The sequence below is a fragment of the Brenneria sp. L4-2C genome (assembly GCF_040240335.1).
Classification (GTDB): Bacteria; Pseudomonadota; Gammaproteobacteria; order Enterobacterales; family Enterobacteriaceae; genus Brenneria.
This window is the reverse complement of record NZ_JBEIAC010000010.1, coordinates 57,672-160,684: the sequence shown is the minus strand read 5'-3', so window position 1 is coordinate 160,684 and position 103,013 is coordinate 57,672. Positions and strand designations below refer to the sequence as shown.

The 103,013-nt window shown below is 54.6% G+C and carries 90 protein-coding genes and 1 pseudogene; 29 read left to right on the top strand and 62 right to left on the bottom strand.

Annotated features, from left to right (window positions below; all coding sequences use genetic code 11):
- Nucleotides 1-106: Rpn family recombination-promoting nuclease/putative transposase (locus tag ABRZ26_RS15800; protein ID WP_319605111.1), on the bottom strand; the 106-nt coding region annotated here is incomplete at its 3' end.
- 750 nt (nt 107-856) lie between these two features.
- Nucleotides 857-2,200 carry an argininosuccinate synthase gene (gene argG, locus ABRZ26_RS15795; RefSeq protein ID WP_319605100.1) on the bottom strand — a complete coding sequence of 448 codons (1,344 nt, stop codon included), beginning with the start codon at nt 2,198-2,200 and terminating at the stop codon, nt 857-859.
- 398 nt (nt 2,201-2,598) lie between these two features.
- On the opposite strand from argG, the gene ABRZ26_RS15790 reads away from it, so the two are divergent.
- The 3 genes from ABRZ26_RS15790 (at nt 2,599) to ABRZ26_RS15780 (ending at nt 4,878) form a co-directional block, all read left to right on the top strand.
- A complete protein-coding gene (locus ABRZ26_RS15790; protein ID WP_319605099.1) occupies nt 2,599-3,174 on the top strand; it encodes a DJ-1/PfpI family protein in 576 nt (191 codons plus the stop codon).
- Nucleotides 3,175-3,402: 228 nt separating this feature from the next.
- Nucleotides 3,403-3,948 carry an isochorismatase family protein gene (locus tag ABRZ26_RS15785; RefSeq protein ID WP_319605098.1) on the top strand — a complete coding sequence of 182 codons (546 nt, stop codon included), beginning with the start codon at nt 3,403-3,405 and terminating at the stop codon, nt 3,946-3,948.
- A 3-nt stretch (nt 3,949-3,951) separates the two neighbouring features.
- Nucleotides 3,952-4,878 (top strand): GlxA family transcriptional regulator, encoded by a 927-nt coding sequence (locus ABRZ26_RS15780; protein WP_319605097.1) that lies wholly within the window; start codon nt 3,952-3,954, stop codon nt 4,876-4,878.
- A 6-nt stretch (nt 4,879-4,884) separates the two neighbouring features.
- Here ABRZ26_RS15780 and ABRZ26_RS15775 read toward each other — a convergent pair whose 3' ends face one another.
- Together ABRZ26_RS15775 and exaC are read right to left on the bottom strand one after the other, a co-directional pair.
- Nucleotides 4,885-5,877, bottom strand: coding sequence for an acyltransferase (locus tag ABRZ26_RS15775; protein WP_319605096.1), 993 nt, complete (start codon nt 5,875-5,877; stop codon nt 4,885-4,887).
- Nucleotides 5,878-6,096: 219 nt separating this feature from the next.
- Complete coding sequence (gene exaC / locus ABRZ26_RS15770; RefSeq protein ID WP_319605095.1) at nt 6,097-7,632, bottom strand: acetaldehyde dehydrogenase ExaC; 1,536 nt, start codon at nt 7,630-7,632, stop codon at nt 6,097-6,099.
- 303 nt (nt 7,633-7,935) lie between these two features.
- Between exaC and fdhD the strand changes: the two genes are divergently transcribed.
- From fdhD to ABRZ26_RS15755, 3 genes are all read left to right on the top strand, one after another.
- On the top strand, nt 7,936-8,754 hold the full coding sequence (fdhD, locus tag ABRZ26_RS15765; RefSeq protein WP_319605094.1) for a formate dehydrogenase accessory sulfurtransferase FdhD: 819 nt from the start codon (nt 7,936-7,938) through the stop codon (nt 8,752-8,754).
- 289 nt (nt 8,755-9,043) lie between these two features.
- Entirely contained in the window at nt 9,044-9,670 is a 627-nt protein-coding gene (gene sodA, locus ABRZ26_RS15760) for a superoxide dismutase [Mn] (RefSeq protein ID WP_319605093.1), read from the top strand.
- 311 nt (nt 9,671-9,981) lie between these two features.
- On the top strand, nt 9,982-11,880 hold the full coding sequence (locus ABRZ26_RS15755) for a methyl-accepting chemotaxis protein (protein ID WP_319605092.1): 1,899 nt from the start codon (nt 9,982-9,984) through the stop codon (nt 11,878-11,880).
- Between the two features lie 1,462 nt (nt 11,881-13,342).
- Here the strand turns inward: ABRZ26_RS15755 and ABRZ26_RS15750 are convergent.
- From ABRZ26_RS15750 to ABRZ26_RS15730, 5 genes are all read right to left on the bottom strand, one after another.
- On the bottom strand, nt 13,343-13,705 hold the full coding sequence (locus tag ABRZ26_RS15750) for a YibL family ribosome-associated protein (protein ID WP_319605091.1): 363 nt from the start codon (nt 13,703-13,705) through the stop codon (nt 13,343-13,345).
- A 94-nt stretch (nt 13,706-13,799) separates the two neighbouring features.
- The gene (locus tag ABRZ26_RS15745; protein WP_319605090.1) at nt 13,800-14,336 is read right to left on the bottom strand and encodes an MltR family transcriptional regulator; all 537 of its coding nucleotides are present in this window, start codon (nt 14,334-14,336) and stop codon (nt 13,800-13,802) included.
- A 134-nt stretch (nt 14,337-14,470) separates the two neighbouring features.
- Nucleotides 14,471-15,619, bottom strand: a complete 1,149-nt coding sequence (locus ABRZ26_RS15740; protein WP_319605110.1) for a mannitol-1-phosphate 5-dehydrogenase — start codon at nt 15,617-15,619, stop codon at nt 14,471-14,473.
- A 62-nt stretch (nt 15,620-15,681) separates the two neighbouring features.
- On the bottom strand, nt 15,682-17,598 hold the full coding sequence (locus ABRZ26_RS15735; protein ID WP_319605089.1) for a PTS mannitol transporter subunit IICBA: 1,917 nt from the start codon (nt 17,596-17,598) through the stop codon (nt 15,682-15,684).
- Nucleotides 17,599-17,948: 350 nt separating this feature from the next.
- Complete coding sequence (locus ABRZ26_RS15730; RefSeq protein WP_413587770.1) at nt 17,949-18,644, bottom strand: DUF3053 domain-containing protein; 696 nt, start codon at nt 18,642-18,644, stop codon at nt 17,949-17,951.
- A gap of 431 nt (nt 18,645-19,075) precedes the next feature.
- Here ABRZ26_RS15730 and ABRZ26_RS15725 point away from each other — a divergent pair, with 431 nt between their 5' ends.
- The 3 genes from ABRZ26_RS15725 (at nt 19,076) to ABRZ26_RS15715 (ending at nt 22,960) form a co-directional block, all read left to right on the top strand.
- Entirely contained in the window at nt 19,076-20,038 is a 963-nt protein-coding gene (locus ABRZ26_RS15725; protein ID WP_319605087.1) for a helix-turn-helix domain-containing protein, read from the top strand.
- Between the two features lie 80 nt (nt 20,039-20,118).
- Complete coding sequence (locus ABRZ26_RS15720; protein WP_319605086.1) at nt 20,119-21,576, top strand: APC family permease; 1,458 nt, start codon at nt 20,119-20,121, stop codon at nt 21,574-21,576.
- Nucleotides 21,577-21,598: 22 nt separating this feature from the next.
- Complete coding sequence (locus ABRZ26_RS15715; RefSeq protein WP_319605085.1) at nt 21,599-22,960, top strand: aminotransferase class III-fold pyridoxal phosphate-dependent enzyme; 1,362 nt, start codon at nt 21,599-21,601, stop codon at nt 22,958-22,960.
- Nucleotides 22,961-23,021: 61 nt separating this feature from the next.
- Here the strand turns inward: ABRZ26_RS15715 and ABRZ26_RS15710 are convergent, their stop codons facing one another.
- Both ABRZ26_RS15710 and pgtP read right to left on the bottom strand, forming a co-directional pair.
- Nucleotides 23,022-24,167 (bottom strand): iron-containing alcohol dehydrogenase, encoded by a 1,146-nt coding sequence (locus tag ABRZ26_RS15710; protein WP_319605084.1) that lies wholly within the window; start codon nt 24,165-24,167, stop codon nt 23,022-23,024.
- A gap of 745 nt (nt 24,168-24,912) precedes the next feature.
- Nucleotides 24,913-26,226, bottom strand: a complete 1,314-nt coding sequence (gene pgtP, locus ABRZ26_RS15705; protein WP_319605083.1) for a phosphoglycerate transporter protein PgtP — start codon at nt 26,224-26,226, stop codon at nt 24,913-24,915.
- Nucleotides 26,227-26,646: 420 nt separating this feature from the next.
- On the opposite strand from pgtP, the gene ABRZ26_RS15700 reads away from it, so the two are divergent.
- Nucleotides 26,647-27,165 carry a helix-turn-helix domain-containing protein gene (locus tag ABRZ26_RS15700; protein ID WP_319605082.1) on the top strand — a complete coding sequence of 173 codons (519 nt, stop codon included), beginning with the start codon at nt 26,647-26,649 and terminating at the stop codon, nt 27,163-27,165.
- Nucleotides 27,166-27,184: 19 nt separating this feature from the next.
- Here the strand turns inward: ABRZ26_RS15700 and glyS are convergent, their stop codons facing one another.
- The 7 genes and pseudogenes from glyS to ABRZ26_RS15665 form a co-directional block, all read right to left on the bottom strand.
- A complete protein-coding gene (gene glyS / locus ABRZ26_RS15695) occupies nt 27,185-29,254 on the bottom strand; it encodes a glycine--tRNA ligase subunit beta (RefSeq protein ID WP_319605081.1) in 2,070 nt (689 codons plus the stop codon).
- 9 nt (nt 29,255-29,263) lie between these two features.
- A complete protein-coding gene (gene glyQ, locus ABRZ26_RS15690; protein WP_319605080.1) occupies nt 29,264-30,193 on the bottom strand; it encodes a glycine--tRNA ligase subunit alpha in 930 nt (309 codons plus the stop codon).
- A 134-nt stretch (nt 30,194-30,327) separates the two neighbouring features.
- A complete protein-coding gene (locus ABRZ26_RS15685) occupies nt 30,328-30,663 on the bottom strand; it encodes a hypothetical protein (RefSeq protein ID WP_319605079.1) in 336 nt (111 codons plus the stop codon).
- A 96-nt stretch (nt 30,664-30,759) separates the two neighbouring features.
- Nucleotides 30,760-31,488, bottom strand: a complete 729-nt coding sequence (locus tag ABRZ26_RS15680; RefSeq protein WP_319605078.1) for a hypothetical protein — start codon at nt 31,486-31,488, stop codon at nt 30,760-30,762.
- 495 nt (nt 31,489-31,983) lie between these two features.
- Nucleotides 31,984-32,097 (bottom strand): annotated as a pseudogene (locus ABRZ26_RS15675) (DUF2778 domain-containing protein); the annotation flags it as partial.
- A 300-nt stretch (nt 32,098-32,397) separates the two neighbouring features.
- Complete coding sequence (locus ABRZ26_RS15670; protein WP_319605077.1) at nt 32,398-33,204, bottom strand: sulfite exporter TauE/SafE family protein; 807 nt, start codon at nt 33,202-33,204, stop codon at nt 32,398-32,400.
- Nucleotides 33,205-33,221: 17 nt separating this feature from the next.
- Nucleotides 33,222-33,389, bottom strand: a complete 168-nt coding sequence (locus ABRZ26_RS15665) for a hypothetical protein (protein WP_319605076.1) — start codon at nt 33,387-33,389, stop codon at nt 33,222-33,224.
- A gap of 33 nt (nt 33,390-33,422) precedes the next feature.
- Here ABRZ26_RS15665 and ABRZ26_RS15660 point away from each other — a divergent pair, with 33 nt between their 5' ends.
- The 4 genes from ABRZ26_RS15660 (at nt 33,423) to ghrB (ending at nt 36,816) form a co-directional block, all read left to right on the top strand.
- Nucleotides 33,423-33,986 (top strand): DNA-3-methyladenine glycosylase I, encoded by a 564-nt coding sequence (locus ABRZ26_RS15660; protein ID WP_319605075.1) that lies wholly within the window; start codon nt 33,423-33,425, stop codon nt 33,984-33,986.
- Complete coding sequence (locus ABRZ26_RS15655; protein ID WP_319605074.1) at nt 33,983-34,429, top strand: N-acetyltransferase; 447 nt, start codon at nt 33,983-33,985, stop codon at nt 34,427-34,429. Before ABRZ26_RS15660 ends, ABRZ26_RS15655 begins: the two co-directional genes overlap by 4 nt.
- 250 nt (nt 34,430-34,679) lie before the next feature.
- Nucleotides 34,680-35,714, top strand: coding sequence for an ADP-ribosylglycohydrolase family protein (locus ABRZ26_RS15650; RefSeq protein ID WP_319605073.1), 1,035 nt, complete (start codon nt 34,680-34,682; stop codon nt 35,712-35,714).
- A 139-nt stretch (nt 35,715-35,853) separates the two neighbouring features.
- Nucleotides 35,854-36,816: a glyoxylate/hydroxypyruvate reductase GhrB gene (gene ghrB / locus ABRZ26_RS15645; RefSeq protein ID WP_319605072.1), complete on the top strand. Its 963-nt coding sequence runs from the start codon at nt 35,854-35,856 to the stop codon at nt 36,814-36,816.
- A 188-nt stretch (nt 36,817-37,004) separates the two neighbouring features.
- Here the strand turns inward: ghrB and ABRZ26_RS15640 are convergent, their stop codons facing one another.
- Both ABRZ26_RS15640 and ABRZ26_RS15635 read right to left on the bottom strand, forming a co-directional pair.
- A complete protein-coding gene (locus tag ABRZ26_RS15640) occupies nt 37,005-37,205 on the bottom strand; it encodes a hypothetical protein (RefSeq protein WP_319605071.1) in 201 nt (66 codons plus the stop codon).
- A 76-nt stretch (nt 37,206-37,281) separates the two neighbouring features.
- Nucleotides 37,282-38,490, bottom strand: a complete 1,209-nt coding sequence (locus ABRZ26_RS15635; protein ID WP_319605070.1) for an aldose 1-epimerase family protein — start codon at nt 38,488-38,490, stop codon at nt 37,282-37,284.
- 419 nt (nt 38,491-38,909) lie between these two features.
- On the opposite strand from ABRZ26_RS15635, the gene ABRZ26_RS15630 reads away from it, so the two are divergent.
- Nucleotides 38,910-40,166, top strand: coding sequence for a valine--pyruvate transaminase (locus tag ABRZ26_RS15630; protein ID WP_319605069.1), 1,257 nt, complete (start codon nt 38,910-38,912; stop codon nt 40,164-40,166).
- Nucleotides 40,167-40,267: 101 nt separating this feature from the next.
- Here the strand turns inward: ABRZ26_RS15630 and ABRZ26_RS15625 are convergent, their stop codons facing one another.
- The 4 genes from ABRZ26_RS15625 to ABRZ26_RS15610 form a co-directional block, all read right to left on the bottom strand.
- Complete coding sequence (locus ABRZ26_RS15625) at nt 40,268-41,560, bottom strand: Zn-dependent hydrolase (RefSeq protein WP_319605068.1); 1,293 nt, start codon at nt 41,558-41,560, stop codon at nt 40,268-40,270.
- Nucleotides 41,561-41,617: 57 nt separating this feature from the next.
- Nucleotides 41,618-43,069: a dihydropyrimidinase gene (hydA, locus tag ABRZ26_RS15620; protein ID WP_319605067.1), complete on the bottom strand. Its 1,452-nt coding sequence runs from the start codon at nt 43,067-43,069 to the stop codon at nt 41,618-41,620.
- A gap of 479 nt (nt 43,070-43,548) precedes the next feature.
- Nucleotides 43,549-44,862: an NAD-dependent dihydropyrimidine dehydrogenase subunit PreA gene (gene preA / locus ABRZ26_RS15615; RefSeq protein WP_319605066.1), complete on the bottom strand. Its 1,314-nt coding sequence runs from the start codon at nt 44,860-44,862 to the stop codon at nt 43,549-43,551.
- Nucleotides 44,855-46,270 carry an NAD(P)-dependent oxidoreductase gene (locus ABRZ26_RS15610; protein WP_319605065.1) on the bottom strand — a complete coding sequence of 472 codons (1,416 nt, stop codon included), beginning with the start codon at nt 46,268-46,270 and terminating at the stop codon, nt 44,855-44,857. Before ABRZ26_RS15610 ends, preA begins: the two co-directional genes overlap by 8 nt.
- A gap of 556 nt (nt 46,271-46,826) precedes the next feature.
- Here ABRZ26_RS15610 and ABRZ26_RS15605 point away from each other — a divergent pair.
- Genes ABRZ26_RS15605 through ABRZ26_RS15580 form a run of 6 tightly spaced genes read left to right on the top strand, consistent with a single transcriptional unit; the run spans nt 46,827 to nt 50,284 of the window.
- Complete coding sequence (locus ABRZ26_RS15605) at nt 46,827-47,960, top strand: DUF8093 domain-containing protein (protein WP_502880294.1); 1,134 nt, start codon at nt 46,827-46,829, stop codon at nt 47,958-47,960.
- Nucleotides 47,961-48,009: 49 nt separating this feature from the next.
- Nucleotides 48,010-48,480 (top strand): YrhA family protein, encoded by a 471-nt coding sequence (locus tag ABRZ26_RS15600; RefSeq protein ID WP_319605063.1) that lies wholly within the window; start codon nt 48,010-48,012, stop codon nt 48,478-48,480.
- 1 nt (nt 48,481) lies between these two features.
- Nucleotides 48,482-48,952, top strand: a complete 471-nt coding sequence (locus ABRZ26_RS15595; RefSeq protein ID WP_319605062.1) for a YrhA family protein — start codon at nt 48,482-48,484, stop codon at nt 48,950-48,952.
- Between the two features lies 1 nt (nt 48,953).
- The gene (locus tag ABRZ26_RS15590; protein WP_319605061.1) at nt 48,954-49,442 is read left to right on the top strand and encodes a YrhA family protein; all 489 of its coding nucleotides are present in this window, start codon (nt 48,954-48,956) and stop codon (nt 49,440-49,442) included.
- The gene (locus ABRZ26_RS15585) at nt 49,429-49,902 is read left to right on the top strand and encodes a YrhA family protein (protein WP_319605060.1); all 474 of its coding nucleotides are present in this window, start codon (nt 49,429-49,431) and stop codon (nt 49,900-49,902) included. The genes ABRZ26_RS15590 and ABRZ26_RS15585 overlap by 14 nt, the downstream gene beginning before the upstream one ends.
- A 1-nt stretch (nt 49,903) precedes the next feature.
- Nucleotides 49,904-50,284, top strand: a complete 381-nt coding sequence (locus ABRZ26_RS15580; protein ID WP_319605059.1) for a YrhA family protein — start codon at nt 49,904-49,906, stop codon at nt 50,282-50,284.
- A 16-nt stretch (nt 50,285-50,300) separates the two neighbouring features.
- Here the strand turns inward: ABRZ26_RS15580 and ABRZ26_RS15575 are convergent, their stop codons facing one another.
- The 6 genes from ABRZ26_RS15575 to ABRZ26_RS15550 all read right to left on the bottom strand — a co-directional run bounded on the left by ABRZ26_RS15575 (nt 50,301) and on the right by ABRZ26_RS15550 (nt 56,808).
- Nucleotides 50,301-50,951, bottom strand: coding sequence for a TetR/AcrR family transcriptional regulator (locus ABRZ26_RS15575; protein ID WP_319605058.1), 651 nt, complete (start codon nt 50,949-50,951; stop codon nt 50,301-50,303).
- Nucleotides 50,952-51,141: 190 nt separating this feature from the next.
- On the bottom strand, nt 51,142-52,155 hold the full coding sequence (locus ABRZ26_RS15570; RefSeq protein ID WP_319605057.1) for an ABC transporter substrate-binding protein: 1,014 nt from the start codon (nt 52,153-52,155) through the stop codon (nt 51,142-51,144).
- Between the two features lie 143 nt (nt 52,156-52,298).
- Nucleotides 52,299-53,402: an ABC transporter permease gene (locus tag ABRZ26_RS15565; RefSeq protein ID WP_319605056.1), complete on the bottom strand. Its 1,104-nt coding sequence runs from the start codon at nt 53,400-53,402 to the stop codon at nt 52,299-52,301.
- Nucleotides 53,402-54,277, bottom strand: coding sequence for an ABC transporter permease (locus ABRZ26_RS15560; protein WP_319605055.1), 876 nt, complete (start codon nt 54,275-54,277; stop codon nt 53,402-53,404). The genes ABRZ26_RS15565 and ABRZ26_RS15560 overlap by 1 nt, the downstream gene beginning before the upstream one ends.
- Nucleotides 54,267-55,010 carry an ABC transporter ATP-binding protein gene (locus tag ABRZ26_RS15555; RefSeq protein ID WP_319605054.1) on the bottom strand — a complete coding sequence of 248 codons (744 nt, stop codon included), beginning with the start codon at nt 55,008-55,010 and terminating at the stop codon, nt 54,267-54,269. The genes ABRZ26_RS15560 and ABRZ26_RS15555 overlap by 11 nt, the downstream gene beginning before the upstream one ends.
- 466 nt (nt 55,011-55,476) lie before the next feature.
- Nucleotides 55,477-56,808: an aspartate aminotransferase family protein gene (locus ABRZ26_RS15550; RefSeq protein ID WP_319605053.1), complete on the bottom strand. Its 1,332-nt coding sequence runs from the start codon at nt 56,806-56,808 to the stop codon at nt 55,477-55,479.
- 304 nt (nt 56,809-57,112) lie between these two features.
- On the opposite strand from ABRZ26_RS15550, the gene ABRZ26_RS15545 reads away from it, so the two are divergent.
- Nucleotides 57,113-57,871: an SDR family NAD(P)-dependent oxidoreductase gene (locus tag ABRZ26_RS15545; RefSeq protein ID WP_319605052.1), complete on the top strand. Its 759-nt coding sequence runs from the start codon at nt 57,113-57,115 to the stop codon at nt 57,869-57,871.
- 171 nt (nt 57,872-58,042) lie between these two features.
- Here ABRZ26_RS15545 and ABRZ26_RS15540 read toward each other — a convergent pair whose 3' ends face one another.
- On the bottom strand, nt 58,043-58,873 hold the full coding sequence (locus tag ABRZ26_RS15540) for a 5'-nucleotidase, lipoprotein e(P4) family (protein ID WP_319605051.1): 831 nt from the start codon (nt 58,871-58,873) through the stop codon (nt 58,043-58,045).
- A gap of 350 nt (nt 58,874-59,223) precedes the next feature.
- Between ABRZ26_RS15540 and pdxR the strand changes: the two genes are divergently transcribed.
- Nucleotides 59,224-60,720, top strand: a complete 1,497-nt coding sequence (gene pdxR, locus ABRZ26_RS15535; protein ID WP_319605050.1) for a MocR-like pyridoxine biosynthesis transcription factor PdxR — start codon at nt 59,224-59,226, stop codon at nt 60,718-60,720.
- Between the two features lie 58 nt (nt 60,721-60,778).
- On the opposite strand, the gene ABRZ26_RS15530 is transcribed toward pdxR, so the two are convergent.
- From ABRZ26_RS15530 to ABRZ26_RS15500, 7 genes are all read right to left on the bottom strand, one after another.
- Nucleotides 60,779-60,982, bottom strand: coding sequence for a type II toxin-antitoxin system CcdA family antitoxin (locus tag ABRZ26_RS15530; RefSeq protein ID WP_349830375.1), 204 nt, complete (start codon nt 60,980-60,982; stop codon nt 60,779-60,781).
- Nucleotides 60,972-61,991, bottom strand: coding sequence for a dipeptide ABC transporter ATP-binding subunit DppF (gene dppF / locus ABRZ26_RS15525; RefSeq protein WP_319605049.1), 1,020 nt, complete (start codon nt 61,989-61,991; stop codon nt 60,972-60,974). Before dppF ends, ABRZ26_RS15530 begins: the two co-directional genes overlap by 11 nt.
- Nucleotides 61,988-62,968 carry a dipeptide ABC transporter ATP-binding protein gene (gene dppD / locus ABRZ26_RS15520; protein ID WP_319605048.1) on the bottom strand — a complete coding sequence of 327 codons (981 nt, stop codon included), beginning with the start codon at nt 62,966-62,968 and terminating at the stop codon, nt 61,988-61,990. The genes dppF and dppD overlap by 4 nt, the downstream gene beginning before the upstream one ends.
- Nucleotides 62,969-62,981: 13 nt before the next feature.
- Nucleotides 62,982-63,884, bottom strand: coding sequence for a dipeptide ABC transporter permease DppC (dppC, locus tag ABRZ26_RS15515; RefSeq protein ID WP_319605047.1), 903 nt, complete (start codon nt 63,882-63,884; stop codon nt 62,982-62,984).
- Between the two features lie 12 nt (nt 63,885-63,896).
- Complete coding sequence (dppB, locus tag ABRZ26_RS15510) at nt 63,897-64,916, bottom strand: dipeptide ABC transporter permease DppB (protein WP_319605046.1); 1,020 nt, start codon at nt 64,914-64,916, stop codon at nt 63,897-63,899.
- A 147-nt stretch (nt 64,917-65,063) separates the two neighbouring features.
- Nucleotides 65,064-66,671 (bottom strand): dipeptide ABC transporter periplasmic-binding protein DppA, encoded by a 1,608-nt coding sequence (gene dppA, locus ABRZ26_RS15505; protein ID WP_319605045.1) that lies wholly within the window; start codon nt 66,669-66,671, stop codon nt 65,064-65,066.
- Nucleotides 66,672-67,213: 542 nt separating this feature from the next.
- Nucleotides 67,214-68,557: a 2-hydroxycarboxylate transporter family protein gene (locus tag ABRZ26_RS15500; RefSeq protein ID WP_319605044.1), complete on the bottom strand. Its 1,344-nt coding sequence runs from the start codon at nt 68,555-68,557 to the stop codon at nt 67,214-67,216.
- A gap of 657 nt (nt 68,558-69,214) precedes the next feature.
- On the opposite strand from ABRZ26_RS15500, the gene glk reads away from it, so the two are divergent.
- Nucleotides 69,215-70,183, top strand: coding sequence for a glucokinase (gene glk, locus ABRZ26_RS15495; RefSeq protein WP_319605043.1), 969 nt, complete (start codon nt 69,215-69,217; stop codon nt 70,181-70,183).
- A 50-nt stretch (nt 70,184-70,233) separates the two neighbouring features.
- Here the strand turns inward: glk and dcuR are convergent, their stop codons facing one another.
- From dcuR to ibpA, 6 genes are all read right to left on the bottom strand, one after another.
- The gene (dcuR, locus tag ABRZ26_RS15490; RefSeq protein WP_319605042.1) at nt 70,234-70,956 is read right to left on the bottom strand and encodes a two-component system response regulator DcuR; all 723 of its coding nucleotides are present in this window, start codon (nt 70,954-70,956) and stop codon (nt 70,234-70,236) included.
- Nucleotides 70,949-72,565 carry a sensor histidine kinase gene (locus ABRZ26_RS15485; RefSeq protein ID WP_319605041.1) on the bottom strand — a complete coding sequence of 539 codons (1,617 nt, stop codon included), beginning with the start codon at nt 72,563-72,565 and terminating at the stop codon, nt 70,949-70,951. Before ABRZ26_RS15485 ends, dcuR begins: the two co-directional genes overlap by 8 nt.
- A 318-nt stretch (nt 72,566-72,883) precedes the next feature.
- Nucleotides 72,884-74,296, bottom strand: a complete 1,413-nt coding sequence (locus ABRZ26_RS15480) for an anion permease (protein ID WP_319605040.1) — start codon at nt 74,294-74,296, stop codon at nt 72,884-72,886.
- 531 nt (nt 74,297-74,827) lie between these two features.
- Complete coding sequence (locus ABRZ26_RS15475) at nt 74,828-76,486, bottom strand: putative transporter (RefSeq protein ID WP_319605039.1); 1,659 nt, start codon at nt 76,484-76,486, stop codon at nt 74,828-74,830.
- A gap of 185 nt (nt 76,487-76,671) precedes the next feature.
- Nucleotides 76,672-77,142 (bottom strand): small heat shock chaperone IbpB, encoded by a 471-nt coding sequence (ibpB, locus tag ABRZ26_RS15470; protein WP_319605038.1) that lies wholly within the window; start codon nt 77,140-77,142, stop codon nt 76,672-76,674.
- Nucleotides 77,143-77,269: 127 nt separating this feature from the next.
- On the bottom strand, nt 77,270-77,683 hold the full coding sequence (gene ibpA, locus ABRZ26_RS15465) for a small heat shock chaperone IbpA (RefSeq protein ID WP_319605037.1): 414 nt from the start codon (nt 77,681-77,683) through the stop codon (nt 77,270-77,272).
- A 416-nt stretch (nt 77,684-78,099) separates the two neighbouring features.
- Between ibpA and ABRZ26_RS15460 the strand changes: the two genes are divergently transcribed.
- Nucleotides 78,100-78,450 (top strand): YceK/YidQ family lipoprotein, encoded by a 351-nt coding sequence (locus tag ABRZ26_RS15460; protein WP_319605036.1) that lies wholly within the window; start codon nt 78,100-78,102, stop codon nt 78,448-78,450.
- 36 nt (nt 78,451-78,486) lie between these two features.
- Here the strand turns inward: ABRZ26_RS15460 and ABRZ26_RS15455 are convergent, their stop codons facing one another.
- Nucleotides 78,487-79,773 carry a YidR family protein gene (locus tag ABRZ26_RS15455; protein WP_319605035.1) on the bottom strand — a complete coding sequence of 429 codons (1,287 nt, stop codon included), beginning with the start codon at nt 79,771-79,773 and terminating at the stop codon, nt 78,487-78,489.
- 234 nt (nt 79,774-80,007) lie between these two features.
- On the opposite strand from ABRZ26_RS15455, the gene bhsA reads away from it, so the two are divergent.
- On the top strand, nt 80,008-80,265 hold the full coding sequence (gene bhsA / locus ABRZ26_RS15450) for a multiple stress resistance protein BhsA (protein ID WP_319605034.1): 258 nt from the start codon (nt 80,008-80,010) through the stop codon (nt 80,263-80,265).
- A gap of 125 nt (nt 80,266-80,390) precedes the next feature.
- Here bhsA and ABRZ26_RS15445 read toward each other — a convergent pair whose 3' ends face one another.
- The 6 genes from ABRZ26_RS15445 to dgoR all read right to left on the bottom strand — a co-directional run bounded on the left by ABRZ26_RS15445 (nt 80,391) and on the right by dgoR (nt 86,116).
- Nucleotides 80,391-81,323, bottom strand: a complete 933-nt coding sequence (locus ABRZ26_RS15445) for a 2-hydroxyacid dehydrogenase (RefSeq protein ID WP_319605033.1) — start codon at nt 81,321-81,323, stop codon at nt 80,391-80,393.
- A 21-nt stretch (nt 81,324-81,344) separates the two neighbouring features.
- The gene (locus ABRZ26_RS15440; protein WP_319605032.1) at nt 81,345-82,655 is read right to left on the bottom strand and encodes an MFS transporter; all 1,311 of its coding nucleotides are present in this window, start codon (nt 82,653-82,655) and stop codon (nt 81,345-81,347) included.
- 123 nt (nt 82,656-82,778) lie between these two features.
- On the bottom strand, nt 82,779-83,927 hold the full coding sequence (gene dgoD / locus ABRZ26_RS15435) for a galactonate dehydratase (protein WP_319605031.1): 1,149 nt from the start codon (nt 83,925-83,927) through the stop codon (nt 82,779-82,781).
- A complete protein-coding gene (locus ABRZ26_RS15430) occupies nt 83,924-84,541 on the bottom strand; it encodes a 2-dehydro-3-deoxy-6-phosphogalactonate aldolase (protein ID WP_319605030.1) in 618 nt (205 codons plus the stop codon). Before ABRZ26_RS15430 ends, dgoD begins: the two co-directional genes overlap by 4 nt.
- Nucleotides 84,525-85,421 carry a 2-dehydro-3-deoxygalactonokinase gene (locus ABRZ26_RS15425; protein WP_319605029.1) on the bottom strand — a complete coding sequence of 299 codons (897 nt, stop codon included), beginning with the start codon at nt 85,419-85,421 and terminating at the stop codon, nt 84,525-84,527. The genes ABRZ26_RS15430 and ABRZ26_RS15425 overlap by 17 nt, the downstream gene beginning before the upstream one ends.
- Complete coding sequence (dgoR, locus tag ABRZ26_RS15420) at nt 85,418-86,116, bottom strand: D-galactonate utilization transcriptional regulator DgoR (protein ID WP_319605109.1); 699 nt, start codon at nt 86,114-86,116, stop codon at nt 85,418-85,420. The genes ABRZ26_RS15425 and dgoR overlap by 4 nt, the downstream gene beginning before the upstream one ends.
- A gap of 496 nt (nt 86,117-86,612) precedes the next feature.
- Here dgoR and ABRZ26_RS15415 point away from each other — a divergent pair, with 496 nt between their 5' ends.
- Nucleotides 86,613-87,635: a sulfonate ABC transporter substrate-binding protein gene (locus ABRZ26_RS15415; protein ID WP_319605027.1), complete on the top strand. Its 1,023-nt coding sequence runs from the start codon at nt 86,613-86,615 to the stop codon at nt 87,633-87,635.
- Between the two features lie 45 nt (nt 87,636-87,680).
- Entirely contained in the window at nt 87,681-88,820 is a 1,140-nt protein-coding gene (gene ssuD / locus ABRZ26_RS15410; RefSeq protein WP_319605026.1) for an FMNH2-dependent alkanesulfonate monooxygenase, read from the top strand.
- A gap of 92 nt (nt 88,821-88,912) precedes the next feature.
- Here the strand turns inward: ssuD and ABRZ26_RS15405 are convergent, their stop codons facing one another.
- From ABRZ26_RS15405 to ABRZ26_RS15375, 7 genes are read right to left on the bottom strand one after another with little or no spacing between them, the layout of a single operon-like run.
- Nucleotides 88,913-90,727: an ABC transporter ATP-binding protein gene (locus ABRZ26_RS15405; protein ID WP_319605025.1), complete on the bottom strand. Its 1,815-nt coding sequence runs from the start codon at nt 90,725-90,727 to the stop codon at nt 88,913-88,915.
- A gap of 10 nt (nt 90,728-90,737) precedes the next feature.
- Nucleotides 90,738-91,649, bottom strand: a complete 912-nt coding sequence (locus tag ABRZ26_RS15400; protein WP_319605024.1) for an ABC transporter permease — start codon at nt 91,647-91,649, stop codon at nt 90,738-90,740.
- Nucleotides 91,649-92,623: an ABC transporter permease gene (locus ABRZ26_RS15395; RefSeq protein ID WP_319605023.1), complete on the bottom strand. Its 975-nt coding sequence runs from the start codon at nt 92,621-92,623 to the stop codon at nt 91,649-91,651. Before ABRZ26_RS15395 ends, ABRZ26_RS15400 begins: the two co-directional genes overlap by 1 nt.
- The gene (locus tag ABRZ26_RS15390; protein ID WP_319605022.1) at nt 92,623-93,576 is read right to left on the bottom strand and encodes a nucleoside hydrolase; all 954 of its coding nucleotides are present in this window, start codon (nt 93,574-93,576) and stop codon (nt 92,623-92,625) included. Before ABRZ26_RS15390 ends, ABRZ26_RS15395 begins: the two co-directional genes overlap by 1 nt.
- A gap of 1 nt (nt 93,577) precedes the next feature.
- A complete protein-coding gene (locus ABRZ26_RS15385) occupies nt 93,578-94,531 on the bottom strand; it encodes a nucleoside hydrolase (RefSeq protein WP_319605021.1) in 954 nt (317 codons plus the stop codon).
- 36 nt (nt 94,532-94,567) lie between these two features.
- The gene (locus ABRZ26_RS15380) at nt 94,568-95,452 is read right to left on the bottom strand and encodes a dihydrodipicolinate synthase family protein (protein ID WP_319605020.1); all 885 of its coding nucleotides are present in this window, start codon (nt 95,450-95,452) and stop codon (nt 94,568-94,570) included.
- 18 nt (nt 95,453-95,470) lie between these two features.
- Nucleotides 95,471-97,021: an ABC transporter substrate-binding protein gene (locus ABRZ26_RS15375; RefSeq protein ID WP_319605019.1), complete on the bottom strand. Its 1,551-nt coding sequence runs from the start codon at nt 97,019-97,021 to the stop codon at nt 95,471-95,473.
- Between the two features lie 141 nt (nt 97,022-97,162).
- Here ABRZ26_RS15375 and ABRZ26_RS15370 point away from each other — a divergent pair, with 141 nt between their 5' ends.
- The gene (locus ABRZ26_RS15370; protein ID WP_319605018.1) at nt 97,163-98,053 is read left to right on the top strand and encodes a LysR family transcriptional regulator; all 891 of its coding nucleotides are present in this window, start codon (nt 97,163-97,165) and stop codon (nt 98,051-98,053) included.
- 121 nt (nt 98,054-98,174) lie between these two features.
- Here the strand turns inward: ABRZ26_RS15370 and ABRZ26_RS15365 are convergent, their stop codons facing one another.
- The 4 genes from ABRZ26_RS15365 to yidA form a co-directional block, all read right to left on the bottom strand.
- Entirely contained in the window at nt 98,175-99,083 is a 909-nt protein-coding gene (locus ABRZ26_RS15365) for a sulfotransferase domain-containing protein (RefSeq protein WP_319605017.1), read from the bottom strand.
- 2 nt (nt 99,084-99,085) lie between these two features.
- On the bottom strand, nt 99,086-100,426 hold the full coding sequence (locus ABRZ26_RS15360) for a cytochrome P450 (protein WP_319605016.1): 1,341 nt from the start codon (nt 100,424-100,426) through the stop codon (nt 99,086-99,088).
- Between the two features lie 330 nt (nt 100,427-100,756).
- The gene (locus tag ABRZ26_RS15355) at nt 100,757-101,506 is read right to left on the bottom strand and encodes a class I SAM-dependent DNA methyltransferase (RefSeq protein ID WP_319605015.1); all 750 of its coding nucleotides are present in this window, start codon (nt 101,504-101,506) and stop codon (nt 100,757-100,759) included.
- Between the two features lie 144 nt (nt 101,507-101,650).
- Entirely contained in the window at nt 101,651-102,466 is an 816-nt protein-coding gene (gene yidA, locus ABRZ26_RS15350; protein WP_319605014.1) for a sugar-phosphatase, read from the bottom strand.
- Nucleotides 102,467-103,013 lie beyond the last annotated feature (547 nt).

Here is a 103,013-nt window from a genome sequence, read left to right as displayed (position 1 = left end):
AATCGCAGCGTTCACCTATATCCGGCGGCAGATGGATGGACAGAAAATCCCGCGCCACAGCAATATCGCTGAGAAAAAGTTTGAATACCTTATCATGTGATTGCATGTCGTCCCTGGCGAATGGCGTTCCCTAAGAACTCACGATAACGCCTGCCGCTCGCGGGTAAAGGTAATACGCCCCACCCTGCAAACACGCTCGCAAGAAAAAATTTCCGGGAGAAATTTTTAACGTCGCTTGCGACGGCCCGAAGGGTGGCGGGCAGGGATAGCCCGCAAGAAAAAATTGTCAGGAGCAATTTTTAACGTCTCTTGCGACGACCCGGATGGCTGAGGGATCCCCAGAAATTGAAATATGTAACGCCGGAGAATATTTCGTGCGCGATAAAGCCGCCATTTTTCTGCTACGTCGTAGCACGCGCCCGACGCAGGGTGGTTCAAACGCCACCACCCTCCGGACCCGGGCTTGTGGCTGAAATCACGCCGCTAACGCGGTTCCTTCGGCGGGCGTCCCCTTTTTCGAACCGCCAGTGACGCGGAATACTCGCCCCATCCATGGGGCTCGCCCTGCGGGCCAGCACAAGTGCTGTTCAAAAACGCTCCAGGCGTTTTTGTCCGACGCAGCACTGGCTTGAGCCGCATCCTTGCGGCTCATTCGCGGGGTCGTCCATCTCAGCGTAATTTCTTACGCCATGGGGTGAACAGCTTAAACACTGATTTTATATTTAATATCAGCATTTTAAATATAAAATACAAAAAAATTATTTTTGTGGGGATTCCTCAGCACGCCATAAAAAAAGCCCGGCGACGCAAAACGCCGCCGGGCCGTCACATCAGCTAACTGTCGAGCCGCTGTGAATTATTTTTTGCTTTTATCCTGCAACTGCTCGACCTGCGGCACGCCGGCCTTGGAAGAAGACAGCAGCCCGGTACTCGCATAATTGAACAGTTTTTCACGCGTATCGGTGATATCCAGGTTACGCATGGTCAACTGACCGATACGGTCGTCCGGCGAGAATACGGAATCGCCTTTTTCCATCGTCAGCCGTTCCGGCTTGTAGGTCAGGTTGTCGGAAACGGTGTTCAGGATGGAGTAGTCGTTGCCGCGACGCAGCTCCAGCGTGACTTCGCCGGTGATGGCGCTGGCGATCCAACGTTGAGAAGAATCACGCAGCATCAGCGCCTGGGAATCGAACCAACGTCCCTGATACAGGAAGCGACCCAGTTGACGGCCATTGGCATGATACTGTTCGATGGTGTCTTCGTTGTGAATACCGGTCAGCAGACGCTCATAAGCGATATGCAGCAACGCCATTCCCGGCGCTTCATAAATACCGCGGCTCTTCGCTTCGATAATACGGTTTTCAATCTGGTCGCTCATGCCTAAGCCGTGACGTCCGCCAATGCGGTTGGCTTCCAGCATCAGTTCCACATCGTCGGCGAACGTTTTGCCGTTCAGCGCAACCGGATGGCCGCGATCAAAACGAACCGTCACTTCTTCCGCCGCGATTTTTACGTTTTCATCCCAGAATTTAACGCCCATGATCGGGTTAACGATTTTGATGCTGGAATTCAGGAACTCCAGATCCTTGGCTTCGTGCGTCGCGCCCAGCATATTGGAGTCGGTGGAATAGGCTTTTTCGGCCGACATTTTGTAATCAAAACCGGCCTGCGTCATAAACTCGGACATCTCCTGACGGCCGCCCAGCTCATCGATAAAGTCGGTATCCAGCCAGGGTTTGTAGATTTGCAGCTCGGCATTGGTCAGCAGACCATAGCGATAAAAACGCTCGATATCGTTGCCCTTATAGGTGCTGCCGTCGCCCCAGATATTGACGCCGTCTTCTTTCATCGCCGCAACCAGCATGGTGCCGGTTACCGCGCGCCCCAGCGGCGTGGTGTTGAAATAGGTGACGCCGGCGGTGGTGTTATGGAAAGCGCCGCATTGAATTGCCGCGATACCTTCCGCAACCAGTTGCTTACGGCAATCGACCAGCCGGGCGTTTTCCGCGCCGTATTCCATCGCGCGGCGAGGGATCTCATCGTAATCATCCTCATCCGGCTGACCCAGATTCGCGGTATAAGCATAAGGAACCGCGCCTTTTTGACGCATCCAAAGCAGTGCGGCGCTGGTATCCAGACCACCGGAAAACGCAATACCAATACGCTGACCAACCGGAAGATGTTTGAGAATCGTTGTCATAAATAAAATCCCTGCTCGAAGATCGATGGCTAGAAACTAGCTGCTATACCATTATGTTACGCAATACATTGCTGAGAGGCCATGACTTCGCCGAATGGCGGTTTGGTCCGGTTCGTCTTATCGGCAAAACCGCTCTCAGGAAATGCATATTTATGCAAAATAAGTGAGTGATAATTTAATCATCTTTTTGCCGGCACAGGAAGAGAAGAGTCGTGCTTTAGGCAAAAAAAATCCGCACTCGATTTGCGCCCAAGTGGTCGAGTATAACGCGATTTCATCAACACGCTAAGCGGTAAAGACCGGTTACGCGACCCAAATTACAAAAATAAAACATCGTTTCATTTTATTTGGATTCTTTGCTATTCTGCTTTCTCCCTCAGTATATTGCTGGAGATGCTATGTCTAAAAAAGTCGCCATTCTGCTGGCTCCCGGTTTTGAAGAAGCAGAAGCGATTATGGTGATTGATGTACTGCACCGCATGAAAATAGATGTCGCCATGCTGTCGTGCGACGACAGGCTGGAGCTGTACAGCTATCACAATATTCGTATGTTTGCCGATGACCTGCTGGAAAGGAATCGCGATGTCCTGTTTGACGCGGTAATTATTCCCGGCGGCCCGCAGGGAACGGTCAATCTGGCAGCCAATCCCCTGGTGGTTGAATTCATTCGCCGCCACGATGAAGCCAACCGGTTGATCTGCCCAATCTGTTCTGCGGCGGCGCGCGTACTGGGCGGCAATCATTTATTGAAAGGCCGACGTTATGTGTGCTCGGGCGAACTGTGGCAAAACGTGACCGACGGAACCTACGTCAACGAGAAAGTCGTCGAAGACGGCAACCTGATCAGCGGTAAAGGACTGGGCGTCGCGTTTGATTTCGCCTTCACTATCGCCTACCGGCTGACCGGCGATAAGGAAGACACGAATTTTCAGGTTGAACATATCGATTACGACTACTGGCGCGTACCCGAGTAAATCACCTCTTCAGCGCGACGTGATGTGTCGCGCTGCCGGCTTATTCCCCCTGATACCCTGCCTCGCCATCGTGCTGCCGCCCGGATCGTCAGCCTCACCGCAGACAACGCTGTAAAATCGTCCTGATTTAGCGCCATCATGTCCCGATTTGGCCTTCTTTACCCCGCGCGATTAGCCCATCATGGCTAGCAAACAGCACATACCGCATCTGACTAACGGGGAAATACCATGTCTCACAGCGCATTACTGATTATCGACGTTCAGGAATCATTCCAGCAGCGTCCCTTCTGGCAGGAACAGGATGTCCCGGCATTCCGGCAGGCATTGCTACGCCTGATTGAAGGCTGTCAACAACAGGGCGCGGCGCTGATTGATATCTTCCATGTCGCGCCCGCAGGCCCGTTCTCCCTGGCATCCGGCCATGTAAAACGCCTGCCGTTCTTAACGCATACGCCGAATGCGCAGTTCCACAAACATGTGCATAATGCCATTACCGAGTCAGGCCTTCAGCAGTGGCTGCACGACCATGCGATCCAACATCTGATTATCGCCGGCATGCGTACCGAGCAGTGTTGCGAAACCACCGCCCGCGTCGCTTCCGATCTCGGCTATCGCGTCACTTTCGTCACCGAGGCGACCATGACGTTTCCGATAACGCATCGGGGCGTGACATTGAGCGCCGAACAGTTAAAACACCGGACGGAAACGGTATTGATCGATCGCTTCGCGGCGATTTGCAGCGTGGATGAATGTCTGGAAAAACTGGCCAACTGACAGATGAGAAAACAGGTTTACTTCCTTACGCTGCCCGGCGTACTGGCGCTTGATTTAGCCGGCCCCGCCGAAACGCTGCGGCTGGCCGGGCAGTTCGATCTGCACCATATCGGCCCGGAAAACGAAGTGCGTTGTTCTACCGGACTGACGCTGAGCCGGTTGGCGCCGTTGCCCGACGCCCTGCCGGCAGGCGGTATTCTCATCATCCCCGGCGTGACCGATTCCCTGCATCATTTTTCCCTGCCGCAGACGATAGCCGCCCGCCGCTGGCTGGAACGGCTCAAGCCCGCGCTGAGCGCGCAAACCCTGACGCTGGTCTGCGTGTGCGCCGGCGCGCTGCTGGCGGCGCAGGCCACCTTGCTGGATGGCTACCAATGCACCACCCACCATAATCTTATTGCACGTTTGGCTCAGTCGGCGCCGCTGGCTCAGGTTAAAGATAACCGCATTTTTGTCGAAGACCGCGGCATCTATACCAGCGCCGGCATTACCGCCGGTATCGATCTTGCGCTGCATTTGGTCGGACAACTTCTCGATACCCGCAGCGCATTGCAGATTGCCCGCGAGATGGTGGTCTATTTCCGCCGTACCGGCAGCGACGCGCAGCTTTCGCCGTGGCTACAGTATCGCAATCATCTGCATCCGGTTATTCACCGCGCGCAGGACATCATGTCCGCCGAGCCGGAAGCCGCGTGGCCGCTCTCCGTCATTGCGGACAAAGTGCATGTCAGCAGCCGCCACCTCACCCGCCTGTTCCGCGCACATCTGGGGATCAGCGTACGTGAATACCATGAGCGACTGCGCGTTGCGGTCGCGCAACAGCGTCTGCGGCAGGGCGTAGGGCTGGAGAAATCCGCCCTGCTGGCCGGTTTTTCCTCGGCCCGCCAGTTACGCCGCGCGCAGCTGCGCCAGAGACAGCAAGACGAGTAACCGGCCTTAACTGACCAGACGCCGGCTGTCGATTTTCTGTAACGCCATCGACAACAGCAGGCTACCCAGCAAGGCGGCGCTGAAGATGTAAAAGATATCCAACACAGGCTGCGACGGGATATCCATACCGTGGGTGCGCAGATAGTGAATGATCGGCGCATGAAAACCGTAAATCGCCAGCGAATGGCGCGATATCAGATCAAATCCGGGCAGCACGCGGTGGTTCAGATAACGTTTGAACGCCATCAGCAGGCTGACCGCCGCCAGAAAAACCAGCGGGCCGCCGTAGAGGTAAAACGTCTGATTGAAATTATCGTTCAGCAACGAGTGATGTTTTGTTCCCATCGCCACCAGCAACACGCACAAAATAAACGCCGGAATGGCCGCCAGCGCCGCGCGCCGGGGAATATCCAGCATGCCGAGCGCCCGGCCGACCAGCGCATACAGCAGATAGTAAAAGGTATCGCCGTAGACATAGAGGTTTACCGGCAATAGCTTAACGCCGGCAAAATCAACCTGTCCCGTATTGGGGTTGGCAATCACCGCCAGCGCCACGATGAAAATCGCCAGATACTTGCCCGACACGGGCTTGACGTGAATTAACGGTGAGAGCAGATAGATCACCACAATCGCATAGAAAAACCACAGGTGATAAAAAATCGGTTTTTGCAGGAAATATCTGGCGGCGTTCAGCGGGTTGATTGGCGTTAGCGTCGCCATATAAATCAGCGAGACGACGCTATAAAACAGAATACACAAGCCAATCCGCAGAAAATGTTTTTGCCGCGCGCTGCGCTCGCCAAAAAACAGATAGCCGGAAATCATGAAGAACAGCGGCACGCAAACCCGCGAGGCCGAATTAAGGATATTCGCCACATCCCAGTGCGTATCGCCCGGCGCGCCGCCGGCGGTGATGTAGTAGGTTGTGCTATGAATCAGAACGACCATCAGGCAGGCCACCGCCCGCAGGTTATCAATCCAGCCGATCTTCCCGGTCATGCATAACCTCTTGGAGAGACAAAGGATATCGCACAGGGTAGAGCCTGTTGATAAGCCATACAATGGGGAATGGGCTGAATACGAGACGCCGCCATGCGCGCCCTACCTCGGGCGCGCGCCAGCGGGCGGTATAAAAATGGTGTTGTCGCGCATAAAACATTCAATTGCCGGGACTCGCCCGTCGCGCCTCCGCCGGCAAAGCGGAGGCGCGATAGCGAATCAGAACAGCCCCAGCGGTTTATCCGAATAGCTCACCAGCAAACATTTGGTTTGCTGGTAATGCTCCAGCATCATCTTGTGGTTTTCGCGTCCGATGCCCGACTGTTTGTAACCGCCGAACGCCGCGTGCGCCGGATAAGCATGGTAGCAGTTGGTCCAGACGCGTCCGGCCTGAATACCGCGCCCCATCCGGTAGGCCACGCTGCCGTTGCGGCTCCATACGCCCGCGCCGAGACCGTATTCGGTGTCGTTCGCGATCTCCAGCGCATCATCCATAGTTTTGAAGGTCGTCACCGCCAGCACCGGCCCGAAGATCTCTTCCTGGAACACCCGCATACTGTTTTTACCAAACAGAATCGTGGGTTCCAGATAATATCCCTGCGCCAGGTCGCTGGGCATCGCTTTACGCTGGCCCCCCGTCAGCACGCGGGCGCCTTCTTTCTTACCGATATCGATGTAGTTGAGAATGGTATCCATCTGTCCGGCGGACACCTGAGCGCCCATCATGGTTTTGTCGTCCAGCGGATGACCGATACGAATGGATTCCACGCGCTTAATCGCCCGCTCCATAAAACGCTCGTAGATGGATTCCTGAACCAGCGCCCGGCTCGGACAGGTACAGACTTCGCCCTGATTAAAGGCGAACAGCGTGAACCCTTCCAACACTTTGTCAAAGAAGCTGTCTTCTTTATCCATCACATTCGCAAAAAAGATATTAGGCGATTTGCCGCCCAGCTCCAGCGTAACCGGCGTCACGTTCTGCGCCGCATAACCCATGATTTGCTGACCTACTTCCGTCGAACCGGTAAACGCCACTTTGGCGACGCGCTTCGAGGTCGCCAGATATTCACCAATCTCGCTGCCTGACCCGTTCACCACGTTAATCACGCCCGGCGGCAGAATATCCTGAATCAACTCCATCAGCACCAGCACCGACACCGGCGTCAGCTTGGCGGGCTTAAGCACGATACAGTTTCCCGCCGCCAGCGCGGGCGCCATTTTCCAGCAGGCCATCAATAGCGGGAAATTCCAGGGAATGATCTGGCCGACGACGCCCAGCGGTTCATGGAAATGATAGGCCACGGTATCGCCGTCGATTTCACTGATAGCCCCCTCCTGCGAGCGAATGCAGGCGGCAAAATAGCGGAAGTGATCAATCGCCAGCGGCACATCCGCGCCGCGGGTTTCCCGAATGGGTTTACCGTTATCCCAGGTTTCCACCATCGCCAGACGTTCAAGGTTTTGCTCCATTCGGTCGGCAATGCGGTTCAGAAGCAGCGCGCGTTGCTGCACGGACATGGCGCCCCATTCGGCTTTCGCCTGGTGGGCGGCGTCCAGCGCGTGATCGACATCCCGCGAGGTGGAACTGGCGACTTCACACAGCGGCTGGCCGGTCACCGGCGTGAGATTAACAAAATACTCTCCCTCATCAGGCGGGACCCAAGCTCCTCCGATAAAGTTGTCGTAACGTTTTTTCAGATTAAGCGCGTCGTATTCACCGGTCGTCGTCCGGCTTTCAGCGATGTCATATGCCATGTCAATCTCCTTCTCGCGGTCTGGGTACGCGGCGGAGCCGCAGTGAAAACAGGGGCAATGTGAAAACGAACGTGAGTCAGGGAACATGGTTAAATCGTAAGCAGGGATCGGCGTTTATGACAGCGCCCAGGCAGGGAGAAATAGTCACTCTTCGAGATGGGTCACATTTTTGCAACCATAAATAAACAAATAAGCAACCAGCAATCCACGCGCGATCGCGGTTCGCAGAGAAAAGTTCGCATCGGCCGGGAGGCGGTGAAATAATACCGGTATGAATCAGCGACACGAACACAGGTATTCCAGGTGAAAAGCGTTAATCCACAAACGATCGCGCTGCCGACAGGCGCATGCAGGCGGACAGTCAGCCATCAGGGGACGCTGGCGCAGCCGCAGGCCGACTGGCTGGCGGAGGAAGTGCCGGTGGCGCTGGTCTATAACGGTATTTCACATGTGGTGATGATGGCGTCGCCGAAAGATCTTGAGCTGTTCGCGCTGGGATTTTCCCTGTCCGAGGGCATCATCCAGTCGCCGCAGGATATTTACGGCATAGACGTGCAACCGGCGTGCAACGGCATTGAAGTTCAGATCGAGCTTTCCAGCCGCCGCTTCGCTGGTTTAAAAGAACGGCGTCGGTCGATGGATGGCCGTACCGGCTGCGGCGTCTGCGGCGTGGAGCAACTGGCGGAGATCGGCAAGCCCGTTACGCCCCTGCCCTTTACCCAAACTTTTTCGCTCGGCCGCCTTGAGTCGGCGTTGACGCAGTTGAAGAACGTACAGCAGGTGGGTCAGTTGACGGGTTGTACGCATGCCGCGGCCTGGATTACGCCGGAGGGCGCGCTAAGCGGCGGCTGCGAGGATGTCGGACGCCACGTCGCGCTGGATAAACTGCTCGGCATGCGCGCGAAAAACCCCTGGCGGCAAGGCGCCGTGCTGGTTTCCAGCCGGGCCAGTTACGAGATGGTGCAAAAGTCCGCCATGTGCGGCGTGGAGATCCTGTTTGCGGTTTCCGCCGCCACCTCGTTGGCCGTGGAGGTCGCCGAGCGATGCAATTTGACGCTGGCGGGATTTTGTCGTCCGGGGCGCTGCACCATCTATACTCATCCGCAGCGGCTGCATGAATAACGGCCGGGATCAAAAAGCTTAGTCTGATGACGCATTACTTAGACTGATTTGTTTCATCACATAGCAGAAGCACATAACCGCTTGTTATACGGCCCTAAAACAACAAGCGGAAACGCCTTCAAACAAGAATAATCATTTTCAATATCATTTAATTAACTATAATGAACCTAATTCTTACGCGGTGCTAACAAAAGCGGTGCCGCAAAATTTTGTGTACTAGAATAATTGTGTACGATACCTGTTTTCAGTACTACAACACTTAGGTACGACAACCACGGAGATGCTAAACATGAGTTATTCACTACCGCCACTGCCTTATGCTTATGATGCGCTGGAGCCACATTTCGACAAACAAACGATGGAAATCCATCACTCCAAGCACCATCAGACCTACGTTAATAATTCTAATGCAGCGCTGGAATCCCTGCCTGAATTCGCACAACTGACGCCGGAAGAACTGATCGCGCAATTGGACAAAGTACCGGCGGATAAAAAGACCGCTTTACGCAACAACGTGGGCGGACACGCCAACCATAGCCTGTTCTGGAAAGGCCTGAAACTGGGTACGACGTTGACCGGCGATCTGAAAGCCGCCATTGAACGCGATTTCGGCAGCGTCGACGCTTTCAAAGAAAAATTTGAAAAGGCCGCCGCAACCCGATTTGGCTCCGGCTGGGCCTGGCTGGTACTGAAAGATGACGGCAAACTGGACGTTGTTTCCACCGCCAATCAGGATAGCCCGCTGATGGGCGAAGCCATTTCCGGCGCTTCCGGCTATCCGATTGTGGCGCTGGACGTCTGGGAACACGCTTACTACCTGAAATTCCAGAACCGTCGTCCTGACTATATCAAGGCGTTCTGGAACGTCGTCAACTGGGACGAAGCCGCCAAACGTTTCTCGGAAGCGAAAAAATAATCGGCCGCATTAATTACCCGTCAATTCATATTTGATAACAGAACCGGAATAACAAATTGTTATTCCGGTTTTTTATTTTCTTTTTACTTTCTGTTTTTCATACCTATTTTTCATCGCCGCGCCGTCACGGAAGATGTTAAAGTTTTATTACTTATTGCCGATAATTTATACGTGATTCTATCGCGTGGTTTTTATACCGATATGTTGTACTTCACACGACATCTTATGGCGCAACCTTCCATTGTCAGCGTGATAAAACGTGATGCGTGCGCCAGAGAACGTATTCTGTTTATGGGATAATGGAAGAAAAAATGGCGATAAAATTCGAAGATATCAACGTCGGTAAAAAATTAGGCTTAGGCTTCTTCCTGGTCTTAATAATGACGATCATTATTGCCGGCGCAGGCATCATGCACATTGAGGAATTACAAGAAAGCATTGATAAGGTGAACTTAAGCAACAATATCAATGATGAAATTAATCAGGCAAAATATTATCGCGTACGCTATAGCTCCACCTATGACCCTGAAGATATAAAACAAAACAATGTCAGCATCGATAAAATCAATACCTATGCCTCTCACGCCAAAGAACTGGACTGGCCGGAAAACATCAGCGAAAAATTTCCGCAGATAGAAAGTCTGATCGCCGAATATCGGCAAAAACAGCAAAACTACATTGAAGCCGTCGACAAAAAAGATAATGTCAGGAAAAGCTGGAATATTTCCGAAACGGAAGAACCATTAAAAAAATTGGGCGATCAATTAATTAGCGACTACAGCGCGACCGCGCTGCAATTACTGTTTACCGAACTGAATTATAAACTGATGGCCGTACGCTATCATGTCCGCGGCTTATTGCTGTCGCGCGATGAGGAAGCGCAGGAAAACCTCGCCGCCGCCATTAAAGAAGCACAGGCCACGCTGAATGAGCTGCATCAGCATCCGTATCTGACCGCGGAACAAAAGGCGACGCTTACGCCGGTTCTCAACACCCTGAGCGTTTATGAAGGGCGCGCCATGGCCTATATTCCCGCCTATCGGGAAGAGCTGGCTCAGGCGCAACAGCTGCAAAATATCGCTGAGCAGCTCAATCTGATCATCAAGTCCCTGCTGAACGAGCAGCTACAGCTCACGCAGCAGGACATCCGCACGGCCGAGATACAGATGGGTATCACCGCGCTGATTACCCTTATCCTTGGCTTGCTGATTTCCTGGTTTATCTCACGCCAGATAACGACGCCGCTGCATAACACGCTGAATATGGCCGAACGCATCGCCACCGGCGATCTTACCATGAGCCTCGACACCACCCGCCGTGATGAGCTGGGCCAGCTCATCAGAGCCATGTCGAAGATGAATGCCAACCTGCACAATATGATCGATGAGATCCGCATCGGCGTTAGCCAGATCTTCACCGCCTCAAGGGAGATCGTCGCCGGCAACACCGATCTGTCCTCGCGTACCGAGCAACAGGCCGCCGCCGTTGAACAAACCGCCGCCAGCATGGAACAGCTGACCGCAACGGTAAAACAAAATGCGGACAATGCGCATCACGCCAATACGCTGGTGATCAACGCCTCCCAAACGGCGAAACAAGGCGGCGAGCAGGTGAATAACGTGGTGAAAACCATGACGGAGATTGAGCACAGCTCCCGACGTATCGCGGAGATCACCTCGGTGATTAACGGCATCGCTTTCCAGACCAATATTCTGGCCCTGAACGCCGCCGTTGAAGCCGCCCGCGCGGGCGAGCAAGGCCGGGGATTCGCCGTGGTCGCCAGCGAAGTTCGCAATCTGGCGCAGCGCAGTTCGCAGGCGGCCAAAGAAATCGCCAGCCTGATCGCCGAATCCGTCGAACAGGTGAGCCACGGGGCAACGCTGGTCGGCAACGCGGGTAAAACGATGAATGATATCGTCACCTCTGTGACCCAGGTACATAGCATTATGGGCGAGATCGCCACCGCGTCGGATGAACAGAGCCGGGGAATTACGCAGATCAATCAGGCGATTGTGGAAATGGACAGCACCACCCAGCAGAATGCCGCGCTGGTTCAACAGTCCTCCGCGGCGGCGGATTCGCTGGAAGAGCAGGCCGCGTTGCTCAAACAGGCGGTTTCCGTATTTCGACTGGCGAACGCACAGGACGATGACTCGCCGGCCGGCATCGCGCTTTCCCGCCCATCGCCGCAGTTGGGTTTTAAACAGTAACGTCCGCAAACCGCCGGAGGACGAATAAACGGCGCCCGGCGTCATTCCCACCGTCATTCTCGCGTAGGCGGGAATCAGTCAATGACTGTCTATGGTTTCAGCCGGCGATCCCCGCCTACTGCCGCGGGGATGACGAGGCGTTAACAGGGTGCCGAAGTATTAACGGGGATAATAAGGTAGCGGCAGATACGCCTCCCCACCGTCATTCTCGCGTAGGCGGGAATCAGTCAATGACTGTCTACGGTTTCAGCAGGCGATCCCCGCCGACTACCGCGGGGATGACGAGGAGTTAACGGGGATGACGCAGTGTTGACGGGAATGGCGAGGGGTTAACTGGGCGCCGAAGTATTACGGGGATAATAAGGTAGCGGCAGATACGCCTCCCCACCGTCATTCTCGCGTAGGCGGGAATCAGTCAATGGCTGTCTACGGTTTCAGCTGGCGATCCCCGCCTACTGCCGCGGGGATGACGAGGAGTTAACGGGGATGACGAGGGGTTAACTGGGTGCCGGAGTATTAACGGGGATAACAAGGTTGCGGCAGAGACGCCTCCCCACCGTCATTCTCGCGTAGGCGGGAATCAGTCAATGGCTGTCTACGGTTTCAGCTGGCGATCCCCGCCTACTACCGCGGGGATGACGAGGAGTTAACGGGGATGACACAGTGTTAACGGGAATAGCGAGGCGTTAACTGGGTGCCGGAGTATTAACGGGGATAACAAGGTTGCGGCAGAGGCACATCCCCACCGTCATTCTCGCGTAGACGGGAATCAGTCAATGACTGTCTACGGTTTCAGCCGGCGATCCCCGCCGACTACCGCGGGGATGACGAGGAGTTAACGGGAATGGCGAGGCGTTAACTGGGTGCCGGAGTATTAACGGGGATAACAAGGTTGCGGCAGAGACACATCCCCACCGTCATTCTCGCGTAGACGGGAATCAGTCAATGACTGTCTACGGTTTCAGCCGGCGATCCCCGCCTACTGCCGCGGGGATGACGAGGAGTTAACGGGGATGACGCAGTGTTGACGGGAATGGCGAGGGGTTAACTGGGCGCCGAAGTATTACGGGGATAATAAGGTAGCGGCAGAGATGCCTCCCCACCGTCATTCTCGCGTAGGCGGGAATCAGTCAATGGCTATCTACGGTTTCAGCAAGCGATCCCCGCCGACTGCCGCGGGGATGACGAGGAGTTAACGGGGATGTCGCGGCGTTAACGGGAATGGCGAGGGGTTAACAGGGTGCCGAAGTATTAACGGGGATAACAAGGTTGCGGCAGAGATGCCTCCCCACCGTCATTCTCGCGTAGGCGGGAATCAGCCAATGGCTGTCTACGGTTTCAGCCGGCGATCCCCGCCTACTACCGCGGGGATGACGAGGAGTTAACGGGGATGACGAGGGGTTAACTGGGTGCCGGAGTATTAACGGGGATAACAAGGTAGCGGCAGAGACGGAGCGGCGGGTTAAAATGCTTTGGGCGCGTAACCCGTCATCTCTTGCAAACCCATTTCGCGTCCCAGCGCCGTCATGGGATGCACCACCACCAATCCGCGTACGCTTTTCTTCAGCGCGCCCAGATTCGCCTGCTCTTTTTTGCTGATGGCGCGGCTAAATGGCAAACGGGCCAGCTTTTTCGCTTCCTGGCTGAGTTTCTGCTCCCTCACATTGCGCAGGCGTTCAATTTCCGCCGCCAGCTTCTCGCATGCTTCCAGATTAAGCGCTATCGCTTCGGCATCGCCCTGTTCAAGCAGGGAGATCTGCTTACGATTCAACTTATCCAATTGATCGCTAAGGCGTTTAATTTCTGTTTTTTCCTGCTCTTTCATAACGTATAAACCTGTATCATGGGAGAATCATGCGGGTGCAAGCATACACGAAACCGTGTCGCAGGTGCAGTGGTCAAGGGGAAGGAAACCTCGGCTAAAAGGCTTTTTTCAAGCTAATCCGGGAAATCAATTCCGTGAGCGATAACACCAGCGTGGAACGAATCATCTGCTGATAACGCTGTTGTTGCATGCCGATCAATACGTTATCGGCAGCGGCGGCGGGCAATGGCGGCTCGGCGGGCAATACGCTGACGCAGTGCAATTCGCCAATCGGGCCAAGAATTTCATCGTCGGTAAAATGATAATTATGCTCGTCGTGCGCCAATTCGTCGCTCAACGCCAGCAGCAATTCGGCATCCTCATACTCTTTACGGCTGATCATCCCTAACCCGTAAATCAGCTTGAGACGCACGCACAGATCCCCCAGCGGGCCGGTTCCCGTCATCAGCGGTTCAACCGCATATTTAACGGCATAGTCATCCTTGCGGAATACCTGCGACATCAGAATACTGACCGCTTCAGCTAATAACTCGGCGGCCCGGAGCATGAAATCACGTACCGTGGAGGCCGAATTGAGTGATTCAAGAACCCGGTTTTCAAACGCCTGTGTTTCTTCCATCGTCACTTCCATTGCGCTAATCCGTACACCGATTATCTCCAATCCGGTAACCTGACTTACCGACGGATACGGTGATGTCGGTTATGCCCGGCATCACCAGTTCCAAACATCAACGGTACTGAACGCAACCAGGGATCGCGCGCCGATTACTGCATGGCGTTATACACACTCACCGCCCGGGCGACAACTTCACTCTCCGCATCCAGACCGGAAATCTGCGCCAGCGCCGCCTGCGGCCCCAGTTTTTCCAGTAATGCGGCTAACTCCCGCGCTTGCGGATCCTGCTCGCTGCGGAAATGCATCGCCGCGGCAATGCCGGTGATCAGATTATCATGCGGCAATTGATATTCCAGCGTCCCCAGCAGCGGCTTAATCAGCCGGTCGCCCGCGCTCAGTTTACGCAGGGGCTGGCGTCCCACACGTTCAACATCATCATGCAGGTAAGGGTTTTCAAAGCGGCTGAGAATTTTATCGATATAGGCCGCGTGTTTCTCAGGATCGAAACCGTAACGTTGAATCAATACGGCGCCGCTCTCTTCCATCGCGCCTTTAACCACGGCGCGTATCTTCGGGTCAAGAATGGCGTCACGTACCGTCTGCCGTTTCGCCAACTGACCCAGATAGGCGGTGATGGCATGGCCGGTGTTCAGCGTAAACAGTTTGCGCTCGACAAACGCCATCAGGTTATCGGTCAGCTCCATCCCCGGAATGGCCGGCGGCGTTTCCTTGAACTGAGTCTGGTCGACGATCCATTCGCTGAAGGTTTCCACCGTAACGGCCAGGATATCGCCGCCGCCGGCTTCGGCAGGCGGGACGATACGGTCGACGGCGGAATCGACGAATCCCACATGTTCCTCAACCCACTGCCGCTGGTCGGCCGGCAACAGCTTCAGCACATGCTGTTTAAGCTGGCTGGTGCCGCGCACCATATTCTCGCAGGCGATAATGTTCAACGGACGCTCGTTGCCGTCGGCGCGACGTTTCACCAGCCCCTGCGCGATGGTTCCGGCGATCTTTTCCAGAATTTGCGGCCCGACGGCCGTGGTGACCAGATCGGCCTCGGCGATCAGCGCCACCGCGTCCTGACTGCCGCTGTGAACGGCGCTGACATTGCTGACGGCATCGAGCCGCGTTTGTTCGCCCACGATGCGTACCTGATAGCTATTACGGCTATTCAACGCATCCAACAGCGGCTGATTAACATCCGCAAAGGTCAGTTCGGTATCGGCGTCAGCCAACAGTTTACCGATGAACCCGCGACCGATATTACCAGCACCAAAATGTAATGCTTTCATCATGCTTTACCCTTTTAAAACAACATTCTGATAAGAGGCCGCCCGCAGGCGGCGTCACCGTTTCAGGCGCTCTTTTTGCCCGACAGCAGGTCGAGCACATCCTGTACGTTCTGGGTATGCGTCAGACGCTCAATCACGGATTCGTCGTCCAGCGCATTGGTCAGGCTGGTAATCACCTGAATGTGTTCGTTATTCCGGGCGGCAATACCGATAACCAGGCGCGCGACGTCATCGTCGCTCTCGCCGAAGCGCACGCCGTCGGGGTACTGACAGAAGACCACGCCGGTTTTCAGCACCTGGTCTTTGGCTTCGATCGTCCCGTGCGGCACCGCGATGGATTCGCCCAGATAGGTTGACGTCAGTTCTTCACGCTCCAACATCGCATCGACGTAGGCCGGCTCCACGTAACCGCCTTTCACCAGTTGCTCACCGGCAAAACGGATAGCCTGTTCTTTGCTTGCGGCCTGTTGGTTGAGGAAGACATTGGCGGCGCCAAGCTGGAACAGCGTGGCCCCTTCACCGACGACATCCGGTTTGGCGGCCGCGGTTGCCGGCGCCGGAGAAGCGCTGCCCTGCGCGGCGACCAGACGGGCGACCAGATCGCCATACAGTTGGCTATCGAGGAAGTTGGTCAGCGAGATGTGCTGAGCCTGCGGCGCATGGCGCAATGCGCGTTCGGTAAGATCGCGGTGGGTAATGACCAGATCGACATCCGGCGGCAGGTTATTGATGGCGCTGTTGGTGACGGAGACATTCGCCAGCCCGGCATCCTGCACTTTTTTGCGCAGCACGCCGGCGCCCATAGCGCTGGAGCCCATGCCGGCGTCGCAGGCAACGATGATTTTACGCACGGTGCTTAAATCGCCGCTGACGCCGGTACTGACGCTATCCGCGCCTTTGGTCGACGATTTCAACGCCTGCACGCGCCGAGTCGCTTCGTCGAGGTCTTCTTCAGGTTTGTTTTTCGTGCTTTTCAGCAGAACCACGGCAACTACGAAAGAGACGGCGAATGCCGCCACAATGGCCGTCAGGTTGGCGAAATAAGCGCCTTTCGGCGTCATGGCGAGCACAGCCAGAATAGAGCCCGGAGACGCCGGAGAAATCAGGCCGCCGCCCAGCAGGCTCAGCGTGAATACGCCGGTCATGCCGCCGAGGATAACGGCGATGATCAGGCGCGGATTCATCAGCACGTAGGGGAAGTAGATTTCGTGGATACCGCCAAAAAAGTGGATGATGGCCGCGCCCGGAGCGGACTCTTTGGCGTTGCCGCGGCCAAAAAGCATATACGCGACCAGTACGCCCAGACCGGGGCCAGGGTTGGTTTCAATCAGGAAGAAGATGGATTTGCCGGTTTCCGTCGCCTGCTGAATGCCCAGCGGCGAGAAGATACCGTGGTTGATGGCGTTGTTCAGGAACAGAATTTTTGCCGGTTCGACGAAGATAGAGGTCAACGGCAACAGGCTGTTGCGCACCATCACGTTAACGCCGGCGGCCAGCGCCTGCGAGAACACCTCGACCAGCGGACCGATAGCCAGAAACGACAGGATCGCCAGCAGCATACCGATGATGCCGGCAGAGAAGTTGTTGACCAGCATTTCAAAACCGCTTTTGATTTTGCCGTCAACCAGCGTGTCGAAGCGCTTAATCGCCCACCCTCCCAACGGACCGGCAATCATCGCTCCCATGAACATCGGGATATCGGTCCCGGCGATCACCCCGATGGTGGTGATGGCGCCGACCACGCCGCCGCGTTCGCCAAACACCAGACGGCCGCCGGTATAACCAATCAGCAACGGCAGCAGATAGGTGATCATGGGGCCGACCAGTTTCGCCAGCGTTTCGTTGGGAAGCCAACCGGTAGGAATAAACAGCGCGGTAATAATACCCCAGGCGATAAATGCGCCGATGTTGGGCATCACCATGTTGCTAAGAAAGCGACCAAAGTTCTGAACCTTGATCTTGATGTCTGGTGAAAGCATAAAAACACACTCCTGTTGAACGCGCTGACGTTGAGAGCGCGTGGTCATTTTCGTGAGACGGAGTGAGTAATTTCCGTCCGATCCCCGTATGCAGATCGGACTCTAGCATTCTGTTTTCACTTAGCAATCGAAGGGAAATTTGTGACAAATATCACACATTTGAAAAACATGTGAGTCACAAATTAGTGATGGAGTTCACAAAAGACGGGATTTTGGACAAATATTGCGCATTCACACGTTAGCGGAGATGTGACAAGAATCACAATTCCGCAACATGCTTTTGTATCGCTTATGAGAGATAAATCACAATTTATTTTCGGCTGAACGCCAAATCAGGAGCACGGAACATTCTAACGCTTTACCGCGCCATTCAACGCACTCATCAAACTCTGTTGTTGAACCGCGAGCGCCGCCACCATGCCGTTATATTGAGCAACCTGCTGCGGCGTACGGAATTGCACCGAATCGCCGTTAAAGATCGCCTGATCGCCCTGCGCTTCGAGGTAGTCGCCTACCTGAATCAGACTTTGTACAAACGAGATGGCGCCGGGAATGATTGGCAGTAAGACATTGGTCGGCTGCGTAACGACCTGCGCGTACAGTCGATGATAGATAACCTGTAGCTCTTCCGGCTGTTTGAGCTGGCGCAGCGCATTGTCTGCCTGCGACTTGGCCGTCTGAATCTGCTGTCCCAGCAGGTTTACCGCGGCGGCGGACTGGCGAAGATTATCGCGCTGCAACAGATAATCCTGCGGTACGCGAATACGGGAAACCTGATCCAGCATCGGCGTCAGGCTGCCCGCCACCGCTTGATCGAACTGCTGGGAAAAAGTGGTTAAAATAGCGTAATCGTTAACAAAAGGTCCGAATTGGGTCTTTTGCTCTTCCGTCAATACAGGTAATTTCCCATCCTGCGGCAAATGAATATTTTGCAGAAAACCGACGAACGCTTTGCGCTGGTCGGCCTCGGAATCGCCGCAGGCGGCCAGTTGCAGCGCCATAAAAAACATCAGAACCGGCAACAGCCAGCGTGAGTGAGATTCCATCAACCCTTTCATTCCATCCCCTTGTTTTGCATGCTTGCCAGGCGTCGCGATCTTCACAGAGAGAACCCGCCGCAAGCCTATTTCAGATAACCGTAAGCATAGTCGAATCAGTCGGTTCATGCCGCAGGGCGAAAAGCGGTGAACACCCCGCTACGCTTGCCGCGCGGGCGCGTCAAAATAATAGCGGACGGGAGCGTCAGGGGAATGGGTGCTTCAAAAATGAGCAATTCACCTATATTGGTGCAACGGGAACGCGGGTTTTATTTCGGCATATTAAGAAGGCAATAGATTTAGACCTTAATTAAGCGTGGGTTTGAATCAATATCCCGTCGTTTCTTGTTTCACAGATTAAAATTCTGCCAGATTTCGATATTTTCATGGCTTGATTTTTGCTGATCTTTTTTACCCTCTTTTTCAGGTAAGGACAGATTATGGAACTCACTTCTTATTCCAGTCAGCAGAATGGTTTCCGTTGCGCCTCGCATATTCAAGAGCTGGCCCAGCATAGTCAACTCCTTACTGACTGGTCATTACGCTACGACCAGATTTCTCAGGGCCGATTCGAAGGCGAGATTAAAGAAGCCTGGCTGGATGGCGTGCAATTTTACGAAGAGCGGCTGTCGCAATCGGTGTTTCAAAGCGGTGAAGGCCGCGCGGATACGCTCTGTTTAGGGGTATTCAACGCCCTGTCGGGCGATACGCGCTGGATGGGAAAAAATCTGACGCTGCAGGATGTGACCTGGTCTTACAAGCGCGGCGAATTGATGCTGCAAACGCCTGAATACTCGTCATTGCAGGTATTAAGCATCCCGCTTTCCCTGATCCCCGATATGATCGATGAATTACCGCACGCCGTTTACGCCGTCAGGAACGATGCGTTGGCGTCTCGCATCAGGCAACAGATAACGGCAGTGCTCCACAGCATGATAGAGCATCCGCTACAGATGGCGGAAAAGCAGGCCAGACTTCAGTTCAAGAGCGACATCAGAGGCTTGGCGTTCGCCTTTTTCGATGTAATCGGCAAGCATCCCCCGGCGGTAAAACATTCGCGCCAGAAAGCGCAGCGCGTTGTGGCTAAAGCGCAGGAAGCGCTGATAGCCAACCGGGACCGGCCGCTGACCATGGATGAGCTATGCCTTATCACGCACACTTCCCGCCGCACGTTACAGAACTGTTTTGAGACGGTGACCGGGCAAAGTCCGGCCGTTTTTCTCAAAAACATGCGGCTGAACGGCGTGAAAAGGATGCTGGTTATGGGTAATGAAGCCTCGAATATCAGCGAGATCGCTTCAAAATGGGGGTTTTGGCACCTGTCTCAATTTACCGTCGACTATAAACGTTTGTTCGGCGAACTGCCGTCGCAGACCCTTAAAGCCATTCGCTGCCCCGGCTGAAATGTTTGCCAGATTTCGATAACGGCAACGTCCCACAGCTTCATAGACTGGCCATGATCCATCAGCAAGGGGACGGGAACATGGCAAAGCACAATTTTCCGCAAGAAAATCGATATCCGCAAAAAAATCAGCTTCAGAAAGGCAGTCTCGGACTGTGGTCGATCATCTTTTTCGTCATTGCGGCCGCCTCGCCGTTAACCGGGGTTATCGGGGGATTGCCCGTCGCGTTTATGGCGGGAAACGGCGCCGGCGTACCGGGCGTATACGTTCTGGCAGGGATATTGCTGATCGTTTTCAGCTTCGGATTCATCGCCATGAGCCGCTACGTGGTCAATGCCGGCGCGTTTTACGCGTATATCGCCCAGGGACTGGGTACCCGCTGCGGCATCGCCGGATTAAGCATCGCCCTGCTGGCCTATACGGCGATACAGCTTGCCGTCACGGCCATGTTCGGCTTCTTTTTCTCGCAGTTCCTTCACGTTCAAACCGGGGTGGCTATTCCCTGGTGGCTGTTCTCGCTGGCCATGCAGATTCTGGTGGTGGCGCTCGGCATCGCCAAGGTCGAGCTGGGCGGTAAAGTGCTTGGGGTCTTGATGCTGCTGGAAGTCGGTATTGTGCTGCTGACGGATGTCGCTATCTTCACGCGGCCGATCGCCTTCGAGTTAAGTTCATTCAGCCTGGCAACCGTCTTTCATGGCGATATCGGGATCGCCATGATATTCGCCATCTGCTCTTTTGTCGGATTCGAAGCCACGGCGATTTACTCGGAAGAGTGCCGTGAACCGGGCAAAGTCATCCCTCGCGCCACGCTGTTGGCGGTGACGTTGATTACCGCCTTTTTCGCCCTGACCGGCTGGGCGTTCGTGCAGTATGCCGGTTCGGCGAACATCGCGGCGATGGCGGCAAAGGATCCGGGCATGTTCGTCTTTAGCGTAACGGAGAGCGTATTAGGGCCCTGGGCGATCCATGTGATGTCCGTCCTGCTGCTGACCAGTCTTTTTGCGGCGGCGCAGGCGTTTCACAATACCCTTTCACGTTATTTATTCGCCATCAGCCGCGACGGCCTGGCGTGGTCGAAAATGGCGAAAACGCACCCGAGGCACCAAACGCCCTATGTGGCAAGCATTACGCAGGGCGTCTTTATGTTTTGCGCAACGGCGCTGTTCGCCCTCGCCCGGCTCGACCCGATGGCGCACGTCTTTGCCTGGGCGTCTGCGTTGGGCAGCATGTCGATTCTGCTGTTGCAGCTTTGCGTTTCCGTCGCGGTGGTGGTGTATTTCCTGCGCCACTCATCACTGCGGGTTTCCCTGTGGAGCCGGCTGATTGCCCCCGTTATCTCGGCGATCGGCATGTCGGCGGCGCTGATCATGGTGGTCGGCAACCTTGACGTATTGAGCGGCTCCGCCTCCCCCGTGGTTTCATCCCTGCCTTATCTGGTGCTGATCGTCGCATTGGGCGGCTTTCTGGGCGCGCATTTTTTGCGCCGTCTGAATCCGCAGCGCTACTCGCGAGTAGGTCAAATCGTCGAAAATCTTTAATAACTTTTCACGGAGTATTGCTATGACTATGCCGAACACCTCCGCCGGGAATAGCGGTTACCGCTTCTGGCACCCCATGGCCCACCCTAACGACTGGTCGGGCCGCGATCCGCTACGCATCGTCAAGGGCGACGGTGTGTTTGTCTGGGACGACAAAGGCCGGAAAATGCTGGATGGCTTTGCGGGACTGTGGTGCGTCAACGTCGGCCATAACCGCCCGGAAGTGAAAGCCGCCATCGCCAAACAGATGGATGAGCTGGCTTACTACCAGTTGTTTGACGGCGTGAGCCACCCGGCGGCGGAAAAGCTGGCGAACAGGCTCATCCAGATGACCCGGCAAGAGAACATGAGCCGCGTACTTTACGGCATGGGCGGGTCGGATGGCGTGGAGACGGCGCTAAAGGTCGCGCGACAATATTGGATATTGCAAGGCGAACCTCAGCGCACCCGTTTTATTTCGCTGAAAAACGCCTATCACGGCGTCCATATGGGGGGAACCTCGGTGTCCGGGCTGCCGGTTTATCGCCTGAACTATGGCCCCATGCTGGAGGGCTGCACCCAGATTGAATCACCGTGGCTCTATCGCAATCCCTGGAACTGCGACGATCCCATTGAGCTGGGCAAGCTGGTCGCCGCACAGTTGGAGCGTGATATTCTTTACTACGGCCCGCAAACCATCGCGGCGTTTATCGCGGAGCCGATACAGGGCGCGGGCGGCGTCATTGTTCCGCCAGCCAACTTCTGGCCTTTGGTGCGGGAAGTGTGCGACAGGTACGGCGTACTGTTGATTGCCGATGAAGTCGTGACCGGCTTCGGCCGCAGCGGTTCGATGTTCGGCTCCCGCGGCTGGGGCGTCAAACCCGATATCATGGTGTTCGCCAAAGCCCTGACGGCGGGCTATGTACCGCTCTCGGCCACCGTGTTCAACCAGCGTATTGAATCCGTCTATCTGGAAAATCGTGATGCCCGCGGCCTGCTGATGACGGGTTACACCTATGGCGGCCATCCGCTGGCCTGCGCGGCCGGGCTGGCGGTGCTGGATATTGTGGAGAACGAAAACTTGCCGGCTAACGCGGCGCATATGGGGGAATATTTACTGGGCCGGCTGCAATCCTTCGAACAGCGCTTTCCCTCCGTTGGCGACGTGCGCGGCAAAGGGTTGATGATCGCGCTTGATCTGGTTGAAGATAAAACGACGAAAGCCTCCCTGGCGGCCGATAATAATCTGGCTTTTCGTATCGCCGAGGCAACCCGCGATGCGGGGGCGGTGGTTCGCCCGGTTGGCCCGAAACTGGTGCTCGCGCCGCCGCTGGTGATTGATAAAGCCGGTTGCGATCTGCTGGTATCAGCACTGCAAACCGCGTTTGAACAGCAGGATAGGTAAATAAAAAACGTCCGCGAGCGGAAAACCGCTCCCGGACGTTGGTTGTTAGCGCGGACGGAGATTAATTGCCGTAATAGGAGACGGTATACAGTTCCTTCATATCTTCTACTTGCGGATTGCCGGGATTGGTCAGCGTACAAGGGTCTTCCAGCGCGTTCTGACTCATACGATCGAGCACCTTATTGAATTTTTCTTCGCTGAAATCCACTTCATCGCACTCACGGAACGTATCGGGAATATTAAGCCGATGGTTCAGATCCCGAATGGCGCTGGCCAGATTGATGATGCCGAAACGCTTCTCAATCTGTTGATATTTACTGGTCCAGTGGCGATTAAACTGAATCACGTACGGCAGCATTATCGCGTTGGCCAGACCGTGGGTAACGCCGAATTCGCCGCCAATCTTATGCGCCAGCGAATGAATAATCCCCAGAGAGGCGTTGGTAAAAGCGATGCCCGCCAGCGCCGAGGCGTTATGCATGTGGAAACGGGCCTGCATATTGTCCGGCGACAGATAAGCGGTTTCCAGATTCTCAAACACCAGCCGAATGGCCTCCAGCGCGTAAGGGTCGGTAAACGAGGTCGCCGCGGTAGACACATAGGCTTCCAGCGCATGAGTCAACACATCCATGCCCGAATGCGCCGTAATGTGCGGCGGACAGGTTGCCGGAATAGCCGGATCGAGGATAGCGATATCCGGCACCATATCCGCGGCGACGATGGGGTATTTAATATGGCTTTCCGTATCGGTAATCACGGAAAAGGCGGTGATTTCCGAAGCCGAACCGCTGGTGGAAGGAATGGCCACGAATTTGGCCTTGTTGCGCAGCGGCGGCATCGAACCGACAGGCAGGATATCCGCCAGCGTCAGATGCGGATGCTCATAGAAACACCACATGACTTTCGCCGCGTCGATAGCGGAGCCGCCGCCGATCGCCACGATCCAGTCCGGCTGGAATTCCAGCATCGCTTTGGCGCCGCGCTGCACCGTCGCCACCGAGGGATTCGGCTCGACGTTATCAATCAGCAGGCAGTCCATTCCAGCCTGATTGAGCAGTTTCTCGGCCTGGGCCAGAAAACCGTGCCGCTTCATGGAACTGCCGCCGGTCACAAGGGCCGCCCGGCTGCCGCGTAAGGTGGCGAGCCGCTCCATCGCATTTTCACCGTAGGTGATGTCACGCGGAATAGAAAAGTTAATCGCACTCATAATGAACTCCTGTAATTAATAATAAGCTATATAAACTGTTCTACAGCTGACAGAGAGTCACGATGCTATCGGTTCACCTTACCGGGTTATACTCGTCATACTTCAAGTTGCCGGTGCGTGGAATTTTCTATCCGCCACTTCCAGCCCCTCGAATTATGCAGAGTAGATTATTTTCATTCTTTTTTGTCCTGGCCGATCAACAACAGGACTATTCCTCTGTCTGGCGATCAATAAATAAAATATCTCTTTCAGATGCATATGCGTTGGCTTCATTGAATGACCCGGTTACTCTCCCTTGCGCGTTGATACCGGGTTGAAATAAACAAACCAAATAAAATCATGATATTATTTATTTCATTTATACTTTCACTGACATCAGACGTAATCTGAATTTATTTTTAGTATAAACCTGATATTAAATGATAATTGTGATCTTTATTCTATTTCATAAAAAATGAAATAGAATAAAAACAGCAGTATTTTCATGGTTATAATTCACATCATCGGTGTCATCCAGGCACGTAAAAATAATTATCATTATGTTGACAGGATGAAATATTAATTAACAAAAACCGTTAATGGAATGATATTTAATTTATATTAGCGTGTTAAACAATCAATACCGAACGCCGCTGACCTTCGGTATTGATTTAGTGCCGCGGTTATCATGCAAGAATATCAGCCGCCGGCAAAAACGGCAGACCTGGTTATCCCCGGTTGCATCCGCGTTGTCAGACAAGTCGTGCTATTTTCTTAGCGTTAAACATAAAAATACGATAGCCAGGAGGCAAGAGAGGATTAATGTGATAAATCCGCCGCTCCACCCGGCAATATCGACGACAAACCCCATAAATACGCCGGCGCAGGCAGAACCGATAAGATAACCAAGCAAGCCCGTTAACCCTGTAGCGCTTCCCGTCGCCTCTCTGGGAACCAGATCGGCGGCCTGTAGGCCGATCATCATGACAGGGCCGTAGATCAGAAAACCAATGGCGACCAGGCTGATATTATCAATCAGCGGCTTTCCGGGAGGATTAAACCAGTAAACCAGAATGGCAATCAGCACCCCGACCATAAAGAGCATGGTTGCCGGCGCTCTTTTCCCTTTAAACGCCAGATCGCTTAAATAACCGCTAACCAGCATGCCCGGTATCCCCGCCCACTCATACAGGAAATATGCCCATCTTGAATTCTCTTTACTAAAACCTTTTACTTCGGACAGATAGGTCGGCGCCCAGTCAACTACGCCATAACGAATAAAATAAACGAAAATATTGGCGACCGCGATATACCAAAGATATTTATTTTTCAGTACATACTTAACGAATATCTCTTTATGCGATAAATCCGACGATAATTGGCAAGACGCATTTTCCACATTTTCTTTTTTATAAACGTCTATAGGCGGCAACCCGCAAGACTGCGGCGTATCTTTCATTAAAAAGAAAGTAACCACGGCAATTATTATGGCGATGACCGCAGGAAAGAAAAAGATACTGTGCCATGTACTAAATAAAAAAATCCCCAGTGTGGCTAATGGTGCGATAAGTCCGCCGCCCAAATTGTGAGAAACGTTCCACCATGACCACCATTTCCCGCGTTCTTTTTGTGAAAACCAGGTCACCATGGTTTTCGCATAGGGAGGATAGCCCATCCCTTGCGCCCAACCATTCATGAAACTTAATACGCACATGATCGGGATACTCGCCATGACGCCCGGCATGAGTCCAAAAATCATACAGATAAGCGCGCTGATTAATAGCCCCGTCGTGGCAAAATATTTAGGATTGGATCGATCGGAAACGCTTCCCATAATAAACTTGCTTATTCCATAAGCAATGGAAAGCAACGTCAGGGAGATACCTAGCGAAGCTTTGGTATAACCGTAATCTTCTATCATGTAAGGAATAGCCAGACTGTAGTTTTTCCTTAAAAGATAAAAAGCGGCGTACCCAAAAAACGTAGCTAAAAAAACTTGATATCGGATCTTTTTATACTCTTTATCTATTTCTGACCTGGGTAATAGATCTTTATGCTTTGCCGGTGTAAAAATAGACACATTATTTTCCTTATAAAGAATGAAATTCAGGAAGTCATAACATCTCCACCAAAAGGTTTATTTCCTTCCCTGTTGAAATGAACGAAAAGATTAATTTTATATGCGAGTCAATACGGACTGATGAATCAGACATCAGCCTATTAAATTCCCCTTTATACCCGTCATACTTCAAGCTACAGGTGCGTTGGCTGCGCTCAGTATCCACACATCCGGGCATTCTTATATAATTGGCGGCAATAACCCATCGAACCAATCTTGTTTAATGGCCGGTATTGTGTGATTCTCTAACGTTTATCTATAGTTATCCCCATTAACGCCTGGGTATAGACAAACATTATCCGAACAAAAAGACTATATCAAGCCCTTATATCGAATTTTTGTGACGGTAAATATACTTTTAATTCGAAGGGAGTATTTTGCATGGCGGAAGCGCGACAAAACGACGAATACGATGCAAAACATGACCGGGAGTCCGTCATAGAAAAACAGTCTATTCACCGATTTGGTGAGCGGCTGAAAATCGCTATGAATGGAATCAGTAACATGGAGCTATCACGGCGTAGCGGTTTATCCGAAACAACGATTCGCAAGTATGTTCAGGGAAAGATTTATCCGGGGCTGGACAGCCTTGCGCTCGTCGCCGAAGCCTGTGGCGTATCGCTCGCCTGGTTGGCTACGGGCAACGACAACTCGAATAAAAGTTCGAAAGATGAAAGCGGGACAACGTATCAGGCAAGGGAAGACGCGCCGCAGGCCGGCAATGACAATGACGCCAGCAAAGAACTGGAGGCCATTTTCCGCCGTCTGACAAATGAAGATAAAAACGCGCTGATTGACACCATTTACCGCATTGGCATTGAAGGACTGCTAAACCAATTAAAAGCAGAGCAGAAAGATAAAACCACTGCGCCGAAAAATGACGTTCCCCCCGCATCGTGAAGAGGGAACGCCGTAAACGTTACTGCAACAGCGAAATATCCGCCACTTTCAGGAACAGATTGCGCAGCGCATCAAGCAAGGTCAGGCGATTCACGCGCACAGACTCATTTTCGTCCATCACCATAACCTGCTCGAAGAAGGCATCCACCGGTTCGCGCAGCTCGGCCAGCTCAACCAGCGCTTCCTGATAACGACCTTCGGCGAACAGCGGCTCCAGCTTGTCGCGCAGTACCACCAGATACGTCGCCAATTTGATTTCCGCCGGGTCTTTCAGCACCGCCGCATTCACGCGCTCATTCAGCGTATCGCTGGATTTCGCCAGAATATTGGACACGCGCTTGTTGGCGGCCGCCAGCGCGGCGGAAGCGTCCAGGGTACGGAAATGGCTTACCGCTTTCACCCGCGCATCGAAATCCGCCGGGCGGGTCGGACGGCGCGCCAGCACCGCCTGAATGGTATCCACGCTGTGACCCTCTTCCTGATACCAGGCGCGGAAACGACCGAGCATAAACTCAATCACCTCATCCACCACCTTGGCATTGGTCAGCTTGTCGCCATACAGGCGCACCGCTTCTTCCGTCAGGGTTTGCAGATCCAGCGGCAGTTGCTTCTCGACGATGATACGCAATACCCCTAACGCCGCGCGACGCAACGCAAACGGGTCTTTATCCCCTTTCGGGTGCTGCCCGATGCCGAAAATCCCCGCCAGCGAATCCATCTTGTCGGCAATCGCCAGCGCGCAGGCCACCGGGGAAGACGGCAAATCGTCGCCGGCGAAGCGCGGCTGATACTGTTCATTCAGCGCAACGGCGACATCTTCCGCCTCGCCGTCATGACGCGCATAGTGCATGCCCATCACGCCCTGCGTGTCGGTAAACTCAAACACCATGTTGGTCATCAGATCGCACTTGGACAGCAGTCCCGCGCGGGTGGCGTGATTCACATCGGCGCCGATCTGCTCGGCTACCCAACCCGCCAACGCCTGAATACGGTCGGTTTTATCGCGTAATGAGCCGAGCTGTTGCTGGAACAACACGGTTTCCAGCCGCGGCAAATGATCTTCCAGCCGCTTTTTCCGGTCGGTATTGAAGAAGAACTCCGCATCCGCCAGACGCGGCCGCACCACTTTTTCGTTACCGGCGATGATTTGCTGCGGATCGCTGGATTCAATGTTGGCGACGAAAATAAAGTTCGGCAGCAGCTTGCCGTCGTCGTCATAAACCGGGAAGTATTTCTGGTCGCCCTTCATGGTATACACCAGCGCTTCCGCCGGCACGGCCAGGAATTTTTCTTCAAATTTGGCGGTCAGCACCACCGGCCATTCCACCAGCGAGGCCACTTCTTCCAGCAGACTGTCGCTCAGATCGGCGTTGCCGCCGATGTTGCGGGCGGCCTCTTCGGCATCCGCTTTGATTTTGGCTTTACGCGCCTCGTAATCCGCCACCACCTTGCCGCGCTCCAGCAGGATGTCAGGATATTGATCGGCGTTCTCGATAGTGAATTCCGCCTCGCCCATGAAGCGGTGACCGCGAATGGTGCGGGCGGCGTCAATCCCCAGCACCTGCCCCGGGATCAGTTCATCGCCCAGCAGCAGAGTAACGGTATGCACCGGACGCACAAACTGGGTGTCTTTATCGCCCCAGTGCATCAGTTTCGGGATCGGCAGCTTAGACAGCGAAACGCTGACCATGTCCGTCAGCAGCGCCTGCGCCTGCTTGCCTTTCACCTGCGCGCGGTACAGCAGCCATTCGCCTTTATCGGTTTTCAGACGTTCAGCCTGATCGACCGCGATACCGCAGCCGCGCGCCCAGCCTTCGGCCGCTTTGGTCGGCTTGCCGGAAGCGTCAAACGCCTGCGCTATCGCCGGGCCGCGTTTTTCTATTTCACGATCCGGCTGCGCGGCGCTTAGGTTCGCCACTTTCAACGCCAGACGGCGCGGCGCGGCAAACCATTTCACCTCGCCGTGCGTCAGGCCGGCGGCATCCAGCTCGGCGGTAAAGTTAGCGGCGAAAGATTCCGCCAGATTACGGAGAGCCTTCGGCGGCAGCTCTTCCGTGCCGATTTCCACCAAAAAAGTCTTGTCAGTCATGGCTGCCTCTTAGCTCTCTTTCTTATTGCACACATTTTTGGCACACAAAGGGAAGCCCAGCGCCTCGCGGGAGGCGTAATAGGCTTCGGCTACCGCTTTGGTCAGGGTACGAATACGCAGAATGTAGCGCTGACGTTCGGTAACGGAAATGGCTTTGCGCGCATCCAGCAGGTTAAAGCTGTGCGCCGCTTTCAAAATTCGTTCGTAAGCGGGCAACGGCAGCGGTTTTTCCAGCGCCAGCAGATGCTGGGCTTCTTTTTCATACTGCTCGAAGCAGTAGAACAGGAAATCGACGTCGGCATGTTCGAAATTGTAAGTCGATTGCTCCACTTCGTTCTGATGGAACACGTCGCCGTAGGTAGTTTTGCCTAACGGGCCGTCGCTCCACACCAGATCGTAAACGCTGTCCACGCCCTGAATATACATCGCCAGACGTTCCAGACCGTAAGTCACCTCACCGGTGACAGGCTTACACTCCAGACCGCCCACCTGTTGGAAATAGGTAAACTGCGTGACTTCCATACCGTTCAGCCACACTTCCCAGCCCAGTCCCCAGGCGCCCAGCGTCGGGTTTTCCCAGTTATCTTCCACGAAACGTATATCGTGGACGGTCGGATCCAGCCCCAGCGCTTTCAGGGAGCCGAGGTACAGCTCCTGAATATTATCGGGCGAGGGCTTAATGACGACCTGGAACTGATAGTAGTGTTGCAGGCGGTTGGGGTTTTCGCCGTAGCGGCCGTCGGTAGGACGGCGAGACGGCTGGACATAGGCGGTCGCCATCGGCTCTGGGCCAAGCGCCCGCAGACAGGTCATTGGATGAGAGGTGCCGGCGCCGACTTCCATGTCCAACGGTTGAACGATGGTGCAGCCCTGACGCGCCCAATAATCCTGTAACGTCAGGATCAGGCCCTGGAAGGTCTTGGTATCAAACTTTTGCATTTGGATTCGCACGCGATACAGTGGATTGACAATGAAAGGCGTCAGTATACCCTCTGAGTGCGAGATATACAGCCAGAATGCGGCGAGAAGTTCATATCGGGGTGATTGGCGGCGTTTGTGGGAATAACCGATATTCAGCGCATCCATCCCAACCGGTTCCCCAAAAAGGCGATGCCACACCCAACCCAAAACATCAAGAAACAAGCCGCATGGATATAATAATAAACTCGAATCCAGCCGGTCAGTTCCCTGGGCTGGGACGCCACAAAGGTGTAAGCCTCCAGCGGCAGCGGCTGTTTCGGCGCGATATTGACCGGTTTGCCGTCCAGTACGCGTTTAAAAAACAGGGTCAGGAAAAGACTGCCCCAGTAACCAAAAAAAGACATCAGATTATTCTGCGCGCTTAACGGCAAACCTTCCTGTCGGTACAGCGAGATCAGTTGCTCGTACTTTTTTACGGTGCAGGCCAAAATACACCATGCTAAACACCCATACTAAAAGGGCCGATATAAACATTATTACGCCAATCATCATGATCACTGGGCCCATAGTTTTATTACCCTCAATTAAAAATTAAATGCGAGATGTAACCGCCCAGCACTTCGCCACCCTTTTCTCCCGCAGCACCCCCAATCAGCCCGCCCACCGTTCCGCCTACCCGCGCCCACGCCGACGCTGCGCCAGTGATGGACTATCGAGCGGCTCGACAGCCCCAGCGCATGGCGCAGATTTTCATACGGATGCAGGTTCAACGTCCGGTAGGCTAGGCGTCTCGCCAGCGGTTGCTGTAACAGGCTATTGAGTTCACTGAAAAGTCGACGACGCTCGGCATAGAACTGCTGCCCACTCAGCGTTCCCTGAGCACGAAACTGATTTTGATAGGTCAGCTCTATCTTACGCAGCAACTGGTCGATACGCTGGGAATACTGTTTACCGACATCACTGCCAAAACTTATCCCCTTCTCCGTCCCAACCAATACCGCGGCCAGCGTATCGTAATGCTGTTGCAGAAAACCGCCCTGCTCCGGCGGAATAAATGCCATCGACTGGTTCACCTGTCGCTTGGTCTGGCGCAGTTGATTCAGTTGGTTAGTTTGACGAGGATTGTCGGGATCGGCCACCAGCAAAATTTGCCCCGGCTTTAACCACGGGGTATCCGCATTAAGCTGCATAAAGTAACGGGCTGCGGGTGTATTCCTGCCGCGAAACAGCATACCCGCCTGATTAGATAACGTGCCGGGGGTATCTACCACGCAGTATCCCGGCTCCAGATAGTGTTGCGAACGACCAGCCATATACTCACTCCCTGTTAGTACAATACGGACGACTGTGCGGATTTTTAGAGCGGGCGGTTAAATTGTCAACGATAACCAACGGATTTTGCGATGCGTCGGGAGATTCAGGAATGATCTTAAACTGAACCTGTTACGTCTTTTTTAACCGAAGATCGACGGCGTTTGCCACGCGTTCAAAACTGGTGGGTGATAGCGAAAGCGGATCGGCCGCCTTCATCCTTTATCCACATATACAGGGGGTTGGCACTCTACTTGCTCCTTATTTTTTCCAGTAGTTTCATTACTAAAATGTAAATTACAGTCGTAATAGAAAAAATTGTGATTACTGAAATATAAAAATAGAGATCATAAAAATTGTCTGCCCCTATCTCACCAGCACCATAGATCATATGACCTATTCGAGTAGCTAGTTCATGGTCAAACCATATTTCAGGATTACCCAATATGCGCCCTACTATCAGAGAGATAAGAACATAAAATGTTATCTTAGAGCTCCTACGGGCAAGCGTTGTTATAGCCATTTGTTACTACCTCAACCCAGCCTCTAGCCATAAGGGATTTCATGCAGGGTATTTGCATGGGGGATGTTCTCATTAACGCATTTCTTAAATGAGAGCGGAGCGACCAGCATCATATTCACTCCCTGTTAGTACAATACAGACGACTGTGCGGATTTTTAGAGCGGACGGTTAAATTGTCAACGATAACCAACGGATTTTGCGATGAGGCGGGAGGTTCAAGAATATTCTTAAATTGAACCAGTTACGTTTATTTTAACCGGAGGTCGGCAACGTTTTCCACGCGTTCCAAACAGGCGCGAGATAACGAAAGCGGATGCCGTCACCGACACTTCGGGCGGTAACGGTTAGAGAACAAATCAGATTGGATGGGCTATTTCATTTGAAAACTTCAACCGCTAAACACCGTCTGCAACATCTTCAGGCTTAACAGCAGCAGTAGCCCGGCGAACACCTTCCTCAGGACGGCGACCGGCAGACGGTGCGCCAAACGGGCGCCAATCGGCGCGGTGAAAAAGCTTACCAGCGAAATCAGCGCCACCGCCGGCAGAGAAACATAGCCGAGGCTGTAGTCGGGCAGTCCGGTTGCCGACCAGCCGTTGATCATGTACCCCAGCGCGCCCGCCAGCGCGATCGGCAGACCGACCGCCGCCGAGGTGCCGATCGCCTGTTGGATACGCACATTACACCACGTCAGGAAAGGAACGGTTAAGGAGCCGCCGCCGATGGCCACCAGCGCGGAAATACCGCCGATACACAGTCCGGCCAACGAAATCCCCGCGGCGCCGGGCAGGTGACGCTGCGGTTTAGGCTTGATATTCAACACCATTTGCAGCGCGACATAGGCCATAAAACAGGAGAAGAAAATTGCCAGCGCCCGCGTCGGCAGCAGCGTCGCCAGCCAGGTGGCGGCGAAGGTGCCAAACAGGATGGCGGGCGTAATCCGCCAGACCACCGGCCACAGCACCGCCTGATGCTGATGGTGAGTGCGCAGGCTGGAAATCGCCGTAATGACAATCGCCGCCATCGATGTTCCCAACGCCATATGCACCAAATGTTCATGCTGCACGCCCTGAGCGGCGAACATCGCCGTCAGAAGCGGAACCATGATGCCGCCGCCGCCAATCCCCAATAACCCGGCCATAAAACCCACAACCGCCCCTAACGCCAGATAGGCTAAAATCCACTCAACCGCCATTCCCCGTCTCCCGACCGTTATTCGTTATCGTTTTTATCAAATCGCTTTGTTGTCAGCCACGCTCCGTCAGCATACTGGATATCGGTGAGGCGGGCGCCAAAAGCTGGTTGCATATACAGCAATATCAGTGTCATGATGATGCACTCGTCAGCGGCATTAATATCAATAACCTCACCGAATAACAATCCGTATCCAGCGCTTAACGATAGGATAAACCGATGAAACGATGTGGTTGGGTCACCCAGGACGCTTTATATCAGGATTATCACGATAACGAATGGGGGAAACCCTGCACCGACAGCCAGAAATTGTTTGAATTGCTGTGTCTTGAAGGTCAGCAGGCCGGGCTTTCCTGGATCACCGTGTTGAAAAAGCGCGAAAACTACCGCCGCTGTTTTCATCAGTTCGAGCCGCGCCGTATTGCCCAAATGACCCCGGATGACGTAGACCTGCTGATGCAAGACAGCGGCATCATTCGCCATCGTGGAAAAATCGAAGCCATCATCGCCAACGCCCGCGCCTGGCTGGAGATGGAGGATCAGGGCGAAAGCTTCTCTCATTTCATCTGGTCATTCGTTGACCATCAGCCTCAGCTTAACCGTCCGGCATCGCTCGCCGGCGTACCGGCCAAAACCGCGATTTCCGATGCCATGTCGAAGGCATTGAAAAAACGCGGCTTCAAATTTATCGGATCCACCATCTGTTATGCTTTTATGCAGGCAGGCGGATTGGTTAACGACCATGTCGCCGACTGCTGTTGCCAACAAGAATCCGCGCCATGATCCGCGAGTACCGATCGCAGGATCTGGAGTCGCTGATGGCGCTCTGGCTGGAAAGCACGACGCTGGCGCACCCTTTTATTCATGCAGACTACTGGCGGGAAAGCGCTTCGCTGGTGCGTAACATTTATCTTCCACAGTCGCAAACCTGGGTATATGAAAAGCCGGAACGCCTCGCCGGCTTTATCAGCGTGTTGGAAAAGCGTTTTATTGGCGCGCTGTTTATACAACAATGCGATTATGGTCGGCAGATTGGCGCGGCGTTAATGAACCACGTCCAGCAACAGTTTTCCTTGCTTAGCCTGGAAGTGTACCAACAGAATGCGCGCGCCTGCGCGTTTTACCGCAAACAGGGCTTTGTGGTCGTAGATAAAAACTTCAATCAGGAAACCCAGGCCACAACACTTATAATGCAATGGGCTAATACTTTCATCCGTCAATATTAACCGTCCTTATTTCTTTACATTGCTAAATTAAATAAATACTCACAATTACTTCAACTAACATCTGTAAACGTTCTATGCTTTTTATATTTGATGTTACGCTATCAACAAATAACGCTCTTGTTTAATTTTTTAACCACGGCCTAATCATTGCGTAAAACTATTTTATTAGAAAAATCAACTAATAGCGACATAGCCAATTGGATCATCTCTTCTGGGGAAGGAGATTGTCTGGGCTTGTTAAGGATATGTCATGCCATCAAATAAACAGAACCGTATTAATGGTGCGTTATATGGTCAAATATTGGGCGATGCAATGGGAATGCCATCGGAATTATGGCCTCGCGCACGGATAAAAAAACAGTTCGGCTGGATCGACCGTTTCCTGCCCGGCCCGCCGGAGAATATCGCCGCCTGCTATTTTAGCGCCGCGCAATATACCGACGACACCGCAATGGCGCTTGCGCTGGCGGATGCCCTGATCGAATGCGAAGGCCAGATCGAGCCGACGGTAATCGGGCGACACATTCTGAAGTGGGCGTTAGCCTTCGGCGCTTTTGAGAAAAACATCCTCGGCCCGACCTCAAAGGCCGCATTGAGCGCGTTACAGCAAGGAACCGATATCCATAAATTGGAAAACAACGGCGTCACTAACGGCGCCGCCATGCGAGTTTCCCCGTTAGGCTGCCTGCTGCCGACGCATTCGCTGTGCGAGTTCATCGATAACATAGCGTGCGCATCCAGCGTGACGCACAAATCCGATGTGGCCGTCGCCGGCGCCTCCGCCATCGCCTGGGCTATCTCAAAAGCGATTGACGGCGTCTCCACCTGGAGCGGGATCAGCGATGAACTGCCCGCGGTCGCTCAGGCGGCGCAGAATAGGCGCGTAACCACTTACAGCGCGTCTCTGGCCTGTCGTATCGAACTGGCGTTGGAGACGGTAAGACGCGCCAATGGAACCCTGTGCGCCATGTCGCGTATTTATGATCTGATCGGCACCGGTACGGAAATGATCGAGTCCGTTCCGGCGGCTATCGCCATGGTGGAACTGGCGCAAACCGATCCCAACCGCTGCGCTATCCTGTGCGCTAATCTGGGGGGCGATACCGACACCATCGGCGCGATGGCGACGGCCATTTGCGGCGCCATCAATGGCGTAACCAGTATTGCGCCTCATTTCAAACAGCAGTTGGATGAGGTAAACCGGCTTGACGTTGACTACTACGGTCGCGAACTTCTGCGATTACGCACCCTCCGGGAACCGATACGACGGATGTCCGCCATCTGATGCCAATTCACTTTCCCTGCTAACTTTATTTCATCGCGCATACTCTTCATCATGCATACTATATGCGTGTGGCTGGCGGCCACACGCTGATGCCATCAGCCATGAAGGCTTTAATCTCCCTAAATTGCCGGAGTTTGCGATGAAACCTAGCATTATTCTGTATAGAAAGATTCCTGACGATTTACGCGCGCGTTTAGATCAACATTTCACCGTCACCGTGTTGGACGACCTACCCGCAGGGAACCATCCGGCGCTGGCTCAGGCTGAAGGTATCATCGGCGCCGGCGGTAAAGTGGATAACGCCTTTTTGCAACGCTGTCCACGCCTGCGCGCGGCCTCCACCATCTCGGTGGGCTACGATAATTTCGATGTTGATGCGCTGAACGAGCACGGCGTTGTTCTGATGCATACCCCCACGGTATTAACCGAAACCGTGGCGGATACGGTGCTGGCGCTGATGCTGAGCAGCGCGCGCCGGGTGGTGGAAGTCGCGGAAAAAGTGAAGGCCGGCGAATGGAAAGCAGGGGTCGACAGAAGCTGGTTCGGCACGGATGTCCATCATAAAACCATCGGGATTCTCGGCATGGGACGCATTGGCCTTGCCGTCGCGCAGCGCGCGCATTTAGGCTTCAGCATGCCCGTGCTGTATAACGCGCGCAGCCGTCATTCCGAAGCGGAAACCCGCTTTGACGCCCGCTATTGCGATCTGGATAGCCTGTTGGCCGAGGCCGATTTCCTGTGCATCACTCTGCCGCTGACGGCCGAAACGCAGAATTTGATCGGCCGTGAACAGTTGGCGAAAATGAAACCCAGCGCAATCCTGATTAACATCGGCCGCGGCGCCGTCGTCGACGAGAGCGCGCTGATCGAGGCGCTGAGCAACGGGACAATCCACGCCGCCGGACTGGATGTCTTTGTTCAGGAGCCGTTGCCCGTCGATTCCCCGCTGCTGAGTTTGCCTAACGTGGTGGCCCTGCCCCACATCGGCTCGGCTACGCATGAAACCCGCTACGCCATGGCGGCCTGCGCCGTCGATAACCTGATCGCCGCGCTGAACGGACAGGTAAAAGTCAACTGCGTTAACCCGCAGGTGCTGAAATAAATTCAGCAGAGGCAGACAAGGCGGCGACGGCGGCCTTGTCTGCCTCTGCTTTCACCGGCTGCGCGCCATCGTGATCAACGTCTTTTCGGCGTCTTCTCAAAAGTAATCCGTATTTTTACGCCAGGAGATTATATTTCATTTGATAGTTGGAATAGCCGCGAGGCATTGCTATTTACGGATTGCTAATATTATGGGAATTGATCGGGCGGAACGATATTTATCCGCTGATTGAAAAATGGTGCGAAAAATAATTGAATTCCGCCGTGCCGATACTCAATGTTAATACCACGGCGCCGATGCGAGCGCTTTCTTTTTCCGGACGCATCGGCAAAATGCTCCGCCTCTTTATAATAAAATATTCCATTTTCGTCATGCCGCGCGGAAATCATGCGCTCCTGAAATAAAGATACCGCTTCACCCGGCGACAGGCAAAGCGGTATCACGTCACCGCAGGCGTTCTAACGGTTATTCAACGGCGATAGGGGTTTCCGTCACCGTGGTTTTATTGTCTCCCTGAATGGCTTTTACCCGCTGTTCCGTTTTTTGTACCGCGTCGGCGCTGCTCAGCAGGCTGTAAGTCAGTTCAAATGCCGTGCTCTGTCCCGGCTGCAACTGTTTTACCCGCCCTTGTTCACGCTCAATGGTCACCGGATAGGCGTAGCTGGTGCCCGGTTCAATGCCGGTAACGTAGCCCTGTTTTACCGTATCGGTGTTTTTCCACAGCGTCAGCACCGGCAGTTGGTGAGTATCAAAATCAATCGATACCCCTTTATCGCCGGCGCGATTGAACAGCGCCGCCAGCGTTTTCCCCTGTTTATCCGCATACGGCGTCAGGTTAAAGACCATTTCATCAAAGTCTTTGGTCGGCCCCAGATAAGTCTGCCACTCTTTCAGGCCCGCTTTGGCGTAGTCGTTAAACGGCGAAATTTCTTTCACCGGGGCCACAAAGCGAGCGCCCTGTTCCAGGATCGGCGTGCTGAAGTTGCTGTGATAAATAATTTGGTAATCACGCACATAGTCGGATTTGTTGGTCAGCACGTCATGAACGGTGAACGATTCGCTGCCGGGGACATAGCGCAATTCCGTCCAGGTTTCCAGATTCGATTTTTTAAAGCTGTTCTCTTTCAGCAGACCGCGCACGGTAATCTGATAGGGCGCTGTTTCGCTGACGTCGACCACCACTTTCGAGGCGGGCGTATTGCCGGCGCGGCCGTGCAGGGTATAGATCATGCCGTTATCGACCACCGGATGGCCGGTCCATTCATAGCCGCAGCGCACCATCATTTCATTGAAACCTTCCAGCCAGCCCACGCCGCCGCGGCTTTCCAGATTGATGGTATTCGGATTCACGACCTCATCGACCGGAGAATGCCACCCCAAACGGATGTCTTTTCCGGTGACGTGCAGCAAATCCATGCCGCGGCTCGGACTGAGAACGATTTTCAAGCCGTTTTGACTGGTGATGGTAATGATTTTGCTGCCTTCCTGACGCCCGCCGTGCAGCACGCTCTGTTCAATGCTGAAGTGCTGATCCTTAATCTTCAGCGCATCGCTGCCGATCTGCCAGTTTCCCTTCTCCACGCTGCTTTCAGCATCCGTCAGCACAAAGGTCTGAGCCGATAACTGCCATGAAGCGAGGGCTAATGAAATGCCCAGTGCCAGTAATTTTTTCATTTCGTTATTCCTCTTTGCTGAATTGATTTAGCTAATACCCGACCAAGACTACAAATCAGCAACGCATCGAAACGTGATACTAATCACCAGTTCAATAAATAGACTTTTGCCAGTTAATATTTCCCATAGAGATCACATTATCGTTAGAAACATTAATGTTTTTTGCACAAAAATGACGCACAAAGCGGTTAAAGCTGATATCGATTCAGCCGCAATATTCAATCAATACCGATTTGCGGAAGATAACGACGCTCATCAATCATGCCGGATAGGGTATACTGCGCATCAGCATGTTGTTCCGCCATTTCCTATTAATGCAGGACAATATCTGACAAGATTGATTTTTCGCCGCATTGCACCGTGGTTGCGCAAGCGCTATGGTGGCCGTCTATTCACGTATGAGCAGTAATCGACAAACTATGAACTTCTCTCTTTTCGGCAACAAATTCACCCGTCATGCGGGCATCACGCAGCTAATGGATGACATGAACGAGGGGCTCCGCTCACCGGAAGCAATCATGTTGGGGGGCGGGAATCCGGCGCATATTCCAACGATGGATAGCTATTTTCAACAACTCTGTCAGGAAATGCTGGAACAGGGAAAATTAACTGACGCGTTATGCAATTACGATGGCCCGCTGGGAAAAAATGCGTTGCTTAACTCGCTCGCCGACCTGCTGCGCGACGAATTTGGCTGGCAAATCGGGCCGCAGAATATTGCACTGACAAATGGCAGTCAAAGCGCGTTTTTCTACTTATTCAACCTGTTTGCCGGACGCCACGCCGATGGCAGCCAGCGCAAGGTGCTGTTCCCGCTGGCGCCGGAATATATCGGCTATGCGGATTCCGGGCTGGATGAAAACATGTTCGTCTCCACCCGCCCGCAGATCGAGCTGCTGCCCGAAGGACAATTCAAATACCACGTCGATTTTGATCATTTGTCGATCACCGAGGATATCGGGCTGATTTGCGTATCCCGGCCGACCAACCCGACCGGCAACGTACTGACTGACGACGAGCTGATGCGGCTGGATATTCTGGCGCAGCAGCACGACGTGCCGCTGCTGATTGATAATGCGTACGGCGTGCCTTTCCCCGGCATTATCTTCAGTGAAGCGACGCCGCTGTGGAACCCAAACATTATTCTGTGCATGAGTCTGTCCAAGCTGGGTCTGCCCGGATCACGCTGCGGCATCGTCATTGGCGACGAAAAAGTGATTGCCGCGATTGGCAATATGAACGGCATCATCAGCCTGTCGCCGGGCGCGGTGGGGCCGGCTATCGCGCATGAGATGATCCAACGCGGCGATCTGCTGCGGCTGTCCAATGAAGTGGTTCGCCCGTTCTACCAACAGCGCGTGACGGAAACCATCGCGCTGATCCGCCGCTATCTGCCGCAGGAACAGTGTCTGATTCATAAGCCGGAGGGGGCGATTTTCCTGTGGTTATGGTTTAAGAATTTACCCATCACCACCGAAGTGCTTTATCAGCGGCTGAAAAAACGCGGCGTGCTGATGGTGCCGGGTCACTACTTCTTCCCCGGCCTGGAACAAGGGTGGCCGCACGCGCATCAGTGCCTGCGCATAAACTACGCGCCGGACCCGGAAAGCCTTGAGCGCGGCGTCGCCATTCTGGCGCAAGAGGTTGAAAAAGCCATGCAGGAAGGCAGGCGCTAACGCTCCTCAGCACCGTTTTGCCCGCGCAGGCGGGCATCCTCAACGACGTCGAGCCGCCAGCGCCAGCAGATGCCCGCCTGCCGCCGCGGGCATGACGGAAATCAGGCCGCCCCCCGCCCCGCGACGCCGGCGGTTTCCATCACCGCGTGCAGCAAGACATTCGCGCCTGCCGTCACCTGCTCGGGTGATGAATACTCGATTTCGTTATGGCTGATGCCGTCTTTACACGGAATAAAGATCATCCCGGTCGGCGCCAGTTCCGCCATATATACGGCGTCGTGGCCGGCGCCGGAAACGATATCCATATTGGAGTAACCCAGCGTATTGGCCGCCCGGCGTACCGCATCCTTACAGTCAGGATGGAACGGCGCGGCGCGATACTGGGAGACCTGCGTCAGTTGAATACCCAGCCCGGTTTCCGCTTCCAGTTCGGCGAGGTAGGTCTTCAGCGCCGCATCCATCTCATCCACCAGCTCATCGGTGAGATTACGGAAATCGATGGAGAACTTCACGCTGCCCGGCACCACGTTACGGCTGTTGGGATAGACCTGAACCATACCGACCGTGCCGCGACCGTGCGGCGCAAAGCGATCGGCTATCGCAATCACTTCCTGCATGATGCGGGTGGAAACCTGCAACGCGTCTTTACGCAGTTCCATCGGCGTCGGCCCGGCGTGAGACTCCATCCCGGTGACGACGCAGTCATACCAGCGAATGCCCAACACCGCCTGCACCACGCCGATTTCAATGTTTTTGTCTTCCAGTATCGGCCCCTGCTCGATGTGCGCTTCAAAGTAGGCGCCAATCGGATGATCGCCCGGCGTTTTCGGGCCGGCGTAACCGATTTTCTCCAGCTCATCCTGCACATTTTTCCCGTCCACATCCTCTGCGGCGTAGGCGTATTCCAGCGGGAAAATACCGGCAAACACGCCGGAACCCATCATCACCGGTACAAAGCGCGAACCTTCCTCATTGGTCCAGAACACCATTTCCACCGGCGCTTCGGTTTCGATTTTATGGTCGTTCAGCGTGCGGATCACTTCCAGCGCGGACAGTACGCCGAAATTGCCGTCAAACTTGCCGCCGGTCGGCTGGGTGTCAATGTGGCTACCCGCGACGATCGGCGGCAGGTCGTTATTGCGGCCCGGACGGCGCATAAAAACGTTGCCGATTTTGTCGATCTCGACCGACAGCCCGGCGGCTTTTCCCCAGCCGACCACCAGATCGCGCCCCTGGCGATCCAGATCGGTCAGCGTGAGCCGACATACGCCGCCTTTCGGCGTGGCGCCGATCTCCGCCAGATCCATCAGCGACTGCCACAGGCGATCGCCGTCGATACGCAGATCGGCAATATCGGTTTTCTTTTTCACTGCGGATAACACTTCGCTATTCATAATCGATTTCCTCATGGGTAGAGTGAAGTTACCTTCTTACTCGCAACGATGTTCAACTCAACGCGAGACGGCCGTGGGCGCCGACAGACGTTCCCGCAGGGCGCAGGCGCTAAAATCCGCGTTAAAGGCAGGGCGCTTGATGTAACGACCCGCGCCTTCCCGCGCGCGCAGATCGCCATCGGCCCAGACCAGCGTCCCCTGACTGACGGTATATCGCGGAATACCCCGTACCGTGCGCCCTTCAAAGACGTTGAAATCGTTTCTTGAATGATGCGTTTTGGCCGACAGGGTTTTACTGCCATTGGGATCCCAGACCACCAGGTCGGCGTCGGCCCCGACCGCAACCCGGCCTTTACGCGGGTAGATATTGAACAGACGGGCGGTATTGGCGGAGGTGATCGCCACGAATTCGCTGGGGGTGAGGCGTCCGGTATTCACCCCGGCATCCCAGATAACCGCCAGACGCTCTTCCACGCCGCCGCAGCCGTTAGGGATTTTGGTGAAATCGCCCTTGCTGGCGGCTTTCTGGCTGGCGCAGAAGGTGCAGTGATCGGTGGCGGTGGTGTGCAACTGACCGGATTGCAATCCGCGCCAGAGCGATTCCTGATGCGCTTTAGGCCGGAACGGCGGACTCATGACGTGAGCGGCGGCTTTGACGAAATCCGCATCGCGGTACACGCTGTCGTCAATCACCAGATGACCGGCCAGCACTTCGCCGTAAACCCGCTGGCCGCGCGCCCGGGCGCGGGCTATCGCTTCGGCCGACTCCTGGCAGGAGACATGCACCACATAAATCGGCACGCCCAGCACGTTGGCGATGGAGATGGCGCGACTGGCCGCTTCCCCCTCCACTTCCGGCGGACGCGACAGCGGATGTCCCTCCGGCCCGGTGATGCCGCGCTTCATGATCTCCTGCTGTAACAGAAACACCATTTCGCCGTTTTCGGCGTGGACGGTCGGCATCGCCCCCAGCTCCAGCGAGCGGCGAAAGCTGTTCATCAGCGTTTCGTCGTCGCACATGATGGCATTCTTATAGGCCATAAAGTGCTTGAAGCTGTTGACGCCCTCTTCGTTCACCAGCGTACCCATATCGCGGTGGACGCTCTCATCCCACCAGGTGATGGCGACATGGAAGCTATAGTCGGACGCCGCTTTTTCCGCCCAGCCGCGCCATTGACGGTAGGCGTCCATCAGAGGTTGCCGCGGGTTGGGGATCACAAAGTCGATAATGGTGGTGGTGCCGCCCGCCAGCCCCGCCGCGGTGCCGCTGTAGAAATCGTCTACCGTGACCGTCCCCATAAAAGGGAAATTCATATGGGTATGCGGATCGATGCCGCCCGGCATCACATACATGCCGCCGGCGTCGATCGTCTCAGTCCCTGCCGGCGCGTCGCGGGCGGCGTCCTCGCCGACAGCCACGATCACGCCGTCCGCACAGAGCACATCGGCCCGAAATTCCCGATCGGCATTGACGACCGTACCGCCTTTGATTAACAGGTTATGACTCATTATTTACCCCTCGCTGTTGCTGGTTCTGACCGCTTAAAGTCAGGCGCTTTGCCGTTAATGCCCCTTCGCCTGCCGCCACCCTCCCTGCCTCCCCCTTGCCCTGTCTCTTAGTCACATTTTTATGCGGACTCAGAGGCAGTTTCGTGCGCCACAATGCCGCCATTTCCATGCTACGTCGTAGCACGCGCCCGACATAGGGGGCTCAAGCGCCAGCCCCCTATGAACCCGGGCTTGCGGCTAAATTATGCCGCTGCGCGGTGCCTTCGTCGGTATCAGGCTTAACGGACCGCTTGCGACACGTTCCCGACGTGGCGCAAGCTTTCGCCGCATCCATGCGGCTCATCCTAAGCCTGCTATCTCCTCAGCATAATTTTTTACGCCGCGTAACAGCCACCTCCGTCAGCGCTCCTGCATTTGTGTATAAGAGACTGGCGAAGGGGAGGGTCGGGGTGGGGTAAGCCAAGATGGAGCAGGCTTACTCACACCGTGCCGGCCGTCGTCGCCATCGGGTTATTCGGATGCGTCGTCCAGTTGGCGTACTCGCCGCTCACCGTCTTGCCGGTACGTAAATCCACCTCGCCCGGTTGCAGGCTGCGCATGGAAATACAGTCCTCGACCGGACAAATGGAGACGCACAGGTTGCAGCCCACGCACTCCTCTTCCTTCACTTCATAATGGCGTTCGCCGTTTTTCATGTTGGTGATCGCCTGATGCGAGGTATCTTCACAGGCCAGATGACAGCGTCCGCATTTGATGCACTTCTCCTGATCGATGACCGCCTTGTCGATGTGATTCAGGTTCAGGTAGCGCCAGTCGCTGACTGAGCCGACGGCGCGTCCGCGGAAATCTTCCAGCGTGCGGTAGCCCCGCTCGTCCATAAAGTTGGACAGGCCGCTTATCATGTCGCGCACAATCTGAAAACCCTGCACCATCACCGCGGTGCAGACCTGTACCGTGCCGCAGCCCAGCGAGATAAACTCGGCGGCGTCGCGCCAGGTGGAGACGCCGCCAATGCCGGACATCGGCAATCCGCGCGTTTGTTCGTCGCGCGCGATTTCCGCCACCATATTCAGGGCGATCGGCTTCACCGCCGGACCGCAGTAACCGCCGTGCGAACCTTTGCCGCCGGTGTTGGGGGTCATAACCATCTGGTCCAGATCCACGCCTATCACCGAGTTGATGGTGTTAATCAAGGATACGGCGTCAGCGCCGCCTTGCCGCGCCGCGCGCGCCGGATAGCGAATATCCGTGATGTTCGGCGTCAGTTTGACGATCACCGGCAGGCTGCAATACTGCTTGCACCAGCGGGTGACCATTTCGATATATTCCGGCACCTGCCCCACCGCCGCGCCCATGCCGCGTTCGCTCATGCCGTGCGGACAACCGAAGTTCAGTTCGATGCCGTCCGCGCCCGTCTGTTCCACCAGCGGCAGAATGCTTTTCCAGGCGTCCTCTTCGCAAGGCACCATAATCGAGACGATCATCGCCCGGTCGGGCCAGTTGCGCTTCACGCGGGCAATCTCTTCCAGATTGGTTTCCAGCGATCGGTCGGTGATCAGCTCGATATTGTTCAAACCGATAATGCGGCGGTCGGTGGTGCGCAGCGTGCCGTAGCGCGGCCCGTTGACGTTCACCACATGCGGATCCTGACCCAGCGTTTTCCACACGACGCCGCCCCAACCCGCTTCGAACGCCCGCACGACGTTGTATTCCTTATCAGTGGGCGGAGCGGAAGCCAGCCAGAAAGGATTCGGGCTTTTGATACCTAAAAAGTCGCTGCTGATATCAGCCATGTGAGTACTCCCCGCGGATTGAAGGTTTATGGTTGACGGACGGGTTGGCGAAAGGACGCAGTATCGCGTCTATCGACGCCGCCGCCGCTTTGCCCTGCCGCACCGCGTCCACGGTTAAATCCAGACCGTCGGCGCAGCAGTCGCCCCCGGCCCAGACGCCGGGCAGCGAGGTGCGGCCCTCTTCATCGGCGGCGATGCGGCCGTTCTTCAAAACGATGGCGCTCTGCGTCGCGCTGGCGTCATAGGTCTGGCCAATGGCCTTTAGCACCATGTCGGCCGGTAAGGTGAAAGTTTCGCCGGTCGCGACAAGCGCCCCATCCTGCGATTGCATCACGCTAAACGACACGCCGGTGACGCGATTATCTTCGCCATGAATAGCCAGAGGCGCCGACCAGTAACGGAGGGTGACGTCATTGGTTTTCGCCCACTCCTGCTCATGCGCGGAAGCTTTCATGTCCGCTTCGCCGCGGCGATACACCATGGTGACTTCACGCGCGCCCAGTTTTTTGGCCTGCACCGCGGCGTCGACCGCCGTCATACCGCCGCCAATCACCACCACGCTGCGACCGACCGCCACCGCGCCGGGGCGCGGGGCCTGACGTAATTCAGCAATAAAATCAACCGCCTCGCGAACGCCTTCCAGCGGCGTTTCGGCGATGCCCAGCGCATTGACGCCGCCTAATCCCATGCCGAGAAAAACGGCGTCGTAATCCGCGCGCAGCTTATCCAGCGTGATGTCCTGCCCCAGCCGTTGGTTAAGGCGCAGTTCGATGCCGCCGATGGACAACAGCCAGGCGATTTCCCGCTGAGCGAAATCGTCGGTCGTTTTGTAAGCCGCCAGACCATACTCATTCAGACCGCCCGGTTTTTCTCTGGCGTCGAACACCACCACATGGTGTCCGCATTGCGCCAGACGATGCGCGGCCGTTAATCCGGCCGGGCCGGCGCCCACCACCGCCACTTTTTTGCCGGTTGATGTCGCGCGGGTGAACAGCGGCTGTCCCGGATTGGAGAGATAGCTATCGGTGGCGTAGCGCTGAAGCAGGCCGATCCGCACCGGCTTGCCGTCCTGCTGATTACGCACGCAGGCCTGTTCGCACAAGGTTTCGGTCGGACACACTCTGGCGCACATACCGCCCAGCACGTTTTCGCTCAGAATGGCTTCGGCCGCGCCGCGCACGTTTTCCTGCGCGATACGATGAATAAAGCTCGGCACATCAATATCCGCCGGGCATGCGCGGGTACAGGGCGCGTCGTAGCAGTAGTAGCAGCGTTCCGCCTCAATCACCGCCTGAATTTTGCCAAGCGGGGCGACGCTGTCGCTGAAATTGTCCGCGTACTGCGCATCGCTGAGTCGTCCGGACTGAATACCCGGCGTATCAATGCCGGGCGGGAATGATGTTGTCATTCGGCTCCCTCCTCTGGTTGGTTAACATCAGGGTCACGAGGGCAAAGCATCGGTAAACCGCTCAACCGTTTGCTCGTATCGCCTTGCTTTCGATGGCTCATAGTGGTTCTCCCGCTAACGTCGAATGAAGAGAAAGTCCGGTGGCGCCACACCTTCCAAAGAATCTTGACCAAATGGTTAAGTTTTCCAAACTAACCATGCGATTTATGTGCCATTTCCGCACGGAAAATAAAAAACAAATAAAACAACAAGTTAAAAATATTTATCTTGAGCCATAAGAACAAACTTTGACCAATTCAGGTGCAAGGCAGCCGATATCCTTAATTTGTTGCGCTATTTTTGTGCTGCCGGGGAAGAAGGCTGAATGGATAAAGGTTCTCCAGTCTCACACCTTGCGAAGAGGCCGCCGTCTTTTGGAATAGATCGCAATGTGAAAAGTAAGCAGGGAAATAAATCAAAAATAAATCATTGTATTTAAAAGAATTGAATAGGAGCCTGGTTTCTCTATAATCCTCTTTATTAAAGGACCGAGAGCAACCTACCACAAGGAACCGGTATGTATTTTCCCGACGCCAGACTTCATCATCTGTACGATAACCTGCCCTTACCAGAGCGCTTTCAATATATTGTGTATCCCGCTTCCGCCTGGGCTTATCTCAGTGCGGAATATGAATTCGACCGCTACCGCACGGCAAACGCCGGCTTGTTTTATCGGCAAATCGATATGACCCGCCGCTTGCTCAACAGTTTTTCCACCCCGGCGGGACATTCGCCGTCCGCCGGTCGGTTATTCGATATGCTCCATCGCGGCGAAGCGGTGTTCATCAATGATGAAAAAGGCTACTGGGAAAGTACGTTGCATCCTTTCTATATTGATGAAACGGGCGCGTTAAAATGTAACGACCCTACTGCTTTTAGCTTCAACGGCGCGAAACAGATTATCGATTATTACGAATCCGCCGTCGGCTCTTGTTTTCATCATGCCGGCCGCCCCAGGCCGACACAGCGTGATATTCAGAGAGGAATAGAAGGCTCGTCGACCGGGCTGTCCACGTTGAACAGTAAAAACGTCGGTCGTTTACTGGCCGCCGGCGGCGTGATTAATCAAAATGTTGACGGCTTTGCGCAAACGGCCCGCCAACTCGGCGGGGAAGCGTCCGATGGCTTTGAACAGGTTTATAATCCACAGACGGTAGGATCGCTGATCGCGCTATCCGCATTGGTCGGATTCAAAAGAATGGAGTCGGCGGCGGAACTGGAAAAATTAAAAAATTATCTGGGTAGCTATAAAAAACAGCCGAATTTATTAAAGAATGTCGACGTAGTTAAAATGACCTACAGGCGACGAATGCTAGCGGAACAACAATCTCTACGGCAAGAGTTCAAAAATAAAGTAAGAAAAAATTTTATTAAATCACTGGCGAACCATCCCGAAGTTTTAAAACGCGGTTTTACTCCCGACGATTTAGCAAGAATAAGAACGGGTAGAGTGCCAGACAATTGGTCCGTACACCATAAGCTGCCTTTGGATGATAGCGGCAGCAATGATTTTAATAATTTAGTGTTAATCAGAAATAACCCTGAGCATGCTATGTTTACGACTGCTCAACAAAAAATCCGAAAGGAAATTAATTATGGGGAATCAAAAGAAGTCTTATGGGCGATTCCGCAGGGTAAAGTTTATCCTTAATTAATAAAAACAATATTTATTATGACAAAAATATAAAAGGAATAAAATAATGACAGACATTGAAGCGGTAGTAATCATGATAAATAGACTGGCCGACCAACTGGACTATCAAAAAAACCCTGCCTATCAGGGGCCGCTGCCTTATTATGATTTCGGCCGCAAGATTGCCATTGACCAGCCCCATTTCTGGCGGGAATACGGCGCCTTTGTCCGGTTAACGGATGGTTTTGAAATTGACGGCACGCGTATTCATGGCATCGAAAACCATGGGGTTTTAGAATACAACCGGTTAAAAGAAAACAATGACTGGCTGACATTAGTCCCCGAACTCTACAACGACAGCATGGACGGGCTGATCGTGATTGGCGCAGACGGCACCGATACCTTTGTCTATGATACCGCCAGCCAAAGATTTGAAGCACGGGATCGCATAGCTATAGACACAGCGTATTCTAGCTACGGCACGCTGGCCGAGCTGTTGGCGGAACTGGTAAAACAGCTTATGGATGTAAACCAATAATATGACCGAAATTGAAGCGGTTGTGATCATGATAAATAGGCTGGCCGATCAACTGGACTATCAAAAAAACCCCGGCTATCAGGGTCCGTTGCCTTATTATGACTTCGGCCGCAAGATTGCCATTGACCAACCCCATTTCTGGCGGGAATACGGCGCCTTTGTCCGGTTGACTGATGGTTTTGCAATTGACGGCACGCGCGTTCATGGCATCGAAAACCATGGGGTTTTAGAATACAACCGGCTAAAAGAGTGTAATGACTGGCTGACATTAATCCCCGAACTCTACAACGACAGCATGGACGGGCTGATCGTGATTGGCGAAAACGGCACAGATACCTTTGTCTATGATACCGCCAGCCAAAGATTTGAAGCACGGGATCGCATAGCTATAGAGGACGCCTATTCGAGCTATAACACGCTGGCCGAGCTGTTGGCGGAACTGGTGAAACGGCTTATGGATGCAGAGCAATAATATGACCGAAATTGAAGCGGTAGTGATCATGATAAATAGGCTGGCCGATCAACTAGGCTATCCGAAAACCCCCGGCTATCAGGGTCCGCTGCCTTATTATGATTTCGGCCGCAAGATTGCCATTGACCAGCCCCATTTCTGGCAGGAATACGGCGCCTTTGTCCGGTTAACGGATGGCTTTGAAATTGACGGCACGCGTATTTGTGGCATAGAGAGCGATGAAGAGTCTTCAGAATACAACCGGTTAAAAGATAACAATGACTGGCTGACATTAATCCCCGAACTCTACAACGACAGCATGGACGGGCTGATCGTGATTGGCGCAGACGGCACCGATACCTTTGTCTATGATACCGCCAGCCAAAGATTTGAAGCACGGGATCGCATAGCTATAGACACAGCGTATTCTAGCTACGGCACGCTGGCCGAGCTGTTGGCGGAACTGGTAAAACAGCTTATGGATGTAAACCAAGAATATGACAGAAATTGAAGCTGTCGTAATCATGTTGCACAGTCTGGCCGACCAACTGGGCTATCCGAAAACCCCCGGCTATCAGGATCCGCTGCCTTATTATGATTTCGGCCGCAAGATTGCCATTGACCAGCCCCATTTCTGGCGGGAATACGGCGCCTTTGTCCGGTTAGCGGATGGTTTTGAAATTGACGGCACGCGTATTTGTGGCATAGAGAGCGATGAAGAGTCTTCAGAATACAACCGGTTAAAAGATAACAATGACTGGCTGACATTAATCCCCGAACTCTACGATGAGCGTATGGACGGGCTGATCGTGATTGGCGAAAACGGCACCGATACCTTTGTCTATGATACCGCCAGCCAAAGATTTGAAGCGCGGGATCGCATTAGGATAGAAGACGCCTATTCGAGCTACGGCACGCTGGCAGAACTGTTGGCGGAACTGGTGAAACGGCTTATGGATGCAGAGCAATAATATGACCGAAATTGAAGCGGTAGTGATCATGATAAATAGGCTGGCCGATCAATTGGACTATCAAAAAAACCCCGGCTATCTGGGGCTGCTGCCTTATTATGATTTCGGCCGCAAGATTGCCATTGACCAGCCCCATTTCTGGCGGGAATACGGCGCCTTTGTCCGGTTAACGGATGGTTTTGCAATTGACGGCACGCGTATTTTTGGCATAGAGAGCGATGAAGAGTCTTCAGAATACAACCGATTAAAAGATAACAATGACTGGCTGACATTAGTCCCCGACCTCTACGATGAGCGTATGGACGGGCTGATCGTGATTGGCGAAGACGGCACCGATACCTTTGTCTATGATACCGTCAGCCAAAGATTTGAGCACGCTTAAACCAACTGCCGATGTACTACAATTCAGCGGTATCCAACCCACACATTCTGAACACACAGGTCAGCACATGATCGATCGCACGCTGACGTATTCCCGGCGCATAGGCGTCTTCACCGAGCACGGCGGCAATCTGGATATCAAAATCCGCGTAGGTTTGCGTCATCGCCCAGATAGAGAAAAAGAAGTGTTTGCTGTCCAGCGGCAATAGCAGCCCCTGTTCGATCCAGCCGTCCACCACCGCCGCCTTGCTGGCGACCAGGTCGTGTAACTGCGTTTGCAATATTTCATGCACCATCGGCGCGCCTTGCAGCAGTTCATTGGCAAACAGCTTGGAAGCGTAGGGACGTTCAAAGGTGAGTACCATTTTTTGCCGCACATACCGTTCGATAACGGTACGCGGGTCGGCCTGCGGCCGGAAATGTTCCAACGGCGACAACCAGTCGTACAAGATGCCGTCCAGTACCCGTAAATACAGATTCTGCTTGTTGCCGAAATAGTAGTGAAGATTCGGTTTCGGCAGATTCGCCTCGTCGGCTATCTGCGCCATGGTGGCGCCTTTAAAACCAAAACGGGCAAACACATGCTCTGCGGCCAGCAGGATCATGGCTTCATTATCAAGCCGGATACGGCCTTTTGCCGATTCATCGGTTAATGCGCTTGTCAGCATCTTTTCCCTTCTTAGTCAGGTTGCCGACGGAATCCTGCCCCGCCGTTCACCGCGCCGTCGCCCGCCGCCATCCCCGCAATAGACGGCGGGGATGGGCGGGAATGACCTGCGGATACGGCGTTAAGCAGACGCCGCTCTGCGTTTTCTCTCTCAAAAGAGCGGCCTGCTTTCCGTCCTGCCGGCACGACCGTTACTTCGCCGCCGCTTCCCAGACCACGTGGGTCATGGCGCCGTCGCCGGGGTCTTTCTTGATCACCGAGGCGCTACCGCCGCTCAGCAAGACGTCCACGGTACGCCGATAGGCGGCAGGATCCAGATAGCCAATTTTCGGCGTGTTGGCGTTGGTAATCAGCTTGGCGACGTTTTCCATCTGCCGCTGCTGAACCTCCACCAGCGCCGAGCCGGACGTATCCTCGTTCACCACGATTTCCGCCGCTTCGGCCGGATTATTTACCGCCTCATTCCAGCCTTTATAACTGGCTTGCAGGAATTTAGCCATTTTCGCCACAAAAGCCGGATCTTTCAGGCTGGATTCCAGCACATACAGCCCATCTTCCAGGGTGGAGACGCCCTGATCTTCATACGGGAACGAAATCAGATCGCTCTGCTTCATCCCGGCGTCAATCAACTGCCAGTATTCGTTGTAGTTCATGGCGGAAATACAGGCGGCCTGATTCTGCAATAGCGGATCGACGTTAAAGCCCTGCTTCAGCACTTTGATGTCGCTATCCGGTTTATAACCCAGCTTGTGCATCCAGTTGAAGAAAGGATATTCATTGCCGCCAAACCAGACGCCCAGCGTTTTGCCTTTCAAGTCCGCCGGCGTCTTGATGCCTGTCGATGTCCGGCAGGTCAGCATCATGCCGGAACGATCGAATATCTGGGCGATATTCACCAACGGCACTCCGGACTCGCGCGCCGCCAGCGCATCGGGCATCCAGTTGACGATGACGTCCGCCGACCTGCCGGCGATGACCTGTACCGGAGAAATATCGGTTCCCCCCGGCTTGATGGTGACATCCAGCCCGGCATCTTTGTAATAGCCTTTGGCCTGCGCCACATAGTAGCCCGCAAACTGCGCCTGCGGTAACCATTTAAGCTGAAGCGTGATTTTCTCGGCGGCATAAGCGCCGGCGGTCAGCGACAATGCCAACGTCGTGGCGGCCACAATAAGGCACTTGCGAAAGGCAGAACGATCTCTCATATGCGTATCCTCGGGTTAAGGTGAAATACACCCATGCGCTTAACAACACCATCTTGCTGAATAACACTATCTTTTGAACTACAAGGTTTTTTCAAACAGTCCTTTGGCGGCGACGTCTGCGGATAACGATGATGACTTACCGCTTACGACTCTCCGCGCACTGAGGGATGCCAGAAATTCACTTTTCTTTCCAACCAGACCAGCAGCGCATAAAACAGCGATCCCACCACGGAAGCGACCACAATCGCCGCCCACACGGTGGGCATATGCATACGGGCCGCCTCGGTTGAGATACGAAAACCCAGCCCCGCCGTGGGGGAGCCGAAATATTCGGCGACAATCGCGCTGATCATCGCCAGCGTGGCGTTGACCTTAAGCGCGCCGAAAATAAAAGGGAGCGCCGCCGGTAAGCGCAGGACTCTCAGGGTGGCGCGCGGCGAGGCGGCGTAACAATACATCAGTTCCCGCTCCAGTTTGCTGTTGGCCTGTAGCCCGGCCAGCGTGCTGACCAGCGCGGGAAAGAACGTCACCAGCACAATGACCGCCGCTTTGGAAGGCCAGTCAAAGCCGAACCACATCACCGCAATCGGCGCCACGCCCACCAGCGGGATGGTGCTGGTCAGGTTGGCCAGCGGCAACAGTCCGCGTTGCAGGAATGGCAGCCGATCGATCAGAATGCCCACCGCGATGCCCATGCCGCTGCCCAGCAGGTAGCCGACCAACACCGATTTCAGTACCGTTTGCACAAAATCGCCCGCCAGCAGCCCGGCGTTGTCATACAACGCGCGGACAATATCGATCGGCGTCGGCAGCAGTACCTGAGGCACGGCGAACACCGTGACCAGCAGTTGCCAGAAATAAATCACCCAGGCGCCGAACAGCGCGGCGACCGTGCCGGCCGGCAGCTTTTTGCTGTTGCTGTTCGCCAGACGCTGCACGCTGTGGCACGCCAGCAGCGCCAGCGCCGATACCGCCAGCCAGTACACGGCATTGGGCTGCGCCAGCGCGCCGGGTTGAATCAGCATTGCGGCCGCCGCGACAATCAGCGCGCTCATCAAAACCGGCAACCACGAGGATGAAGAGGGATACAGCGCCAGCAACGCCGCGCACAGCAACAGCAGTTCGATGACCACCATCTGCGTGAGGCCGGTTTGCGCCGCGCCGCCGGGGATCAATTGCCCCAGCCCCATGAATGTCGCGATCAGCGCGACGACCAGTCCCAAACCGCCGGTAACGGATTTACGCATCACTGACCTCCTTTACGACGCGACATGACGGCATATTCCGTCAGGCTGACCAACGCGGTCAGGAACAACCCCAGTAAAGAAGCCATCACCAAAGCAGACCAAATCTGAATGGTATTGCCGTAATAAGAACCGGTTAACAAGCGGGCGCCCAGACCGGCCTGCGCGCCCGTCGGCAGTTCCGCCACCATGGTGCCGACCAGACCGCTGGCGATCGCCACCCGGAAAGCCGGGAACAGATAAGGCAAGGCGGAGGGCAGCCGAACCATCCAGAAGGTATCGATACGGCTGGCGGCATAGGTATACACCAGCTCCATTTCCAGTTTCTGCGGCGAACGCAGCCCCTGCACGGTGGCGATGGTGACCGGGAAAAAGCAGAGATACATGGCGATCGTGGCTTTCGGCAGCAGGCCGGTGATCCCCAGACTACCCAGAATAATCAGCACAATCGGCGCAATCGCCAGCACCGGCACCGTTTGCGATGCCACAATCCACGGCAGCAGCGCTTTATCCAGCGTGCGGGAATGCACGATGCAAATGGCCAGCGCCAGCCCCAGCACGACGCCCATCACAAAGCCGGTCAGGGCGGCGCTGGCCGTCACCCAGGCGTGCAGCAACAGATTACGCGGCGAGGTCAGCGGCCATTTCGTCAGGCTGGCCCAGATATCGGCCAGAATCTGATGCGGCGTAGGCAATACCGGACGCGTCATATTCAGCGTGGTCTGCACCAGTTCGCGCCAGCCCCAGTCGGCGGCAAGGCTGCGTTCAATCGCGCCCTGCGCGTTCAACGCAATCGCCAGCAGATACCAGAACACCAGCGCCGCGGCGATAATCACGGCCACCGGGAAGGCCCGGTAACGTAGCGCATCAATGTTCATGGTGTCCCTCGATTAGCGCTTCACGCACTTCCTGAGCCAGACGAATGAATTCCGGCGTATCGCGCATAGACAGATCCCGCTCGTGGGGCAAGGGCGAGTCGATGATTTTGACGATACGGCCGGGACGGGGCGACATAATAACGATGCGGGTGGACAGATAGACCGCTTCGGCAATGGAGTGAGTGACGAACACCATCGTGCGCTGCTCGTTGTACCAGAGCTGCTGCAACTGCTGGTTCAGATTATCGCGGGTCAGCTCATCCAGCGCGCCGAAGGGCTCGTCCATCATCAGAATCTTGGGCTCGAATCCCAGGGCGCGCGCAATGGACGCCCGCTGCTGCATACCGCCGGACAGCTGCCAGGGATATTTTTTCTCGAACCCGCTCAGACCGACCCGCGCCAGCTGTTCGCGCGCAATCTCTTCACAGCGCACCGGCATGGCGCCCTGAATTTGCAACGGCAGCATGACGTTAGCCAGCACGGTACGCCACGGCAGCAACACGGGCGCCTGGAACACGTAGCCGTAGGCGCGCGCCTGCCGGGCTTCCGAAGGCGTCATATCATTGACCAGAACCTCGCCGGAGGTGATCGGCTCCAGGTCGGCAATCACCCGCAGCAATGTGGTTTTGCCGCAGCCGGAAGGCCCGATGAAGGAAACGAACTCGCCCTGACGAATGGTCAGATTAATATCTTTCAACGCATGTACCGGCTTATCCGCCGCCGGATAAATCACATTCGCATCATGAACGACGATTGCCGGTCTAGCCGTCCTCGGGGCCGATGTCGTCGTTATGAGTGGTAGCTCATCTGCATACATTGGTTGGCTCATACCGGTTGTCCTATATTGGCGGTTTCTGACTATTTGGTTAGGTTTCTGATTAAACGGATGCCATTTTCATGCCAACGTTTTGTTCTGCGCCCAACCCCACGAATGACAGGGGAATTCGCCCTGCAACCGAGATACGGAAAAACACATTTGGTGCAAATAGCCGCCTGTTTGCCTCCATTTGGCGCAAGATGCATAGGTAAAACGTATAGATTGGTTTGATGCGGGGGAAGAATTGAGCCTCTCTGGCGGACAAGATGCGAAGTCGACAGAGGACTTTAGGATAAGCGGCGAAAGCGAATCGCCGGCGGGATCTTGCGGGGACGAGGAAAACATGCGCCACGCGAAACCGGCATGGCGCATGAAAAGGACATCAGGAAAACTTCGCGTTTAGCGCGGCGAGCGCTTCATCAATGATTCCCAGCGCCTGCGTCACCTCATCCTCGGTCACGATACAGGGCGGCACCACATGCAGACGGTTTTCAGCCACAAAACCCAATAGCCCTTTATCAAGCAGTTGCGCTTTAAACTCGCCCATGGCGGCGGCAGGCAGCGGCGTCTTACTCACCGGATCGGAAACCAGCTCCAACGCATGGAACAGGCCGATGCCGCGCACCTCGCCGATAATGGCGTATTTCTCGCCCAGCTTGCGCAAGCCGTCCGCCAGTATGCCGTCGCCGATTTTGGCGGCGTTTTCCACGATTTTCTCCTCTTCCATCGCATCCAGCGTCGCCACGATGGCGGCCATCGCCAGGGGATGGCCGGAATAGGTCAAACCGCCGGGGAACATGCGCGTATCGAAGAAATGGGCGATCGGATCGGAAATCAGCACGCCGCCCGCCGGCACGTAACCGGAGTTCACCCCTTTGGCAAAGGTGATCAGATCAGGTTCGACGCCGTAATGCTGGAACGTAAACCAGGAGCCGGTCCGGCCGAAACCGGCCATGACTTCATCCATAATCAGTACGATGCCGAACTCGTTGGCCAGCGCCTGCACGCCCGGCAAATAACCGGCGGGCGGCACCAGGATCCCCGCGGTACCCGGAATGGTTTCCAGCAAAATGGCGGCAATGGTGTTCGGTCCTTCGCACTCAATGATGCGGCGCAGGTGACGCAGCGCCGCCTCGCACTCTTCTTCCGCCGTTTTCGCCATGAATTCGCTGCGATACAGATAGGGAGTGAAAAAGTGAACATGACCACGGGAATATTCATTGGGCAAACGCCGCCAGTCGCCGGTCGCGCCAATCGCGCTGCCGGTATTGCCATGATAAGAACGATAGCCGGACAGCACTTTGTCTCTGCCGGTGAACAGGCGCGCCATACGGATGGCGTTTTCATTGGCGTCCGCGCCCGCGTTGGTGAAAAACACTTTGTTGAATTTATCCGGCGCGCGGGCCACGATGCGTTTCGCCGCTTCGCCGCGCGCCAGATTGGCCGTCGCCGGGGCGATAGTCGCCAGCGATTCCGCCTGAGCCTTGATGGCCGCAATCACTTTCGGATGCTGGTGACCGATATTGGTGTTCACTAACTGGCTGCTGAAATCCAGATAGGATTTCCCCGCATAATCCCAGAGGCGGCAACCTTCGCCGCCCGCAATCACCATCGGGTTCAGCGCCCCTTGCGTTGACCAGGAGTGAAAAACGTACTGCCTGTCCAGTTGACGGACGTAGTCATTGGACAACGCGGCTTCATTCTTATGGGTCATCTTCTTATCCTCATCATTACGCGGCACATACAACGTCCCCATCGTTCAATATCGCTCCGGTCAGGCGCGGCGAGGTAACGCAATGTGATCAATGTGTATTGCAAAATCAGACTAGGGACAAAAACGCCGCCGTTGATAGAGCCAGATCGCGAATAACTCTGGGCCAGTTTGTCCCACCGATTCCGTTCAACTGGCCTTGTCGGAGATGTTTTCCTCTCCGTAAAGTGGCGAAGCGGGGGCGGAAAGCTGCCCGCATCAGGTTAAAAACACGGGTTATCAAATTTTATTCAGAGGGGCGTTTTCAATGCAGAATATTGTGTTTATCACCGGGGCAACCTCCGGATTCGGCCAGGCAGCGGCACACCATTTTGCAGCCAATGGGTGGTCGTTGATCCTTACCGGACGGCGGGAAGAACGATTGAAAGCACTGTCGGACGAGCTGTCGGGCAAGGTTCCGGTCTACTATTCCGCGCTGGACGTCAGAGACGCGCAGGCGGTCAAAACTCTGGTCGACACGCTGCCGGCCGAGTTTAAGGCGGTGAAAACCCTGGTCAATAATGCCGGTCTGGCGCTGGCGCCTCATGCCGCGCAAAAGGTTGCCCTAGAAGACTGGCACACCATGATCGACACCAACGTCACCGGACTGGTCAACGTCACCCATGCGCTATTACCCACGCTGATTGAAACCGGCAAAGGCGCCAGCATCATCAATCTCGGCTCTATTGCCGGACAATGGCCGTATCCGGGCAGCCACGTTTACGGCGCGTCAAAAGCCTTCGTGAAACAGTTCAGTTATAACCTGCGCTGCGATCTGCAAGGCACCGGCGTACGGGTAACCGATTTGGCGCCCGGCATCGCGGAAACGGAATTTACGCTGGTGAGAACCAAAGGCGATCAGGCGGCGTCGGACAAATTGTACCGCGGCACCACGCCGCTCACCGCCGAGGACATCGCCGGACAGATTTACATGATTGCGACCCTGCCGGACCATATGAATATCAACCGGATTGAAGTCATGCCGGTACGGCAGGCATGGTCCGCCTTCGCCATCGATCGCGATTGAGCCCGGCGAAAAACCGTAGACGGCCCTTAAATGATTCCTGCCTGCGCAGGAATGACGGGCTTTCCGTCCCCGCTGCCCCAATCCCCGTGCAGGCAGGAATGACGGGGGTGAGAGTCCGCCGGAAGAAAGCGGTTTGACGGCAGGTGCGCGACACAGTATCCGGAAAGCCGCTTACCGGTCGCGCCAGGCGCGGATCGCTTGCGCGCGCACCTGGAGTTTTTGCTGCGGCGTCATCTTGACATAGTCCGGCGCCAGACCGCTTTCCCAGTCGCCGTAAAGCGGATTGGGCAAGACGATGAACTCGGCGCCGAACCTGTCTTGATTGGCGCTGACGAACGACCGACGCTGAGCGTTATCCTGATGATACGTGGCTGAGCCAAAGTCGTTCAGGTTATCGCCCGCGTAGACGACGATGTCGTAACCGGCGTTTTTAATGCTGTCGAAACGAGCCCGTTTGTTGGAAGAATCCTGCGCAAGCAGGACGGTTTTTGCCGACATGCCGGTAAAGCCCAGTTTCTGCATATTGGCGACGGTGGCGTCGAATTCCGACTGTTTACGGTTAGACACATAGAACATGGTGCCGCCGTGGCTATTGACGTAGTTGGCGAACCGCACCGCTCCCGGAATGGCCAGCGCCTGTTCGGCCTGCGACCATTTAGCCCAGTACTCGACGTCAAACGAGGTGTTTTGCTGCGCCATCCAGCCTGAATAGGCGCTGTTATCCAGCATGGTTTCATCCAGATCGACGACCACGGCCTTTTTCTTGCCGGCGGCCGGTTTAGCCTGATCGAAAGCGCGTTGTGCGCTATTGAACGCCTGATGCGCCAGCGCCTGATATTCGCCGGATTGCTGGAACCAATTCAGCGCCATCACCATTTGGTTCGACAACTGCCGTTGCGCCTGTTGATCGTCTTTTGGCTGCTGAGCGCAGCCAACCAACGAGAGTAATGCAATACCGACGGCGGCGCCGAGGGAGGCCTTTTCGAGACGTGATTTTGTCATAGGGGGGATAACTCTCTGTCTGTTATTTTGAAACGAATATAGCGTCGCCATGCAGGCTTCTAAAGGGCGATAGATGACTGAAGTCGCGTACGATATCCGGGCGGAAGAATTGCGCCCCGCTTCGTACCTTTCGTGCATCGATCTACGCAAACGACCATCAGGCCCGCCGCGTAAGATTCCGAAAAACAGCCTAGCCGCGTTTATTTCATAAGGCAAGTCCCTACCCGAAGCAGGGATATATCATAGCGGTTAGCGCGCCCGGTTGCTGCGCTGAAATTGCCCGTCTCATCATTCCGGTATGCAATTTGCTTGTCTTTAGGCATATGTTGTCGCGCTTACGGGAGCGGGGAATGATTGATCACTGTCTGTATATCGATTTTGTATCAAACAGAAGCCTGCAAGAGCAGCTACGGGAAACGCTGGTTACGTCGATCCTCGCCGGCGTATTTCCGATTGACGAACCGCTGCCTTCCTGTCGTAAGTTATCGTTCCAGTTGAATATTTCCCGCAATACCGTAGCGCTGGTCTACGAAGGCCTGCTTAACGACGGCTATCTGATCAGCCGACCACGCAGCGGGTATTACCTGCACCCGGACTATTATCAGACCGACGCCCTGCCGGAGATACCGCGTTATGCCGATTCGTCGGCGACCGCGCCGATGGCACCGGAATGGAGCAAGCGCTTCAATCATTGCCCCAGCAACTATCTGGCGATCCTGAAACCCGCCCAGTGGATGGACTATCCCTACCCCTTTATTTACGGTCAGCCGAATACGCAGCTTTTCCCGCTGGAGCAGTGGCGCGAAACCACGCGCAAAGTGATGGGGAGCCGCCACGACCACGGCTGGCTATACGATAATATCGACCAGGACGTTACGCCGCTGGTTGAACAGGTACGCAAGCGTATTCTTCCCAAACGGGGCATTATCGCGCGCGGCGACGAAATCCTTATCACGCTGGGTTCACAGAATGCGCTCTATCTGCTCTCGCGCCTGTTGCTGAACAGACATACCCGTATCGGGGTGGAAAATCCGGTGTTCCGCGAGGCCATTAACACCTTCGCCTTACAGGATGCCCACATCATTCCCCACTCGTTAGACAGCGAAGGCTTGCGGTTGACGGAGGCGTCGCGCGCCTGCGACTATTTTTATGTTACCCCCAGCCATCAGGCGCCCACCGGCATCAGTATGAGCAACGCCCGCAGAACGCAGTTGCTTGAACACGCCGGCAAATACGACCAAATCATTATTGAAGATGATTATGACTCCGAAAGCAGCTTTGATCCCCACCCCCAGGCCGCCCTGAAGGCCAGCGACATCCACAACCGGGTGATTTACGTCAGCAGCCTGTCCAAATCGCTGTCGCCGGGACTGCGACTGGGTTACGTGGTGGCGCCGTCGGAACTGATTGACGAACTGCGCGCGCTGCGTCGGCTGGTTTATCGTCATCCGCCCACCAGCATTCAGCATCAGATGGCGCATTTTCTGGCGCAGGGATACTACGAAACCTATCTGCACCGTTACCGCGAAGACTCCGCCAGACGCTGGAATATTCTCAACGATGCGCTGAACGCCCATCTGCCCGAATGTACCCGTATCCCCGGCAGCGGCCCCGCCAACGCGTTCTGGGTCCGCACGCCGGAATCCATCAATACGCAACAGTTGGCCTGGCGGGCGGCCCACGCCGGCGTGCTGATCGAGCCGGGGCAGGATCATTTTCTTGACCATCAGCCGCCGGGAAATTATTTCCGGCTGGGATTCCATTCCATTGAAACCGAACGGATTGAACCCGGCATCGCCCGACTGGCCGAGGCGTTTAATCTTATCCGCTCGGCCCGTCGTCGCTAACGTCAACTGCCGGTTGTCACAAAATCAACGGCGTCTACCAGCACATCCGCCGCGGGTATTAAACTCCCGCAGTGGGTCGGATTACCCGTAATCCTTTACTACTACGTGGTATTCCATTTTCTGTGACAAAGCGATTCGTCGCCTTGATGGCTTCCTGGTTCTCTTCAAGCCAGCGGGCCTGTTCCAGTTCTCTCACTTTCGCAGCCAGGGCTTCGCCGGCAATGGCAGAGGCGTGGGCCAGCGACAACCCATTAGCCGGCATGCGCAGGCTGAACGCCCTGCTCGTCCTGATCGACCGCGAAGCAGGCTACCTGTTGTCCATCATAGGTTTTCAACTGCGGCTGGAACTGGGTGCAGGTGCTGAAGCAGCGCTGACAGCGGGCGTTGAACGCGCAGCCCGGCGGCGGGTTCAACGGGCTGGGCAGCTCGCCGACCAGCTTGATGCGCTCGCGGCGTAAATCCGGGTTCAGCCGCGGCGTCGCCGACAGCAGCGCCTGGGTATAGGGGTGGCGCGGATTATTGAAAATGGCTTCTTTGCTGCCTTTTTCCACGCAGCGGCCCAGGTACATCACCATCACTTCGTCGGCGATATGCTCGACCACCGACAGGTCATGGGAGATGAACACGTAAGACAGCCCCATATCCTGCTGTAAATCCATCATCAGATTCAGTACCTGCGCGCGCACGGAAACATCCAGCGCCGAAACCGGCTCATCGGCGATCACTACGTCCGGATCGAGCATCAGGCCGCGGGCGATGGCGATGCGCTGACGCTGCCCGCCGGAAAACATATGCGGATAGCGCTCGTAGTGTTCGGTTTTCAACCCCACTTTCGCCATCATGGCCAGCGCTTTTTCACGGCGTTCCGCTTTTGACAGCCCGGTGTTGATCAGCAGCGGCTCCTCCAGGATCTGACCGACCTTTTTGCGCGGGTTGAGCGATCCGTAAGGATTCTGAAAGACGATCTGGATCTTCTGACGACGCAGCTTTTCCGCCGTTTGATCCGGCTTCAGCAGATCCTGCCCCTGATAGTAAAGCTCGCCCGCCGAGGGGATTTCGATCATGGTCAACAGACGGCCCAGCGTCGACTTACCGCAGCCGGATTCGCCCACCACCGCCAGCGTTTTGCCGCGTTCCAGCGTGAAAGAGACGCCGTCCAGCGCCTTAACCACGCGTTCCGGTTTGAATAACCCTTTCTTCACCGGATAGTGCTTTTTCAGGTCGATCGCATGCAGCAAATGCGGCTGCGATGTAAGGTTATTTTGGCTCATGCGCCTGGCCTCCCCGCATCATCCAGCGGTGTATGACATTTTACCTGACGTCCCGGGATAGCCCGTAGTTCAGGCTCTTCGCGCCGGCAGCGATCGTTGGCATAGGGGCAGCGCGGGTTCAGCAGACAGCCGTTCGGGCGGTCATATTTTCCCGGCACCACCCCCGTCAACGATTCCAGACGTGATTTATCCTGCGAAAATTCCGGCAAGGCGCGCAGCAGCGCCTGCGTATAGGGATGCCGCGGCGTGCTGAAGATATCCGCCGCCTTGCCGGATTCCACTACCTGTCCGGCATACATGACGATGATGTGATGCGCCGCTTCCGCCACCAACGCCAGGTCGTGGGTAATCAGAATCAGCGCCATGTTTTCGCGCTGCTGCAATTCAAGCAGCAGTTCGATAATCTGCGCCTGGATAGTCACATCCAGCGCCGTGGTCGGTTCGTCCGCAATCAGCAGTTTGGGCCGACAGGCAATCGCCATGGCGATCATCACGCGCTGGCTCATCCCGCCGGAAAGCTGATGCGGATAGACATCCAGCCTTGATTCGGGATCGGGAATGCCCACCAGCGTCAGCAGGTCGATCGCCCGCTGGCGACGGGTTTTGCGGTTGCCGCCCTGATGCACCTTGATGGCTTCCATAATCTGGAATCCCACGGTATAGCAGGGGTTCAGGCTGGTCATCGGGTCCTGGAAAATCATCGCCACTTCCGCCCCGACCAGCTGACGCCGCGCCTTCTCGGATATTTGCGTCAAATCGCGCTGGTCGAACTCCAGCTTGTCGGCCATCACCTTACCGGGATAATCGATTAATCCCATAATCGCCAGCGAGCTGACCGATTTACCGGAACCGGACTCGCCGACGATCCCCACCACCTGCCCTTGTTCGACCTGATAGCTGATGCGGTCGACCGCGCGAAACGGCACGCCTTCATCGCCAAAATGCACGGACAGTTTCTCTATATTGAGTAACGCCATCTCTCTACCTCTGTTACTGCTTGAGTTTGGGGTCGAGAGCGTCACGCAAGCCGTCCCCCATCAGGTTAAATGCCAATACCGTCAGTAAGATCGCCAGACCGGGGAACGTCACCACCCACCAGGCGCTTTGCGCGAACTGCAAAACGTCGGAAAGCATGGTGCCCCACTCCGGCGTCGGCGGCTGTGCGCCCATACCGAGGAAACCCAAAGCAGCCATATCGAGAATGGCGTTGGAAAAACCCAGCGACGCCTGCACGATCAACGGCGCCAGGCAGTTTGGCAAAATGTTGACGAACATCTGGCGCAATGCGCCGGCGCCCGCCACGCGCGAAGCCGTCACATAGTCACGGTTCACCTCGACCAGCACCGCCGCGCGCGTCAGGCGCACATAGTGCGGCAGCGCGACAAAGGTCAGCGCCAGCGAGGCGTTGACGATCGACGGCCCGAAAACCGCCACCAGCACCAGCGCCAGCAGCAGACTGGGCAACGCCAGCATGATGTCGACGATACGCATAATGACGGCATCCACCGCGCCGCCGAAGTAACCGGCCAGCAGGCCGAGAATCACCCCCAGAACCAGCGACAGCGCCACCACCAGACAGCCGACCAACAGCGACAAACGCGCGCCGTACATCAGCCGGGATAGAACGTCGCGGCCGACGTCATCGGTACCCAGAATAAACTGCCAGCTGCCGCCCTCCTGCCACACCGGCGGGTGCAGCAAGGCATCGCGGAACTGCTCGGCCGGCGTATGCGGCGCCAGTACATTCGCGCCAATCGCAATAATCAGCATCAGCGCGACATAAATCATGCCGGCCACGGCCCCTTTATTACGTTTAAAATAGTGCCAGAATTCCTGGATCGGGGTCATCGGCTTGGGCGCGCGGCTTGCAGCCGGCTCAGTGATTTGCGTCATTTCAGCCTCCCCTTATTTCTTATGACGGATACGTGGATTGACCACGCCGTAAAGCACATCCACCAGCAGGTTCACCAGAATAATCATGGTGGCCACCAGCAGTACCCCGCCCTGTACCACCGGATAATCACGGCGCTGCAAAGCATCAATCAACCAGCGTCCCAATCCCGGCCAGGAGAAGATGGTTTCCGTCAGGATGGCGCCGGCCAGCATCGTCCCCACCTGTAATCCGATCACCGTCACCACCGGCAGCATGGCGTTGCGCAGCGCGTGTACCACAATCACCCGCAGGCGGCTTAGCCCTTTGGCGCGAGCGGTACGGATGTAATCCTCGCCCAGCACTTCCAGCATGGCGGAACGCGTCATACGCACAATCACCGCCAGCGGGATGGTACCCAGCACCACGGCGGGCAGGATCATATGCTGCACCGCATCGATAAAGTCGCCCGATTCGCCCCAGAAAAAAGTATCAATCAGCATGAACCCGGTCAGCGGCATGCTTTCATCAAGGAACACCGTATCGCTGATCCGGCCGGATACCGGCGTAAGATTGAGATGAACCGACACCAGCATGATCAGCATCATCCCCCACCAGAAAATGGGCATGGAGTAGCCGGTCAACGCCAGACTGATGGAAGCGTGATCGAAGATAGAACCGCGTTTTACCGCCGCTAAAACACCGACGGGGATCCCCACGCTGATGGCGAAAATCATCGCGCAGACGCCTAATTCCAGCGTCGCCTTAAAGCGTGGGACGAACTCCTCCCACACCGGAATGCGGCTCTTGAGGGAAATGCCCAAATCACCCTGCAAGACGCCGCCAATATAGTTGACGTACTGTTGCCACATCGGCTTATCCAGCCCCATTTCCGCCATCAGCTGCGCGTGGCGTTCCGCGGAAATTCCGCGTTCCCCGGCCATGATCATGACCGGATCGCCCGGGATCATATGCACAAAAGCAAAAGTCAGTAAGGTAATGCCAATAAACGTTGGGATAACCAATCCCAAACGCCGGAGTATGAACTGCAACATATCCCGAACTCTCTTTAAGCGCCCGCTTAGCTCATAGGCTTACGGGCTGATTTATGCTCACATTTGCCATTTATGGACGCAAAGCCCTGCTTCCGCGACTGTGGCGGAAGCAGGGCTCAAAGGCTGCCCATAAAATAACGGGTTTAATTAATCGAGCGACACATAGTTGAAGTTATGAACGCTGCGCGGTTCTATTTCATAACCCTTCACGTTGTTGCGGATCGGCTGATAGTAAGTAGAGTGAGCGACGGTCAGCGCCGGCGCCTGTTCGTGCATCACCACCTGAGCCTGCTTATACAGTTCAACGCGTTTTTCATGGTCCGACGTGGTGCGTGCAGGCTGAATCAGATCCTCGAACGGTTTATAACACCATCTGGAGTAGTTGGAGCCTTTCTCAGCTGCATCGCAGCTAAACAGCGTGGCGAAGAAGTTATCCGGATCGCCGTTGTCGCCGGTCCAACCCATCAGCAGCGTCTGATGCTCGCCGTCTTTGGCGCGCTTCAGGTACTCGCCCCATTCATAGGTCACAATCTTGGCCTGTACGCCGATCTTGGCCCAATCCGCCTGGATCATTTCCGCCATACGACGGGCGTTCGGGTTATAGGGACGCTGTACCGGCATCGCCCACAGATCGATGGTGAAACCGTCCGCCACGCCCGCTTCTTTCAGCAGCGCCTTGGCTTTTTCCGGATCGTAGCTGTAATCCTGAACCGCGTCGTTATAGCTCCACATGGTGGGTGGGATCAGATTCTTGGCTGCCTGTCCGGCGCCCTGATAAACCGCGTCGATAATCGCACTCTTATTCACCGCATACGTCAGCGCCTGACGCACTTTCAGATTATCCAACGGTTTTTTCTGTACATTGAAGCTGAGATATCCCACGTTCAGACCCGGCTGTTCCAGCAGCGTGACGTTTTTGTCCTGTTTTATGCGACCGATATCCGCCGGATTAGGGAATGCCATTACCTGACACTCATTTTTCTGTAGTTTGGCATAACGTACAGACGCGTCCGGCGTGATGGAGAACACCAGACGATCGACGCCCGCTTTCTTACCCCAGAACTCAGGGAAAGCGGCGTACAAAATGCGCGAATCTTTCTGGTATTGCAGCAACTTAAACGGCCCGGTGCCGATCGGATTCAGATCGATCTTCTCCGGCGTACCGGCCTTCAGCATTTTATCGCCGTATTCCGCCGACAGAATGGAAGCGAAGTCCATCGCCAGGTCGGCCAGGAACGGCGCTTCCGGGCGGCTCAGCGTGAAGCGGACGGTATAATCATCCACTTTTTCGATTTTGCTGATCAACTCCGGCAACCCCATGCCCGCATAATATTCGTAGTTGCCGCCGGATACTTTATGGTACGGATGATTGGCGTCCTGCTGACGCAGAAAAGTGAACAGCACGTCGTCGGCATTGAAATCGCGCGACGGTTTAAAGTCTTTATTATCCTGCCACTTCACGCCTTTGCGCAGATGGAAAGTATAGGTTTTACCATCTTCACTGACGTCCCATTTTTCCGCCAGGCCGGGTTCCAGATCGGTGGAGCCATGTTTGAATTCGATCAGTCGGTTATAAATCGGCACAGAAGTGGCGTCATAGGTGGTACTGGTGGTAAACAGCTGCGGGTTAAACCCTTCCGGGGAGCCTTCGGAACAATAGACCAATGTTTTGGCCTGTAGACCGGCCGCGACAGACATGGCGAGCAAGCCAAGCCCGAGTTTTAAAGCCCTTGATTTAGCCAAGGAATTTTCCATTATTTGAGCTCCATTGTGGATGATGTTGTGTTATTCATTTGGCCGGACCGGTATTTTTAGGTGTGATGGTCCGCGCCTTGCCCTCAGGCGCAAAAGTAAAATAACGGAGGGAGCGGCAAGAAAAGCCGAAGACCGATGAATGCGAGGAATGATTCAGGCATTCACGGTTTTCTCCCTTTACGACGCCTTAAATCTGTCAACAGATCACCATGACGTCAATACAAACCATAGGGATTTACAAAGCGAAAAAAAAGTCTTTATTAGTTAATAATATATATATAAAGAAAAAATATAGTTTTATATTTCATATAAAAGGCAAAAAAATCAATTTTTTAACTGTATAAATAAAAAATAAAAGGATAAGACACCAGTAGGGAAACGATATAAAAAAACCTTTATTCGGGCAAGATGCGAGCACTTTTATTTGCGAAAAGTTTAAACAGCAGATGAAAATGCTAATTATCGATAAGAAAAATAGATATGCGAATAAACAGGTCAGTCAGCGACGCTGACTGACCTGAGCACAGAGAAGGGACGTCGGGTTAGATGATCCAATTCAGCAACAGGGTCGCGCCGATTACGGTAGAAGCGCCGCCGATACGGGTGGCGATCTGGGCGAAAGGCATCAGCGACATGCGGTTGGAGGCGGAAAGAATGGCGACGTCGCCGGTGCCGCCGAGCCCGCTATGGCAAGTGGTGACGATGGATGCCTCTATCGGATACATGTTCAGATACGGCGCGATGAAAAAGCTGACCAAGGCCATGGAAAGCACCACGGAGCCGCACACGATGACATAACCGACGGAAAAGACGGCGACGACGCTTTCCAGCGGGATGTACAGCATGCCCAGGCCAATCATCAGCGGCCATACCAGCGAACTGGAGACGAATTTATAAACGCTGTGCGCGCCCGTTTCCATGGTGGCGGGAATAACGCGGCTGTATTTGCAGAATACGGCGATCAGAATCATCAGCACCGGCCCTGGAATATGCACCAGTTTTTCAAACAGACCGCCGACGATGAAAAACGCGCAGATCATCAGCAAGCCGCCGCCCATCAGGTGAAAATCGACCGGTTTAGGCGCTTCGGTGACGGCGAATATCGCATTGTCTTCATCGCTGCGCACCAGACGGCCTTCGCCGTTCAGGTCTTTGCGACGCAAACCAAGACGAGACAGGATGCCGGCGCAGAAAATGGCGAAGATGTTGCCGACGACGGCCGCCGGCGCCAGCTGCGCGACGTAGACATCCGGCGTTTCCCCTAAAATGGCGGAGTAGGCCAGCGATAAAGGCAGGATGCCTTCGCCGATGCCGCCGCCGATAATCGGAACAATGATGAAAAAGAAGGTGTGGTAGAAGCTGTAGCCGCAGAGTTTGCCAACCAGCAGGCCGGTTCCCAGGGCGGTCGCCGTCCCCACCACCAGCGGCACGAACATCCGGATCATGCCCTGAATCAGGATTTTCCGGTTCATGCCCAGAATACTGCCGACCACCAGACAGGCGATGACGAAATAGAGGAAATTGGCCTCTTTCATCAGCAGGTGAACGGTTTTCATGGTGTTATCATTAAACAAATGAAAATACACCAGAATGGAAGGCACCATCAGGCAAAGAATGGCCGGGCCGCCGATATCTTTAAATACCGGAATTTTATGCCCGATATGCGCCAGCAGGAAACCCATGCTCATAATAACGGCAAAACCGCCGATCATATTTTTAGGTAAATATCCTGCATAGGCCGCAATAAAAACAATCGCGCCTATCGCAATGAATAGCGGAAAAGGAACAGAACCAATGGTCTTTTTAAAAAATATCTCCATAAACGAGTGTGGGGGATTTATGGCAAGCTCGTTTTTACATAGAATATCCGTGTCAGTTTTTTTCATTGTATTCACCCAGCTATGACAGTACGGTACAGGAAACCTGTGTTTATTTTCAGGAAGTAAGAAAGTCCATTTTTGTTTTTATCAATATGTAATAAAAAATGGCAGGTGTTATTTATTGAATACTTTTATTAGAGGTAATCTATCATAGGCAAATGTTAAAAATGATATAGTTTTACATTCTTAATGCTATATTTGTGAACTTATTAGCAAGTTCTATTTAAATAACTTATATCATTTTTTTGTAATTAAATTAATTTTTGTGTGGGTATTGGGGAATATCTGACAGATGAAGGCAGGAACATCAACGAATATAAGATAAAAATACCACGTTATTAAAATAAGTAAATAAGCCGATTGAATACTAATGAAAGTATTTCGCTCAACCGCGCCTTCCCATCGCCCTTGCGCAAGACGCCTTTCAGCGGCGATCGTTACGCGGCCCGCGCATGGGGAAGAGAGAGCCTCGCCTGTCCGAAAATGGGTTACCACGCTGATTTTACAGTGACCTCCCCCCCCTATTTCTGTTTATATATACCCATACTTTCGACGTGCGGACGCCATCTCCATCAGCCGGATGAGCTGATAACCATGATGAGCGACTGCCGTTTGAACAAATGGAAAGTAAGATTCTTGCAATCTAAGCGGAGATAATACGTTATGCATCAGTATGCCTTGGTGGGCGATGTCGGAGGGACAAACGCGCGTCTTGCGCTTTGCGCATTAGAAACCGGTGAAATATCGAGCAACAAAAACTATGCCGTATCCGAGCACGACAGCCTGGAGACGGTTATCCGGCTATTTCTGGCTGAACATCCCTCATTAACCATCAAACAAGGTTGTATCGCTATCGCCTGTCCCATCGTCGGCGACTGGGTAGCCATGACCAACCATAACTGGGCTTTCTCCATCGCGGAGAAAACCCGGAATCTGAATTTTGATCGTCTGGATATTATCAATGACTTTACCGCCGTCAGCATGGCGATCCCGACGCTCAGCCCGGATGATGTGATCCAGTTCGGCGGAAACCAGGCCGTCGCAGGTAAACCTATTGCGGTTTATGGCGCCGGCACCGGGCTCGGCGTGGCGCATCTCGTACCGGTGGACGGCAAATGGATTAGTCTGCCCGGCGAAGGCGGACATGTCGACTTTGCGCCAAACAGCGAGGAAGAGTCGTTAATCCTCAAAATACTGCGTGATGAACTCGGCCATGTTTCGGCGGAACGTCTCCTGTCCGGCGCCGGTCTCGTCAACCTGTATCGGGCGATTGTCATTGCCGACGGCAGAACGCCGGAAGCGCTGACGCCAAAGGATATTTCCACCAGGGCGCTGGGAAACAGCTGCGTAGACTGTCGCCGCGCCTTGTCGCTGTTCTGTGTTCTGTTGGGGCGTTTCGGCGGGAATCTGGCGTTAACGCTGGGGACGTTTGGCGGCGTCTACATCGCGGGCGGCATTGTTCCGCGCTTTATGGATTTCTTCCTCAACTCCGGCTTCCGCACGGCCTTTGAGGATAAAGGGCGGTTTAAAGATTATCTGGCTGATATTCCGGTTTACCTGATCACCCATTCCCACCCCGGCCTGCTCGGGGCAGGCGCATGGCTGCGTCAGGCCAGCGGTTATACCTTATAATCCGGCGTCAGGGCCGGAAACGGCCCTGAACCGGTGCGGAAAAGCCGTCCTTACTCACAATATTGACGCAACGCATCCTGCTTTTCGGGCAACAAGCGATAGAGATAGACCGGCCTGCCGGTCGATCCATAGAGGATATTGGTGGCGAGAATACCGGTATCCGCCAGATAAATCAGGTATTTACGGCAAGACACGCGGGAGATGCCGATAGCGTTCGCCAGCATTTCCGTTGAGAACTCGGCGCCCTGGTTGCCTTCAATCCATTCACACACGGTGCGCAGCGTTAAGCTGGTCAGGCCTTTCGGCAGTTTCTTGCGTTCGCCGGCGGCGTTGCCGTTGGTGCGTCTGATGAGGTTATCGATATCGGACTGCGCCACAAACTCACGGTGTTTCAGCAAATTGGCCTCTTCCCGATAGGCCGTTAACGCCTGCTCGAAACGGGAAAACTGAAAAGGCTTAATCAGATAATCCACCACGCCGTAGTGCAGCGCTTTCTTGATTGAGTACACGTCGCTGGCGGATGAAATGATGATCACATCCGTCCTTTCACTGAACTCCCGAATGGTCGGCAACAAATCCAATCCGTTATCCTGCTGCATATAAATATCCAGCAACACCAGATCGATGCCTGAATCCGGTTGCATAAGTAAGTTTCTCGCCTGCTGTAACGTAGGTACCGTCGCATAACAGCTAAATCCGGAAATCTGACTCAGATAAGATTTGTTCAGTTCTGCAACCATGGCATCGTCATCAACAATCAGTACATTAATCATGGTCAAACGGCCTTGCTTGATAAGGTATGTTAACGAAAAACTGGGTATACACCTCAGGTTCCGACTCAAAATCGATGTTTCCGCCTATCTTTTCCAAACTCTGCCTGGTGAGATACAGGCCTATGCCCCGTCCACTGCCTTTGGTGGAAAAACCCTGCTCATAAATATGTTCCTGATTCTCCGGTAAAATGCCGGGGCCGTCATCACCCACGGTGAAATGCAAGCGCCCGTCCTGATGGTGAAAACTTACGCTGATTTCACAGTTTTCCTGCCCGTCGATGGCATCCATCGCATTTTCAATCAGATTGCCCAGAACCGTAATAAGTTCATTGGTGGCATCCACGTCATCCGTATCGGGCAACAGGCTATCCTCGCCGATTGACAAGGTAATGCCGAGATCGCGGGCTCGGTTAATCTTGCCCAACAGGAAACCGGCAATCACAGGGGATTTGACTTTACGGATAATCGAACCAATTTCCGCCTGATAGTTATTGGCGGTTTTCAAAATATAGGCCTCTAACTGAGAGTAATATTTTAAATGCAGCATCCCCAATATCACATGCAGCTTGTTCATAAACTCATGCGATTGCGCCCGCAGCGCGTCCGCATAGTAAGACATGCCGGACAGACGTTGTAATAACTGGCTGATTTCCGTTTTATCACGGAATGTCACGATCGCGCCGATCATATCGCCCTCGACAAATACGGGTACGGTATTCGTCAGCAGCAGATGGCCGTGAACGTTAATTTCTTCATCGCGGCGTGGAATGCCTTTTTCCAGCACCTGTTTCAAATGCAGGCGATCCAGCCAATGCTGGCTGATGCTCTCCGCCGTTTGCTCCGGCGACTGACTTCCTCCCTGTCGAAACAACCGTATCGCCTCATCGTTAATCACCGTGATGTTCGCATTACTATCGACCGCAATCACGCCTTCTTTAATCTGCTTCAACATCGCATTACGCTGCTCAAACAGATTCGAGATCTCAAACGGCTCAAAACCCAGCATGATGCGTTTGAGTATCTTCACCAAAATCAACGTACCCAGCCAACCGACCAGGGCGCCCGCCAGAATCGTCCAGGGGATCATCCAACGGTTCTCGTTGATGACCTTCTGCACGCTGGTCAGCGCAATGCCTAAGGCGACCACGCCGACTTGCTGGTGATTCTCGTCGAAAACCGGGGTAAAGACCCTCAGCGCCGGGTCAAGCGTACCACGGCTGATGGATGAATTCTCCATCCCCAGCAGGGCGGGATAAATATCCCGACCAGCAAAGTGCTCGCCGATCCTTTCCCGCTCCGGATGAGTATGGCGAATGGTATCCATATCGGTGACGGTAATGAAAAGTAACTGGTTACTCAGGCTGATACGCTCTGCCGCATCCTGTATGGCATCTGGGTTGCCAAGACCTTTCAGATCATTGACGACCAGGGATGAAGAGGCAAAGGTGCGGGCGATAGCGAACGCTTTTTCCCGTAAATGATCTTCGGAGAGCTGGTTAATGCGAAAAAACAGTAAGGCATAGACGACCAGCAGAACCGCGCCAATCACCGCTGAAACCATCAGAAACACCGATGTACCCAACTTCAACGGTGTTTTTTTCTTATTCATTTTGCTCTCCGGAATAACCATCATTACACCGTTATCTTATACTTTTTCATCACGTTTCGCGTGTAAGCAAACACTGAATACGTCGGCCACCGGCGGGCGGAACACGTTATGTCGGATCAAATCAATATAAAAAACAACAATGTAACCCGATAAATATCCAGAGACAGGCAGGCAACAATCGAACAAGTCCCCGCTAACTTCGCCAACCCAGCAGCCGGGGAACCCGGTCTGTCCCAACGTTGGGCGGTTCACAGCGGCGCAGGCTCAATTGGAGCGAGCCGACGCCGCTGCCGTAACGGGAACGGGAGAGAAACGGGCTTACCAGTGACCGAGCACTTTCCACCACATGCCGCCGACAACCAGCCAGATAGGAATGATCACCAGGCTGACAAAGAAACCGATCTTCCACCAGGTGCTTAACGGCATGTAGCCGCAACCGAACAGAATCGGCGCCGGGCCGCTGGAGTAATGGGTCGTGGACATAAACAGGTTGCTGAAGATACCGAACACCAAGACCGTCAGCATCGGCGGCGCGCCCGCGGCCAGCGCAATCGACACGAAAATGGCATACATGGCGCTGATATGGGCAATCGCGCTCGCCATCAGATAGTGGCTATAGTAGTAAACCAACAGCAGCAGACCCAGCATCGGCAGCCAGTGCATACCGCTTACGGCGTTTCCCGCCATACTCCCCAGCCAGGCGATCAATCCCATCTTGTTCAACTGACCGGCCAGCGTCATCAGAACGGCGAACCATACCACGGTATGCCAGGCTTCTTTTTCACTGACGACGTCGTCCCAGGTCAATGCACGGCTCAATAGCAGCACGCTCAGGCCGGCCAGCGCCGTCAGCGTCGGATCGATCTTCAGCGTCGAGCCAAGCACCCAGAACGTGACCAGTCCCAGGAACACGCCCAGAACAACCCATTCGTTGCGGCTCATCGGCCCCATTTCGCGCAGACGTTCCACCGCAATCGCACGCATTTCGGTGGTCGTTTTCAGTTCAGGCGGATAGAAGCGATAAATCAGATAAGGAATCAGCGCCAGTGAGAGGATACCAGGCAACAGCGTGGCCAGCGCCCAGTCCGTCCAGGAGATATGAATACCGAACTGCGACGCCAGCTTGGCGACCATCGGGTTACCGGCCATGGAGGTCATGAACATGGCGGAGGTCACGGCGTTACACTGGAAAATGGACTGAACCAGAAAGGCGCCGATACGGCGTTGCGTTCCCTTTTCCGGCGTCGAATCATAGGCTTCGGAGATGGAGCGGAACAACGGGGTGATAATCCCGCCGCAGCGCGCAGAAGTTGACGGCATCGCCGGAGCAAACAGCAAGTCGGTAAAGACCAGCCCGTAGGCCAGCCCCAGAGAACTATTGCCCAATTTGCTGATAAACAGCAAACCGATGCGCCGGCCAAAGCCGGTTTTAATAAAACCGCGGGAAATAAAGAACGCGCAGGCGATCATCCAGATGGTCGGATCGCTGAAGCCGGCCAGAACATCTTTGATGGACAACAAGCCCAATATTGACACCGACGTCAGGCTGAACATCGCCATCGCGCCCAACGGGTATGGAGAGAGGATTAACCCCACCACCGTCGCGATAAAGATAGCCATTAAGTGCCAGGCGGAGGGACTAACGCCAGAAGGAACCGGGAGTAGCCACAACCCGCCGGCGATACAGATGATAACCAGAAGCTTTAACAACCTGCTGTTATTTGCAGACATAAAATACCACTCTTCATTATTAATACGGAATTCGTTAACTAATAACGGATGTCCCGTGCGGAGGAGTTGGTATTTCTTATTCTTCCTTCATCACCCTGCTGGTTAATACAATATTAACTATCGCAACAGGAAACATCAGCCAAAAAAAGACAAGCTAGAAAATAAGGGCAAGCGTGATTTCCCCGCCCACTAAATTCTGATAAACCATAGGAATATAATAATGTAACACCGTGACATTCAGTGATTATTTTACTTAATAAATATATTTATTAGCTTAATTATCATGTTAATCATTTCAAATCACGCATTAAACGCGCTAAAATTAACAATTAATAAACATTAAATTAACTAAAGTAGCCAATACCGAAAAATATAAGACTTGCTTTTTATGTGGTTATTCATCTCCTCCCGCCACAATATAAATGGTCATTTTTATTTATTTTCGATTGCTCAAAAAAAATTGTAAAAATTAGAGCGATCTCTCTTTTTTATTTATTTCACTAGCGCAGGAAAACATTATTTCTCACACGATCACATAGCCCAAAATAAAACCGCCAGAATTTGCGGCGACATAATACGCAAAAACATGGCTAACGGGTACACGGTGGCATACGACAACGCCGCCGCGCCGCTGGTGGCATGCAGCCCATTGGCAAACGCCAGCGCGGGGGGATCCGTCATTGACCCGGACAACATGCCGCACAGCGTCAGATAATTCATGTTGCTGACGACACGCGCCAGCACCCCGACGATCAGCAAAGGAATGATGGTAATCAACGCGCCGTAGCCAATCCACCAGATACCATCCCCGTACAGCAGCGTATCGACGAACGCATCACCCGACTTCAGCCCGACAACCGACAGGAACAGCACGATCCCCAGCTCGCGCAGAGCCAGATTCGCGCTGGGCGGCATAAACCAATACAGCTTCCCGATACCGCCGATACGCCCCAGAATCAAGGCGACCACCAGCGGCCCGCCGGCCAGCCCCAGCCGCAACGCGGCCGGGAAGCCGGGAATGAACAGCGGGATCGATCCCAACAGAACGCCGAGGCCGATGCCGATAAACACCGGCAACATTTGCACCTGCTGGAGCTTTTGCTGCGCATTTCCCACGATATCGGCGACCGCGTCAATCGCGGCTTTGCGCCCCACCAGATTCAGAATATCGCCGAATTGCAGACTGGCGTTGTTGCTGGCGACCAGTTCGACGCCGGCGCGGTTAAGGCGGGAAATCACCACATCGTAATTTTGCTTCAGATTCAATTCACGGATCTTGCGTCCCAGGACTTTCTCATTGGTTACGACGACCCGCTCAACGTGCAACTCGGTGCCGCGAGTCGACAGCGAAGCGTCCACTTCATGACCGATCACCAGCCGCGCCTGTTCCAGATCGCTTTTCGCCCCCACCAGATGCAAATAGTCTCCCAGTTGAATAATGGTGGCCGGAGAAGGCACCATCAGCTCATTACCGCGCTTCAGGCGGGAGCAAACAATGGCATCAAGATTGAGAACCGGCACATCCTGGATCGCCAGTCCTTGCAGGTTGGTATTCTCTACGGACACATTCATGGTATGCAGCTGTTCATGATGTATGCCGTTATTGCTCTCAAATTGCCGGGCTTCCGTATCAACCGCCACGCGAAACACAATACGCATGATCCACATCACCAGCAAAATGCCGCAGATGCCTAACGGATAAGCCATGGCGTACCCTATCCCCATCTGATTCACCAGTTCGGCATTGGAACCGAGGTCGGTCAGGATTTGCTGGCCCGCCCCCAGAGAAGGGGTGTTGGTCACGGCGCCGGAAAAAATGCCCAGAATAATGGGCAAAGGAACGTTGAAGATTTTATGGATGATGACGGTCACCACGCAGCCGAGAAATACCGTCAGAATGGCGAAACCGTTGAGACGCAGGCCGGAAACGCGTAGTGAAGAAAAAAAGCCCGGCCCGACCTGAATACCGATGGTATAGACAAACAGGATGAGCCCAAATTCCTGAATAAAAAGCAGCATGTCGTCATTCAGCGTGAACTGGTAGCTCTGGGCGAAATGCCCGACGATGATGCCGCCGAACAACACGCCGCCGATACCTAACCCGACGCCGTAAATTCGCCAGTTGCCGATCCATAAGCCCAGAACAGCCACCAGCGCCAGCATACTGACGGTCAGCGCGATATCACTCATACTTCGTATCCTTTCTGGCGCGAACGCATCTTATTGAGGAGTGAAGCAAAAATAAGCGGTTCAGCAAGGCATCAACAGCGAGTGTCGTAGATTCTGGCAGAATGGCACGGCGGGAAACGTGGCGGGCAGCACAAAAAACGCCCGCTGCCGGGTCTGGCGGCGGGCGCAACAAGCAAAACAGAAAATTACGACTTATCGTCGGCGGAGGGTTGGGTTTCAACCGACGGCCGGGTTAATTCCGGACGCGCGCCGCCGATGGCAATCCGCTGCGGCTGCAAGGCTTCCGGGACTTCACGCACCATATCGATATGCAGCAACCCGTTTTCAAACTTCGCCGCGGCAACATGCAGGTGTTCCGCCAGCGTAAAACTCAGAGAGAAGGGTTTGAACACCAACCCCTGATGCAGATACTCCACTTTTTCTTCCGGCTGCGTCGGACTGCCTTTCACCGTCAGACGCGGCCCTTCTACCTCAATGTCCAGATCGCTTTGCTGAAAACCGGCCAACGCCAGCGTGATGCGATAATGGTTATCGTCTTTTTTCTCGATGTTATAGGGAGGAAACTCAATAGGTTCCTGACTGCCTTGCATCGAACTGGCTAATTTGTCAAAACCGATCCACTGACGCAGTAAGGGGGATAAATCATAGTTACGCATACTCGTTACTCCTTCTATGAAGCGAGACAATCTCTCCCAGTCACGGCAAGGTGACTGGGTTCGTCCCCATTCGGCGGACGAGAGTGATATGAATTCGTTACGCCATGGCCGCAGGCGTTGGCATCGCTTATTTAATTTCGATCCGGCGCGGCTTCAGCGTTTCCGGCACAATGCGTTCCAGGTCGATATACAGCAACCCGTTTTCCAGATTGGCGCCTTTAACCTGGATATGCTCCGCCAACTGGAACTTGCGCTCAAAATTACGCTCGGCGATACCCTGATATAAATAGTTGCGGGCCGCGGGCTCACCGGCATGCGCGCCTTTCACAATCAGTAAATTATCGTGCGCGGTGATCTCCAGTTCCTGCTCGGCAAAACCGGCGACGGCAATGGCGATACGGTATTGGTTTTCGTCGACCAGCTCGACATTGTAGGGGGGATAACCGCCATTACCCTGGGTCTGGCCCGCTTCCAACAGATTGAATAAGCGATCAAAACCAATAGCGGAACGATAAAGCGGTGAAAAATCGGGGTTACGCACAATAAGCCTCCTAAAGATTCAGCGAGGATTCACAATCAACCTTCCCTAAGGACAGGCCGTCGCCCGGCTAGATACCCTTCCGGCATATCTTTCTCTCCGAACTTGTCATAAAAGTGGTGGCCGTTCCCGGATTTTCAATAGGCACAGAGAAAAAATTGTCGCTTTTCATGCAAAATTCACCGATAAGATTACTGTTATCACATACACTTAAATCATTAGATGCGGTAACGTAACCCAGATATTCGCCCATCAGGCCGCGAGCGTCATGGATTTGCCGGCGCGGCTGCGGGGATGCCGATGTTTTTGCGCAGGATCCGGATGATGGGAATCAATAAAAAATGCGGTGGTTTCAGGTAATAAAGTGATATTGAGAGTCAGGGCGGATACGCCCTCCCTACCCCTAACGGACGGTAAGTATGGCTATGCTGAAAAGTGCTTTATTCTCTTTCATCATCACTGGCAGCGGAATGATGGCGACAAGCGGTTGCTCCAGCGTCATGACGCACACCGGCAACAATCAGGGGTACTATCCGGGAACGCGCGCCAGTCTGGATATACTGCGCGATGACGACACCAGTTGGGCGATGATGCCGCTGGTCGCGCTCGATCTGCCCTTCTCCGCCGTCGCGGATACGCTATTGCTGCCCTATGACTACTACCGTGCGGACAGTGATAAAACCACCACGCGCGACCGCATTTTACAAAGCGAGCAACAGAACCAGACCGCCAGCTCGCAAATCGCCACCGAGCCTAACAATCAGCTATAGGCTTATTCACGCCATGCCCGCTTTTACAAAGCGCGCTCAGCTTGGCGTGACCGCCACGACAAAGATCTGATTAAAACCGTCTATTTCCCGCATATAAGCGATATGCCGCCCGTCCGGAGCGAACACCACCGCATCCGCGCTGGGCGCCTTTGCCGTGCGAGCGGTCTGGCGAACTAATTTCCCGCTGTCGGCATCGCACAACATGATGCTGTTATCACAAACAAACGCTAATTGACGGTCATGCGGATGCCAGTTAAAAGCTGACTGAATACCGGATTCAGTATGCGTAATCTGCCGGGGCTCGCCGCCGTTGGGCGAAACCGACCACAGTTGCACAACCCCCGCATCGTCTTTCATCAAAAAGGCAATCTCGCCGCCGTCCGGCGAGGCGCGCAACCAGTGACGGGGCTGATTCACCAGGCCGGGATAACGACGATGATGGGTAAACGTCAACCGCCGCTGTTGCACGCCCAAAGGCGGAGCCGGCAGCGTCGTCGACGTACCCGCCAGCGGCGCATCGCCCTCTCTGGCATAATCGGCCGACTGCTCGGGTAAATCGACAAGGAACGCTTCAGGAACTTTCTCTCCGTCGGCCGATTGCGTATCGCCAATAAAGGCCAGCGCCCAACGCTGCCGCGTGCCATCTTGTCGACGGTAGCCGGCCGAACCGACCCAGCCCTCTTCGTAGGCGCGATTTATGTCGTCGCTGCCAGGTCGGGGATGCGGCGTGGTGCGGCTGACCAGCACGCAGTAATGGCTGCCGTCATACTCGCGAGGATGCTGTTTCACGATCGACACCGGACGCAGCGGCACGGCAACGCCGACATTGCGTAAATCCAGCGACGGATCGTACTCATGCAGCACATGATCGTTATAGGTAAAGCTCAGGCGACTGCCGTCCGGGCTGAAGACATGGACGTGCGAACCTCCGCGCAGCGCTCCCGCCTGATAAGGCGGCGTAATCGAAAGCGCATCCAGCGTTATCGCGCCGTCACGCGCGCTATCATTGACTATCACGCCCCGGCGGTGATGGAAATCATACCGCCAGCGGCTATCGGGATTTTCCGGGCCGTGGATAAACACATAGCGTAGCGGCGCCACCGGGCTACAGGTTACGACGCCGACATGCGCGCCCTCTCCGGCCTGATAAATCACCTCGCTTTCCCGATTATGAATGTTGACCCGCTCAATCGTCGTCCCGGTAAACGAAGAGCCTTGCGGACGAACGTCATAAACCAGCCAGCCCCCATCGCATGACCAGACATTAATATTGGTAATTTGGTGTCCGTTAGCACTAAATGTTAACTGATTCTCATCATGCAAGATATCACCCCAAAAATTAACAAATTTCAATATATTGTAAATATATTTCAGTTTTATGTATAAGCATTTGTTTTACATTTAAAAAATAGCAACAAGTAAAGCCTTACTCATTCAAAAAAACTGAACATAGCCATCAGAAACATTAGATTTTTAATGGATCAACATCGGCGTAACCTTATTTACATCGAAAGGAGATGACCTTTCATTCACTCATTAAGAACAGGATAAAACATTATGAAAAACGTAAAAACCATCGCCGCCGCCGTTGTACTCGCTACCCTTTCTTTTGGCGCTTCCGCTGCCGATTATGTCTCTGCGCAGCAGGCTCAGGGATTGGAAAAAGTGGGTGTGGTTACCGCTACGGCACTGGATCTGGACTCGCTGAAAACGCAACTGGCTGAAAAAGCGGACAAGGCCGGCGCCAAAGCCTTTACCATTACTTCAGCATCCGGTGGCGACCAACTGCGCGGTTCAGCGGTAATTTATAATTAATCCGTTGGCTACCATACAGATTCATCTGCCCTCTCCGGATTGTCCCTCTGGGCAATCCGGTTCTTTAAAAAGATAAACGGGTTCTACGGCATTAACCGCAGAACCCGTTTTTTATCGTAATTAACTTAAGGAACGGGCGTCACCAACGGTTGTCCGGCAAACCAGGCGTTGACGTTTTCCATCACCAGACGCGACATCTCTCTGCGCGTCGACCAGGTCGCACTGGCCATATGCGGCGTGACGACCACATTCGGTTTCCCCAGCAATCCTGCCGGCACATTGGGTTCATGGGCAAAGACATCCAGACCCGCGCCGGCAATCGTTCCCTGTTCGATCGCCTCGACCAGCGCCTGCTCATCCACCACCGAGCCGCGAGAAATATTAATCAGCATCCCATCCGATCCCAATGCGCGCAATACATCGCGATTGACCAGGCAGTGGGTATCCGAGCCGCCCGGCGTGCATACCAACAGATAATCACTGGCGGCCGCTAACGCTTCGACCGTCGGATAAAAAGCGAAATCCACATCGCTCACCGGCTGACGGTCGGTATAGGCGATGGTTAAATCAAAGCCGGCTGCGCGTTGCGCCACCGCCCGGCCGATTCTGCCCAGGCCGATAATCCCCAGCGTCGAACCGGAGACTTTCCGCGTCCACCGATAGGATTGCTGTTTCCAGCCGCCTTGCTGAATGAAGTTTTGCGCGTCCACGATCTGTCTGGACGTCGCCAGCAACAGTCCCAGCGCCAGATCGGCGACATCGTCGGTCAATACGCCGGGCGTATGCGTCACCGCAATACCTCTCTCTTTCGCCGCCGCCACATCCACGCCGTCATAACCTACGCCGAAAACCGCGATCAGCGCCAGATTAGGCAAGGCGTTAATAAAATCCCGCGTCACTACCGCTTCGCCGTTGGTGATCACAACGCGAAACTCCGACGCCAACTGCGAGAATTCGGCTGGCGACAAGGCGGCGCTTTCATACACGTCATACAGCGCATTCAGCTCTTCATCCAACTGTGCCGGTAGCGATGCCTGCTTTAATATTTTATGTTTCATAATTAACCTTTATCCTTAAAACTACGAGAGTGAAGAGACCGACTCTTTCCGACCAACCGATTTACCGGGACGGGCAATAATAATGCCGATAATTCCCCCGATGATTAACGCCGCCGCGACAATCAACAATCCATATTCATAACTGTTTGTCGCATCCTTTATTCTTCCCAGAATAGGAGGCAACCCCAGGCCGGCGAAGTTAGCAATCGCATTAATAAACGCAATTGACGCCGCCGCCGCCACGCCCGCCAATTTTTCTGTCGTGACGGCCCAAAATATCGGGGTTAATGCAAAGTTAAAGCCGACCGTCAGCACCAGAAGAATATAAGCGACAAACAGGTTGCTGGTATAAATAGACGCCGCCAGCAATAGCCCGGAAAGAATAAGCGGCAGCCCCATATGTAATGACCGTTCTTTAGTCAGATCGGAGTGACGCCCATTCAAATACATAAAGATCGTAGCGAAAATAAAGGGTACGGCCGATAACACGCCGATAATGAAATTACTCTGATCCGTTACGACGCTTTTTATAATCAGCGGCAGGAAGAGCGTAATGCCAATAGAACCGAATGCCTGCAAGAACCAAACCACGCTCAGCAGCAATACGGTTTTATTTCTTAATGCGCTGCCCCATGAATGCGTTTTCCCTACCTCAACGCCGGCATTGTCTTTTTTCAACTGGGTCGTTAACCAGTTTTTCTGCGATTGGCTCAGCCAGTCGGCATGTTCCGGCGTATCCGGCAAACGCCACAGAACCAGGCAACCCAGGATCACCGCAGGGATCCCCTCAATGGCGAATAGCCAGCGCCACCCGGCGATATCGGCGATCCCATGCATATTCAGGATACTGCCTGAAATCGGCAAGCCAATAACCGAAGCCAGCACAGAACCCATATAAAAGAACGACATGGCCCGCGCGCGGTTACTTTTCGGGAACCAGCAAGAGATATAATAAATGATCCCCGGCGTAAACCCGGCTTCCGCCATGCCTAATAGAAAGCGCATCACATACAATTGATTGGCGCTTTGTATAAATGACATACCGGCGCTGACGATTCCCCAGGTTATCATAATGCGGGCAATCCAGATGCGCGCCCCGACTTTGGTCATTAAGATATTACTGGGTACTTCAAATATAATATAAGAAATATAAAACATTCCCACGCCGAGTCCATACATACTGGCGGACAGGCCCAGATCGGCATTCATTTGTAATGCGGCGATGGATATATTGGTTTTATCCAAATTAGCGACAAAATAACAGATGATTATAAATGGTATTATTTTCGCATTAAGTTGCTTGAGGGTTGAAGAGTACAGATCGGCAGTCATTATTTATTACCTCAAATAATAGGGTATTCAGTATTACAGCAATAACAGGCCGTGCCACTGAATACACAGTGACCATTAAAATAAATTTAATTGTTATTAACTACGTGTTATTAATATTCCCTGTTACCATTCAGCTACCGCGCCATCAGGATAACGCCATACCGGGTTACGCCAGTCCGGCGCATTTTTACTGCGTTCTATCACCAGTTCTTCATTAATTTCCACACCCAACCCCGGTTTATTTAATGGATAAAAATGGCCGTCGGTCATGGCGAAGTCCTCTTTATTCACCACATAGTCCAGCAGTTCCGCGCCTTTATTATAATGAATGCCCATGCTTTGCTCCTGGAATACCGCGTTGCGGGAAACAAAATCCAGGTGTAAACACGCGGCCAACGCAATCGGTCCCAGCGGGCAGTGCGGCGCCAGCGCCACATCATAGGCTTCCGCCATCGCGGCGATTTTAAAGCATTCGGTAATGCCGCCCGCGTGGGATAAATCAGGCTGAATAATCGCCAGACCGCCGTCCGCCAGCACGCGTTTGAAATCAAAACGCGAGAACATCCGTTCGCCGGCCGCAATCGGCAGATGCGTTTGGGCGGCCAGCCGCGGATAATATTCGGCTTGTTCGGCCAAAACCGGCTCTTCAATAAAGAGCGGGCGATAAGGCTCCAGCTCCTTGATCAGGATTTTCGCCATCGGCGCATCAACACGCCCGTGGAAATCCAGCCCGAACTCAATACGATTGCCGAACGCTTCACGAATTTCCGCCACCACCGCCACCGTGGCGTCGACTTTGCGCGAGTTATCAATGATGCCCATTTCTTCACAGCCATTGAGCTTGAAGGTATCAAAGCCAATCTCGGTCAGTTTATTGATCCCGGCAATCACCTCCGCGGGACGATCGCCGCCCACCCAGCTATAAGCCTTGATTTTATCCCGCACCAGACCGCCCAGCAGTTGATAAACCGGCACGCCCAGCGCCTTACCCTTGATATCCCATAATGCCTGATCGATACCGGCGATGGCGCTCATCAGAATCGGGCCGCCGCGATAAAAACCGGCACGGTAAAGCACTTGCCAGATATCGTTTATCCGCGCCGGATCCTGACCAATCAGATAATCGGCAAGCTCATGCACGGCGGCTTCCACCGTGCGCGCCCGTCCTTCAATCACGGGCTCGCCCCAGCCGACGATGCCTTCGTCCGTTTCAATTTTCAGAAACATCCAGCGCGGCGGCAATCGGTAGGTCGTCAGTTTGGTAATTTTCATTGAACAGCATCCTTATAAGCTTTAACAAATGCATGCGCTTGTCGTGCAGTCACATCAACAGACTGGCCGGCGCGGTAAAGATCGCCGCCCAGCCCGGCGCCGATACAGCCGGCGCCAAGGTAATCCGCCAGATTCGCCGGCGTCACGCCCCCGACGGCAAACACCGGGATGTCGGCGGGCAACACCGCCTTCAGCGCTTTGATGTAGCCGGGACCAAAAGAGACGGAAGGGAAAATTTTCAACGCCTGGGCGCCGGCATCCAATGCGCCAAACGCCTCCGTCGCCGTCGCGCAGCCGGGACAAACCGTCATGCCATACTCAACCGCGCGACGGATCACCGCCGGGTTGGTGCTCGGCGTCACCACCAGTTTGCCGCCGATATCCTTCAGTTCATCGACCTGTTGCGGCTTTAGCACCGTACCCGCGCCGATCAGCGCCCGGCCGCCGAAATGCTCAACCGTCAGTTGAATGCTGCGGTAAGGCTGCGGCGAGTTCAGCGGAATTTCCACCGTATCAAAACCGGCCTCCAGCAACGCGGCGACATGTTCCACCACCTCTTCCGGCGTAATGCCGCGCAGAATGGCGATTAAGGGAAGATCAGTATGCCAACTCATTCACAATACTCCTTATGCCTGCCTGAAAAGCCTGGTCGCCATCGAGCGACTGAAAGCGCAGCCCGGCCTGGTGCAAGGCCTGTTGGTAACGCGCGCCAAGCGCCGGATTACCGATAATGGTGACGCTCGCGCCGGCGGCGATCTGATACTGACGCTGCATTTGTGCGACTTCATTGCCAATCAGCAGCCCGGATAACCAGTCGCCGACGGCGCTTTTTTCCAGCCGTCCCAGTACGTGCGCCGCACGGGTCTCAAACAGGCAACGGAGGATATTTTCATCGGCGAACCCCAGCTCCAGCCCGCGCTGAAACACGTCGGGAGCCGACCGCTGCTCGCCGATGCCGACGCCGATCAACGACTGCTTTATCAGCAGGTGATGAAGTTCGCCGGTCATTACCGTGCGAAAATCGGTCACGGTGTCGCCATCGGCCAACACCCACTTCGAGTGCGTACCCGGCATCAGATAGATCGATGACGGACATTCTCGATAGGCGCCGATCAGTTGCGTTTCCTCGCCGCGCATCACGTTGCAGTTATCTGCCCGTTCAATGCTCAGACCGGGAACGATCCAGGCCGCCAGCGGTTTCGCCGCCTCGACGCGGGTTAAGCGGCGCGCCACCTCCGTCAGGCGGGTCGGACACGGCAGGTAGGGCGCCGACAGCCAACCCGCGTTGCTGCCGACCATCCCGGCCATCACCACCGGCACGTCATGTCGCCGCCAGGGCGCGACCGTGTGCTGAAAAACCTGTTGCGCCGTCTGGCCGTTTAAACGCGTTACCCCTGCTTCGGAGCGCGTCGCATCGACACAGACGCCGTCCAGATAAAGCCAGGCGCGCAGATTGGTTGATCCCCAGTCAATCGCGATATAACCGTCATTCATGTAATATCCTTTAACCGTTTGGTCGAACTGGCGATCATGCCCAACGCCGCCCGTTCCGCTGCTTCAACGTCCTGATGCCGGATGGCATCATAAAGATCCTGGTGTTCACGCAATGTTCGCGGCATATTTTCGTTATCCGGCATATAGGTGCGTTCAAATACCGCCCGTTGCAACGAGCTGATGGCCACACTCAACTGCTGCAACACCGGGTTATGCACCGATGCCAGCACCGCCTCGTGAAAACGGATATCCGCTTCATTAAACGCATCACGATCCTGGTGGTGCGTAATCATGTCGTTCAGCGCCTGTTCAATCACCGCCAGTTCGCTGGAGGTCGCCCGTTCCGCCGCCCAGCGGGCGATAGCCGGTTCAACCAGGTTGCGCACTTCGCTCATCGCCCCAATCAGGCGCGGGTCATAATCGCTGCTCAGCACCCATTGCAAGACGTCCGTATCCAGGTAGTTCCACTGGTTGCGCGGCGCGACGAATGCGCCGCGATAGCGTTTAACCTCGATCAGGCGTTTCGCCATCAGCGCGCGGAAAACTTCGCGAATAATGTTGCGCGAAGTCTGGAACTCTTCACACAGTTCCGCTTCCGCCGGTAAAGGCGCGCCCGGCGCGTACTTACCGCTAACAATCTGTTGACCCATAGCCAGAATGATGCGGTCGGTTTTGCTTAGTTCATGTTTGTTCATCGTCACCTCAGCGAATAAAAACAGGTTGGTCCCTCTCACGGCTACTTTACCCGCCGCGCCGCCGAACGTCGCTGAAGTGCTGCACAATATTCATCACCAGTGCTTCTTCTTGCGAGTGATTGTAGTACTACATATATATTTAGTACTACAATCTGGATCACAAAATCGGCAATTTAACAAAATATCAATAAATACTCTCGACAGATTTTTACAGATGGTCGACCCGCGCAGGAGGCGCAAGCCGGCAGGAGGCGTTTCAGAGAGAAGACGAGGATGCCGTCGCTGGTGATTCGGGAAAGGAAGTGCGGATGACCGACCATACGGCCGCGTTGTCAGCCGCCTGCATCCCTTTTCTTTTTCCCTTTTTAACTTTCGAAACCAAAAATTGAGATTTAAAAAATCCGCGCAAGGCCTGTTATGTTTATCACCTCAATGTTGCAAAACATCACTTCATTTTAACTTTTGGTTATAAGTGGTCTAGGTACAGGTGATATTCATGATGAAGGATTCAACGAAAGCGCCAAGCTTGGGAACATCACATCAACGTCAATCAGGCTTACACAATGTACTGCGCCGCTGGCTGGCGGCGGCGGTCGCTTTCAGCGCGCTATTGACGGGCATCGCCCAGGCGCAGGATGCCGCGCCGGCGCAGTTTCGCATCGGCTATCAAAAAGGGTCCGTTCCGCTGGTGCTGGCCAAATCCCATCAGTTGCTGGAGAAACGCTTTCCGCAGACCAGAATCAGCTGGATTGAATTTCCGGCCGGCCCGCAAATGCTGGAGGCGCTTAACGTCGGCAGTATCGATCTGGGCAGTACCGGCGATATTCCGCCCATTTTCGCCCAGGCCGCCGGCGCCGACCTGCTGTACGTCGGCGTGGAGCCGCCCAAACCGCTGGTTGAAGTGATTCTGGTGCCGGAAGAGAGCCCCATCAAAACCGTCGCCGATCTGAAAGGTCATAAAGTCGCCTTCCAGAAAGGCTCCAGTTCGCACAACCTGTTGTTGCGCGCATTGCAAAAGGCCGGTCTTAAATTTACCGATATCAAGCCCGCCTATCTCACCCCGGCCGATGCGCGCGCCGCCTTTCAGCAAGGCAACGTCGACGCCTGGGCCATCTGGGATCCCTATTACTCCGCCGCCTTATTACAGGGCGGCGTCCGGGTGCTGGCCGACGGCACCGGTCTGAACAAGACCGGCTCCTTCTATCTGGCGGCCCGCCCCTATACCGAAAAATACGGCGCTTTTATCGGTCAGGTACTGGAGGTGTTGACCCAGGCCGATGCGCTGACGCAAAGCGATCGCGCGCAGAGCATCAGGCTGCTGGCGAACGCGGTCGGTCTGCCGGAAAAGGTGATTGAGACCGCGCTCAGCCACCGTCCGCCTTCCTCCATCAAACCGCTGGATGCCGACACGATCGAAGCCCAGCAATATACCGCCGACCTGTTCTATGAAAACAAACTGGTGCCGGTGAAAGTGGATGTCGCGCAACGCGTCTGGCGGCCTCAGTCCCAATCACATTGATGCCGGGTAGTCCGGAAAAATCGACCTAACCCTGGAGATAATGCAATGAGCCTTAACGTATTCTGGTTTTTACCCACCCACGGCGACGGCCGCTACCTCGGCAGTTCGGAAGGCGCGCGCCATGTGGACCACGGTTATCTGCAACAGGTGGCGCAGGCCGCCGAGCAGCAGGGATTCGGCGGCGTCTTGCTGCCCACCGGCCGCTCCTGCGAGGACTCCTGGCTGGTTGCCGCGTCATTAATCCCGGTGACGCAGCGGCTGAAATTTCTGGTCGCGCTGCGTCCCGGCATCATCTCGCCGACCCTTGCCGCGCGCCAGGCCGCCACGCTCGATCGACTGTCGAACGGCCGCGCGCTGTTCAACCTGGTCACCGGCGGCGATCCGGAAGAGCTGGCCGCCGAAGGGTTGTTTCTGGATCATGAAGAACGTTATGAGGCATCCGCCGAATTCACTCAGATCTGGCGCCGGCTGCTGGAAGGGGAAGCCGTCGACTTTGACGGCAAGCATCTCCAGGTGAAAGGCGCGAAACTGATTTATCCTCCGGTGCAGCAGCCGCGCCCGCCGCTCTACTTCGGCGGATCGTCCGAGGCGGCGCAGGATCTGGCGGCCGACCAGGTCGATCTTTATCTCACCTGGGGCGAGCCGCCGGCGCAGGTGAAGGAAAAGCTGGACGCGGTGCGCGCCAGAGCGCAGGCCAAAGGCCGTCAGGTGCGCTTCGGCATCCGCCTGCATGTGATCGTGCGGGAAACCACCGAGGAAGCCTGGCAGGCCGCCGATCGGCTGATTTCACATCTGGACGATGACACCATCGCCGCGGCGCAGGCCGCCTTCGCCCGCTTCGACTCGGTCGGACAACAGCGGATGGCGGCGCTGCACGGCGGTAAAAAGGACAAGCTGGAAATCAGCCCGAATCTGTGGGCCGGGGTGGGACTGGTGCGCGGCGGCGCCGGCACCGCACTGGTGGGCGACGGCCCGACGGTGGCGGCGCGTATTCAGGAATACGCCGATCTCGGCATCGATACCTTTATCCTTTCCGGTTATCCGCATCTGGAAGAAGCCTATCGGGTCGGCGAACTGCTGTTTCCGCATCTCGATCTGGCGCATCCCACGCCGCTGCGCGCGGTGGAGGCGTCCGGAGAAACCGTCGCCAACCGCTATATTCCGCAAAAAGCGTCGCAGAGCTGAGGCGTTCGCCTCGGTTTAAAGGCGAGTCCTTTGCTTATGCGGCAATGGCGTCGCCGCTTTGCAAAGGTATGCGGGGGCGGTTGTCCCGCGAATCAGACGCCGTCCTCCCGCACCTGCACAAAATGGCCGGGAGAGACTTCCCGATAGCGCCGCGGCGGACAGACAAAATCAGGCGCTCTTACCGGGCTTTTCAATTCATCGCTCGCCACGGCGCGCGCCGGCCGGGTGTCGGGATCGGGGATCGGCACCGCCGCAATCAGGCGGCGGGTATACTCATGCTGCGGATTGCCGAAGATGGCGGCGCGCGGCCCTATCTCGACGATCTCGCCCAGATACATCACCGCCACGCGATGGCTTATCCGCTCCACTACCGCCATATCATGGGAAATAAACAGGAAAGAGAGACCCAGTTGCTGTTGTAAATCCAGCATCAAATTGATCACCTGCGCCTTGACGGAAACATCAAGCGCCGAAACAGACTCATCGGCGATGATAATTTTCGGTTCCAGCGCCAACGCTCTGGCGATACAGACCCGCTGGCGTTGTCCGCCGGAAAACTGGTGAGGAAAACGCCCGGCCATCCAGCCTGGTAAACCGACCTGCTCCAGCAGTTCCCCGACGCGCGCATGGACCTCTTTTGCTCCGGCCAACCCATGCGCCAGCATCGGCTCGGCAATGGCGTCGCCCACCCGTATTCTCGGATTCAGGCTTTCGTAGGGATCCTGAAATATCATCTGAATGAGCCGACGGCGCTCGGACAGAGCGTGCTTATCCGCCGTCAGCAGATCCTGCCCCTGAAGCAGAATCTCTCCGCTATCTGCTTCAGTCAGACGGATGATTGACCGGCCGGTGGTGGATTTTCCACAACCCGACTCGCCGACCAGCGACAGGGTTTCGCCGGGCCATAGATCGAAAGAAACGTTTTCCACCGCATGCACCCGTCCGGACAAACGCCGGAAAAAACCGGCGCGGATATCAAAACGGGTCACCAGATTTTTCACCGCCAGCACCGGTTGATCGCCGCCAACGGTATCGACCGTCGCCGGTATCGGCTGCGGCTCGCCGGTACGGCGATCCACCAGCGGGAAACGCTGCGGCAAGTCGCTGCCCGACATGGCCCCCAATCGGGGTACGGCGGACAGCAACATGCGGGTGTAAGGATGTTTGGGATGATGAAAAATTTCTCTGGTGGCGGCGTTCTCCACCATTTCGCCCTGATACATCACCAGCGTGCGATCGGACACTTCGGCCACCACGCCCATATCATGGGTAATAAACAATACCGACATCCCTTCCTCTTCCTGAAGGGTTTTAATCAAAGCCAGTATCTGCGACTGAATGGTGACATCCAGCGCCGTGGTCGGTTCATCGGCGATCAGCAGTCGCGGATTGCAGGCCAGCGCGATGGCGATCACCACTCGCTGGCGCATGCCGCCGGAAAAACTTTGCGGATACTCATTTAACCGCGATTTTGCGCCGGGAATGCGCACCTTTTCCAGCAGGCGAACGGCCTCCGCCCTCGCCTGCGCGGCATTCATTCCCCGGTGGCGGCGCAGCACCTCGGTAATCTGGTAACCAATCGGCAACACCGGATTAAGGCTGGTCATCGGCTCCTGAAAAATCATGCCGATGCGGTTGCCGCGCACATCCCGCATCTCGCGGGGCGATAAGGAGAGCAATTCGACGCAGCCGAAATGAATCTCCCCGCCGATCTGACTCTGCCCGGCAGGCAACAACCGCATAATGGATTTCGCCATCACGCTTTTGCCCGAACCGGATTCCCCCACGACGGCGACGGTCTCTTTCTCGCCGATAGTGAAAGACAGGTCGCTCACCACATTCATCCACTCGCCATTCACCTGAAAAGCCGTGGTGAGATGCGATACCGACATAACCGGCGACGTCATGCATTCCCCCTTAATGCCGTGGATTGAGGATATCGCGCAGCGCATCCCCAACCAGATTGATCGCCACAATCAGCAGCAGCAGCGTCAGCCCCGGAAAGAAACTGATCCAGTAGTCGCCCGACATCAGATATTCAAAACCGTTTGAGATCAATAAACCCAGCGAGGGTTCGGTTACCGGCAAGCCGATGCCCAGAAAAGAGAGCGTCGCCTCCAGCATAATGGCGTAGGCGATGCGCATCGTCGCCACCACAATCAGCGGCGCCAGACAATTCGGCAAAATATGGCGGAACAAGATCCGTCGATTGGGTAAAGCCATGCTGCGCGCCGCATCCACGTAGCTGCGGCGCCGTTCGACCAGCGCCGATCCCCGAATGGTGCGCGCGTAGTAAGCCCACTGAGTCACCACCAGCGCCAGAATAATTTTATCGACGCCTTGCCCCAGCACCGCCAGCAAAATCAACGCAATCAGGATCGGCGGGAAACTGAGCTGAATATCGACGATACGCATAATCACCGCATCCGTTTTACCGCCGGCATAGGCGCTAATCAGTCCCAGCGACGCGCCAATCAGCAGCGCTAGCGCCGCGCTGGAAAAACCGACCGTCAAGCTGATCCGCGTGCCGTAAAGAATGGCGCTGAGCAGGTCTCGCCCCTGATCGTCGGTACCCAGCCAATAGGTCGCGCCGCCGAGACTGTCGGAGCCGGGCGGCAACCGCCCGTCCATAATATCGAGCTGCATCAGATCGTAAGGATTTTGCGGCGAGAGAAGCGGGGCAAACAGCGCCAGCAGGATAAAGACGGCCAGTATAATCAGGCCGCACAGCGCCAGCCTGTTTTTGAGCAGCGCGATCAGCGCCAGCATGAAGGCGGAATGGTTCCGCTCCCGCCCTGCCGCGCGCTGATGTACCGTATTGGCGGACATCAGTGATTCCCTCCCAGCCGAACCCTGGGATCGACCAGCACATACAGCAGGTCGACCAGCAGGTTAATGACGCTGAACATCACCACGGTAATCATCAGGTAAGCGAGGATCACCGGCCTGTCCAGCACGGCTATCGAATCGATAATCAGCTTGCCCATGCCGGGCCAGGCGTAAATGGTTTCCGTAACCACGGCAAACGCGATAAGCGAGCCCAGTTCCAGACCGATCACGGTAATCAGCGGGATCAGGGTATTGCGCAGCACATGCACCAGCACAATGCGGGTTTCCGATAGCCCTTTGGCGCGGGCGAACTGCACATAATCCTGTTGCAGACACTCGATCACGCCCGCCCGCATTAAACGAATAATCAATGAGGTTTTAAACAGCGCCAGATTGAACGCGGGCAAGATCAGGTGTTCAAGGCCGTCTTTGGTTAAGAAGCTGAAGGGAATACCGAATAAATCGCTGGTTTGGCCGCGCCCCGACGCCGGCAATAGCCCCAGCTTGACGCTGAACAACATGATCATGACCAGACCAATCCAGAAGGTCGGCAAACTAAAGCCGAAGATGGAAAACGTCATGATTGACTTTGCTACCGCGCTGTCCGGCCGCAGGCCGGCATAGATCCCCAGCGGAATACCCAGCGCCAGCGCGATGACGAACGCCGTCATCGCCAGTTCCAGCGTGGCGGGCATACGCTGAAAAATCAACGTCAGCGCCGGCTGGTTAAAGATAAAGGATTTCCCCATGTCGCCCTGCAAGGCATTCAGCACGAATAATCCGTACTGCTCCCAGACCGGCTTATCCAAACCGAAAGACTGGATCACCGCCAGTCTTTCGGCGGGCGTCGCCGTCGCCCCCAGCAACATATCCACCGGATTGCCCACCAGATAAACCCCGACGAACACCAGCACCGACATAACGATCAGCGTCAATAGCGTCTGTCCGACACGGCTTAGCAGGTAGGCAATCATCAACTGTCCTCAGAACCATAGCGGCTCAGGTAGTCGGCAAGCAACGACAGGAAACCCTGCTCGTCGATATCCCGCATCACCAGCGCGTTGGCGGGCTGGGCGAGCTTATGATAAAAATCGGCGAACACATAACCCGCCGTAGGTCCGGACACTTCCACCCCGACGGCGGCGTCGACGCCGTTAAACAATGTCGGCCTGAGCAGCCACGCCACCACGGTGGCGTCGTGAACGGGGCCGCCCTCCCGGCCGAAACGCGCCACCTCATTGCGATCGAAGCGGCGTAACAGCGCCGCCAGCGCCACGCCTGGCGCGCCGCCGCGACGCGCCAGGTCATCAACCTGTTGCCGCTGAATCAACGCCTGAAAGGTCATATCCAGCGGCATAATCACCACGGGAACGCCGGCGGAAAAAACGATCGCCGCCGCATGGGGATCGGCATAAACGTTAAAGTCCGCCCAGGGTACGCGATTTCCCAATGCGCTAAAGGCGCCGCTCATGGTCACAATCTGTTTGATGCCACGGGCGACATCGGGGTGATGACGCAACGCCAAAGCCAGGTTGGTCAACGGCCCCAGCGCGCACAGAGTGATGGGATTGTTGTCCGCCGCGGCCTGACGCGCCGTGCGCACCAGAAAATCGACCGCGTGCTCCTGCTCCGGGCGGAAAGATGAATCCGGCACCAGTTCAGATGAGAATGCCCCGATATGCGCGTATTTTCCGTAGACCTGCTCGCGCACCAGCGGCCCGGCCGCGCCGGCGAAAACCGGCACGTCGCGTCTGCCGGTCAGCCCGACCACCTTGCAGGCGTTAACCAGCGTATCTTCAAGCGGTACGTTGCCCGCCACGACCGTGATGCCGAGGATGTCCAGCTCCGGCGCCGCCATCGCCAGCCAGATGGCGATGGCATCATCCACACCGGGATCGGTATCGATAATAATGCGTTCTCTGACCATATCAGGCTTGCCCTTGATAGCGATTCAGACGTTCGGCAAACAGTTCGAAAACCCGTTCGGCATCCACTTTCGTCACCACATCCACATTGGGCTGCCCGTCGGTCTTGCCATACCAGTCGGCGACGGTCTGCCCCAGGCAAAGCTCGCTTTCATGCTCAATGTAAACCCGCGCTTTTTCGCTGTTGAAACAGTCCGGCGCCAGTAACCAGGCGATAACCAACGGATCGTGCAACGGCCCGCCGCGCGAACCGTAACGGCGAATATCGTTACGATCCCAGAACGCCATCATCTCCCCCAGCGGCGCGGAAATCCGCCCGGAAAGCGCGATAAAGCGCGCAACATGTTCCGGCGTCAGGATCACCTGGTGAGAAGCATCCAACGGCAGCGCGACAATGGGGATGGATGAAGAAAACACCACATGCGCCGCGTGAGGGTCGGCCAGCATATTGAATTCTGACGTCAGACTGCGATTGCCGGCTTCCCGGTAAGCCCCGCCCATCATCACGATGCGCGCGATGCCGCCGGCAATCGCCGGTTTCATAATCAACGCCGTCGCCAGATTGGTTAACGGCCCCAGCGTACACAGGGTGAGCGGCCTGCCGGCGGCGGCGGCTTTTTCGCACTGCTCAATGATAAAGCTCACCGCATGCTGAGACTCGGCCTGCTTCCGCGGCTCGGGCAAGACCGTGTTCCCCAGGCCGCTTTTGCCGTGAAACTGCCCGTGAATAGGATCGCGGAAAAGAGGGCGATGACAGCCCGCATAAACGGGAATGTCCGTCCGCCGACCCAGTTCGCTAATCTGCAAGGCGTTGCGCACCGTGCGCTCCAGCGGTTGATTGCCGCATACCGCGCAAATGCCGAGAATATCCAGCTCTGGCGAAACAAAGGCGCTCAACAGCGCGATGGCGTCATCAATGCCCGGATCGCAATCAATAATAATCGGTACGGCAAGCATTCGGCGCTCTTTCTCTTTTTCAGACTTCATTACGCATTATAAAGCATCGACGGAGGCCAGAACGTCGGCGATCTCCCGGCGCGCCCGCTCGTCCAGCGCCGCCTGCGGCGGCAACGGATCGCCCACATCGAATCCCTGCAATTGCAGCGCCGCTTTAATACAGCCGGCAATGGAATACCGGGCGAAGATTTCATTGATGCGCCACAACGGACGCTGGAGAGCCATCGCCGTTACCCAGTCGCCCGAACGGGCGGCCTCGTACAGGGCGATGCTCTGTTTGGGAACAATACAGGCCGGGCCGGCCATCCAGCCGACGCCGCCAATCAGCATCACGCAGGCGGGAATATGAGCAGAGGCGGAGAAAACCTCCATCCGGCCGCGGGTACGTTCAATGATGGACAGTAAACGTCCGGTATTGGTGGAAGCGTCTTTGATATAGCGGATGTTATCGACATGGCTCAGCCGCTCAATCACCGGCAGGCTAAGATCGGAGCGCTGAAACTGGGGATTGGTGTAGAGCACCACCGGTTTATTGTGCGCCGCGTCCGCAACGGCGCGGAAGTAACTTTCCACGCCGCTGTCCTGGAGCGGAAAATAGGCTTCCAGTACCGCGAGAATGCCGTCGGCGCCCAGCTCGCAATAGCGCCGGGTCTGTTCTTGCGCGTCCCGAATCGTCGTCGAGGCGACGCCGGCGATCACCGGCACGCGGCCGCGGGCGGCGTCGATCACCGTTCTGACCACCTCTTCCCGCTGCGCGGCGGAAAGATAGGCGAACTCGCCGGTGCTGCCCAGCGGCACCAGGCCGTGAACGCCGCAGCCGATAAGATGTTCCGTCAGCCGGGTCAATACCGCCCGGTCAACCTGACCGTCGGGCTTGACCGGCGATACCAGATAGGGAAAAACGCCGCTGAATGCGCTCATGCCGATCCTCTTTAGCCGTTAGTGAACGGAGCGAACAAAATAGGGCAGCGTGTAGGCGTCGGAGCGACCCACGTAGGTGTACTGCTTTTTCATCGCCCAGGTGTTGGACAGGAACATCACCGGAATCACGCCCTGATCGTTCATACCGATATTCATCGCCTCAGCCAAGAGCGCTTCCCGCCGCGCGCTATCCAAGGTCGTGCGAGCTTCCAGCAGCGCTTTATCGAATGCGGGATTGGAATAACGACCGCGGTTGCCCTGCCCGCCATTGGGACCGAAGGTCTCCAGCAACGGCCCCAGCACGCCGGACGCTTCCCCGGTTTCGATGGCGGCGCCGCCCATGATCAAACTGAACTCAAGGCGGGCCGCGCGCGAAAAGTACACACTGCCCGGCATCGTCACAACGTCGGTTTTTATGCCGATGCGGGTAAACATCTGACCGATGGCCTGCGCGATTTTCGCGTCATTGGGATAACGATCGTTTGAAGCATGGAACGTCAGCGTAAAGCCGTCGGGATAACCCGCCGCCGCCAATTGCTGCCTGGCTTTATCCGGGTTGTAAACCGGCGCCGGAATGGAAGCGGAGTAGCCGAAATACCCTTTAGGCACCAACTGGGAAGCCGGGGTGGCCTGTCCGTCCATAACACGGTCGACGATAGCCTGACGATTAAGCGCTAAAGACATCGCCTGGCGGACTTCTTTTTTTAATAATGGATTTTTGCCATCAGGACCTTTGGCGAACGGCGATACGTCGCGTTGTTGGTCCATATGCAGATAAATAATACGGTTCCCTGGTGTTGAAATCGTATGTAACTGGCTATTTTTTAGAATATTACGGCTGTCGGCCGTAGGAACGCTTTCGATCATGTCCACATCGCCGGATAAAAGAGCGGCTACGCGGGCGCTGCTGTTTTTAAATACGCGAACGGTAACCTTGTCCCATTCGGCTTTTCCTCCCCAGTAATCGTCGTTACGCGCCAGAACCACCCGGTCATCAGGCACCCAGGAAACAAATTTGAAAGGTCCGGTTCCAATCACGTCTTTCCCGGCGTTCAGCGTTTCCGTCGGCACCGTTTCAACACGGGCTGGCAAAATAGAAACCCGGCTTAAGTTATTCAACAGCAAGGGGGCGGGCGCTTTGGTGGTGATGCGCACCGTTAACGGGTCGATCGCCTCGACATCGGCAATGTCGTTGACGTAAGGCGCGTAAGAGCTCGGGCTGTTTTTTGATGCCAGCGCGACGCGTTTGATACTGGCAATGACATCATTAGCGGTAAAATCACTGCCGTCATGAAACTTCACGCCTGACCGTAATGAAAACTCCCAGGTTTTATCGTCAATAATCTTCCACGATACGGCCAAAGCAGGAGAAATTTGTTGCTTTTCATCCTGAGAAACTAAACCGTCAAAAATATTACGCGCCATTGCGCTATTTTGTCCGCCTACATAAAACTGAGGATCCATTGACGTGGTGGATGTCGCCAAACCAATATTCAAATCGGCGCTAAAAACCAAAGGTGAAGTTGAAAATAAAAACGCGAAAAATAATACCTTTGTTGCTTGTTTCATTCACCACCCCCGCTATTCCATGGCAGATATATGTCGTAGATAAAATATTATATTTCTGGAGTCTATGCGTTAGACTAAACAAATAAAAATTACATTTTGTGTTGAATTGATAACCAAATATTATGTTTCGGAGTGGACAATATGCGTATCAATCCCCGTCAGGTTGAAGCTTTTCACAAAGTCATTCTTACCGGCGGGATCACGGCTGCCGCCAACATGATGCACATTACCCAACCAGCGGTAAGCCGGCTAATTCGGGATTTTGAAGACGCCCTGCACCTGAAACTGTTCGACCGGGACGGGCGGGGCCTTATTCCCCGCGCCGAAGCGATGAAGCTATACCGGGAAGTAAATCGCCTTTATCTGGGGTTGGATCACATCGCCCTTATTGCCGATGAAATCCGTCACGCCAAAGGCAGCGTGCTGCGTATTGCCTCGGTCCAGGCGTTATCGCAGCTCTGTTCGGAAGACATGCTCCCCGCCTTAATCAAGGAATATGCGGATATCTCTTTGTTTTTAGATATAGAAAGTACAAGCCACATCACCGAGGCCATTACGGCTAACCACTACGACGTAGGCTTTATCTTTGGACAGATGGGCAACAAAGGTCTGGAGGCCGAAGCGCTAGGTGAAGCCAGCGCCGTAGCCGTACTGTCGATAGCGCATCCTCTGGCGAAAGCGAAGCAGATTACCATTGCCGATTTAACCCGTTACCGCGCCATTCTGCCGGGCAGAACCACGCCGTTACGGGCGCAAATCGATATGTCGATCAGAAACGAAATCGGCTATTTGCATAATCCGATTGAAACCTCGATGGCCAACAGCTGCGCGCTGGCGGCAAAGAATATCGGTATCGGCGTCGTGGACTTTATTTCAGCATTGAATAGTTCCTCGCCGGTTATTGTTAAACCTTTTCATCCCAATATAAAAATGGCGTACTGCGCGGTTTATCCGCCGCAAATTCCCAGAAGCCGGTTAGTCAATCACGTTACCGAGGTGATGAAAGAAAAAATAGCGGACTGTTTACGTTAAAATAAATTAGGACGCTACTTATATTCATCTTAATTATTTATAATTGCTATTATTGAATAATGAATGACGAAATATACCGACTGGAAATAACCATACGTTGTGGCGTCGGGAGAGTTTTTTTTTAGCGCGATTTTCCCGTTGCCAGCCAGCGGGCGCAATCTTCGCCCAGTTCTTTCACTGCCCGCCGTTGGTATTGATCACTGAGTTCAGTCGGGAGAACGTCCTGCCAACGCGCGTTTTTCCCTTTACTGAAAAAGGCCTTGCCCCCTTCCTTCCATAGACCCGTACCCAGAGGAACGTATCTGGCGGCATGCGTTTTCATATAATCGAAACTGCAATGGCGTATTATCGCTTCCCACTGCGATTCATCAATGGGTGTATCGAGAAACTTCGCGATCCGTCGAATTTCACCGGGCATATCCTCAATCAGATTCGCAAAATGAACGATGAGCACATTCGGCAAATGGCGTATTGACCACCACGAACGAATGCCCTCCCAAAACGGCCAGAACGGGTGGCCGTCCTGATTAAGCCAGTCGGTAAAATAATCGACGATCAATGCCTGGGGCGGAGCCATCACCCTCAGGCGTCCTGGCTTCTCCCCGTTGGCGTTCAGCTCTGTCTGCGTTTCTTGCCTAAGGGCTGACTGATGATCATAGAGGCTCCAGACGATATCGCGACCATCACGACATATGTAAATGTACTTTGCCCGCGGGGAAAATACGAGCGACCCCACCGGCAGGTGCGTTTTTAGAAAACGACGGTGGGTTTGGGATTCAACCAGGTTTAACTTGGTTGCCTTATCGGGATAAACGGAATCAAGCCAGGGGGATATCTTCGATATTTCGACGTCTTCCTTTCCGTTGAAAATAAGTTGAGCGACAATTTGCTGCACGAGCGTTGTACCCGCCTTGGCATAACTCGCAATGACGACATCGTCATCACGATACACAAAATCATTCCATATCGTCGAATCGAAAAAACGGTTTTCGTATTCCCCCGTTTTAACGGGAAAACGGATCTCATTCATGTTCAGCTCCTTTTGATTGATGACATTCTCGGCGCTACCGACATTCGTACCCCCAAAGGGCGTAATACCAAGGCCGGATAGGGTTGAACCGTTGTGTCCGACGTTAACCGTATATCGAATCCGTGAACAATCGATGCGACGATCGTGATCATTTGCGTCATCGTCAGGTAATTGCCGATACATTTACGCGCGCCGCCGCCAAATGGAAAGTACGCGTATTTGGGTAACGTCGCGGCAAAATTGTCCGTCAGCCACCGTTCGGGACAGTACTCATCAGGACGCGCGAAATAACGCGGATCACGGTGCGTAACCCACTGACTGACAGTCAGAGTCACACCGGCCAAAGCCTGATAGCCGCCGAAAGTACAATCGCGAACCACGGTTCGCCCGGTCATCCATGCTGGCGGATATAAGCGCAACGCTTCTTTAACCGCCGCTTCCGTATACCGCAGCGTTAAAATATTATCGGCCGATATGCCGCCCTGCCCGCCGAGAACGGCCTCGGCTTCGTCAAATAATTTTTGGCTAACCTCGGGGTGAAGAGCCAACAGATAGCATGTCCAGGTTAACGCATCCGCCATTGGTTCAAGACCAGACATGATCATGGTGGCCAATTCGTCACGTATCCACGCTGAATTCCCGCTTTCATCTTCCTCCAGCAGCATGCCCAGCAGGCAAGTCTGACTGGTTATCGTGCATCGATATCGTTCGATAATACGGCTCATTACCTGATCCAGGTCGCGGCGCGCCTGACGCAAACGAAGGTTATTTCTCGTGGGAATAAAAAGCGGGAAGCGAATTTGGTTGCGCGTCAGCGCCATCACGACTTCCACCATGTGCGCTATTTGCCGCATTTCATCATTATTGACCGCCATCCCGAAAAGGAACCGGCTACCGACTTCCATAGACAATTGCGCCATCTCTTGGCGGATATCGCGTACAGAAGGGTTACGGCGCCAGGCGTGGAGAAATCGAGTGGCGATGGATGCGGTCTGCGCTATATTTTCACGGATCAGCGTCTTATGAAAGGCCGGTTGCAGCTTACGCCGCTTGATTTGCCAGTCGGCCCCGGAACTGTTCATTACCGCATCGGGGAAAGCAGAATGATTTTTTCGCTCGACGCCTGGGACGACTTTCTCGAATAGCCCGTTTTTGTCGTGAAAGACCTGCTCGATAAGTTCCGGGTGGTTAACCAGATAGGTAAACTTGGCGATACGAACGACATCCCCGTACTCGCGTGAACACATCAACAGGAAATCCAACGGATTGTTGGAAAAAACAGCCAGGTTACCGGTAAAAAATTTGCCTCTCGGCCCGGGAGGGACATTGTTGCCGTTATCCATAACTCATTGTTCTCCTTTAATAATCCGGCGGTTATTCCTCCGGAATAGGATGCTTCTCTTCCTTCTGATAAAATAAAGGGGAGTCAAACTCCCCTTATATGATGAGTAAACCGTTAATACGTATAGATGTAACCTAACTTCTGACCACGAATAACGCGTGAAAAATTTGCCAACGCACAAATTATTCCCTTCATTATAATCTCCTTTCGTTAAATTAAGTCGGCTACTTTGTGTCCATATTCGGCACAAAATTTAAGCTATCAAATCATCGTTTCCCGATCAACCCCAATAGCAGAAATCAACCTAATTGCCGCCCATAGCGACATCAAGTCACCCGTGCTTATAAACGGAGATTTGACTCGGGCTTTGCGAGGTAAACGGTTCCCGGCGCCAGTTGCTCCAGCGGGCGTGCAGTTTCAGCCCGGCGATCCGAGCCATGAGATCCAATTCAGACGGCCATACATACCTAAGTTTATGGGAATATACCTGTGTTCCCGTTTCGTTCAGTACGATAACTCGCTGGTCGATGACCTGCCGCTCCAGGTTGGTTTTTGAACCAAGCAACATCACAGTCTCGGCATCGTCCGTCGACGGAACGTCAAACAGATCGTCAATACTGCCTGCGCCGTTAAATATCGAGCTTTTCGGTATCACCGTTTGAATGACGAACGAGCCATCCTCGGTTAACTTCTTGCTCGCATTGATAAAACAGCCCAGTTGCTCTTCTTGGGTAAGTAAGTAGCCAAATGACAGCACCACGTAAATCAGGCCGAACGGTCCGTCGACAGGAACATCGGCAAAATTTGCGCAAACGGTGGAAATACGATCGCCCCCTGGTTTTGCGCGCAGTTTATCGAGCATTTTGATCGAATTATCCACGCCGGAAACGTGCAACCCTTTCAGAGATAAAGGTAAGGCGATTCTGCCGGTGCCAACGCCCAGTTCAAGCACTGGCTGGTCGTTAGCCAATTCTGCGAGCGTGTCGACGCAATACGCTTTAGCATTGGCTGGCCACCGGTCGTGCCAGGAATCATAGAACTCGGCAAACGAATCGTAACGGGTTTTCGCGCTATCTTGCATGAAGGCCGCCTTAGTCTTTATGGTTTAAAACGCAGTGACCGCTATTCCGCGCCGAGATTCTCTCGGCATAATATGCTGGATATCGGCGCAGCCACCGGATGCACACCATCCTACTTTACCTGGTCGGTTCGAATAAGAAGAGGCTCAGGCGTTGAGAACAAACTTCTCAATCGCGTAAGCCACGCCATCCTCCGCGTTGGTTTTGGTGATGAACTGGCTGGCCTCTTTCACTTTATCAATGGCATTACCCATCGCGACGCCGGTCCCGGCATAGTTAATCATCGCCAGATCGTTTTCCTGATCGCCCATCGTCATGATGCTTTCACGGGGAATATGCAGATGTTCGGCCAGCATTTTTACGCCCTCGCCTTTGTTGACCCGCTTATCCAGAATTTCCAGATAAAACTCGGCGCTCTTCATCAGGGTGTAATGCTCGAACGCTTCCGGGGGGATCTGGGCGATCGCCCGATCCAGCACCGGCGGCTCATCGATCATCATCAACTTCGGAAACCTCAGATTGCGATCCATCTCTTCCACCGCGCGATACTTCAACGGCATGCCGGTCAGGTTCGACTCATGAACGGTATAGGCGCTGATATCCTTATTGGCGGTATAGACGAAATTGAAGTCCAACGCGTGGAAATGCACGTTGAGCTTGCGCGCCAGCGCCTCGAAGTAGAGATAGTCGTCAAAGCTGAGCGTGGTTTGCGCCACGCACTCGCCGTCGGCGGCGCGTTGCACCAGCGCGCCGTTGTTCGTGATGCAGTAACACCCCTCCTGCCGTAAATCCAGCTCGGCCAGGTAAGGGGCCACGCCAATAAACGGGCGGCCGGTAGCCAACACCACCTGGACGCCTTTTGCCCGGGCGGCGGCAATAGCGGATTTTACCGCAGGCGAAATTTGGTTCTGGGGCGTCAGCAGCGTCCCATCCATATCAATAGCGATTAGTTTAATAGACATAGTTTTTCCAGCAGCAGATGACTGCTTTTATGCTAACGCGATTCAGCTATGAAAGCCCGTGAAATGCAACGTGCTGAAGCCTATTGGGCAACACCGGCAAAGCCATTAACCGCCGCCTGAGCGGCTTCGCCCTTACCCGCTGTCCCTTATCCACAAAGCAGGCAATCTTTAAAGACCCTATGCATTCTGTCCTTCGACTTATTCTTGGTTTTTTTGCTTTTGATTCGGGGGGAAAATTATGCAGAGGAATGGGAGGACGCCCGAATGCGGCGTGATTTACCGTACCTTGAAATATATTTGCTTTCTCATTCCATAAAAGCGGTCTGCGCCGCCCGTGCGCTGGCGCAGAACGTCCAGGTGTTCAGACTCGCCTGATCCCGCGTCAACGCAGGCCGGCGATCGCTGCCGGCCTCTATCCCGTTGCAATCATCCGCCGGCAGGGATAACCGGCGGCGATAAAAAGATTGAACGCTAATAATATGAACATTATGGTACTCTTATGCCTGAGCTGCCTCAGGAACGACGCCTGCTTGCTGCGCAAGCCTTT

Excerpts from the sequence above, each read along its gene's own strand:
- ABRZ26_RS15385 (WP_319605021.1), bottom strand. The coding sequence starts at position 94,531 with ATGCTTGCCGTACCGATTATTATTGATTGCGATCCGGGCATTGATGAC.
- ABRZ26_RS15355 (WP_319605015.1), bottom strand. The coding sequence starts at position 101,506 with ATGCAAGATAGCGCGAAAACCCGTTACGATTCGTTTGCCGAGTTCTAT.
- ABRZ26_RS15390 (WP_319605022.1), bottom strand. The coding sequence starts at position 93,576 with ATGGTCAGAGAACGCATTATTATCGATACCGATCCCGGTGTGGATGAT.
- ABRZ26_RS15670 (WP_319605077.1), bottom strand. The coding sequence starts at position 33,204 with ATGGCGGTTGAGTGGATTTTAGCCTATCTGGCGTTAGGGGCGGTTGTG.
- ABRZ26_RS15595 (WP_319605062.1), top strand. The coding sequence starts at position 48,482 with ATGACCGAAATTGAAGCGGTTGTGATCATGATAAATAGGCTGGCCGAT.
- dppF (WP_319605049.1), bottom strand. The coding sequence starts at position 61,991 with ATGAGCCAAAATAACCTTACATCGCAGCCGCATTTGCTGCATGCGATC.
- ABRZ26_RS15680 (WP_319605078.1), bottom strand. The coding sequence starts at position 31,488 with ATGGCTGGTCGTTCGCAACACTATCTGGAGCCGGGATACTGCGTGGTA.
- ABRZ26_RS15415 (WP_319605027.1), top strand. The coding sequence starts at position 86,613 with ATGATGAAGGATTCAACGAAAGCGCCAAGCTTGGGAACATCACATCAA.
- ABRZ26_RS15400 (WP_319605024.1), bottom strand. The coding sequence starts at position 91,649 with ATGTCCGCCAATACGGTACATCAGCGCGCGGCAGGGCGGGAGCGGAAC.
- ABRZ26_RS15780 (WP_319605097.1), top strand. The coding sequence starts at position 3,952 with ATGAGAAAACAGGTTTACTTCCTTACGCTGCCCGGCGTACTGGCGCTT.
- ABRZ26_RS15625 (WP_319605068.1), bottom strand. The coding sequence starts at position 41,560 with ATGAATAGCGAAGTGTTATCCGCAGTGAAAAAGAAAACCGATATTGCC.
- ABRZ26_RS15460 (WP_319605036.1), top strand. The coding sequence starts at position 78,100 with ATGGCTATGCTGAAAAGTGCTTTATTCTCTTTCATCATCACTGGCAGC.
- dppD (WP_319605048.1), bottom strand. The coding sequence starts at position 62,968 with ATGGCGTTACTCAATATAGAGAAACTGTCCGTGCATTTTGGCGATGAA.
- ABRZ26_RS15430 (WP_319605030.1), bottom strand. The coding sequence starts at position 84,541 with ATGAGTTGGCATACTGATCTTCCCTTAATCGCCATTCTGCGCGGCATT.
- ABRZ26_RS15720 (WP_319605086.1), top strand. The coding sequence starts at position 20,119 with ATGGCAAAGCACAATTTTCCGCAAGAAAATCGATATCCGCAAAAAAAT.
- argG (WP_319605100.1), bottom strand. The coding sequence starts at position 2,200 with ATGACAACGATTCTCAAACATCTTCCGGTTGGTCAGCGTATTGGTATT.
- dgoR (WP_319605109.1), bottom strand. The coding sequence starts at position 86,116 with ATGAACAAACATGAACTAAGCAAAACCGACCGCATCATTCTGGCTATG.
- ABRZ26_RS15440 (WP_319605032.1), bottom strand. The coding sequence starts at position 82,655 with ATGACTGCCGATCTGTACTCTTCAACCCTCAAGCAACTTAATGCGAAA.
- pdxR (WP_319605050.1), top strand. The coding sequence starts at position 59,224 with ATGATTGATCACTGTCTGTATATCGATTTTGTATCAAACAGAAGCCTG.
- ABRZ26_RS15560 (WP_319605055.1), bottom strand. The coding sequence starts at position 54,277 with ATGAACATTGATGCGCTACGTTACCGGGCCTTCCCGGTGGCCGTGATT.
- ABRZ26_RS15545 (WP_319605052.1), top strand. The coding sequence starts at position 57,113 with ATGCAGAATATTGTGTTTATCACCGGGGCAACCTCCGGATTCGGCCAG.
- dgoD (WP_319605031.1), bottom strand. The coding sequence starts at position 83,927 with ATGAAAATTACCAAACTGACGACCTACCGATTGCCGCCGCGCTGGATG.
- ABRZ26_RS15375 (WP_319605019.1), bottom strand. The coding sequence starts at position 97,021 with ATGAAACAAGCAACAAAGGTATTATTTTTCGCGTTTTTATTTTCAACT.
- dppB (WP_319605046.1), bottom strand. The coding sequence starts at position 64,916 with ATGTTGCAGTTCATACTCCGGCGTTTGGGATTGGTTATCCCAACGTTT.
- ABRZ26_RS15740 (WP_319605110.1), bottom strand. The coding sequence starts at position 15,619 with ATGAAAGCATTACATTTTGGTGCTGGTAATATCGGTCGCGGGTTCATC.
- ABRZ26_RS15445 (WP_319605033.1), bottom strand. The coding sequence starts at position 81,323 with ATGAAACATAAAATATTAAAGCAGGCATCGCTACCGGCACAGTTGGAT.
- ABRZ26_RS15585 (WP_319605060.1), top strand. The coding sequence starts at position 49,429 with ATGACAGAAATTGAAGCTGTCGTAATCATGTTGCACAGTCTGGCCGAC.
- hydA (WP_319605067.1), bottom strand. The coding sequence starts at position 43,069 with ATGAGTCATAACCTGTTAATCAAAGGCGGTACGGTCGTCAATGCCGAT.
- exaC (WP_319605095.1), bottom strand. The coding sequence starts at position 7,632 with ATGGCATATGACATCGCTGAAAGCCGGACGACGACCGGTGAATACGAC.
- glk (WP_319605043.1), top strand. The coding sequence starts at position 69,215 with ATGCATCAGTATGCCTTGGTGGGCGATGTCGGAGGGACAAACGCGCGT.
- ghrB (WP_319605072.1), top strand. The coding sequence starts at position 35,854 with ATGAAACCTAGCATTATTCTGTATAGAAAGATTCCTGACGATTTACGC.
- ABRZ26_RS15575 (WP_319605058.1), bottom strand. The coding sequence starts at position 50,951 with ATGCTGACAAGCGCATTAACCGATGAATCGGCAAAAGGCCGTATCCGG.
- ABRZ26_RS15475 (WP_319605039.1), bottom strand. The coding sequence starts at position 76,486 with ATGAGTGATATCGCGCTGACCGTCAGTATGCTGGCGCTGGTGGCTGTT.
- ABRZ26_RS15710 (WP_319605084.1), bottom strand. The coding sequence starts at position 24,167 with ATGAGTGCGATTAACTTTTCTATTCCGCGTGACATCACCTACGGTGAA.
- ABRZ26_RS15580 (WP_319605059.1), top strand. The coding sequence starts at position 49,904 with ATGACCGAAATTGAAGCGGTAGTGATCATGATAAATAGGCTGGCCGAT.
- ABRZ26_RS15500 (WP_319605044.1), bottom strand. The coding sequence starts at position 68,557 with ATGAAAAAAACTGACACGGATATTCTATGTAAAAACGAGCTTGCCATA.
- ibpB (WP_319605038.1), bottom strand. The coding sequence starts at position 77,142 with ATGCGTAACTATGATTTATCCCCCTTACTGCGTCAGTGGATCGGTTTT.
- glyQ (WP_319605080.1), bottom strand. The coding sequence starts at position 30,193 with ATGCAAAAGTTTGATACCAAGACCTTCCAGGGCCTGATCCTGACGTTA.
- ABRZ26_RS15755 (WP_319605092.1), top strand. The coding sequence starts at position 9,982 with ATGGCGATAAAATTCGAAGATATCAACGTCGGTAAAAAATTAGGCTTA.
- ABRZ26_RS15650 (WP_319605073.1), top strand. The coding sequence starts at position 34,680 with ATGCCATCAAATAAACAGAACCGTATTAATGGTGCGTTATATGGTCAA.
- ABRZ26_RS15775 (WP_319605096.1), bottom strand. The coding sequence starts at position 5,877 with ATGACCGGGAAGATCGGCTGGATTGATAACCTGCGGGCGGTGGCCTGC.
- ABRZ26_RS15540 (WP_319605051.1), bottom strand. The coding sequence starts at position 58,873 with ATGACAAAATCACGTCTCGAAAAGGCCTCCCTCGGCGCCGCCGTCGGT.
- ABRZ26_RS15405 (WP_319605025.1), bottom strand. The coding sequence starts at position 90,727 with ATGACGTCGCCGGTTATGTCGGTATCGCATCTCACCACGGCTTTTCAG.
- dppA (WP_319605045.1), bottom strand. The coding sequence starts at position 66,671 with ATGGAAAATTCCTTGGCTAAATCAAGGGCTTTAAAACTCGGGCTTGGC.
- ABRZ26_RS15395 (WP_319605023.1), bottom strand. The coding sequence starts at position 92,623 with ATGATTGCCTACCTGCTAAGCCGTGTCGGACAGACGCTATTGACGCTG.
- preA (WP_319605066.1), bottom strand. The coding sequence starts at position 44,862 with ATGGCTGATATCAGCAGCGACTTTTTAGGTATCAAAAGCCCGAATCCT.
- ABRZ26_RS15605 (WP_502880294.1), top strand. The coding sequence starts at position 46,827 with ATGTATTTTCCCGACGCCAGACTTCATCATCTGTACGATAACCTGCCC.
- ABRZ26_RS15550 (WP_319605053.1), bottom strand. The coding sequence starts at position 56,808 with ATGACCCATAAGAATGAAGCCGCGTTGTCCAATGACTACGTCCGTCAA.
- ABRZ26_RS15715 (WP_319605085.1), top strand. The coding sequence starts at position 21,599 with ATGACTATGCCGAACACCTCCGCCGGGAATAGCGGTTACCGCTTCTGG.
- ABRZ26_RS15735 (WP_319605089.1), bottom strand. The coding sequence starts at position 17,598 with ATGCTTTCACCAGACATCAAGATCAAGGTTCAGAACTTTGGTCGCTTT.
- ABRZ26_RS15785 (WP_319605098.1), top strand. The coding sequence starts at position 3,403 with ATGTCTCACAGCGCATTACTGATTATCGACGTTCAGGAATCATTCCAG.
- ABRZ26_RS15725 (WP_319605087.1), top strand. The coding sequence starts at position 19,076 with ATGGAACTCACTTCTTATTCCAGTCAGCAGAATGGTTTCCGTTGCGCC.
- yidA (WP_319605014.1), bottom strand. The coding sequence starts at position 102,466 with ATGTCTATTAAACTAATCGCTATTGATATGGATGGGACGCTGCTGACG.
- ABRZ26_RS15480 (WP_319605040.1), bottom strand. The coding sequence starts at position 74,296 with ATGTCTGCAAATAACAGCAGGTTGTTAAAGCTTCTGGTTATCATCTGT.
- ABRZ26_RS15750 (WP_319605091.1), bottom strand. The coding sequence starts at position 13,705 with ATGAAAGAGCAGGAAAAAACAGAAATTAAACGCCTTAGCGATCAATTG.
- ABRZ26_RS15590 (WP_319605061.1), top strand. The coding sequence starts at position 48,954 with ATGACCGAAATTGAAGCGGTAGTGATCATGATAAATAGGCTGGCCGAT.
- ssuD (WP_319605026.1), top strand. The coding sequence starts at position 87,681 with ATGAGCCTTAACGTATTCTGGTTTTTACCCACCCACGGCGACGGCCGC.
- ABRZ26_RS15640 (WP_319605071.1), bottom strand. The coding sequence starts at position 37,205 with ATGATTTCCGCGCGGCATGACGAAAATGGAATATTTTATTATAAAGAG.
- ABRZ26_RS15530 (WP_349830375.1), bottom strand. The coding sequence starts at position 60,982 with ATGCCGGCTAATGGGTTGTCGCTGGCCCACGCCTCTGCCATTGCCGGC.
- sodA (WP_319605093.1), top strand. The coding sequence starts at position 9,044 with ATGAGTTATTCACTACCGCCACTGCCTTATGCTTATGATGCGCTGGAG.
- ABRZ26_RS15745 (WP_319605090.1), bottom strand. The coding sequence starts at position 14,336 with ATGGAAGTGACGATGGAAGAAACACAGGCGTTTGAAAACCGGGTTCTT.
- ABRZ26_RS15485 (WP_319605041.1), bottom strand. The coding sequence starts at position 72,565 with ATGAATAAGAAAAAAACACCGTTGAAGTTGGGTACATCGGTGTTTCTG.
- ABRZ26_RS15610 (WP_319605065.1), bottom strand. The coding sequence starts at position 46,270 with ATGACAACATCATTCCCGCCCGGCATTGATACGCCGGGTATTCAGTCC.
- ABRZ26_RS15425 (WP_319605029.1), bottom strand. The coding sequence starts at position 85,421 with ATGAATGACGGTTATATCGCGATTGACTGGGGATCAACCAATCTGCGC.
- glyS (WP_319605081.1), bottom strand. The coding sequence starts at position 29,254 with ATGACTGACAAGACTTTTTTGGTGGAAATCGGCACGGAAGAGCTGCCG.
- dppC (WP_319605047.1), bottom strand. The coding sequence starts at position 63,884 with ATGACGCAAATCACTGAGCCGGCTGCAAGCCGCGCGCCCAAGCCGATG.
- dcuR (WP_319605042.1), bottom strand. The coding sequence starts at position 70,956 with ATGATTAATGTACTGATTGTTGATGACGATGCCATGGTTGCAGAACTG.
- ABRZ26_RS15655 (WP_319605074.1), top strand. The coding sequence starts at position 33,983 with ATGATCCGCGAGTACCGATCGCAGGATCTGGAGTCGCTGATGGCGCTC.
- ABRZ26_RS15660 (WP_319605075.1), top strand. The coding sequence starts at position 33,423 with ATGAAACGATGTGGTTGGGTCACCCAGGACGCTTTATATCAGGATTAT.
- ABRZ26_RS15360 (WP_319605016.1), bottom strand. The coding sequence starts at position 100,426 with ATGGATAACGGCAACAATGTCCCTCCCGGGCCGAGAGGCAAATTTTTT.
- ABRZ26_RS15630 (WP_319605069.1), top strand. The coding sequence starts at position 38,910 with ATGAACTTCTCTCTTTTCGGCAACAAATTCACCCGTCATGCGGGCATC.
- ABRZ26_RS15370 (WP_319605018.1), top strand. The coding sequence starts at position 97,163 with ATGCGTATCAATCCCCGTCAGGTTGAAGCTTTTCACAAAGTCATTCTT.
- ABRZ26_RS15600 (WP_319605063.1), top strand. The coding sequence starts at position 48,010 with ATGACAGACATTGAAGCGGTAGTAATCATGATAAATAGACTGGCCGAC.
- ABRZ26_RS15700 (WP_319605082.1), top strand. The coding sequence starts at position 26,647 with ATGGCGGAAGCGCGACAAAACGACGAATACGATGCAAAACATGACCGG.
- ABRZ26_RS15565 (WP_319605056.1), bottom strand. The coding sequence starts at position 53,402 with ATGCGTAAATCCGTTACCGGCGGTTTGGGACTGGTCGTCGCGCTGATC.
- ABRZ26_RS15790 (WP_319605099.1), top strand. The coding sequence starts at position 2,599 with ATGTCTAAAAAAGTCGCCATTCTGCTGGCTCCCGGTTTTGAAGAAGCA.
- ABRZ26_RS15380 (WP_319605020.1), bottom strand. The coding sequence starts at position 95,452 with ATGAGCGCATTCAGCGGCGTTTTTCCCTATCTGGTATCGCCGGTCAAG.
- ABRZ26_RS15635 (WP_319605070.1), bottom strand. The coding sequence starts at position 38,490 with ATGAAAAAATTACTGGCACTGGGCATTTCATTAGCCCTCGCTTCATGG.
- ABRZ26_RS15570 (WP_319605057.1), bottom strand. The coding sequence starts at position 52,155 with ATGAGAGATCGTTCTGCCTTTCGCAAGTGCCTTATTGTGGCCGCCACG.
- ABRZ26_RS15730 (WP_413587770.1), bottom strand. The coding sequence starts at position 18,644 with ATGGAATCTCACTCACGCTGGCTGTTGCCGGTTCTGATGTTTTTTATG.
- ABRZ26_RS15365 (WP_319605017.1), bottom strand. The coding sequence starts at position 99,083 with ATGAATGAGATCCGTTTTCCCGTTAAAACGGGGGAATACGAAAACCGT.
- bhsA (WP_319605034.1), top strand. The coding sequence starts at position 80,008 with ATGAAAAACGTAAAAACCATCGCCGCCGCCGTTGTACTCGCTACCCTT.